A 115,343-nucleotide genomic window follows, 5' to 3' on the forward strand; every position below is an offset into this window, starting at 1 on the left:
TATATACAGCTGCTAGTGATATCGATTTTGTATTAATTGGCTTAATCTCATTTATTTGGATATTGCATCTCGGGAAGTTCATGTACGAAATGCAAAGAAAAATGATTTATTAAGGGGAGAAAAAGGTGGATATTTTAAGAAGGCCAGCTGGCTCAATGACAGTGGCGCTAATTCTGTCCATTTTATACGGAGTAATCCGAACTGGGAAATTAGAAGTAATTTTGAACCTATGGGCAATAGTTGGAATTTTATTGTTAGTGTTAGCCATTCATGAGCTAGGACATGTAGTGTTTGGTTTAATAGGTGGTTTACATTTTAAATTTATGACAGTAGGGCCGATTACTTTTCAAAAAGAGAAGGGGAAAGTACGCATTCGAGAAAATAAATTATGGGCGTACTTTGGGGGCGTGGCGATGTTAGTGCCTCCTTCTATAGAGACACCGAACCTTTCAAAAAAATGGGCGTGGCTCACTTTAGGTGGACCGATTACGAGTTTACTATTTGGTATTACTTTCGGTTACATATATATGGTCAGTTATTATCAATATCTTTTATATTTTTCTGTATTACACTTTGTGATTTTTGCAGCTACAATCGTACCGATAAAAGGAACGTTTTTGAGTGATGGTATGCAATTTCTCATTTTAATTAAAGATGATGAAAAGGCGAAGCAGCATTTATATAACATTCAAGTATCGAGTGAGTTATTTAGTTATAAGAGGCCGAAAGTTTGGGATAAGAGATTAATAGAACTTAGTGAGGAAAAATTAAAGGAAGATAAAAGTATAAGAGATATAATGAGCGGACTTATGCTCGTTTTTTATACCAGAGCCGATCAAGAGGGAATGGAAAGAGCGATACCGTATATAGAACGAATTGTTCAACTACCTGTAACGAAAGAAAATAAGTTTTTCGTTAGTAGTTTTCATAGTTGGTATCTTTTATATAAAGCCCTTTATCAGATGGATAGTCTTTCTTTGCAAGAAGCAAAGGAACATGCAAAGGCTATTACAAAAATGGACTTAAACGGATATTATCGTACACAAGGAATTATCAAATATTTAGAGAATGATCTAGAAGCTTCCCATACTTATATGAAGAAAGCTGATAAAGAATTGGAGAGCGCCGAGAAGAGTGAGATGGGATATTTACAATTAGAAAGAGAATGGTTTGAGCAGTTGAAGGTGAGGGTATCTTACGATGGGTGAGGTATCCTCTTTTTTATATGTCATCTTATGCCGTTCCATAAATAGCCCGGGGCGAGTAAAATGAGATAAGAAGAGCAAAGCTTGGAGGAAGTAAATATGGAAATTTTATCAATTATTTTGATAGTCTTGCTCATTTATGTTGTTTTTAAAGTGGCATATGTAGCATTAAAGATACTCGCGATCCTATTAATTATCTTTTTAATCGTAGAGTTCGGCAGTAAGTTGCTTGGTGGATAGGGTATGTTGTGCGTTTTGAGTGTCGAAGGTTGTCGGTAAATCGATATCTTGTGTCGAACCGTCGATATAATGAAAAAATCGTTGATATAAGTGGAGAAACGATTGATATATTTGAAAAATCGTTGATATATTTTAGTGAATACGAAGTGGGGTATATGGAAAAGAAGTTGCCGTGAGGGCAACTTCTTTTTATCGTGATGCGGGGTATGCAAACCAACATAAAAAAGCTGGAAGAGTATCTTCCAGCTTAAGAGTTACTTTCAATTTGGCGACCGCTATCTTCTTCATTGTCTTGTAATAGGTTGAATACGTCTGCTAAGCAGAATGCAATGAACCAAGTCCATAGACCGTGGAAGAAAGCTGAGCTTAATTGAAGTGGTAATGTATAGTTTGTCATTGAGTAGGAAATACATCCACCAACGATTCCGATCATTGTTAATAACATTGTTTTTTGAGCGTTTTCTTCTGGATTGAAGAGGAAGTAAATGTATCCGCCTAAAATTGAAGCGCTTACAAGTGTTTCGATTCCATTAAAGATGATATTCTCTCCAAGCTGAGTGTTTGTCCAGAAGCAGATTGTTCCGCCGATAATAGCAAACAGGACAGCTATTGTATATCGTATATATTGATTCATATGTTCATCTCCTTATGTAATAAGATGATTTGGAAGTCAAAAAGGTAGGTATAGTATATTGAAGTGAGTTTTAATTGTACGTATCTTTTTATAAAAAGATCATTGAAGAATAACTAAGATGATCGGTTGTTTAAACCGTTACGTGTATGGTGTCTGAAATATACCCGACTGCTCGTTTCTTTTTGCTTGTAAAATAAGAGAAACTTCCAAGTCTATATACTCTTTTTTTGTGAGTCTGCTTTCATTATAACACATTTAAGGACATAATAATAGAATTATCTGATTTTGTAATAAGTGTAAAAAATAAAAAGCGCAAGGAAATACCATTAACGGTGCAGTTTAGTGAAAGAAGGATTTTAATTTATTATGATGAAATATGTAATCAAGGTGAGATCTAAGAATGAGGCTTAAATACTATAAAAAATGTTTTATAGCATGAATGTAAGGGAGGAGAGCTAACTTGGAGTTCACAACAGAAAGATTAATAATTAGACCTTTTAAGAGTACAGATTTACAGGATGTATTTGCTATTTATAATAGTGATGATACATGCAAGTTCCTATTACATAACAAGTGGACTCATGAAGACATGCAGAAAAGATTTAATAAGAAGCTAGCAAATCATGTACTTACTAAAGAAACAATATTAAGTTTGGCAGTTATATACAAAAATAAAGTAGTTGGTGATTTATCCGTATGGTACACAAATATGAAAGACACTGTTGAGATTGGTTATAGTTTTTCAAATGAAGTAGCTGGGAGAGGTTTGGCGACAGAAGCAGTAAGTAGTTTGGTATTGAAATTATTTAATGAATTCAATGTACATCGTATACAGGCTAATCTTGATGCACGTAATACAGCTTCACAAAAATTGTGTGAACGAATAGGCATGAGAAAGGAAGCCCATTTCATACAAGATTTTTGGAATAAAGATGAATGGACAGACAGTATTGTATATGGAATGCTATCCTCCGATTTGTAGTAATAAACTTAGTGATTTTATTATGCTAAAAGGTACGTTAGTTGAATAACAAAGGGCATAACATATTATATATGACTAATATGTTATGCCCTTTAATTTATTAACCTTTTTATATGCGTTTGAAACGGCCGACAATTTCAACTGTTTCAGTAATGTTCATAAATGCTTTGTTATCCACTTGACGGATAATACGTTTCATTTCGCCTAACTCATAGCGAGTCACGACAGTGTAAATCATTTTTTTCTTATGGTTTGTATAGCCGCCGACAGCGTCTACCATTGTCACCCCGCGTATGCCGTGATGTAGTAGTGCGCTTTTTATTTCCTCGCCTTTTTCTGTAATAGTCATTATCGTTAATTTAATATGTTTCGTATGCACAGCGTCGATAACTTTGCTGACTACAAATCGACTAATTAACGTATAAAGTGTAATATCCCATCCGAAAATAAAACCTGCTGCTACAAGTAAGATTAAGTTGAATACAAATATGATTGCTCCAATTGAAACATCTCGATATTTCGCTACAATCAATCCAACAACATCAAAACCACCTGTTGAAGAAGCAAATCGGAATATAATTCCTGAAGCTGCTCCGCAGATAACACCACCGAATACAGAAGAAAGTAAAATATCGTCTGAAACTTGGTGTACCGGGATAATGTTCATCGCTAACGATGACACAGCTACAAAGTAAGCTGTTAAAAAGGTTGTCTTCTTGCCTAAGTAAAAGTGACTTAAAATAAGAAGAGGAATGTTTAGTAAAAAGATAAGTGCACCGATATTGTAGTGCATTAAATAACCGATAATCATCCCTACACCAGCGAATCCACCGCTAATCATATTATGCGGGATAAAAAACATATTCATAGAAATTGCATACAAAATAGAAGCTATAAAAATAACAACCAACTGTATCATAAATTCTAAGTGAAATGTTTTAGCTGCTGGGAAGGATAAAAAGGCGGTGTCGGGAACGTAATCGGCGTCTCCTAGTTGACCCATAGTATGTTTCATCTCCATATTCATTTTTGATTACAAGAAGAGAATAAAGGTTTTTTCAAAAACTGGCAATAGTTTTATTATAATGCAAAAATTTTATAAATTTCTAATAAATTAAGCCTATTCATTGATGTGTGTGAATATGCTAAAGAAAGCGAATACAACGTTTCTTAATTATTGTTTTCTTGAGAAAATATGCAAAATACTTTTTTTGAAAATAAAAGGAAATAGAGAATATTTGCCCGATGTGCTAAAATGACCTTATTAAGGATGTGAAGCGATGGAATTTTTATTGCAGGATGCAATTCTATATATATCGTTTGTAACGACGGCACTTTGTTTATTAGAAGTTTTCTTCCTTGCTAATGTTTCTCGCTTTGTGCGTCAACAAGCATCAAGCGGTAGACAAAGAGCTTTTGCGTTAGTTGATACATGTGAAGATAGTGCGGGAAATGTACCGCTATTTTCTATTTTTTATAAATATGGAATGATTCGTTCTGTACGCAGACAAGAATCAAGTGAAGAGAATGACGAGGTCGGTCCGTATACGCCAATGTTTCGCTAAATAATTACGAAACATTGGAGGAATGAACATGTTAAAATCATACCGAGCTGTGCTCGTTAGTTTATCATTATTATTTGTTTTTGTTTTATCTGGTTGCAGTAATGCGGCCCCAATTGATGCACATAGTACTGGGATTTGGGATCATTATTTTGTATATCCAATCTCGTTTATGATTCAATTTGTTGCTCATCATATACCTGGAGCTAGCTTTGGGATTGCTATCATTATTATGACGCTCGTTATTCGTTCAGCAATGATTCCATTAGCTGTTTCGCAATATCGCAGCCAAGCGAAAATGAAGAAAATGCAACCTGAATTGCAGAAGCTAAAGAAAAAGTACGGTGATGTAAGCAAAGACCTTGAAAAACAAAAGCAGTATCAAAAAGAAATGTCAGAACTAATGAAATCAGGCGGTTGGAATCCACTTGCTGGTTGCTGGCCAATTTTTATACAAATGCCGATTTTCTCTGCTTTGTATTATGCGATTAGCAGAACTGAAGAGATTCGCACATCTTCGTTTTTATGGGTGAACCTAGGACATGCAGATCCATATCATATATTACCGATTATTGCAGCGTTAACGACATTTATTCAGATGAAAGTTTTCCAATCGAATATTACACCTGGAGAACAAGTACAGATGCTGAAAATGCAGCAAATTATGATGCCAGCAATGATTCTATTTATGGGGTTTGCGGCGCCATCAGGACTTGTGTTGTATTGGATAACAGGTAACTTATTTACAATGACACAAACAATTGTATTAAGAAAAATAATGGAACGTGAAGAATTACAATTACAAAAGGCTTAGAGAAACACCGCTCATTACGAGCGGTGTTTTTTTGTTAAGTCGTTAAGGAAATGTTAAGAAACCGACATTATTATAGGCATTGTATACGAAAGTGTACATGCATTAGAAATATGAAGGAGGAAATTTCCTATGAAGAAGAAAACAGTTGGGTATTTAGCGATTGCAGGTGCGTTATCATTCGGAATTATTGGAGGAGTCGGCATTCCGGCATTCGCGGCAACGAATACTCCAGCAGTGGATCAGCCTGCAAAAACGGCGAAAAAGGATTTGGATGACGCTACAAAACAAAAAGTAAAAACAATTATGGATGATACAAAGAAACAGTTAGAGGAACTAGGTGTAAAGCTTCCAGAGAAAGAGAAGCGTAAAGACATGTTTGCAGGATTAGATGAACAGGCGAAAGAAAAAGCGAAGTCAATTTTAGAGCAAGAGAAGTCTGGTAAATTAACACGAGAACAAGCAAAAGAAGAATTAACAAAATTAGGCGTGAAGTTCCCGGAAAAGGATAAGCACAAAGAAATGTTTGCGGGATTAGATGAACAGGCGAAAGAAAAAGCAAAATCAATTTTAGAGCAAGAGAAATCCGGCAAATTAACACGTGAACAAGCAAAAGAGGAATTAGCGAAGTTAGGCGTGAAAATGCCAGAGAAGGGTAAGCATAAAGACATACTTACTAACTTAGATGAACAGGCGAAGGAAAAAGCAAAGTCTATTTTTGAACAGGAAAAGTCCGGGAAATTAACGCATGAGCAAGCAAAAGAAGAATTAACAAAACTAGGTGTGAAACTCCCAGAGAAAGAGAAGCATGAAGACATCTTTGCGGGATTAGATGAGGCAACAAAAACAAAAGCAAAAGCGATTTTAGACAATGAAAAGAAACAATTAGAGGCATTAAATGTGGATCTTCCGCATCATAAGTTTTTTATGAACAAAGAAGATAAATAAGCGAATTACATATCTTTCGTGTGGGCAACCGGAAGGTACGTGCGAGGACCGATTTCTATAAGTAGAAATCGGTCCCTTTTAATGATTCAATAAAAATTTTTTCATTGTTAGTATGTATCCAAAGACGCAGTAGAAGATTGCAAAACCGATAAACACTTCCGTATATTGATATTTACCCAATACGTAGAAGGAAACAGCTGGTATAATAGCTACCGCTAAAATGCTATAACCAGGATACTTGTGCCGATGCATGATAGCGAATAGAATAGAGAGAAACGTAGCAATGATACAAAAGACAGCAATCATTATTGGTGCACCTCCTAAACGGATTATACCATTTTTAGGGAAATAGGGAAGTTTTGTATCTTCTGTTATAATATAAGAAGAGAAATATTTCCTATGTTATATAAAAAATATATTGATTTTTTCTAACAATTCAATATAATGAACAATAACTACAAAATTCGACATCAAGAAGTGATGATGAGGACACGATCAATTTTTTACGATTTTCAGAGAGGGAAGCCTTTGGCTGTGAGCTTCCTAATACGGAAAAATGGATTACCACCTCTGAACTGCAGCAGTGAACGAGCATCTAGTAATTGCTTGCCGGTAAAAACCGTTATTTAGACTTGAGAAATTGGTGAAGTGTGTTACTTTACGAATTGAAACAAGGGTGGAACCACGAATACAACACTCGTCCCTTTTTTAGGGAGGAGTGTTTTTTTATTTCATTTTTGCATCACACTAGAATTGGAAGGAGGTAATAACAGTAAATAAGAATCTATAAAAAACTATAAAAATTTACAATTACAGGTTTTATATTTTACAGAATTCAACCTATAATATTTTCAGGTGATGAAAAGGGGGGAAAAGGATGAAAACAACACGTACTTGTAAAATCAATTCTATTACAAAAGAACAAACGGAAGATTTAATTACTTTGATCCGTACGTTCGAAAGTGCAAAACGATATAGTTTTAATCGTTTGATTGAGGGCGAAAACGAGAAAGAATTGATAAAAAAACTACAACCTAAATATTTGTTAAATAAACGTTTTTGTGAAGATGCAATTTTACAAGCGCAAACGATCCTTTTCTCTCAAAAAGAACTTCTTCCTGTTTACCTAGAAAACAATCAAAAAAAGTTAGAAAAGACGTTACAAAAAATAGATGATTATGAACGCGGCAAAAAAAGACCTAAACAAGTTGCATTAGAAACTTGTCTAATTGGATTAAGAAAACGAAAACAAAAATTAGAACAAAAAATTGAAACGTATGCAAAACATATTAAAAATAAAACATTACCTCCTATTATTTTTGGTGGGCGGAAAAATTTCTATGAAAGAATGAAAGATAAGATATCCAATCAAGAATGGAAAGATTTGCGGACACGACAATTATATTCTCGCGGAGATAAAAGCAAAAAAGGGAATTTGAACATGCGCATTACAGTTGATGATTGTGGGCAAGGATGGTTAGAAATTGCAAATCCATTAGGACGAACAAATGGAAAAACAAAAAGCCCACGAATCAAAGTTCCGATTATCATTCCATATCATTTTTATCATCAAATCACAAATGTCGTTATGGGAAAGCAAATCGGTGTAAATCCAAAAGGAAAACCGATTATAGAGCGTCAAAAATATAGTGTAGAAATCATTCGTAAACAAAATGAATTTTATGTAAATATTACGTTTGATGAAACAGAAATAGGTCGTGTACTAGATTTCAAGGAAACACCACAATCAGATGTAATTGCAGGAATTGATGTAAATCCGGACCGTATTGCAGTTAGTTTATGTACAAAACAAGGTAATTTTAAAGGTTCAAAAATTTTTTATCTACACAATTTGAATGCGTTTTCAACAAACAAACGCGCAACGATAATTGGACAAATCGTACAACAAATTAAAACATGGTTATTGGAAAACAATGTAGGTGGAATTGTTTTAGAAGATTTAAAGTTTCAACAATCTCATGATACTGATAAATACAGTAATCGTAATTTCCATCAATTTACGTATAAAAAGATGTTGAACAGTTTAATTCGTATGTCTCTTCGTAACGGATTTTCTGTTAAAACAGTAAACCCCGCTTATACAAGTGTGATTGGAAAATTAAAATACAGTAAAAATTTCGGTATTAGCGTTCATGAAGCAGCCGCATTCGCGATCGCAAGACGTGGATTAGAATTGCAAGAACAAGTACCACAAGAGATTATATTATTATTAAAAAACCAAATTACAACAAAACTGCGTATTCTTGTTGCTTCCATGGAAGAAAGTAAAAAGAATACGTAAAAAGTATATAAAAAATGGTTACAAACAATTCAAACGTGGAAAGAATATCACAATTGGAAATTGTGGAGCATTCTTCATAAAACTGTTTATATGAGCAATCAACAATTCGTATTTAAAATTTAAATGAGAAGGGGGGTACTGGTTTATTTCTTATAACCTCTTGCATACTACTGACTTGGATGAATGGTAGTATGCAAGGACAGATCGTTCCTAACAGGAACCTGCCGTCATTCTTTCACAATAGGTGGATGAAAAGGTCACAACCCTTACGGACAGGAAAAAGGTGAGATTCCTTTTCGGTAGTTGGCATTTGACTTGGTTCGCCAACAATTTATAGATTTTTATAAGAATTTTAAACCAGGATACGCAGCATGCATCATGATGAGAAGAACAAAATTGGTTTAACGGTAGCACTTTCTATCGTAGTAGGAACGATTATTGGGTCTGGTGTGTTTATGAAACCAGGCAGCGTATTAGATTACTCGGGGAGTTCTAATATGGCGATTCTTGCTTGGATAATTGGTGGTCTGTTAACGTTAGCAAGTGGTTTAACAGTAGCCGAAATTGGAGCGCAAATCCCGAAAAATGGTGGGTTGTATACGTATTTAGAGGAGATTTATGGAAGTTTTTGGGGGTATTTATCAGGCTGGATGCAAACAATTGTGTATGGGCCAGCTATTATTGGAACGTTAGGGTTATACTTTAGTTCTTTAATGATTAATTTTTTCTATTTAGATAAAGTATGGAATTTACCAATCGCAATTGGAACAGTTGTGTTCCTTGGCGTTGTAAATAGTATGGGAACAAAATACGGAGGTATCGTCCAAACGATCACGACAATCGGGAAGATGATTCCAATCGTATTAATTGTTGTGTTAGGTTTTTGGAAAGGGAATAGCGATATCTTTAACGTAGTTGTGCCGATATCAGAAAATCAAAGTATCGGGATGGCGATCTTAGCAACATTATTTGCTTATGACGGCTGGATTCTACTTGCGTCAATTGGTGGAGAAATGAAGAATCCAACAAAGCTATTACCGAAAGCAATGACAGTTGGGATTTTAATTGTAACAGCTGCTTACGTATTAATTAATTTGGCGTTATTGAATGTATTACCAGCAACGCAAATTGTAGAACTTGGAGAAAATGCAACAGCGACAGCTGCAGGAATGCTACTTGGAGAATATGGCGGGAAAATTATTAGTATCGGTATTATCGTTTCTATTTTCGGTTGTTTAAATGGAAAGATTTTAACATTCCCACGTATCCCGATGTCGATGGCAGAACGTGGACAACTTCCATTTGCTAAGTTTATTGCAAAGGAAAGTCCAAGATTTAAAACACCAGCAAATGCGATTACTGTTGAAATCATTTTAGGAATTATTTTAATGATTATTAGTGATCCAAATAAGCTATCTGAGATTTCCGTATTCATTATTTATATTTTCTACGTAATGACGTTTATCGGTGTCTTCATTTTAAGAAAACGTAATAAAAATAAAGAGCGTGCATACAGTGTACCGTTATTCCCAATCGTCCCAATCGTTGCGATTTTGGGCTCACTCTTTGTAATCGGTAGTGCGATTATTAACGATCCACTAAGTTGTTTCTTATCAATTGGAATTGTCTTTACGGGACTGCCGGTATATTGGTATTTAAATAAGAAGAATAAAACTGCTGTTTAATAATTAGAAAACAGGCGTATCATACGCCTGTTTTTTATATGAAAAAATTTGAAAGTATAAAATTAGAATTATGGGGAATTACATTACCCTATTCTATAACCTAGAAACAGGTAATTAAGTATAGTTAATTATCTGTTTTGGGTAGTAACATTTTAAAGTCATAAGCATAAACTTTCTTTCCGCCTTTCACAGTGGCGAGTATAGATTCTATACCTTGTATTTCTTGTTCGGATACTTTTCTTCCGTTTGTTAAGTTGTATCTTTCTATATAGTATTTATTATTGCGCTTTGCATCATAACGTAGAACATATAATGAGTCGTTTTCGAAATAAGTTTGTTCATTATATCTAACACCATCTTTAACATGGTAATCTATGGTGAATTTATGGCTCATCGTATTATTTTTAGGGTTATATGTATATATATCACCAAGACCGTTTAAAAAATATAATTCGTTGTTATATATATATGCGGAATTATCTAATGAAAATGGGCTGGTTGCAGTTGAGTTTTCTTCTTTATACATAAATATTGTATTTTGTTCTAAAGTGGCTTTATTAGTACGTAACAAGAATGTTTCCCCTTTTAGCGGATCATCCTTATCAATTGTACTCATAACCATGTAGTAATTCTCTGAATCTACTAAAATAGGTGAAAGATTAGCATGGTCCTCTTTTCCATTTATATTAAGCGCTGTAATATTCTCTATATTCATTGTTGCATCATTAAACGTTAATTTTTTCAATTCGTATTTATTAGTAACTAATTCTTGAGTGGCTACTAAAATATTTTCCCCATCTAATCCAGAGCTAATAATGAAATGAGGGATATTACTTTTATGAATAACTTTTTCATTTCCGAATAAAACATTTGAATTATAGTTCCCGTTCTCTTTGTCCATTCCTGAATTGTAAATAGTAACAAATATCTTTTGGTTTGCTAAATATCCATTAAAATCACCGGTATGTTGGTATTTTATTTTATGAGTAGTAGGATTTTCTCCTAGAAATGTTATAGTATTTTTACTCTCTAATAGAACTTGTTTTTTATCGTCAGATACACCAATACCGCCGAGCTCTAGACCACCCATTTTATATCCGCTAGCAACGCCTTGTTTATTTATAAATATGGCATAACTAATGCCTTTACCATCTAAATCTTGATCGGCAGTGGATGAGAAGTAAAGCACAGCCTTTTTATCATCTAAAAAATTTTTATTTTGTATTTCTTTATCTGATATTAAGTTTGCATTCTTATCTTTTATACATAAATAGTAAGCTAATACTGCAATCGTTATAATAATTGTAAAAAATAGAATTATTTTCCGGTGATTTTTCATTTTCACTTCTGCTCCTCAAATAAACAAAAAGTGAAACAAATAAATTGTTTCACTTTTTGTTTTAAAATTATATATTACGAATTAACGATGTTTTTTGCGCATCTCTAACATCTCGAGGATATACACCTGCTCCACCATCTTTATCTAAATCTAAACCACCATGTAATTTATAAGCAGACCATATCAATTTAGAACAATTCTTCGCGCCATAATGGCTAGTATTTCTATTGTTTGCGAAATTATAAGAATAGTCATCCTTTCCTACACGATCTTTCGCCCACCAAGCTGCGTCATTTTTATTTTGCCAAGAAGTATTTACAGATTTGACAACTGCATCACCTTTATCAACTAAGCGTTTATTAGTAGCAATTGTGCGCACACCTTTGTCTGGTACAGATTCAACAATCAAGTCTTTACTATAGTACATACCGACATGTCCGTGATTCATATAAGCAGTTGTAGATCCAGTATAATAAAAGTCGCCCATATTAGAATTTCCTACTTTTACATTTCCGCCGCTAGCACCATATTGAACATTAGTAGTATCTTTATTATTTCGTTGAGTAGCTTCTCGTTCTCCTTGTTCATGATTTGCTTTTAATTCTTTATAAATTTGTTCTGCTAAAGCTTCTTTTGTATTGCCCGTATTTTTTGCAACTTCAATAATATCTGAAATTAACTCTTCTGTACTTACGTCTGGCTGCAATTTCTTAATCTCATTTAAATACGGAAGTTCGTTACTTGCTGCGAAAGATGATGTAGGCACAAGCCCAGCTGAAGCTAAAATACTTGCTGTCAAAGTTAGTGCAGTTAATTTTTTCATTTCTTTTCCCCCTAAGTTTTTTGATATTCCAAACTATTGTGTGTTTGTAAAGTATAGTATTTACTCTACAAGAAAATAATAATTTTTCTGTAATTTTAATACAAGTCTAGTAAAGAAAAATCTTATTTGGTACAATTTGTTTGTAAATAATAGGAAATTTAATCAAGTTTATTATAAATTAAATTTATATATATAAATTTAATAATGAATGTTGTTTTTTATTAATATTTCTTAGTTTGATTACAAATTGGATAGAAGTAGTGATAATTTTTCAGATAAGGATCTTTATTTAAATGTTGGAGATATATCATAAGAGGGAAGTTTTTTATTATAAAAAATTGTACTTGCGTCCACTTTCTATTTTGGTTACTATAGTCGTAGTAACCAAAATAGAAAGCGTGGGGAAAGACTTGAATTTTCGTGTTTATATTTTAGCTATCGCGGCTTTCGTAGTCGGAACGGTTGAGTTAATTATAGGAGGAACGCTCGATTTAGTTGCCAATGATTTAGGAGTATCTATTAGCGCAGCTGGTCAGCTTATAACAATATTTTCGGTAGTATTTGCTTTGTCAGGTCCAGTTTTATTAGCTGTGACAGGGAAGTTTGAAAGAAAAACATTGTATGTTGGAGCATTATCGATTTTCTTAATCGGAAATATTATTTCGGCATTTAGTGTGAATTACGGAATGCTAATGTTCTCAAGGGTTATTTGTGCGGCGAGTGGTTCATTAATTATTGCACTATCGGTAACACTTGCTTCTAGTGTTGTAGAACCGCATTTTCGTGCGCGTGCAATTGGAATCATTTTCATGGGAATTAGCGGATCACTCGTACTTGGAGTACCGCTCGGTCTTGTGCTCGGAAATGCATACGGATGGCGTGCACCATTTGTATTAATTTCTGTATTAACAGTTATGGCAATAGCTTGTATTTCATTGTTCTTAACGAAAGTACCACCGACATCGGTATTATCAATAAAAGAACAACTTGCTACTTTAAAAGATAAAAAAATTGTAAGTGCACAGTTAACATCATTTTTGTTTTTAACGGGGCATTTAACATTGTATGCATATTTAACACCGTTTTTAAAAGATGTCATGCATGTGGAAGCAAACTGGATTAGTGTGTTTTACTTTATTTTCGGAATCGCAGCAGTAATTGGTGGCGGATTCGGTGGCTGGCTTGCTGATAAATGGGGATCGAAGAAAAGTATTATTTCTATCATTATCGTATTTGCGTGTGCAATCTTCATACTGCCATTAATGACATTCTCATTCCCGCTCTTCATCATTATGATGGGACTTTGGAGTATGCTGAGCTGGGCGATTTCACCAGCACAGCAAAATTATTTAATTGAAATTGCACCGGAATCAGCTGGTATTCAGCAAGGTTTAAATAACTCTGCGCTTCATTTAGGAATTGCACTCGGTTCAACAGTAGGCGGAGTTGTTATTGAGAAATCATCTGTTATATATAATGCTTGGGTAGGCGGTGGCTTTATTATATTAGCACTGCTTTGCGCGATTTTCTCAATTACGAGAGGACGCTCTACTCAGTTCGTGAAAGAAGAATCTATCGTTTGATAGGTTCTTTTTTAATTTGTAAAAAATTGCAGGTTTTAGTAGAAAGATGGAGAAGGTGTATATAGCGAGGTGAGGTATATGTATACGAATTTTTCAATTATTGGTCTTCTAATTTCAATGCTTCCGTTGTTTCTTATTATTCTTGCACTTAGATGGGTTCGTTTCATCTATCAAAATTCAGAGAAGCAAGTAGAGCAAAATGAAAAAATCATTGAGCTGTTGATAGAGATAAAGGAACAAAACGAAAAGGAGTCTAAGTGAAAAATTAGACTCCTTTTTATTATTTAATTAGTACCTCAATTTCATCAACAAACTCTTAATTTCCTCATCTTCCATAAAGAGATTGTGGTGCTTCTGGGTGATCTTTGCAAGTGCAACGTCGTGATAGAAAAATTCTGTAAAGAACTTTACGAAAGGTTGTGACATTGTTTTCATCGCTTGCCATGACTCTTGTTCTACGCCAGCAAATAAAATTTCACGATCGTCAACGATAAGTAGCAAGTAGCGCTCTAATGCATTAGGTTCTTCAGCTGGGATTAGAAAATGCATGTTTTCTAAGTCTGTTTCTACTTCTCCAACAATAAGGGATTCAATTTGAACACCTTGTTTTGCTTTTTGTTCTAGTAAAGGCAGATATTCTAAAAGAGTATCATTCCAAGCTGAAATACGGATTGATTCTTGTGCACTTTCAATGAGTTCTTTACTTTGAACTCGAATAGAAGATTGCATCTTTAAGCTCCACACACGGTCATCTGTAAATGATTTTTTTGATATATTTGTTTCCAGTTCTTTAATATTTGATTGGAATTCTGTCGTTAATTTTTCAATTGCTAGCTTTAGTGGTAATGCTGTATACAATTTTTTCTTTTCTGAAACAGAATCCATTACCATTCCTTTATCGATTAGGCGTGCTAGCACTTCATATATTTTTGCTTTTGGAACACCTGAATGCTTCACAATTGTTGTAGCATCTAATGGTTCATTGCTTGATACGACAACTTCATAAGCCTGGCTTTCATATTGTGAGAAACCGAATTTTTGTAACATAGTTCCCTCCGAACGAATGAGATTATATTTTAAGGATAATGAACTATTTGTTTTTGCACAAGTGGTAGTCCTTTTTCTAATTGTATTAAGGTGAGAATTAATTTCAATTTTTTAATTTTATCTATTATACTTAATATAGTGATTAATATAATTACATTACAACGAGAAGGGTAATTAACTGTTACGATTTATTTAACCAATTATAACCAAAGTTAATTAAATATATCAGTAAGCCCTGCTAGTCAAGTGATTGGCTAGTAGTGAGGGTTAACTGCGGGCAATCCCTAAAGCTGATTGAACTACAACGTGGCCAGAAATGGTGAGCGTGAATGTTGCGAAAGCAGAAAAAATCAATCAGATGGTGCAAGGTTAAATCCTAAACACTAGAACAATGGGTCTTCCGCCTCGAATCATCTAAGTCAAAATGGATAAGATGAACGTTCAACGACTATCTCGTATAACTGACGAGAGTACATCACAAGCCTATGGTGGTGGAAAAATCCTCTATCTTTAAGTAGATAAACATATAGTCTGCGCTCATGTGAAAACATGAGAAGTTCATAAGAGAACTGGCTAAGGAATTGCGCCCTTAGTTGAACAAGATACATTTAATTGAATCTATCAAACTTTATTGAAAATTCCGAACGTACGTGCTATGTTAGGTTCAATGAGGTGAGAATAATAATGAAATTTTCACGAGTTAGTCAAGTATCAGAATTAACAGGTTTGCATCCGAGTAGTCTTACGAGAATACTGGTGGAACACGCTACGATTCAGAAGAACAAATCTTTCATTAAAGGAGTTACATTCTGATGATATTGGCGAAGAAAGTTAGACTGATTCCAACGCCTGAACAAGAAAAAGTGCTTAGAAACCATGCTGGTGCTGCAAGATTCGCTTATAACTATTGTAAAAGAATGAGTGATAGATATTATAAGCTATTTGGAAAATCTGTTTCACAGTTAGCTTTACAGAAACGATTTACAAAGATCAAGAAGCGAAAAAGATATGAGTGGTTACAAGACATTAATGCACAAGTTCCTAAACAGGCTTCAAAAGATTTTGATACGGCGAGAAAAAATTCGTTCAAAAAGTACAAAAATGGTTCTCACACTTCTTATAAATCCAAAAAAGATTTAATCCAAGGATTTTATGCCAATTATGAAAGACTGGTTATAGGAAAGAAATTGGTTCATATTCAGTCCATTGGAGAAGTGAAAACAAGCCAACAACTACCAAGAAACAAAAAACCATCCAATCCAAGAGTTACCTTTGATGGTCGTCACTGGTGGATTAGTGTAGGATTCCAAGAAGACTTTGAATTACAAGAACTAACGAACGAGTCGATTGGTGTGGATGTTGGATTAAAAGAGCTTTTTGTAGCTTCTAATGGTATGAAAGAACGAAATATAAACAAAGATGCTAAGGTTAAAAAACTTTTGAAAAGGAAAAGGTCAGCACAAAGAGATATGTCTAGGAGATTTAAAAAAGGTGTAAAAATTCAATCTGTCGGATATGAAAAAGCGAAAGCGGAGCACCTGCGGTTATCTAGGAAAATTACGAATATTCGAAATAACCATATCCATCAAGCAACAGCTAAATTGGTGAAAACCAAACCAATGAGGATTGTTGTGGAGGACTTATCTATCTCAAACCTGTTAAAAAACAAAAAACTATCGAAAGCATTTTCCTTTCAAAAATTAAACTTCTTCTTTCAATGTTTATCATACAAGTGCGAGAAACATGGCATTGTGTATGTAAAAGCTGATAAATGGTTCGCTTCAAGCAAGATTTGTTCATGTTGCGGAGTTAAATACGACCATTCAGTTCAACCAGAAGGACAGTGGAGTTTAAAAATACGTGAGTGGTGTTGTGTTTCATGCAATAGCTATCACGATAGGGATGTAAATGCTGCGACAAATTTATCAAGGTGGGTAAAATAAATGCTTGATAATAGGAGGTAACGATACTGCCTCGTGTGGAGTGTTATACCCCTCGTCCCTTCGGGGTTGCGAGAACACGATGAAGCACTAACTCGTGTAAATTTGATTGAATTGTATAGATTTAGTTAAGTTTATCGTATCGGGATGCTGGGGGGAAGATGTTAAGAAGTTTACGTTTAAAAATTGCGGTAGTGTTTTCAGTACTTATTTCTATGATGTTCGTAATATTGGGTACAGCTGTGTATCAATTACAGAAAGAAAAGGAAGTGCGTTCCTTAGACGAGTATTCTCAAAATGCGATGGATCTTGTGACAGAGCAACTTACGACATTTGTTCAAAGAACGGATGAAGATATGGGGTATTACGCGAACAGTGAGATGATTCGTAATATACTTCAAGGTGGGGTTACTCCAGAAGAGGAAGTGTTTTTAACGAAAGAGTTTGCGGAGTATAAAAAGAATCATCCTGGTATTTTAGATTTATATATTGGTACGAAAGATAAAAAAACATTAAGTGCCAATCTTGCTGAAGGTGGGCAAGTGCCAGAAGGATATGACCCAACGACAAGACCATGGTATAAAGATTCAGAGGCTGATGTAAAAAAGGTCCATTGGGGACAACCTTCTTATGAAATTGCAACAGGAAAGTTAAGTGTAGGTGTTTCTAAAGCAATTACAGCTCAAGATGGGTCTGTATTAGGCGTTGTTGCGATGGATGTATCGCTTGGTACGATTCAGAAGTTGCTTCACAATATTCAATACAATAATGACGGAGAAATGTTTATTATAAATGATAAAAATATGGCTCTTGTTTATCCAGAAAAGATAGGGAAAGATGTTTCTAAAGAGCCACTTATACAGAGCTTAAATAAAGAGGTAACAAAATATGCGGTCACTACAATAAAAGGTGAAGATGTAGTTGTTTATAGTCAATCATTTGACACGATGAAATGGACGATAGGAATCTTTTATCCGAAAGAAACGATCGATGGGCTATTAAATAGTACGAGAAATACAGTTATTATAATGGCATGTATTAGTTTATTAGTTGGAATCGTAGCTTCCTACTTGTTCTCAAGAAGATTAGCAAGACCACTGCAACTATTAAAGAATCACGTGCAAAAAGTAGCAGAAGGCGATTTAACGCTACGAATGAAAGTGACAAGTAAAGATGAAGTTGGAGAGTTGACTAAGCACTTTAATGATATGGTTGAACAAATGAATGAAATGGTAAGTAAAATTAAAAACAGCGTATCAACGGTGCAACAATCAACGAATAGTTTACATTATTTAACGAACGAAACAGTAGCGGCTAGTAGAGAAGTTTCAGGAGCGATGGATGATGTGAGCGGAGGAGCTTCTACTCTTGCGAATAGTGTGGATGAAGTTTCAGCTCAGCTCGAGAATATGGCGGAGTCAGTAGAACAAATGAATAGCTCCGTTGGTGAAATAAAAGGAGTGGCTGGCAAAGCGGAAGAGGCATCTAAGCAAGGATTAAATACAATGAGGAATTTAATCCGTACGAGGGGACAATCATCTTCGATTGTTGTTCATACAGAAGAAGCATCGGATAAGTTAGAACAAAGAGTTGGATCGATTCAAAATGTTGTTGAGCTTATAAAAGGTATTTCGGATCAAACAAATTTACTTGCTTTAAATGCATCGATTGAAGCTGCCCGTGCAGGTGAGCAAGGTAAGGGATTTGCGGTTGTTGCTGAAGAGGTTCGGAAATTAGCGGAACAATCAAAAGAGGCAACCGGAGAAATCACAATGATGATTGGTGATGTACAATTAGAAGTAAAAAGGGTTGTAGAAGTTGTAAGTAAATTGAAAGACATTGCAGATGTGCAAAATAAAGTGACGACAGAGGCGGAAATGGAGTTCCGTACAATTATGTCAGTTGTAAATACGATTAGTACTTCAGTTGAAAAAATTGTAGAAGAGGTACATAACATAGGTTATGAGCAAGGGGAAATTACAGCGGTAATGCATACAATTGCTGGTACGAGTCAAGAAAGTGCAGCTGTTTCTGAAGAGGTACATGCTGCAACGGAATCACAGGTGAATCATTTAGAAAAGGTAGCTCACACGATGGAAAGTTTGACAGAACATATGAGAGATTTAGAAAGATTAGTCGAGCAGTTTAAAGTGGAAGAGTAACATATTAGTAAAATGATGAGGATTTCGGTAAAATAGACAATGGATATATAAGAAACGATTATAGGAGGAAGACTACTATGGCAATTGTTGATGTATCGATTATTCCAGTAGGAACAGGTAATCCAAGTGTTAGTGAATATGTAGCAGAAGTACAAAAGGTGCTAGAGAAAAATGCAAATCGCGTGAAGTATCAATTAACACCGATGAATACAATTATTGAAGGAGATCTTCCTGTCATTCTAGAAGTAATTCAACAAATGCATGAAGTTCCATATACGAAAGGTGCACAGCGTGTTGCAACAACTATTCGTATTGATGATCGTCGTGATAAAGTAAGCACAATGGAGAAAAAATTAAACTCTGTTCGATCAAAATTATAAGAAAAAGCAGCGATCTTCGCTGCTTTTTTCATATAGGAGGTAAATAAGATGAGTGAAAAGTTTAATGAACAATTTGACGGGTTGTTAGAGAAATACACGGAATTATTACTTGGAGAGAGCAATGAAGAGAGAAAAGAACAGGTACAGAAGTGGGCACTGTATTCTTACATAGCTAAGACGATGCCAGCTTTAGTAAAGCATTGGAATGAAACTTATCCAGATGCGAAAGAAGAGATGGTACAGTTAATTACAGATATTAAAAGGCTGAATGAAGAGAAGCGAAATGAGCAATAAAAAAACTTGAGGTAAATATAATCGCAAGTTTTCTGTATTAATATCCTTATATAATTTACATGGAATATAAAGGATTTTATAGGCATGTCGAATATTTTCGACATGCCTATTTTATGCCTATTAAACTCCATTTTTCTAAATGTCGAAAAATATTTCAGGTATATTTATAAGCAGAAATATAGGTTTTTAAATGTTTTTATAGTATTTTATAAATTATCTAAATAATTATTTGTATCCAATAATTTTAAACAATGATATAATTTTGAAGAGGGGTAAAAAACAGATAAATTACAGTCATAGGGGTGAATTACATGGAACAATTAATGCGAAATTCGTTTCTTTTCTTATCTAAAAATAAAGCGCTAACAAAACTGGCTAAAAAGTACGGTTTACGCTTTGGTGCAGGTCGCTTCGTCGCAGGGGAGACGATTGAATTAGCGACAGCTGCCATTCAACAATTAAATAAGCAAGGTCTTTGTGTAACAATCGATTATTTAGGTGAATTCGTTGATAATGAAGCGGAAGCAAATGAAATGGCTAACCAATCGATTGAAGCGATCCGTGCAATTGGAAGAGAAGGTCTTGATTCACAGCTTTCTTTAAAGATGACTTCTATGGGATTAGATATCTCTGATGAAATCGTAATGAACAATATGCGCCGTATTTTAGAAGCTGCAAAAGAAAATGGTGTGTTCGTTACAATTGATATGGAAGATTATACACGCTGCGGAAAGACAATTGATATCTTTAAACAGTTAAAATCTGAGTACGATAATATTGGTACTGTTATTCAAGCTTACCTATATCGTACAGAAAAAGATATTGAGGATTTAAATGTTTATAAACCTAATTTACGTCTTGTAAAAGGAGCTTATAAAGAACCTGAAGAAGTGGCGTTCCCGGACAAGAAAGATGTAGATGACAATTATAAAAAGATTATTAAAATGCACTTATTAAATGGAAATTATACTGCAATTGCTTCACATGACGAAGCGATTATTGAATATACAAAAAAACTTGCTGAAGAACACAACATTCCAAGGGATCAATTTGAATTCCAGATGTTATATGGTATTCGTAATGAGCGTCAACTTGAGCTAGTAAAAGAAGGCTACAAAATGCGTGTTTACGTACCTTATGGAAACGACTGGTATGGATATTTCATGCGTCGTCTAGCAGAGCGTCCGGCAAACGTTGCGTTCGTATTAAAAGGTATGGTTAAAAAATAACCAAGGAGAAAATACTCCTTGGTTATTTTAATTGCTGAAATGCATAATGTGCCATTTTCTTCGTATCAGGATATAGTTGCGCGCGAGTAGAAGATAATACGACGTTAATGACGCGTTTACCGTCTTTTTCATCCACTGTTACGACTGTATATTTGCCAAGTGCTGATAGACCGCTTTTACTTCCAATCGCATATGGATCGTCATATAGTTCTTCTCGTCCGTAGTTTGCGATGTTTGGAGAGCGTTCTGAAGTATGTAGAGTTGTACGTGTTGAATTCATATATTCTAAAACAACTGGATACTTTAATGCTTCTTTCGTAATAATAGCAATGTCATATGGCGATACTTTATTTCCAAGTGCATCAGCACCACTTGCGTTCTTGAAAGTCGCATGCTTTGTACCGAGTTCCTTCGCTCTAGCATTCATCATTTTTACAAATTCATTTTTTGATCCTGCAATATGTTCTGCGATGGATTCAGCTATTGGATCTGCACTAATGATAAGCATCAGTTTTAATGCCTCATCACGTTTTAACTTTTCCCCAGCACGAAGTTTAATTTTCTTACTTTGACTTTCTGTTTTAATTGCGTTTTCTGTAACTGTAATTTCTTCATCCTCTTTTACATTCTCTAGTAAAAGAAGGGTTGTCATCATTTTGGCTATACTAGCCGGATAAGAGCGTTCGTCTTCGCGTTTTCCATACAAAACTTCACCTGTGTCTGCATCGATTGTAACTCCATATTGCCCAGTAATATTAGGTTGATCAGCTCTTACAGCTTGTTGCCTTTGTGCATAAGAGAAGAAAATCATCCCTGTAAATAGTGTGGCAATCATTACAATCATAACTATTGTTCGTTTCATTATAATTCCCTCATTTGTTACAAATAAATTGGGCAGAAAAAGCAGCCATTAATCATTATGCCACGTTCTCTGCCCAAAAATATAGCGTTATTTTTCCCCCATATTATGCTTTTTATATTGTTGGTTATTACCTTGTCGTCCTTTTTCCACGCCGTGGTTATGCGGACCTGCGTTTCCAGTTACACTAGCTGCACTAATTCCAGCCTTCGAAGGGTTCTTCTTAAGTTTTGCCATATATATTCCTCCAGTTTCGTCAGATTATAAAAAGGGAAAGTGTATTTTAGTGAAGAAAATACATATATAGCATGGGCAAATAAAAGAAAAATATTTATTTCAGAAAATTTTATCAATAAATATATTGCGAAAATTTAAACAGTATCATATATTTATTAGTAGAGGCTCACTCATTGATTGCGACTTATGTCGAAAAATTGAATGAGCATTCATTCAAGAATAGGGGGAGAATTGGATGTTCCAAATTAAAAAGGCTGCTGTTCTAGGTTCAGGCGTAATGGGTTCGGGAATTGCGGCACACTTAGCTAATATTGGTATTCCGACATTATTGCTTGATATTGTACCACCTGCGCTTACGAAAGAAGAAGAAGCGAAGGGACTTACATTAGAACATAAAAGTGTGAGAAATCGTTTTAGTAATACGGCTGTGCAAAAACTATTAAAGCAAAAACCAGCTCCTCTGACAGTGAAAGGAAATTTAGCACTGATTGAAGCAGGTAACTTAGAAGATGACCTTGAGCGTCTAGCTGATGTAGATTGGATTATTGAAGTAGTAGTTGAAAACTTAGATATTAAAAAGAAACTATTTGAAAAAGTAGATGCGGTTCGTAAACCGGGTTCTATCGTAAGCTCGAATACGTCAGGTATTTCAGTTGAAAAAATGGCAGAAGGTCGTTCAGACGACTTCCAGAAACACTTCTTAGGCACACACTTTTTTAACCCACCACGATATTTAAAACTTCTAGAGGTAATACCGACGAAAGAAACAGATCCACAAGTATTAAGCTTCATGAAACTATTTGGCGAAGACGTTCTTGGAAAAGGCGTTGTTATCGCAAAAGATACACCAAACTTTATTGGAAACCGCATCGGTACGTACGGTTTACTTGTTACTCTTCAAGAGATGATAAAACGCGGCTATAGCATTGGGGAAGTTGATTCTGTAACAGGCCCACTTATTGGTCGTCCGAAGAGCGCAACGTTCCGCACATTAGATGTTGTCGGTTTAGATACATTCGTACACGTTGCAAATAACGTATATGAAAATGTGCAAGAAGAAGAGCGTGATGTATTTAAAGTACCAGCTTTCATGCATGAAATGCTTGAGAAAAAATGGCTTGGAAGTAAAACGGGTCAAGGCTTCTTCTTAAAACAAGGAAAAGAAATTTTAGAATTAAATCCTGAAACGATGGAATACGAAGCGCGTAAAAAATTAAAAGCTGCATCCGTAGAGTTAAGTAAACAAGAAAAAGGATTAGCGAATAAATTGAAAGCGCTTGTATACGCGAAAGACCGTGCAGGAGAGTTATTATGGAACATCATTACACCAACTCTTTTATACTCTGCAAAACTTCATAAAGAAATTGCTGACGATATCGTTGCAATTGATCAAGCGATGAAGTGGGGCTTTGGATGGGAGCAAGGACCATTTGAAGTGTGGGATGCAATCGGCGTTGAAAAATCTGTTCAAAAGATGGAAGAAAACGGCGTAGTTGTTCCTACTTGGGTGAAAGAAATGTTAGAGAAAGGTTTCACTACTTTCTATAAACATGATAACGGTGATAGCTACTATTACGATAATGGCGAATATAAGCTAATTGAGCGTAATAAAAAAGCAATTTCTCTTAAGCAATTAAAAGCGAAAAATGGTGTATTAAAGAAAAATAGCGGAGCGAGCTTAATTGATTTAGGCGACGGCATCCTTTGCTTAGAGTTCCATTCGAAGAGCAATGCAATCGGTATGGATATTACGCAAATGATTAACTACGCTGTTGATGAAGTAGAAAAGAATTATAAAGGTCTTGTTATTGGTAACCAATCGAAGAACTTCTGTGTTGGTGCGAACCTAGCAATGATCTTAATGGAAGCACAAGACGACAATTACTTTGAAATTGAGTTGGTTGTGAAAAACTTCCAAGATGCAATGACGAAAATTAAGTACTCTTCTAAGCCAGTTGTAGCAGCACCATACGGTATGACGCTTGGCGGAGGTACAGAAGTTTGCTTACCAGCAGCTAGCATTCAAGCTTCTAGTGAAACGTATATGGGCTTAGTAGAAGTTGGTGTTGGCTTAATCCCTGGCGGAGGCGGTAATAAAGAGCTATACATTAAACACTTAAATAAAATGCCAAACGGTGTAGAGTTTGATCTGCAAAAAGTTGCGAATAAAGTGTTCGAATCTGTAGCGATGGCGAAAGTTTCTACATCAGCACAAGAAGCTGTATCGAACAACTTCTTAGGCGATAAAGACGGTATTAGTGTGAATGGTGATCACTTACTATATGATGCGAAACAGAAAGCACTTGCTTTATATGAAGCTGGCTATAAAGCACCGATTCGCAAAAAGATACCAGTTGTTGGTGAAACAGGATATGCAACTCTTGTACTTGGTGCAGAAGCAATGCATTTATCAGGTTACATTTCTGAACATGATCTTCACATTGCGAAGAAACTTGCATATGTCATTGCGGGCGGAAAAGTGCCGTACGGAACAGAAGTTGATGAGCAGTATTTATTAGATGTAGAACGTGAAGCATTTATTAGCTTAGTAAGTGAGATGAAATCACAAGCAAGAATGCAGCACATGCTTGTAAAAGGAAAGCCATTACGTAACTAATAACGAGGGGAGATATCGTTCATGAGAGAAGCTGTCATTGTTGCGGGAGCAAGAACACCAATTGGAAAAGCAAAGAGGGGTTCATTAAAAACAGTTCGTCCTGACGATCTAGGGGCGTTAGTAGTAAAGGAAACGTTAAAGCGTGCAAATTATGAAGGACCAATCGATGATTTAATTTTCGGTTGTGCGATGCCAGAAGCAGAACAAGGTTTAAATATGGCTCGTAATATCGGCGGACTAGCAGGACTTTCTTACGATGTTCCAGCTATTACAATTAACCGTTACTGTTCTTCTGGTTTACAAAGTATCGCTTACGGAGCAGAGCGCATTATGCTTGGTCACTCTGAAGCTGTATTATCAGGCGGAGCGGAATCAATGAGTTTAGTTCCAATGATGGGACACGTTGTTCGTCCGAATAGTCGCCTTGTAGAAGCGGCTCCGGAATATTATATGGGTATGGGACATACAGCAGAGCAAGTTGCTGTGAAATATGGAATTTCTCGTGAAGAGCAAGATGCATTTGCAGTAAGAAGTCATCAACGTGCTGCTAAAGCATTAGCGGCAGGAAACTTTGCTGATGAAACAGTATCTGTAGATGTGACGTTACGCTCGGTTGGCTCAAACAATAAACTGCAAGAAGAAACAATCATTTTCGCACAAGATGAAGGTGTAAGAGCAGAGACGACGCTAGACATTTTAGGTAAATTACGTCCAGCATTTAACGTTCGCGGTTCTGTAACAGCTGGTAACTCTTCACAAATGAGTGACGGTGCAGCATCTGTACTATTAATGGATCGCGAAAAAGCAGTGAGCGATGGCATGAAGCCACTTGCGAAATTCCGTTCATTTGCAGTAGCTGGCGTACCACCAGAAGTAATGGGAATCGGCCCAATCGCTGCAATTCCAAAAGCGTTAAAACTAGCTGGCTTAGAGCTATCTGATATTGGCTTATTTGAACTAAATGAAGCATTCGCTTCTCAATCAATTCAAGTTATTCGTGAACTTGGTTTAGATGAAGAAAAAGTAAACGTAAACGGTGGTGCAATCGCACTTGGACATCCACTTGGCTGTACAGGAGCAAAACTAACACTATCTCTTATTCACGAAATGAAACGCCGCAACGAACAATTCGGTATCGTAACAATGTGTATCGGCGGCGGAATGGGAGCAGCGGGAGTATTTGAATTACTTTAAAAAAAGTGGAAGCGGCTCGCTCAGAATGAGAGGGGGATGGAGCTTCAGACGTAGAGGCGTTCTTTGCCTCGCAGGAAGAAGCGAAGCCACCGAACATTCTAGCCGCTGGAACTGGATTAGATAAAAAGTGCAGGTGGCTCGTTTAGAACAGGAGGGCGTTGGAAGCCCTGACGAAGAGGCGCTTTTTGCCTCACAGGAAGGGGTGAAACGACCGACTGTTTTAGCCACTGGAACTGGATTATAAAAAAAGTGGAAGCGGTTCGCTCAGAACGAGACGACGCTAAAGCAAAGAATGGAAGCAACAAAGGTTTATAAAAAAAGGGAGAGCCAGCTTCTTTCAAAAAGAGAGAAGCGGCTCATGAAAATATGAAGGAGGAAATTTTCATGGAAAAAACAGTAGGAAATGCGGTTAAAGGCGGTAGCTTTTTAGTAGATGAGATTACGATTGATCAAGTGTTTACGCCAGAAGATTTTTCATCTGAGCATAAAATGATTGCAAAAACGACAGAGGACTTTATTGTAAATGAAGTTCTTCCAGAGCTTGAATATTTAGAGCAACATGAGTTTGATCGTTCAGTTCGTCTTTTAAAAGAAGCTGGGGAACTTGGTTTATTAGGCGCTGACGTACCAGAAGAGTACGGCGGAATTGGTCTTGATAAAGTAAGCTCAGCGTTAATCGCAGAGAAATTCTCTCGCGCTGGTGGCTTTGCAATTACTCACGGTGCTCACGTAGGTATCGGATCTTTACCAATCGTATTATTCGGTAACGAAGAGCAAAAGAAAAAGTATTTACCATTACTTGCAACTGGTGAAAAATTAGCTGCATACGCATTAACAGAGCCAGGTTCAGGATCTGACGCATTAGGTGCAAAAACAACTGCACGTTTAAATGCAGAAGGTACACATTACGTATTAAACGGTGAAAAACAGTGGATTACAAACTCTGCATTCGCTGACGTATTTATTGTATATGCAAAAATCGATGGAGAGCACTTCTCAGCATTTATCGTAGAGAAAGACTACGCTGGCGTATCTACAAGCCCAGAAGAAAAGAAAATGGGTATTAAATGTTCTTCAACTCGTACGTTAATTTTAGAAGATGCGTTAGTACCGAAAGAAAACTTACTTGGTGAAATCGGTAAAGGTCATATTATCGCATTCAACATTTTAAATATCGGTCGTTATAAATTAGGTGTTGGTACAGTTGGATCTGCGAAACGTGCAGTAGAAATTTCAGCACAATATGCAAACCAACGTCAACAGTTCAAACAACCAATCGCTCGCTTCCCATTAATTCAAGAGAAACTTGCGAATATGGCAGCAAAAACATATGCAGCTGAAAGCTCTGTATATCGTACAGTAGGTTTATTCGAAAGCCGCATGAGCACATTATCTGAAGAAGAAGTAAAAGATGGTAAAGCAGTAGCAGCTTCTATCGCTGAATATGCAATCGAGTGCTCTTTAAACAAAGTATTCGGTTCTGAAGTATTAGACTATACAGTAGATGAAGGTGTTCAAATTCACGGTGGTTACGGATTTATGGCAGAGTACGAGATTGAAAGAATGTACCGTGATTCTCGTATTAACCGTATTTTCGAAGGAACGAACGAAATTAACCGCCTAATCGTACCAGGTACGTTCTTACGTAAAGCGATGAAAGGTGAATTACCACTTCTTCAAAAAGCACAAAAATTACAAGAAGAGTTAATGATGATGATGCCAGAAGAAGTAGGCGATGAGCCATTAGCACTTCAAAAGTATTTAGTAACTAATGCGAAGAAAATCGGCTTAATGGTAGCTGGATTAGCGGCTCAAAAATACGGTAAAGCATTAGATAAAGAGCAAGAAATTCTTGTGAATATCGCTGACATCGTAAGCAATCTATACGCAATGGAATCAGCTGTTCTTCGTACAGAAAAAGCAATCAAAACAACTGGTCTTGAAAAGAATAAACAAAAAGTGTTATACACTGAAGTATTCTGCCAAGAAGCATTTAACGAAATCGAAGCAGATGCGAAAGAAACACTTATCGCAGTTGAAAACGGCGACATGCTGCGCATGATGTTATCATCATTACGTAAATTAACTCGCCACACACCACTTAACGTAATTCCGAAGAAACGTGAAATCGCTGCGAAAATTTTAGAAGATGAGCGTTACACAGTTTAATATCTTTAAAGAACAGTAGTCGTTTATACGGCTACTGTTCTTTTTTTTGAAAAAAAGAAATTTTTAGTGACATAAAACTAATACCATTAGTATAATAAAACTAATGGTATTAGTTTTCGTGAAAAGGGAGATGGGACTATGAGGATGATACATGAAAAAACGTTATATCAATTGTCATTTTTGCCAAGAGCGTTTCCTGTAAATTGTTACTTTGTAGAGGAAGAAGATGGTTTAACTTTAATTGATGCGGCTTTGCCATATAGCGCAAAAGGTATTTTACAGGCGGCTGAGAAAATAGGAAAACCAATTACTAAAATTGTATTAACACATGCGCATGATGATCACATTGGTGCATTAGACGCATTAAAGGAAGTACTTCCTCATGTTCCAGTCTATATTTCTAAGCGGGACGCAAAGCTGTTAGAAGGAGATACGACGTTACAAAAGGATGAACCGAATATACCGATAAAAGGCGGTGTACCTAAAAAATTAAAAACGGTACCTGATGTTTTATTGGAAGATGGCGACCGAGTTGGATCGCTTCTTGCGATTATGACACCGGGACATACGCCGGGCTCCATGTCGTTTCTTGATGTAAGAAATAAAGCTCTTATTGTTGGGGATGCATTCCAAACAAGAGGAGGTATGGCCGTTTCGGGACAAATAAAATTTTGGTTTCCGTTTCCGGCGATGGCAACGTGGAGCAAAGAAATATCATTACAAAGTGCACAGAAGCTAAGCGAATATGAGCCTTCCTTGCTTGCAGCAGGGCACGGAAAAATGATAAAGGATCCAGGGGCTGTCATAGAGCTTGCTATTAAGGAAGCGAAGCGGAATATAGAAAGTAAGAAAGAGGGTTAATTTATGTCACCGAGAATCGGACTTACATTACAGAAAATTGTAGAAACAGCTGCAGAAATTGCAGATACAAATGGAATACAAGAAGTAACGTTAGCTTCATTAGCGCAAAGATTAGGGATACGTTCGCCCTCACTATATAATCATGTAAAAGGGTTACAAGATGTACGGAAACATCTTGGTATTTACGGAATAAAACATCTGCATAACAAACTGGAAGAAGCAGCCGAGGATAAACGTATGGATGAAGCAATTCATGCATTAGGAGAAGCATATGTAGCATTTGTCCGAAAACATCCTGGACTATATGAAGCAACTTTTTTACGAGATGAAGAAGTAAGAAAAGCAGGTGACGGAATTGTAAAGCTTTGTCTTCAGGTTTTACAACAGTATGGCTTAGAAGGAGAGAATGCATTTCATGCGACACGCGGATTCAGAAGTATTTGTCATGGATTTGCTTCGATTGAACAACAGGGCGGATTTGGTTTGCCGTTAGATTTAGATATAAGTTTACATGTATTGTTGGAAACGTTTATTAAAGGGTTACGTGAATAAGAAGCGAGGCAAACAAAAACCTTAGAAGTGATTCTAAGGTTTTTTAGTGCATATAATTCGAAAAGAGCAGTAGGCTTTTTCTCATTACATGATATTATTTTACAGGTTTGAAAAATGTGTATATGGCTAAGAAAAAGCAAACGAAACTGAATACGGTAGGATCTTGATATGGACTAGGCTCAGAGCCCTTCTGGATTTCTGTAAGGAAGTCATGTGTTTTCATGTTCATTGCTCCTTTAACTAATAAAATTTATATGATGCGAGGGTTATGGTGGATAGATAAGAAATTTTTGGAATTTCATCTAATAATTATTATATAGTAATCTAATTCCAAAAACTATATAATACAAAGCTTTCATGATATGTAAAATTGCATATTATTCTTTTTGAAAAATTTGTTATATTATCTATATATTTGTATTAAAGGGTTTTTGTTAAGGTAATGAAAACAAATGGAGGAATGGTATGAGAAAAACAGTATTAGACGCGTATAATGCAGAAAGAGAAGTAGATAACATAACATATAAAAATCTAGTTGTAACGATTGCAAGCATTCTAGGGTTCTCACTCTTAGGGGGATTATTCCTTGCTTTAGCCCTTGGAATTTTTGGAGAAGAGGTATTACGTGCTAATTTAGAGGGATATTATTTACTTCTATTTGATGCAGCTGTTGTTACTATTGTTTTATTTGCGTATAAACCAGTGCTTCATTTTATTAAGAACATATGGGATTTATCTATTTTAAAAAATGGGAAAACCTACTTGTATTTATTAATAGGTTTTATCATCATTGCATTAACTCAGTATGTAATGTTAGAGTTGTTTAGCTTTGAAAGTGCAGAGCAGCAACGAGATCAATTAGGGAGCTTAGGACTTCAAAATAGTCTACAAAGTATTATATATGTGTTAAGTGTTGCTATAATTACACCAATTAAAGAAGAAATTTTATATAGAGGTATTTTGTATCGATTTTTTGAAAAGAAATATAGTTTTCTAGTTGGTATCATTATTTCTTCCTTTATCTTTGGGATTCTTCATGGTGGTTTTCCAGTTACGGCAATGATTATGGGGATTGTATTTGCTATGTTATATAAGAAAACACAATCTATTTTACCTAGCATCATTTTACATATTGTATGGAACCTACTTGTGAGTATAAGTATGATTGTTTCTTTATAAAATTGAATGAATATTTAGCATAAAAGATGAATGGCCTAGCTATTCATCTTTTATTTTGTTTATATGTGGGAAAAGTTGATGAATACAATCCAAAAAGAACCAAATACTAATGATGAATGAACAAAGAAAGGCGGGTATGTTATATGCAAAACTTAACAGAGCTTGAAGTAGAAAATTTACGTCATTTAATTGGTGGACACGCAACAATTATTAACAAGTTGGAGCAGTATGCACAGACGTGTACAGATCCACAACTGAAACAAATGCTACAAAAAGATGCGCAAGATGCACGAAATACGAAACAGCAATTAATGACTTTCCTAGGATAGGAGGAAGCGGAAAATGAATGAAAAAGATATGGTAAATGATTATTTAGCAGGATTAAATGCAAGTTTAACAAGCTATGCAAATTATATTGCTCAGTCTGATAATGAACAGTTACATCAAACGTTAATTCAAATTCGTAATCAAGACGAGGCGCGCCAACGTAATATGTATGAGTATGCAAAGCAAAAGAGTTATTACAAACCGGCAGCACCTGCTAATCCAATGATTGTACAGCAATTAAAAAGTCAATTAAGTGCGGAATAACAGGAAAAAGAAGACGAGCGAATTTATTCGCTCGTTTTCTTTTTGTATATGTCAATAAATACATAATAAATATTTTTCCAGTTGTAACAAATATGACGAAAATGGAATATAACAATTCACAAAAAGGACAAATACTTTGTTCAATATTTCACAAAGTATCCATGGTTTCTATCGTGAGAACCTCTATAATTAGGATTGTAAAGAACAAAAGAAATAGATTATATGATCAATTAGGAGAGATTGCTATGAAAAGACATACAAGAAAAATTGCAATTATCGGTACTGGATTAGTTGGATCAAGTTGTGCGTATTCTATTGTGAATCAAGGTATTTGCGAAGAGCTATTATTAATTGATATAAATCATGAACGTGCAGTTGGGGAAGCAATGGATTTATCACATTGCATTAACTTTACAAATACAAGAACAAAAGTATATGCAGGAAGCTATGAAGACTGCAAAGATATGGACATTGTTATTATTACAGCAGGACCAGCACCAAAACCTGGACAAAGTCGCTTAGATACTTTAGGAGCGAGTGCGAAGATTATGGAAAGTGTTGTTGGTGGTGTAATGGCAAGTGGATTTGATGGTATTTTCTTACTTGCATCGAACCCAGTTGATATTATTACATATGAAGTGTGGAAATTATCTGGATTACCTAGAAATCGCGTAATCGGTACTGGTACATCACTAGATTCTTCTCGCTTAAGAACAATTTTATCTGAAATGCTACATGTAGATCCTCGTAGTATTCATGGGTATTCATTAGGAGAACATGGTGATTCTCAAATGGTTGCTTGGTCTCATGTAACTGTTGGTGGAAAGCCAATTCTGCAAATTTTAGAAGAACAAAAAGAACGATTTGGTGAAATAGATTTAGATGAAATTGTTGAGAAGACTGCAAAAGCTGGCTGGGAAATTTATAAACGTAAAGGAACTACTTATTACGGGATTGGAAATTCTCTAGCATATATTGCGAGTTCAATCTTTAATGATGATCACCGTGTCATTGCTGTTTCAGCCATTTTAGATGGTGAGTACGGTGAATATGATATTTGTACAGGAGTACCAGCTATTATTACTAGAGACGGTATAAGAGAAGTTGTAGAACTCAATTTAACAGAGGATGAAGAATCTCGATTCGCAAAATCAAACGATATTTTACGTGATTATATGAAAACAATTGGTTACTAACTTATAGGAGAAGGTGAAACAAATGAAGGAATATATAATGTCTCGTGTATTTAAAGCATCTGCTGGAATCGCACAAGGTATTTTCGTATCCCTCGGAATTGGTTTACTGATCGAAAATATAGGAAGAATTGTTGATATACCATTACTTATTACAATCGGAGTTGTTGCAAAATCACTAATGGCACCGGCAATTGGTGCCGGCATTGCTTTTATGCTCAGTGCAAACGGTCTTGTAATCTTCTCGGCGATGGTAGCCGGAGCGATTGGTGCCGGATCCATTTCAATTACTGAAGCTGGTCTAATTATTAAAACAGGTGAGCCAATCGGTGCATTATTAACAGCAACTTTAGCTGTATATATTGGTAAACGTTTAAGTGGAAAAACTGCGTTAGATATGATGCTCGTTCCATTTGCGGCCATATTAGGTTCTGGTTTAGTAGGCATTTGGTTATCTCATAATATTACTCCTGTTTTAAATGCAGTTGGAGCGTTTATTAAAGATAGCTCAGCTGGTAGCCCATTCATCGCTTCTATCGTCATTGCAGTAGTTTGGGGACTATTACTTATCTCTCCAGCTTCATCAGCTGCGTTAGCAATTGCACTTAGCTTAGACGGTGTTGCAGGTGGTGCTGCTCTTGCCGGATGCGTTGCTCAGTTTATCGGATTCTCTGTCATCTCAGCGAAAGAAAACAATTTAGGTGGCATATTAGCTCAAGCACTTTGTACTCCGAAAGTACAATTGCCAAATATCACTAAAAATCCAATGATTCTCGTCCCAACTGTCGTCGCCAGTGCTATAGTCGGTCCAGTATCAGCATTAATTTTCCAACTGGAAGCAGGAAAGGAAATTGCAGGTCTTGGATTAAGTTCTCTTATCGCACCAATTAATTTAATTTCCAGCCAAGGATGGGAAGTTATCCCGGCGATGGTAATTACTTATATCGTCATTCCAGTAGCTGTTTCTTATATACTTTACATTGCTCTTAAAAAAGCAGGTCGTATTCATTCTGGTGATATGACTGTACCGCAATCTTAAATTGAAAATCTCCTTAATAATAGATAAAAGCAGACTGAAGCCACAGTCTGCTTTTTTGTCATGCTACATTCTATGATTTTGTTTTACTGGAACTCTTATTGGTTCTTTGGCCAATAAGAGCTGAACGCCGAAGTAAAGTATGCTTGCAAGCGTCATTCCAGAAACGGCATCTACAAAGGCATGCTGCTTCGTAAATAGCGTTGATAAAATAATAAGTGTACCGAAGAAAGTAAGGATGTAATATTCAAAAACATGCTGTTCTCTACGCTTAAAGGCAGCTAACATAATTACAAATGTAGTAAGAACGTGAATGCTAGGGAAACAGTTTACTGGCTGGTCGATACTATAAATATAGCGAACTAGTTCAGAAAATACATCTGTTCCAACGACAGTCGGACGTGGTACCGTTGTTTGCCAAAAATAATAAATAGAAAAACAAGCAAGCTTTCCAAAAATAACACTACTTAAAGTAACATAATATTGCTTTCGGTCAGCAAAACAGTAATAAATAAGTGCGCCGTATAAGTATGGAAACCAAAGTAAATAAGGAATAATAAATGCTTTTACAAATGGAATCCAATCATCCACTACAGTTGTAACGTCTACTGCGTGAACAGTCGATTTATTTAATACGTCGTAAAGGGGACTTACGAGCACGAGTAGAAGTATATAACTTAACGGAAGAAAAGATGAAAGTTTAAATTTCTTCATGTTGATCTCCTATGTTTAGTAATGTAAGTAAATTCAATTGATTATAATATAGAAACGTGAATTGGGCTATCGATTTTACTTACATTTTCTTGAATTAACCTTACGTTTTTGTCACTTGACTAAAAAGAAGGGGAGGGTGCTAAATGAAGCGTTTATCGTATTTCTTATTTTTTATATTGATATGCCTAGTCGGTGCTGGGTGTGCAAAGGATAAAGAAGGAGAGAAATTAGAATATAACGGAAGAGCACTCGTAATTGGAGTTGTTGGAGAAAAACCGAAAGATACGTTTAGGAATATAAAGTTTGAGGAAATGAAGTTAGAGGAACTGGAAAAGAAATCTAAGGAAGTAGATGGTTTTCTAATAATGAAAGATCACTTTCAAGAAGCCTCAACAGAGCAATATAAAAATGTATTTTCATCACTAAAGAAACCAGTGTTTTTTATCGGTTTACAAGATAAATCATATTCGATTTTTATTACAAAAGGGATAGAGTATAACAGTGCCCGAAAAGATGTAAATGCTATGTATACGCAAGGGTTTGCGAATATCGGAAGTGGTGAAGGACAACAATGGGCAGTTGGTTTATCGAATGGTGGAAATACAGAAGAAAGTATTCATAATATGTATATCGTCGTATTTCAAACAATTGCAGATTATTTAAATAGATAATGAAGGAGCCTGCAAAAGAGGCTTCTTGTTTTTTTAAACAAACGTTTGTTTAAGCTGTATGTTCGGTAGGAAGAAACCGATGTAACTCAAGGGTTAACAAAGAAAAATAGAGAATTAATCAAACGTTTGTTTAAGCTGTATGTTCGGTAGAAAGAAACTCCTGTAGTTCAAAGGTTAAGAAAGAAAATGGAGAATTAATCAAACGCTTGTTTAAGATATATGTTTGGTGCAGAATCTAAAAAATTTATATATTTATTTTTTTCTTAACAAATGGCGGAAAAATAAGAAAAATTCGCAGGATTATTAAAAATTATCACGAAATAAGTAAAAGTTTAGCGAATAATGGTTTGAAATAATAAAACGTTTTCTATATGATAAAGGTAAAGGTTAGTAAAAAAGTAGGTGAATTTATGACAGTAACATTTTATTCATATCCAAAGTGTGGCACATGTCAAAAGGCAAAGAAATGGTTTGAGGCAAACGATGTAGCATATGAGATGATTCATATTGTTGAAAATCCACCATCAAAAGAAGATTTACGTAATTTACATGAAAAAAGTGAATTACCATTAAAAAAATTCTTTAATACAAGTGGAATGCGTTACCGTGAACTTGGTCTAAAAGATAAGTTGAAAGATGCAAGCGAAGACGAAATGTATGAGCTTTTAGCATCTGATGGCATGTTGATTAAACGTCCAATTGTAACAGATGGAACGAATGTAACACTTGGTTTTAACGAAGAGCAGTTTGAAAGTGTGTGGAAAAAGTACCAATAAGGTATTTTTACATAATTAATACATTCACTGGAGGTACAGTCATGAGCATTCCAAATAATTTACGTTACTCTGAAGAACACGAATGGGTAAAAACTGAAGGTAATGAAGTTGTTATCGGTATCACTCACTTTGCACAAGGTGAGCTAGGCGATATCGTATTCGTTGAACTTCCTGAAGTAGGTGCAACAATCGAAGCTAACGAGCCATTCGGAAGCGTAGAATCTGTTAAAACAGTTTCTGAGTTATACGCACCTGTAAGCGGTAAAGTTGTAGCAGTAAACGAAGAATTAAGTGACCAACCAGAACTTGTTAACGAATCTCCATACGAGGGTGCATGGATGGTTAAAGTTGAACTTTCTGATGCAAGCCAAGTTGAGAAGTTATTAACTGCAGAAAAATATGCAGAAATGACAAACCAAGACTAATTATAGTCGACTAAAGGACAGCCTTTGTGCTGTCCTTTTTTATTTTTTGTGAAATAATGAAATTCAAGTTATATGTAAATAAATAAGCTATTATGAGAAAAACTGTTTTGTGGTAAGGTTTCATAAGTCTTCACAATCTGAATGAGCCGCTTGCGCTTTTCATTGTCTAGCTCCAGCGGCTAGATTGTTCGGTGGCTTCGCTTCTTCCTGCAAGGCCAAAAGCGCCTTTACGTCAGAAGCTCCATCCCCCTCACAATCTGAATGAGCCGCTTGCGCTTTTCTTTTGCAAAAATAAACAGGAAACAACATGAAAATAACGAATATACTATATACTAAGTTCAAGGTTATATAGTATATGGTGATCGGGTGATGACATATGATTTATGTAGAAAAAGTCATTATTGTAGAAGGTACATCAGATAGAAGAAAGATTGAATCTATTATTCGTGAACCGGTGGAAATTGTTTGTACAAATGGTACAATTGGTTTGTCGAAAATGGATGAGCTCGTTGATCAGTTTTTTGATAAGGAAGTGTATGTGCTAGTGGATGCTGATGATGCTGGAGAAAAGTTAAGGAAACAATTTCGAAAAGAATTCCCGCAAGCCGAGCATATCTATATTGATCGCTCGTACCGAGAAGTGGCAACTGCGCCATCTACACACTTAGCAAATGTATTATGGGGAGCCGACATTGACGTTTATACAGAATATTTACGGTAAGGAATGATAGAAGTGATTGATTGGACAGGAGCCGAAGCTACAGCCCTAATAGAGAACGAAGAAAAAACAGTATTATATGTATATACTCCAATGTGTGGAACATGCCAATTAGCAAAAAAGATGTTAACAGTCGTTGAGATGACAATTGAAGGCCTCAAAATTGGGATGTTAGATTTAAATTATGCTCCGCATTTAGCGAAAGAGTATGGGATTGAAAGTGTACCTTGTTTACTTGTTTTTGAAAATGGGACACTGATGAAGAAGATATACGCATTTCATTCGGTTGAATATTTATATACGGAATTAAAGTAGGCGGCAAAATTTTTGCCGCCTCGACATATTTCTTGGGAAATATGTCGAGATGCAGGGTGGATACAGTATTTGTCGAGCGAAAATAACAGGATTGCTCTTTAGTGAGAGGGAATGGTATGTAATAGAAAGTGATATGAAGGATGTGATTTAGGGTGAGATTATATTCTTTGCTTCAATCATTTGTAAATTACGCTAATGCTCAATATCATTTAGAACCGCTTTTAAGACAAGAAGAAAAAACTGTTAATTTTCGTTTTGGAGATGAAAGTTGTTCGTTACAAATTTCAAGAGATTATATAGAGCTGGTACATGAAGAAAGAGGAACGGAACAAATCATTTGCTTAGATGAAAAGGATATAGAACAATTGGTGAATGGAAATGTACGATTGCAAATGCTAATGAATGATGGACGTGTACAATATTCGGGAACGTACCGAACGATGTTATTAGTGGAATCGATGTTTCATATATGTAAACCGATGTCAGTAGGTGCTTAAAATTCTGAAGTTTCATTTTTTGCGAAAATTTCTGTTGACATGGTGAGTGTATATTGATACAATTCAAGTCATAAAATATAGACAATTTCATAAATTTCAAATCAGACGAAAATTGAATCTGATTTCTCTTATCAAGAGAGGTGGAGGGACTGTGCCCTGTGAAGCCCGGCAACCGTCAACTTATGTTGAAATGGTGCCAATTCCTGCAAAGCAAATGCTTTGAGAGATGAGAGAGAGGGATAATGTTGTTATATACGCATAAAAACCTTTCTGCTTCTCTAAAGCAGAAAGGTTTTTTTATTGTTTGAATGTGGAGGACATTCAAATAATAAAAGTAATGATAACAGTGGACTACACGCATTAAAAATAAAAAATTGCGGAGTCGACCTAAAATCTTTATGAAATCTAGCTCCAGCGGCTAGAACAGTCGGTCGTGTCATCCCTTCCTATGAGGCAAAAAGCGCCTCTACGTCAGGGATTTAAACGCCCTCTTGTTCTAAACGATCCGCTTGCGCTTTTTATTTAAAAAAGGGGTGAACATCATGATTCTATTAGAGAACGTAAAGAAAATATATAAGGCGAAAAGCGGTGATGTCACTGCTGTAGATAACGCCAATTTAAAAATAGAAAAAGGTGAAATATTTGGTGTTATTGGATATAGCGGCGCTGGGAAAAGTTCTTTAATCAGATTGTTTAATCAGTTAGAGAAACCGACTTCTGGCCAAATTACAATTGCAAATCGTGTTATATCAGCAATTACAGGAAGTGAACTTCGTAAGGCAAGGCAAGAAATCGGAATGATTTTTCAGCACTTCAACTTACTTTGGTCACGAACTGTACGTGAAAATATAGAGTTTCCACTTGAAATTGCAGGTGTTGATAAAGAGAAGAGAAGAAAACGTGTTGATGAATTAATTCATCTTGTTGGATTAGAAGGAAGAGGAGACGCGTACCCATCTCAGCTGAGCGGGGGACAAAAGCAACGCGTCGGGATTGCAAGAGCATTAGCTAACAATCCACAAGTGCTTTTATGTGACGAAGCAACGTCAGCTCTTGATCCGGAAACGACAGATCAAATTTTGGATTTACTATTAGACATTAATAAGCGCCTTGGTTTAACAATTGTACTCATTACACATGAGATGCACGTAATTCGAAAGATTTGTAATCGTGTTGCGGTAATGGAGAAAGGAAAGATTGTAGAAACAGGTCCAGTACTTGATGTATTCCGTAATCCGAAGCAAGATATTACGAAACGATTTGTACAGCAGTTAACGGATTCTGAAGATACAAATGAAACGATTGAAAGTTTAATTGAAAAATATCCAGATGGAAAAGTAATTCGTTTGCAGTTTATCGGTGAGGCTGTAGAAAGACCAGTGCTTCAACGATTGATGCAACGCAGTGACATAGAAGTTAGCATTTTGCAAGGAAATATCGCACAAACGAATAACGGTTCTTACGGTAGTTTAGTTGTTCATTTAAATGGTGAGGAAACAGCGATCCAGCAAGCAATAGAAGGAATTCATCAAGATCAAGTAGAGCTGGAGGTGATTGCACATGGATAAGTTACTCACAAATGTTGATTGGAATCAAATGTTAGAAGCAACTGGTGAAACGTTATATATGACGGCAATCGCAGCTCTTGCGACATTTGTTTTAGGACTCATTTTAGGATTGTTACTCTTCATGACAGCAAAAGATAATTTATGGGAAAACAAATCAATTAATACGGTGATTGGAGCATTCGTAAATATATTCCGTTCTATACCATTCATCATTTTAATTATTTTATTAATCCCATTCACAAAGATTCTTCTTGGAACAATTCTTGGAGCAAGTGCAGCTTTGCCGGCTTTAATTATTGGAGCGGCACCATTCTACGCGAGAATGGTTGAAATCGCACTTCGCGAAATTGATAAAGGTGTAATTGAAGCTTCAAAAGCAATGGGAGCAAAAACAAGCACAATTATTTTGAAAGTGTTAATTCCAGAATCGTTACCAGCATTAGTATCTGGTATTACGGTTACGACAATTGCTTTAGTAGGCTATACAGCAATGGCAGGAGTTGTTGGTGCTGGTGGCCTTGGAACACTTGCTTACTTAGAAGGATTCCAAAGAGGGAATAACGATGTAACAATCGTTGCGACAATTTGTGTATTACTAGTTGTATTTTTAATTCAGTGGATTGGTGATAGTTTAACGACTCGAATAGATAAACGATAATGAAAAACGGGAGGATGTTTCAAATGAAAAAATTATTACTTACGGCACTTATTTCAACTTCAATTTTTGGATTAGCTGCTTGTGGCGGGAAAGATAAAGATGAAAAGAAACTTGTTGTTGGTGCTTCTAACGTACCGCACGCTGTTATTTTAGAAAAGGCAAAACCGTTACTTGAGAAAAAAGGAATTGAATTAGAAATTAAAAAATTCCAAGACTACGTATTACCAAATAAATCGTTAGCGGATAAGGAATTAGATGCAAACTACTTCCAGCATATTCCGTATTTAGAAAAAGAAATTAAAGATAAAAAGTATGACTTTGAAGTAGCAGGAAAGATTCATTTAGAACCAATTGGTGTGTACTCTCAAAAGTATAAGAGTTTAAAAGAGCTTCCAGATGGTGCGACAATTATTATGAGTAATTCAGTTGCTGACCACGGACGTGGTTTAGCAATTTTACAAAAAGAAGGTATTTTAAAAATTAAAGACGGAATAGATCCAGTTAAAGCAACTCCAAAAGATATTGCAGATAATCCGAAAAATCTAAAATTCAAAACGGATATCGAGCCTGGTTTATTGCCACAAGTGTATAACAATAAAGAAGGCGACGCTGTTTTAATTAACTCTAACTATGCAATTGATGCAAAGTTAAATCCGGAAAAAGATGCAATTGCAATTGAAGGAAATGATTCACCATACGCAAACATAATAGCTGTTCGTAAAGGCGATAAAGATAAGAAAGAGATTAAAGCTCTTGTAGAAGTATTGCATTCTAAAGAAATTGAAGACTTCATTAATAAAGAATATAAAGGGGCGGTTGTTCCTGTAAAAGAATAATTGCTGAAAAGGGCTGGTGTATGCCGGCTCTTTTTATAACTACATAACTATTGGGGAGAAGGGGAAAGCATATGAAAAAGGTTCTACTGTCAATTGTTACAGCGTTGTCTGTATTTACATTAGCTGCTTGCGGAGGAAAAGAGGAGAATAAGCTTGTTGTGGGAGCTTCTAACGTGCCACACGCTGTTATTTTAGAAAAGGCACAGCCGATTTTAGAGAAAAAGGGTATTAAATTAGAAATTAAAAAATTCCAAGATTATGTGTTGCCGAATAAGGCTTTAGCGGATAAAGAAATTGATGCGAACTACTTCCAGCACATTCCTTACTTAGATAAAGAAATTCAAGAAAAGGGATATAAAATTGTAAACGCAGGAAAAATCCATTTAGAACCTATGGGCATTTATTCTAAGAAATATAAAAGCTTAAAAGACCTACCAGATGGCGGAACAGTGATTATGAGTAATAACGTAGCGGAGCGTGGCCGCATGCTAGCGCTGTTACAAAAAGGTGGCGTTATTAAATTAAAAGACGGAGTAGATGTTGTTAAAGCAACAGTAAAAGATGTTGTAGAAAACCCGAAAAACTTAAAATTTAAAACAGATGTTGAACCGGGACTTTCACCGAAATTGTATGAAAATAATGAGGGAGATGCTTTATTTATTAATTCAAACTATGCAATTGATGCAAAATTAAATCCAACAAAGGATGCAATTGCGATTGAAGGATCAGACTCTCCGTATGCAAACATCATTGCAGTTCGTAAAGGTGATGAGAAGAAAAAAGAAATTAAAGAGCTAGTAGAAGTGCTACATTCAAAAGAAATTCAAGATTTTATTAATAAAGAATATAAAGGTGCTGTACTTCCGGTAAGTGAATAAATATAAGGAAAGGGCTGGAAAATTACCAGTCCTTTTTTCTTTATATAAATAAGAAGAAAGGTGTATCATAGAAAGATGTGAAGGAAATACTTATATACATTTGTGAAAAAACGGTTACTTTTTTTCGTCGTTTGCGATATCATTTTATTTGATATAAAATTAGAATGAGAATAAAATGAGAATATGAACGTTTTAGGAATTTTTAAAATGTATATATAGGATTAATGGAGGTATTGAGATGGCTGGTTCTACATTAACGGTTAAAGACTTACACGTATCAATTGATGGCAAAGAAATTTTAAAGGGTGTAAACCTTGAAGTAAAAGGTGGAGAAATCCACGCAATTATGGGACCTAACGGAACAGGTAAATCAACTTTATCTTCTGCAATTATGGGTCACCCAAAGTATGAAGTAACAGAAGGTAGCATCATCATCGACGGTGAAGATGTATTAGAAATGGAAGTAGACGAGCGCGCACAAGCGGGTCTATTCCTAGCAATGCAATATCCAAGTGAAATTAGCGGAGTAACAAACGCTGACTTCTTACGTTCTGCAATTAATGCACGTCGTGAAGAAGGCGATGAAATTTCTCTTATGAAATTTATCCGTACATTAGATAAAAACATGGAATTCCTAGAAATGGATCCAGAAATGGCACAACGTTACTTAAACGAAGGTTTCTCTGGTGGAGAGAAAAAACGTAACGAAATTCTTCAATTAATGATGATTGAGCCAAAAATCGCAATCTTAGATGAAATTGACTCAGGTCTTGATATCGATGCATTAAAAGTTGTATCTAAAGGTATTAACGAAATGCGCGGCGAAGAGTTCGGTTGCCTAATGATTACGCATTACCAACGTTTATTAAACTACATCACTCCAGACTTCGTTCACGTTATGATGAACGGTCGTATCGTTAAATCTGGTGGCCCTGAGCTTGCACAACGTCTAGAAGCTGAAGGTTACGACTGGATTAAAAAAGAATTAGGTATTGAAGACGAAACAACAGAGCAAGAAGCGTAAGAGAGGAGCATAAACATGACAATCGGTACATTACCTTTCGATCAAGAAACAATCCGTCAACGCGCAAGCGAAGTAAACGAAGCAGCTTGGTTGACTGAGTTCCGCTTACAAGCTCTTGCACAAGCAACTGAACTTCCAATGCCAACGCCTGATAAAACGAAAATTGACAAATGGGACTTTATCGGAAAAGGCGACGCTGCTAAGCAAGAGCCTGTAAGTTCTTTAACTGAACTTCCAGAAGCAGTGAAAAACTTAATCGATGAAAATAACAGCGTATTAGTGCAACGTACTGGTACAACTGCATTCGTTTCTTTAGCAGACGAAGCAAAAGAAAAAGGTGTTATTTTCACAGACATCGTAACAGCTGCAACTGAGCATGCTGAACTAGTACAAAAGTACTTAATGAAAGACGGCGTGAAAGTAGACGAGCATCGTCTAACTGCACTTCATGCTGCATTAATCAACGGCGGTGCATTCGTATATGTTCCGAAAAACGTTGTTCTTGAAACTCCACTTCAAGCTGTATTCTTAGTAGATGGCGAAGAAGCTAACGTATATAATCACGTACTATTCGTAGCTGATGCGAACAGTACTGCAACTTATGTAGAAAACTACGTTGCAAATGAAAATGCTAAAGGTATTGCAAATATCGTGGCAGAAGTAATCGTGGAACAAGGCGCACAAGTGAAATTCGGTGCGGTTGATCTATTAGCAAAAGACGTAACAACTTACGTTAACCGCCGCGGCGTTGTAGGACGCGACGGCCGTATTGATTGGGCTCTAGGCCTTATGAATGATGGAAACACAATTTCAGAGAACGTTACGAACTTAATGGGCGACGGTTCATATGCTGATACGAAAACAGTAACAATTGGCCGTGGTAACCAAACACAAAACTTTACAACTAAAGTTGTTCACTTCGGTAAACACTCTGAAGGTTGGATTTTAAAACACGGTGTACAAAAAGATAGTGCAACATCTATCTTTAACGGAATTGGTAAGATTGAACACGGTGCATCTAAATCAAATGCACAACAATCTTCTCGCGTTCTTATGTTAGATGAAAAAGCACGTGGTGATGCAAACCCAATTCTTTTAATCGACGAAGATGATGTAATGGCAGGTCACGCAGCTTCAGTAGGTCGCGTAGATCCAGTCCAACTATACTACTTGATGAGCCGTGGTATTCCAAAACGCGAAGCAGAACGTTTAGTCATCCATGGATTCTTAGCACCTGTAGTTAATGAGCTTCCAATTGAAGGAGTAAAGGCACAGCTTGTTGAGGTAATTGAAAGGAAAGTTCGCTAATGAATATTCATGAAATACGCAAACAGTTTCCAATTCTTGATCAAAAAGTGAACGGCAAACAACTTGTTTATTTCGATAGTGCAGCAACTTCTCAAAAACCAATTCAAGTCATTGAAACGTTAGAACGTTACTATAAAGAATATAATTCTAACGTGCATCGCGGTGTTCATACGCTCGGTACGAAAGCTACCGACGCGTATGAAGGTGCACGTGAGAAAGTTCGCAAGTTTATTAACGCGAAATCAATGGAAGAGATTATTTTCACGCGCGGAACGACAACTGCATTAAATACAGTAGCAGCTAGCTATGGTCTTGAAAATGTAAAAGAGGGCGATGAAATCGTTATTTCTTACATGGAGCACCATAGTAATATCATTCCGTGGCAACAAGTTGCGAAGAAAACTGGTGCAACTTTAAAATACCTTCCGCTTCAACCAGACGGTACAATTTCTTTAGAAGATGTTCGTCAAACAGTTACACCGAATACAAAAATCGTTTCTATTATGCAAGTATCAAACGTACTTGGAACGATTAACCCTGTAAAAGAAATCGGAGCAATCGCACACGAAAATGGCGCAATTATGGTCGTTGATGGTGCACAAAGTACACCTCACATGAAAGTGGATGTACAAGATTTAAACTGTGATTTCTACGCATTATCTGCTCATAAGATGTGCGGACCTACAGGTATCGGCGTATTATATGGTAAAAAAGAATTGCTGAACAATATGGAGCCAATTGAATTTGGTGGTGAAATGATTGATTTCGTAGATTTACAAGAATCTACGTGGAAAGAGCTTCCGTGGAAGTTTGAAGCAGGTACACCGATTATCGGTAATGCAATCGGACTTGGTGCGGCAATTGATTTCCTAGAAGAAATCGGTCTTGATAATATTGAAAAGCATGAGCATGAATTAGCGCAATACGCTTTAGAAAGACTATCAGAAGTAGATGGCGTTACAATTTATGGTCCAAAGCATCGCGCTGGTCTTGTTACATTTAATATTGAAGACGTACATCCTCACGATGTAGCGACTGTATTAGATGTAGAAGGCATTGCAGTTCGCGCAGGACATCACTGTGCACAACCGCTTATGAAGTGGCTAAAAGCTTCTTCAACAGCACGTGCGAGCTTCTATTTATATAATACAAAAGAAGAAATTGATACATTTGTTGAATCGCTAATCAAGACAAAGGAGTATTTCACAAATGTCATTTAATAATTTAGATACGTTATATCGTCAAGTTATTATGGATCATTACAAAAATCCTCGTAACCATGGCGTGTTAGAAGATAGTGTTACCGTTAACTTGAACAATCCAACTTGCGGCGATCGTATTCAACTTACGATGAAAGTAGAAGAAGGTATTGTGCAAGAGGCGAAGTTTGAAGGTGAAGGATGTTCAATCTCAATGTCTTCAGCTTCAATGATGACACAAGCAGTAAAAGGTAAGAAAATTGAAGAAGCACTTCAGCTTTCGAAAATTTTCTCTGACATGATGCTAGGAAAAGAGTACGATGACAGCATCGATTTAGGAGATATTGAAGCATTACAAGGCGTATGCAAGTTCCCTGCACGTATTAAATGTGCAACATTAGCGTGGAAAGCGTTAGAAAAGGGCTTAAACGAAGATAAGTAATGTTAAAGGTTCCTAAAAACGAGGTTATCTAAGGAGGGACACACCAACATGGCGAAGCAACTGCCAGATATCGGCGATTATAAATATGGTTTCAAAGACAAAGACGTTTCGATTTTCCGTGCTGGACGCGGTTTAACAAAAGAGATCGTTGAAGAAATTTCACGTATGAAAGAAGAACCACAGTGGATGTTAGACTTCCGTTTAAAATCACTGGATAAGTTCTACGAAATGCCAATGCCACAATGGGGCGGCGACTTAAACGACTTAGATTTCGATGAAATTACGTACTACGTAAAACCATCTGAGAAATCTGAGAAGTCTTGGGATGAAGTACCTGATGAAATTAAAGCAACATTTGATAAATTAGGTATTCCAGAAGCTGAGCAAAAATATTTAGCTGGTGTATCTGCACAGTACGAATCTGAAGTTGTATACCACAACATGAAAGAAGACCTAGAAGCTCTAGGAATCGTCTTCAAAGATACAGATAGCGCATTAAAAGAGAACGAAGATATTTTCCGTGAGCATTTCGGAAAAGTAATCCCACCAACAGACAACAAATTCTCTGCATTAAACTCTGCAGTTTGGTCTGGTGGATCATTCATCTACGTTCCAAAAGGTGTTAAAGTTGATACACCACTTCAAGCGTATTTCCGTATTAACTCTGAAAATATGGGACAATTCGAGCGTACGCTTATCATCGTAGACGAAGGCGCACACGTACACTACGTAGAAGGTTGTACAGCACCTGTTTACACGACTAACTCACTTCACAGTGCGGTAGTAGAAATCATCATTAAGAAAGATGCATATTGCCGTTATACAACAATCCAAAACTGGGCGAACAACGTATACAACCTAGTTACAAAACGTGCGGTTTGTGAAGAAAACGCAACGATGGAATGGATTGACGGTAACATCGGATCTAAATTAACGATGAAATACCCAGCAGTTATCTTAAAAGGCGAAGGCGCTCGTGGTTTAACATTATCTATCGCGATTGCTGGTAAAGGCCAACACCAAGATGCTGGTGCGAAAATGATTCACTTAGCACCAAACACGTCTTCAACAATCGTTTCTAAATCGATTGCGAAGCATGGTGGTAAAGTAACTTACCGTGGTATCGTACACTTCGGACCAAAAGCGAAAAACTCTCGCTCTAACATCGAGTGTGACACGTTAATCATGGATAACCAATCTACATCTGATACAATTCCTTACAACGAAATCAAAAACGATTACGTTTCACTTGAGCACGAAGCGAAAGTATCGAAAGTATCAGAAGAACAATTATTCTATCTAATGAGCCGCGGTATTTCTGAGCAAGAAGCTACAGAAATGATCGTAATGGGCTTCATCGAGCCATTCACTCGCGAACTTCCAATGGAATACGCAGTTGAAATGAACCGCCTAATCAAGTTTGAGATGGAAGGTTCTATTGGTTAAATAGAAATGCGGAGCCGACTGTTCAGACCCGTTGGCTAAGGTTCTTTCGCACAGAAGATGCTTTTTATCTTCTCGTGCGGAAGGTTCTTAGACATGAGGGTCTAGGAGGCGAAGCTGGACAATATTTAAAAGTGGCAGCGGCTTATTCTAGCCGCTGGAACTGGATAATATATGTATGAAGAAAGCGTCCTGCTGTGCAGGGCGCTTTTTTGTTTTGCGGATTTGTCTTGGCTTGGCTCGGGAGAGGATACCCGGGTGGGTGTTCAGCTAAATATATCAACGATTTTTCAAATATATCGATCATAAACGGGAATATATCAACGATTATTTCAATATATCAACGTTTCGACAAGGAATATCGATTTGTCGACAAGATAAGACAAAAGAAAATCCTCACATACCCCAAACATTTTATAAGAACAGAGAACGACTAGGTTTAAGACAAAGATACTGACAAATCCACTTGAACAACCACCCACTGAATTCTCTATTAAACTTTTTGACAAATCCACCCCCCCTCCCTCCACTATCTGGAATTCTTTCCTGCATTAGCAAAAGTTTCTCATATAAAAAGGACAATCTTTTGCTTTTTCTCACAATGCGAGTACAATGTAAAATAGCAAGAAAAGACGAAAAGTATTTACAGGATTATTGTGTGCGCATAGCGTAAATGGCAGTAAGGAACTGAGAGGAGGTTTTTTCTCTGAATACAAATAAAGAAACAATCATCCACCTTTATCATACAAACGATATACATAGTCATTTTGAAAATTGGCCGCAAATTTCTCGGTTTGTTCTAGGGGAGAAAAAGCGAAGACAGGAAGCGGGAGAGACTGTTTTGACGATTGATATCGGCGATCATGTGGATCGTTTTCATAGTATTTCGGAAGCGACAAATGGGCTTGGGAATACGAAGCTTTTAAATGAGGCGTTATATGATTATGTAACGATCGGAAATAATGAAGGAATTACGTTAGCGAAAGAGCATTTAAATCGGCTCTATGATGATGCTGGATTTGAAGTACTTGTTGCAAATTTATTTGAAAAAGAAGGTGTACGTCCATCATGGGCAAAGCCTTATAAATTACATACAACGACAGATGGGATTACGATTGCTTTTATCGGGTTAACTGTTGCGTATCCAGAGTTTTATCAAATGCTCGATTGGCATATTGAAGATCCGCTTATCCATTTAGAGTCTATTTTAGAAGAAGTGAGAGATGAGGCTCATATAACAGTTGTCCTTTCTCACCTTGGAAAAAGTATGGATGAGTATATGGCAGAGCATTATGATATAGATGTTATTTTAGGGGCACATACGCATCATTTATTTGAGCGTGGTGTTCTAATGAATAATACTTTACTTTGTTGCTGTGAAAAGTGGGGACGTTACGTTGGGCACGTGCAGCTTACTGTGGATAAAGAGACGAAGAAGCTGTTGAAAAAGGACGGTAGAGCGATTAAGACGGAACGGTTAGGTGCTTATAGCGAGCCGTTATCCACAATTGAAATACTGCAGGAAGAAAGTAAGCATATAATGGCAGAGCCTGTCGTTCATTTAAAAGAGTCATTACAGGTTGATTGGTTTCACGAGACGCCGTTTTCTCATATGTTAGCAAGTGCGCTGAAAACATGGTGCGGTGCAGAAATTGGCATGGTGAATGCTGGTGTACTTCTTGAAGGGTTAGAAGAGGGTGTCGTAACGCGCGGAGATATTCACAGAATTTGTCCACATCCAATTAATCCGTGTGCTTTGAAAGTTCCAGGAAAGATATTAAGAGAAGTTATTTTGAAAGCACGTAAGCCGAATATGGAGAATCTTGAGGTGAAAGGATTCGGATTTCGTGGGAAAGTGATGGGGAAAATGATTTACGCGGGTGTAGAAGTAATTCCAGATACGATTCCTGGGAATAAAATTTTACTCGAAGATGTATTAATTAACGGGGAATCGCTGGAATTAGATCGTATATATACAGTAGGAACAATTGATATGTTTACATTTGGCTACTTATACCCAGAGCTATCCACACTTTCTGACAAACAATATTATATGCCAGAACTACTTAGAGATGTGTTAACAGATATGTTAATAACTTATACATCTTCCGTTAAACTATAGGCTAGTTAACTTGTAACACTCATTTTTCTCTTGTCATACAGATAAGAAAGAGAGGAGTGTGAACTATGGTTAATGTGGAGCCAATTATAATTGATAATTATACGTTTATTGCGGTTAGCGTGAAACTTCCAAAGACAAATTTGCTAGCTGTAATGAGCGATAAAGGATATATTATGTGTGGTGCATTAGATGTAGGTCTTTTAAATGAGAAGTTAGGTGATCGAGGAATTATTGCTGGCCGTGCGGTTGGTGTAAGAACGATTGAACAACTTCTTGAAGCGCCGCTAGAATCGGTAACGACTGGAGCTGAAGCATTAGGCATTCCAGCAGGAACAATTGGAAAAGAAGCATTATTAAAAATGAGATAAGCATATATCGTCCCTCCTTCTTGCATAGAAATGATATAAGAAGGAGGTTTTTTTATGAGTATATTTCGCTCGAAAAACTCGCGGTTTCGAAGGGGGCCTATTGCCTTTCGGTATATACTGCTTATGTCGTTTATTCTTTTTATTATATTACTTACGCAAGGGTTGTGGATTGTGAATAATAATATTCAGCCGACCTTAATTAAATATGGGGAAGTAGAGACGCATAAAATGGCGACGGCAATTATGACGAAGGCAGTAAAGGATCGAATTAATGAAGGATTCGATGTAGATTCATTAATGAAAGTACAGAATGATAAAAACGGAAAAGTATCTACAATTAATTTAAATACAAAGCAAGTAAATGAAATCGTAACGTCAACGACCACGTACATAGAAAAATATTTGCAGCAAGTAGAACAAGGGAAGTTGAAGGAGCTAGGTATTTCTGAAAAAAACGGGGCGACTATGGCAGTTCCTTTTGGGCGTGTAACTGATAATGCACTTCTTGGTAATATAGGACCGGATATTCCGATTCATTTCACGCCAATTGGGCATGTGAATACAGATATTAAACAAAAAATTGAGCCGCATGGGATTAATACTACAGCAATTCAAATTGTTATGGAAATGGAAGTAACATTGCAAGTAATTATTCCATTTCATACGAAAGAGATAACGGTGAAACAAAATGTTCCGATTGCGACGCGTATCGTTCAAGGGGAAGTGCCTACGTATTATGGAAGTGGAAGTGTTGCTGTACCTGATAAAAAGAAAACAGATAGTTAGTTGTAAATAAAGTGAAACCCGGCTCAGCCAGGCTTTTAATGGATAAAAAATAACCGTAGCAATGCAGCTACGGTTATCGTTTTGTATTTGCTCGTTCTTTGCGTTCCCAAAGGCTTAAATGCATGTATGGATCGAAGGCCCATTCTGTATAGCCATTGTCTTTATATATGCCAAAATGTAAGTGGGGCGGAAATTTTCCGGCTGTACCAGGAGGTCCATAACCAGTGCTACCAACAAATCCGATTACTTTCCCTGGCTCAACAATTTGTCCAAGCTGTATTTCTTTTGAGAACCCGCCTAAATGAGCGTAATAATGGTAATTGTTATGAAGGTCGCGAATACCAATGCGCCATCCACCAAGGCGGTTCCAACCTTTCGTTTCAATAATGCCATAGCAAGTCGATCTTACTGGCACGCCATATCCGGCAAAAATATCGGTTCCTTCATGAATCCTTCTACCCCCAAAACTTCTTCCAGCGCCGAAAGTACTACGGTAGCTATGGTCACTACGGATCGGAAGAGGAAAAGCATTTCCTTCTAAATTAATACGGCCATAATGTTTATAAATTTGGGCATATTCGCTAATTAAATCAACTGTTTTTGCACGTCTATAATATTCCCAGAGCATAATTTTAATACGGTCTTCTGACGTTCCTTGTTTCCTTAAAATAGTCGCTGCGGTATGCAGAAGATCACGGTCGCTATTTGCATTTGCAAATCCATCTTTGTCACCATCTAAACCTATTCCGCCAAATAGAGAAATTGTATGGGGGAGAGTATCGTTACTATTAATAGGTCCAGCCCATATTTCTGGTTTGAAATAAAGGGAAATGATGGCATCTGGTTTTTTCGGAATATCTTTTCTTACGCTCCGTATATTTCTTTCATATTGATCCATTGCAGCTAAGTAATACCATGGAATGCCTGAAGACTGCTCGGTTTCTTTATATAGTGCCATGCGCTTTTCGTATATGCTTTGCTGATTATCTTCACCGTAAGCGATGTTTTGGTGGAGAAGAAAACAAATAGAAAGCAAAAGAGAAATTTTTCGAAGCATGAAATAGACTCCTTTCACAACATCACTCTTTTTAGTGTGGGATATACGGAGTATTTCATTATAGGGAACGATTGGAAAAAATCTTAGAATCTTCATTTGAGCAAATCGCTTTCATACGTTAGAATAGATATGTTACATTGAAAGAAGCGAACACGGTAAACTATTTCATATTGTGCGGAGTTGATAACCATGACAAAACAAACAGAATATAAGCGCAAGCCCGAATGGTTGAAAATTAAGTTAAACACGAATGAAAACTATACAGGCTTAAAGAAAATGATGCGTTCTAAGAATCTTCATACCGTTTGTGAAGAGGCAAAATGTCCGAATATTCATGAATGCTGGGCTGTAAGAAAAACAGCAACATTTATGATTTTAGGTGCGGTTTGTACACGTGCTTGTCGTTTTTGTGCGGTTAAAACAGGCTTACCAACTGAGCTTGATTTACAAGAACCAGAACGCGTAGCAGATTCAGTAGTACAAATGGGCTTAAAGCACGTTGTTATAACAGCGGTTGCACGTGATGATTTAAAGGACGGGGGAGCAGCTGTTTTTGCTGAAACAGTACGCGCAGTACGTCGTAAAAACCCATTCACGTCTATCGAAGTATTACCATCTGATATGGGTGGAGTAGAAGAAAACTTAAAAATGTTAATGGATGCAAAACCAGATATTTTAAACCATAACATTGAAACAGTACGTCGATTATCTGACCGAGTTCGCGCTAGAGCAAAATATGAACGTTCATTAGAGTTTTTACGTCGAGCGAAAGAAATGCAGCCTGATATTCCAACTAAATCGAGCATTATGGTGGGCTTAGGTGAAACGAGAGAAGATTTAATTGAAGCAATGGATGACTTACGTGCAAACAATGTGGATATTTTAACTCTTGGGCAATACCTGCAACCATCTAAGAAGCATTTACCAGTTCTTAAATATTACCCACCAGCAGAATTTGCAGAGCTTAAAGAAATTGCACTTAGCAAAGGATTTAGCCACTGTGAAGCTGGCCCACTTGTGCGTTCTTCTTACCATGCGGACGAGCAAGTACGTTCTGCAAAAGAAAAAACAGCAGAAGCTAAATAATGAAAAAAGAGAGCTAATGATTAGCTCTCTTTTTGTTTGTACTCTAAAATGGTATTTGGACATGTTAATAAAATCTTTTTTAATTCTTCTGTGGATAATTCAATTGTAAATTCAGGAACACCAGGTGTAATTAAAATTTTATCGTACTTATAAATAGCGTTATCCACAATAATTGTTACATCGTGTGAATATCCGAAAGGAGCCACACATCCCGGCGTACAACCAGTTTTGTCTCGCAGTTCATCAGGAGAACAGAGAGATAAGCGTTCTCCTGTTAATTCTTTCATCTCTCCCCGGTTGAGCCTTGTGCCCTCTAACGTAAAAAATACGTAATAATCTTCAGACTTTGATTTTAAAAATAAGCTTTTACTTGGAGTGCCTTGTAAGCCAAGTCTCTCGCGTACGATCCGATCCGTCTCATAATCGAGTACTGGTTCGTGTTCGAATTTTTCATAAGAAACATTTGTTTTATGTAGTAAAGCAAGTACGTCTTCGTACATATGAAATGATACCCCTTTCTATTGTTAGAACAGTCTCTTCTCGTGGCGTCAACTGAATGTTTTGGAAAGGGATATTACTTGGACGATGTTTCCCATAAGCGTTTTATGATACATTGTTCGTCGATTGTAATTTCGTAAATATCAGGATTCGTTAAAGTTCTCCATTCATTAAAGCCAATCGTATGATCAAAATGCTTTAAAATGAGTGTAAGTAAATTGCCATGTGTAACAAGTAGTGTTGTCGTATGGTTTAATTGTAAAACGTCTTGAATAAGCGATAGGGCCCGGTCTGTTGCTTGTTTTGTTGACTCTCCGCCTGAAAAGGCAATATCTATATTTGTAAAAGTAGATTCTAGTTTTTGCATCCAATCATCCATTGGAATGTTGCTCAATATGCGTTCAGTTAATCGTTCATCTTCTTGGATAGATAAGTTAGCTTGGAGCGCATAGGGCCGAATGGAATCGATAGCTCGGACAAATGGGCTTGAAATAATATGATCGATTTGTAGATGATTTTCTAAGAGGAATGTAGCAAGGGTGTTTGCTTGGTCTTTTCCATCGGTCGTTAATTCATCATCACGTTTTTGCCCAATTGCTGAACAATGTCGTATTACAATAATTTTCTTCATAATTCATCCCCATCTTTCAAGTTGACGCTATATACTTCGACAAATGTAGAAATAATTCCTTTTTATTGGAAACAGCATATTGATTTAAATATGTGGAAAAGTAATGTGGATAATGAACATTTGAGGTGCAATCATGAATAAAATGATATGTATTGTATTTAGTCTTTGTTTTTTTATACACTTGTCCACAACTTATGCAGAGTCGAATCAAAAACTAAATTATCCAAGCAATCGAAATAAGTCATTTGTGAGTGAGGATGTTTTTTATAAACAGTTAGATAAGAAAATCTATAAAGAATACAATAATGCAGCATATAGTGTTCGGAAAAAAATCTTATTTAAAGAAGTGGCTGATGAGGAATTTTCTTTCCTACAAAAAACAACCATGGGTTGTCGGAGTAGTGTGATGCTTCAAGATTTTTTTGTTCATCCTGATCGCCAAGTTTATTTTTTCGCTTCCTTTTCTCAAAATGAAGTAGAAGAGTTCCATAAGTACATCGTTATAGATGCAGAAACAAAGAGGGAGCTGCAAGAAGGAAAAAGCTATCACCATTGCGACAATCCATAAAAAATAACCCACCAATCGGTGGGTTATTTTTTACTCCGGCACACTCATTAATTTCGCTTTCATCTTGCGAATAAGAACGACAGCCCCAATTGTGAAGAGAAGGGTAATTCCTTCGGCAACAAAGATATTGATTGTTTTTGTTTGGTAAAGTGCCGCGAAAAAGTCTACAAATGCGTGGAATAGTATAGCGTATACTAGGAAGATATATTTCTTCTGTTTGACTGCGTATAAAACAAGCATTGTAAAGGCGATTTGAAGCACGAGTGCCATAATTCTTTCTAAGCTACCAAGGAAGTATAAGTAGGCAGGTTGCTGAATTAACATGTCCTGTAAAATGCTAAGCTCGGGTTTTTGTTCAATCAGTCGAGCGAAGCTACCATCGTTAATAGAATTAGCAAAGATTAATGCTTGTAATGCAGAAAAACCGCCAATTAAAATAGATTCAATTCCGCCGTGACCAATTCCATAAGCGAAGCCATCTTTATATTCTAGATATTTTTTTAGTAAGAAGAAGAAGGCAACGAAGCGTCCTAATTCTTCAAAAATACCAGCAGTCAATCCGCCATAAATTGCGAAGACAAACGGATTTTCTAAAAATGGAGCGATTGTTGGATTACCGCGCATAAATAGGTGGAATGGTGTTTCAAGAATTTGGGTGAATCCGATAAAGATAAGAACACCAACGCCGACCACTTTCCAATTCATATTATATTTTTTACGGAAATAAACGAGTACGATAATTGGGACCAGAATCGAGACAATGAGTTGAAAAATGATGCTGGCAATTACAGTATTTGAAACCATACTTTCACCGCTTTCTAATATATGTACATATCTATTATGCATGAAATAGGGGAGAGATGAAACTTTTAGAAAGAAAATGAATTTACTTATTGACTCTAACGTTGCGTCATACTTTATCGTATGTACTAAGGGGGAGATACAAATGACAATGAGAGTAAAAGAAGTAGCTGATTTAGTTGGAATTAGTGTGCGCACACTGCATCATTACGATGAAATTGGGTTGTTAACCCCAGACGAGACGACAGAGTCTGGATATCGTCTGTATTCCAATGAAAATTTAGAGACATTGCAGCAAATTTTGTTTTTTAAAGAGCTTGGCTTCCCTTTGAAGAAAATTAAAGAGATTATCATGAGTCCATCATTTAATCGCGAAGAGGCACTACAGCTTCATAAGAAGATGCTTCTTGAAAAGCGTGCCAGATTAGATAAGGTGATTGCGACTATTGATAAAACAATTCAGCATACAAAAGGAGAGATTGAAATGACGAATAAAGAGAAATTTGAAGGATTCGATTTCAGCCATAACCCATATGAAGAAGAAGCACGTGAAAAATGGGGAGACGCAGCTGTAGATAAAGCGAACGAATATGCAAAAGGTATGTCAAAAGAGAACCAAGAGGAGTTTAATGCTATTTATAGAAATTTAGCAACGCTTAGACACGATGCACCAGATTCTAAAGAGGCGCAGGCAGCTATTAAAGTATGGTACGATTACTTGCAAAACTTCGGTGAATATTCGTTAGATGCTTTTAAAGGACTCGGTCAAATGTACGTCGCTGATGAGCGCTTTACGAAAAATATCGATAAGTTTGGTGAGGGATTAGCGCAGTTTATGTGTGATGCGATGGAGGTTTATGCGGATTGTAATAAAAAATAAAAAGTAAAACAGGTGGAGATTTTCTCCACCTGTTTTACTTTTTAATCATATCATTCAAAGTCTGATCTCCCGTATTGTTCAAATGAGGATTTTTACTCATTTCTCGTTTTAACATATCGAGGCTTTGTGTATATTCTGTATCATTTAATGCGCCAGATTGAAGCCCTTGAATTTGAGAAATCAACTTTTGGTCTGTTGATACATATGCTTTATAATAGCGAGGGACGATGGACAAAGCAGCTCTATATACTTGATCCGCTACGAGTTTTGGATCCGTTGTGTTTGCACGGTATACAACGAACACTTCATCATCAGTAACGAGTGTAGCAGCGTTTGTAACGTCAGGAAGTTTGACTGTCATGCTTGTAATCATTTCAGCGACCTTCTCGCGATTAATGGCTCCTACTTGTTTGTTAGATACTTCATGCTTTTGTTTAGAAGAATAACCGACTCTTGTGAGTCTTGTATTTGTATTTTCCGTATGATACATGTCGTTTTTATTGGAAACAAGAACACGGCTTCCTTCTTCACGTTCCATTTCAGCTTTGTTCGCTGATTGGCAGCCTGCAAATAAGGAAAGAGTGAGAAGAGAAAGTAAAATTTGTTTTTTCACGATGTATCACCTCCTTCTCCATAGCATGTACTAATTTGCAATTTTTTGTATTTGAAATTGTTGGTTGTTATGCTTTGTGATACGATAAAAAGAAGAATGCTTAGAGAGGAAGTTAATGATGGAGCAAAAGCAAGAGATTCATGCTACGGTGAGCATTAATAATGTTCAGTACGAAGTAATTAAAAACTTTCGTGACGGTTTTAGTGAAGAAGCATTTAAAGAGCGCTATGCAGAAATTTTAAATAAATATGATTACATCGTTGGGGACTGGGGATATGAGCAACTTAGATTGCGCGGATTCTTTGATGATAGTAACCAACGTGCGACATATGATACGAAAATTAGTACGTTAACGGAGTATTTATACGAGTACTGTAACTTCGGTTGCGCACATTTTGTATTACGAAAAGTGAAGAAATAAAAAAATCCTCTTACAATTGTAAGAGGATTTTTTCATAGCAGTTATACCAATTGTGAGGAGGCTGTTTACTTGAAAAATAAACAGCACCTCGACAAATATAATGATTCTTTTCATACAAACGCAATGAAACGGGATTGCCAGTGAAAGCATCTAATCGTATGCCCGTATAGTCTTTTCGTTTTGCTTCATTTTCCCAAAAGGATAAAAGTACTTTGCTATATCCTTTTCCTTGGGCGAAAGGATGGATGACGAAAGAATGGACGATAAGAAAGCGACCGTGTGTTTCTGACCAATCAATTAGCTCATATTCTGGAGATTGCCACTCATTCAACACAACAGCACCAACGAGCGAATCATGCTCAAATAGGCAGTAGAGTTCACCTTGTTCTAAGTGATAGGCAATATGTTCTCGAGTCGGATATGAATCATCCCATTGATAAATTTTCTTTTGTAAGAGCGCTTTTTTACATTCTGTATACATTGCATCTAATTCGTCTAATAAATTCATCGTACCTTTTCTCACATTTAGCATGAGACTCCCCCCTTATAAACAAATTGAAATAGAATCGCCTTCAGAAAGTATTGTATTTGGCTTCATTTGTTGTCCGTTCAATTGAATATCCCCATTTTTAATTTTATCCACAATGCGTGTACGGCTCCAGTCGGAAATATATGTGGATAAGGCTTTATCGATGCGGTGGGAACCGAAAACGATATCTAATACGATCGTGATTTCGGTTATGCCGCTTTCTTGATGTTGCGTAATGGAAATGGTAGTAGTTGTTTCCGTTTGATCTTGCTGAGTCATATCGATCGTTTCAACGTGATCAGTAAATGCTTTATAAATACGAAGTTTTTGATTCCACGTATGGTCTTTCGGACATTTATAAATGGCAAAGCGGTATATGTTTTTTCCGTTGGCGTTATGCCTACGAATATTTGTATCGGTAAATAGGGTAGTACGTCTGCAATTTTTACAATATTTTTCGATTGTGTTTTGCTCGTTTTCATATAAACTCCAAGAAAGTTGTACTTTCTGCATTTTCCTTCACCTCTTATAGTAGTGGCAAAGAAACGTAATACAGCTATTTGGATGTCTTGTAGTATGAAGACATGAGAAAAAGACAAAAATAAAAGGAGGTCCCCAAAGAGGAACCTCCGTAAACATCATACTACAGATGCAATACGTTCCTTTGTAATGGGAATGGGCAGACTACTCCCTTGAAAAAGCACGGTGCTTTTTTGAGAGTAATGCTATCCAATTGCTGGTCCATTACAAAGTAAATGTTGGCATACGTAGATAACGTCCTTTCTATCCAAATAGATTTATTCTTAATTATAACACAAAAGATTGAAAATTCAAAACTCTATTAATGAAAAAACACCAGCTAAAATAGCTGGTGCATACGATAAATTATATAAGTTCAAATAAAAATGAGCGTAATTCTTCTGCAATTTCTTCAGTCATAGAAAATGCATGCTCTAAGTAGCCTGGTTCGTTTAAATCGTCAGCACCGATGATTGCAAATTTATTGCGCTGCATATCAAGGACAATTGTTTTACCGTAATGACGATCGGAGTATAATAGCGCTAAATCGTGACGCTCATTTTCTCCCATAAAGCTAACGAAACGAGTTTTTGTAGCGACAGTATCGTCGTACAGAAAGAAACGTTCTTCCATACACATGGCTCCTTTATTAAATATCTAAGTTTAAGTGTGGTTTATGATCTAAATGGTGATGTGTTTTAATGAATCGTACTGTTCTTGTTTTGTAACGCATTACGATAGAGTATGTTTCAGCTAAGTCTCCGCCAAGGAATTTAACACCGTCTAATAACTCACCAGCAGATACACCAGTTGCTGAGAAGATTGCATCATCCCCAGATACTAAGTCATCTAACATAAGAAGTTGACGAGGATCTTCTAATCCCATTTCACGACAACGAGCTTCTTCTTCTTCGTTCATTGGAACTAAGCGAGCTTGCATTTCACCTTCAAGGCACTTTAATGCTGCTGCAGAAATAACACCTTCTGGAGCTCCGCCAATACCTACGAATAAGTCGATACCCGTTCCAGGTAGTGCTGTTGCGATTGACGCACCAACATCACCGTCACCAAATAATTTTACGCGTGCACCTTTTGCACGAACACGGTCAATAATATCTTGATGACGTTCACGTTCTTGAACGATAACTGTTAGATCGCGAATCTTTTTATTGTTAGCTTCTGCTACAATTTCAATTGTTTTTTCAATTGGATCATCTAAGCTAATTTTACCAGCTGCTTTTGGACCAACCGCGATTTTTTCCATGTACATATCAGGAGCATGAAGAAGGTTCCCTTTGTCTGCGATTGCAATAACTGCCATTGCATTTGCAAGACCTTTTGCAACGATGTTTGTACCTTCTAATGGATCAACGGCGATGTCTACTTCTGGACCGTTACCTGTTCCTAGTTCTTCACCAATATACAACATCGGTGCTTCATCAAGTTCTCCTTCACCAATTACAACTGTACCTGCCATGTTTACTGAATCGAACATATCACGCATTGCTGTAGTTGCTGCATCATCTGCTTCATTTTTCTTTCCGCGGCCCATCCACTGTGCGGATGCTAAGGCTGCTGCTTCTGTTACACGGACAATTTCTAGTGCGAGTTCACGTTCCAAGATTCCATTCCTCCAATTTCAAAAATCATACAAATATAACTATAACAAATAACGGAGAAAAGGTGAATTCGAAAAATTGTCGATTTTTTCAGAAGAAAGCGTTACAATTAAAATGTAAATGCTTTAATTTCCAGGTAGGTGACATTCATGTATTTTGTAGACAGAAAGAAAATAGAACAAATGCTAGTATGTTTAGAACGAGCAACAAGTACATTTCAAGAGAAAAAGATATATGAAACCGAGTTTGAATTTTACGCATTAGAGCGCATAGCCCATCTTATTATTGATACTGTATTAGATGTAGGAAATGCGATGATTGATGGATTTATTATGCGCGATCCAGGAAGCTATGAAGATATTATTGATATTTTAATGGACGAGCGAGTGATAAGTGAAGAAGATGGACAAGGGATGAAAGAAATTATCCTTCTTCGAAAAATGCTTACGCAAGACTATATTCAAATGAATCATGATGAATTATATAAGACGATTCAAAAACATATTGCAGTGGTAGAGAAATACCCAGCAAATATTCGCAGTTATTTAGAAAAGGAATTAGGACCTGTATCTGCATTTGTACCAGAATAATTATGCTTATAAGATCCCCAGAGAATGCCTTTTGGGGATCTTATATTGTATGTGAGAAAGAAAAGGGAGAAGGGTGAAGTATGGGGGAAGCACGTACTACGAAAGACGAGATTGTACAATTGTTGAAAGTAAAGGGAGAGCACACGGTAGCGGAACTAGCTGACGTTTTAGAGATTACAGAAATGGCGATTCGAAGACATTTAAGTAATCTTGAGAAAGACGGACTCATTTATTCTAAGATGGTAAGGCAACATGTCGGAAGACCAACTTATTTGTATGGATTAAGCGAAAAGGGAGAAGATACATTCCCGAAAGAGTATAAGCAATTTGCGATTGATATGCTAGAAGATTTAGCTCGAATGGGCGATGAAAAAATACTTCGTTACGTTTTAAAAGAGAGAACGAAGCGAATGGAAGAACAGTTACAAAAGAGAGTGAGTAATCAAAAGAATTTAGCATATAAAGTGCAAGAGATAGCAGCTATGCAAGAGAAAAATGGTTATATGGTTCAAATAAAGAGAGATGGAGAGAAATCTTTCGTAATTGAAAAACAAAACTGTCCGTTAAAGGAAATTGCCGAGAGATTCCCGCAAGTGTGTGCAGATGAAAAAGAAATGTATAAGCGTTTATTTACGAACGCAGAAGTGAAAACGCTAGCAAATATGTGCGAGGGCGATTGTAGTTGTTCTTACCAAATAAAAGAGAAAAAATGAACGTTATGGGGCGCTTTAAGGTAAAGCGTTTTTTTCTTTTGGAAAAGCGGGTAATATAAGAGTGGTATGATAAGGTGAGAACGTTAGCATAGAAGGAGAGACATAATCGATGTATAAAGGTTACTTAATTGACTTAGACGGTACGATGTATCGCGGAGAAGAACAAATTGAAGAAGCAAGCGACTTCGTAAAAGCATTAGGAGAGCGCGGCATTCCATATTTATTCGTTACGAATAACTCAACTCGCAAACCGGAACAGGTGGCAGAAAAGCTTGTTCGTTTCGATATTCCAGCGAAAGCAGAGCAAGTATTCACAACGAGTATGGCGACTGCGAACTTCATTTATGAACGTAAACAAGACGCAACTGTATATATGATTGGTGAAGAAGGCTTACACGATGCACTTGTGGAAAAAGGATTTGAACTTGTGGATGAAAATCCTGATTTCGTTGTTGTGGGTTTAGATCGTGACATCACATATGAAAAATTAGCAAAAGCGTGTCTTGCTGTGCGTAATGGCGCGACGTTTATTTCTACAAATGGGGATATTGCCATCCCAACTGAGCGAGGATTATTACCAGGTAATGGTTCATTAACATCAGTTGTAGCAGTATCAACAGGTGTGGATCCAATCTTTATCGGAAAACCAGAATCAATCATTATGGAACAAGCTTTGAAAGTGCTTGGCATAGAAAAAAATGAAGCATTAATGGTTGGGGATAACTACGATACAGACATTTTAGCAGGAATAAATGCTGGTATGCATACCCTTCTTGTCCACACTGGAGTCACAACTGTGGAGAAGTTAACAGAATACGAAGTACAACCAACGCAAGTTGTGCATAGCTTGACGGAGTGGATTGAGAAGATGTAATGAAAAAAGCTGTTCCAAACTTTGGAACAGCTTTTTTTCTGATATTTGCTGGCAGCCCGATTGGTGTGGGCTAACATTCAGTTGTGACTAGTGTTGATTTTTATCGGTAAGTCGATATATTTGAAAAATCGCCGATATAATCTGAGTTGCGCCGATATATTTAGAAAATCGCTGATATAATTTTATTAGAATGCACGATTCACAACGTCTTTCACTTCTTCAAGATATTGCTTACGCACACTGTCATCCACAGAAGGAACACTTGTATAGAATGTATGCTCAATTGTTTCAATGCCTGTAAATTCAAAAATACCAACATCCGCTGTTTTCTTCATTGCATCAAACATGCCCCCTGCTGTGTATGCTTCTTTCGTATTGCCCATTGTAGATAATAACAATCCTTTTTTACCGCTTAATAACTTTTCAATGCCGTTTTCACCGTAAGCATAAGCAAATCCATGGCTAAATACACGGTCAACGTATCCTTTTAAAATAGCAGGAAGTCCCGCCCACCACACTGGATAAATGAATGTAATGCTATCAGCCCAAGAGATATGCTCTTGTTCTTCTTTAATATCTTCTGGTGTATTTCCTTGAGAAAATGAGATGAAATCGGAAGCGCCTAATACTGGATTAAAGTTTAATTCGTATAGATCGCGAACGCGTACTTCGTGACCTTTTCCTTCTAATTCACTTTTTACCGTTTCTAAAATCGCATGGTTGAAGCTTTCTGTATTCGGGTGTGCATAAACGATTACATGTTTCATTTTTCTTCCTCCTATTTGTGGATATGTGAATAGCTATTTGTATTTCTGTAACTATTATGGTTACTACCTTTATAGAAGTCAAGTAATACATATGTATGTATAAAAAGACGCTCGAAAATCGCCTTTTTATACACCACTCATACAAAGTACAAAGAAAACAAATAAAATGATAACAATACCAATACCGAAGTTAAATACGAGGGTACTATCCATATATGTAGCCTCCTTATTTGAAAGTAAAAAGCACTCTAGTTAAGAGTGCTTTTTTATTTTGAATCTACTTTATAACTTTTAGAAAGTGATTCATGCGTGTCATGATTTACATTATTTTATGTATTTATACTTTGAAATGAGTAAGTCCTTGTTGGATATAGAAAAAAAGACACTCGTTGGAGTGTCTTTTAAGATGACAAAATGTGCCAATTGCTTGAGGTTGATAAGACGCTAATTTCCGTTTTAACGCCTTTTCTCTAATCAAGAAGTGTAGCAACAGCGATTCAAATAAATTGTACCATCTGTTTAATAGCTGTGCGTATGCAATTGTGCATATGATGATCATGAGGTAGGTAATGAACTGTGAATAATTTGAAGTGATTTATTTACGATTTCTTCTGCGGCATATATGCCGATTGCGTCTGTTTTTAAAATATGGGGTTGTAAGCTATCATGCATTGCCCCTAACTCACCATGAAGTGGTGCGAAGGCATGGTTCGCCTTTTCAAGCATGCATAAATCAAGTAAAGAATCCCCAGCTGTAATAATCGTATCTATTTGCAAAATTTCTTTTATATATTGCACGGCGTCCCATTTATTAATTGGTTTTGGTACAAAGTATAGCTTTCTACCTTGAAGTGAATGATTCCAGCCTTGTTTGTCTAACCAGGAAGTGAAGGATGATAATTCATCATAAGGAATGTTCTCCCGTTTAATAATGCAATAATGGAATAGATCATCAGCTGTTTTTTGCGATATAACCCAATCTTTATGAGCTATTTGTCCAAATTCCTTTAGTATGTCGTTTCTCTCTATACATTCAACCGATAGTCTTTCTTTTACTGTCCTGTTCCAAGTACCATCTTGTTTCCCATTATGAAGGATATTGCCGCCGTTACTTGTAATGGCGTATTCGGGAATGATTTCGTTTTGGAATAAAGCAATACGCTGAAACTGCTTAATAGTTCTTGTTGTAACTGGGATGAAATGTGAGTGCAGTTGTAATTTTTTTAGTAGTGAAATGGTTTTATGTGATATGAAAGAAATTTCTTTCCCATCTAAAGTTTCAATGAGTTGAATTGATTCATCTTCTATAGGGGCACGAAACGATTTCCGGGAATAAATAAGCGTCTGATCAAGATCACTGGCGAAAATCATATTGTTTCCTTCCTAAGAGGCTTAATGAGCCCGCAACATGAATAAGCCATATTCTCATAGATTTCAATTGGGACATTCTTTTCTTTAGCGAGAAGTAAAATATGCTTTAAATCGGGATTGTTTTGCTTACGTATTAAAATTTTCCACGGTATTCTCCGGAGTAATACACGAGTTGTTTCACCGACTCCTGGTTTAATTAAGTTAATATCGTCAATTTCAAAGTGATTTTGGATAGACTGTATATCTTTTAATCCTTGCCAAGAGGGATCAGTGTAAGTTGAAGTAATATAACGTAATTGATTATCTATATGAGAATGAACAGAAGGGAATAACTCTGTTACCTCATCAACGAAGAAATTTGATAAGTCTTCTTGTTCTAGCTCTTTATAATATTTAACACCATGAAAATCATTTGGACCGATATAGGTGTCATTTAGTACAGTGCGGCTAATTAGTCCAGAGACTGTTGCATTTAAGCAAGCGCTAGGAATAAGAAAATCTTCACGTGTACCGTAAATTGAAGTACAGTAACCGGGATCAGCAAGCACAGCCATACAATGAGAAATGTGTGTATTATTTCGTTCGTTAAATGTGTGTACTGCATATTCTAATTCTTTTTTTATTGCACCTTTTCCAGTCCACCCATCAATGAATTGAATTGTTTCTTTAGGGTGATGTTCCAAAATATAATGGAGTGCATTTTCATCAATACCGCGTCCGCGAACAATAGAAATACAATAGTGAGGTACATCAAGGTTGTATTGATAGCGTATGTAGCGTTTGATAAGAATGCCAATAGGTGTACCAGCACGAGCTAATGAAACGAAGACAAGGTTAGTTCCTTTAGTTTGTATAATCTGTTCGGCGACAACTCCAACAGCGATGGCTAGTTTGTGTTTATATTGTTGCAGGGAAGAAAAGAATAAATCCATATACGCTTTAGATGGTTTATATTCCATTGGTAACATTTCGGAATAATGTGTGCCAGCTTGAATTGATTGTTCTCTAGTTTCCGTGGAACTTTCTTTCATTAAATCACTAATATCTTTTAATAGAAAAATAGCATCATTTGGATTGTAACTACTAATATGAGAATTTACTTTTACCATAATTATCAACCTTCCTTTTCTATGCTATTTGAAAATGAGACGATATGAATAAAAGGAATAACTGTTTGTAACTGCTGTAGAAGAGGAAACAGGGCTTCTTCTCCTAAATCACGCTCAATAAAAACAAATACTTCATCGTAATCATGAGGTGAAATATTATAAAAGTAATTTGTAATAGTAGAATTTTCAGGACTTGGATATGAGAAATGATTATGAATGGCGTAGTTCACATCATTTGAAACAGGATGGATAGGACTTCTTGTTGTAGATTGATATAAAATATTTTCACCCATTTCAGCAGCAATTTTCATTGGGATATACATAAATTCACCCGTTCCGAGACAGAGTGTTCGTTTTCCCATTCTTTCTCTTTTTAAAGTTTTTCCTGCTTCTTGAGCGAAAGAATGAATGTGCTTTTGTTCATATGCTGAAATGCCAAATCGCCCAGTATATTTTATATAATTTGATGTATAGGGTGATTTTGGACAGGTAAGGGTATGCTTTTTGAAATCAGGTTTTGTTTCTTTAATTTGAATATCTGTTTTTGCAATATTTAATGGTTGGCCAGTTGTATGAATACTGCCTTCTAATAAAGAAATAACATGAATCTTAATTTGAAGTTCTTCTTCTAATTGTTTAAATTGTTTTCTATTAGTATGAGAACGCCAGTCTAATAAAGAAGCAATTATATATTCTTCTCGTGGGAATTTATTTTGAATAGATCTAATAATATTTAATGCTGTTTTTCCTGTTGTCATCTCATCATCTACGAGAACAATCGGGTTGTTGTTTTGAAAAAAGCTTTCATCTACATAACAACGGTGCGATGTTGCATGAGAATGTTCTTCCTCAAATGTAATGACAGATTCTAGGTGGGGTATCGATTCCCTAGTTGTATGCACATACTTTGCATTTTGAAAGCATTGAAACATAGAATGACCAAGTGCTGTCGCTGTTTCAGCGAATCCGATGAACAAAACTTCTTCTTGCAGAGGATATTGATAACGAAATACTTCCTCTGGGATTTCATCAATTTCTAATGAAATGAGATTTAAAATTTCTTTTTGAAATGGATGAGAAATATTATGTAGTATTTCCAAATATCTTGCAGCGAGAGCAACTCCACTTGATAGAGAGACTGCAGGTTTAATAGGAAGATGCTTTCCAAGGATTGTACTCACAAATAAAAAACTACGTTTCTTATTTATTCTCGCAGCCATTTGAAAAAGATTGTCTAGCGCTAAATTATATGGATTATCACGTACTTCTACATGGACTTGTATATTATTTAAAACGTTATACGTGTTGCTTTGCGTTTGTAATAAGGAGATCGGTGAATTGTTTGTTTTCATGTAGCACCCCGTAAATATTAGATTTTAAAATGGTTTTGCGAGCCCAGCTATAATGAGGTTTTACTTCATTCATTTTGTTAGAAAAACTGCTTTTTAGCACTCCATTATACGTATCTGCATTTTGTAAAATTGATCTCGCATCTAAATAATCTTCCATTGTGACAATGTGCATTGCTTGTACAACTTTAATATGAGATGGGTGAATAACTGTCTTTCCGATTAAGCCATTTGCATGGTCAAGTGATACCTCTTGAATAAGCCCTTCTTCATGATCATTAGAAAAATATTCCCATACACATCCTGAAATAATATATTCATTTGTTGCCCTTGAGAAAACGTTAATAATGTCTGAAATACAATCACGGACAACGGTAATATGATAGATAGGTGTGTATTTATTGCGCCGAATACTAAATATACTTGAAAAATCAGTAGCACCAATACGTACATTTAAGATGTAATCGTGATAAGAATCTAGTAAATCCTTTATTTGTAATAATGATTCTGCCCGTGTTTCCTTATACATAATTTCGGGGGATTCTAAAATCGGCATGCCATATAGCGATAATGAGTATAGCTCGTTTATATATGCAAGCTGATCGATATAAGTCTTTCCGTTAATCGGTGTGAATTTTGGAAAGACAAAACCACATAAACAATGAACAGCACTACCTAATTCAGTAACAATTGTCTTCAGTTGACTTGGCTGTCGAACTCTAATAAAAAGAAGCGGGATGTCTGCTTGATTTAGTATGTTGGCACTGACTAAGTTAGCGATTTGCTGTATTTGAACGACGATGTTTTGCTCTGCAAGTTTTACTTCCTCATCGCTGATAGCGTCCTCTAGACAAAGAATAATTGAGGTAGCATCCACATGTTTCTTTCTAATTATATCTTCCGCAATCGTTTCTTTCGTGCCGGGAGTATATAGTGTGGCACCTAGTGCGTAAGCTAGTTGTTCTTTCCCTATATTTTTTGAAAAACTAAGAGGTTCTTTATAGAAAAAATTTTGCCGTTCTTCCGAGGAGAGATAAGAAAAGTAATTCAAATTGTCACCACCTTATTTGTAATGATTCTGTTTAATCGTAACATAATAAGAAAAATCTTCCATAAAAATAAAGCGAGAAATTAAAAAATATATTGAGAAAGATGAATTATAAGATGAATATCGAATATTGTTAATAGAAATATAATAGGGGGAAAGAGAAAGTGGATATACATAAGTTAACAGAGGAAGAAGCAAATGAGATAAATACTTGGACGTACGAGGAACCTTATAGTTTATATAGTTTTTCAGGCGAGAAAGAAGTAATAGAAGAGCTATTAGATGGAACGTATTATGGCTGTTGTGACGATCAAGGAGACCTCATCGGTTATTTTTGTTTTGGAGCAAATGCACAAGTGCCAGGTGGAAGAGATGCTAATTTATATGGTGGAGAAGATGTGATTGATATCGGACTTGGCATGAAGCCGGCGTTAACTGGGAAAGGAATGGGGAAAGAATTTTTCCAAGCTGGAATAGCGTTTGCCACGAAAGAGCTTAATGCAAAAATGTTTCGATTAAGCGTAGCGACATTTAATACAAGAGCAATTACGTTATATAAAAATATCGGATTTAAAAAAGGGACTATTTTTTTGAGTCGCGGAAGAGAATTTATACTTATGGAATACGAAAGGCCGTCAGCATGAAACTGACGGCCTAGAAAACATTATTATTCTGAGTGCTCAGCTCGGTGAGCTAAACGGCTTGACGCAGCGGCAGCGATTCCGCCAACGATATCATCAAGGAACGTGTGCACCTTTCCAGTTGATTTATCATTTAAGTATTCTAAAATACCAGGTTTTAATTTATCAATATATCCAAAGTTCGTGAAACCGATAGAACCGTACACGTTCACGATAGAAAGTGCGATAACTTCATCAATTCCGTATAAGCCTTCATCACGTTTTACAATATCTTGTAACGGTTCACTTAGCATTCCCTTTTCAGCAAGGACATCAAGCTCGATACCAGTAATCAGTGCGTTTTGTACTTCACGTTTTGATAGTACACGTTCTACATTGTAACGGCATTCTGACATCTCTAAATTTGGATGATATTTTTTTTGAAGAAAATGAACAAGTTCAGCAATATCATCAATTGTTACACCGCGTTCTTGTAATAGTTGTAATGCTCTTTCTTGTAGTTGATTTGATTCTTTCATGTTTATCACCTTTTTTTCTTTTTAGTATTTGTATACGTTTCGTTGCTTTATCCTGTGCATAGGAATGAAAGGCGAGCACAAGCTCATATATATAAAGAAAAACCATAGGTGGCGACTGCGATGATTCAGCATATTTATGAGCATTATCACATGCATGTTAAAGAATTAATCCCCCTTGGCCCCTATAAAAGCTTTTGGATTCGCAACAAAATTTATGTACTTGTTCCAATTGGAGAAATGGAGGAAGAAGTACTTGTAGAGATGAAAAAGCTCAGTGACTATATGAACCAGCAAGGGGATATAACTGTAGCGACTTTCGTTCCAACTATACACGGCTACTATGTAAGTGAGATAGAAGAACAAAATTACTGCTTATTAAAAGGTATGCGAGCGTTAGAACGACATGCCACGTCATTAGGAAGTGAACTTTCTATATTCCATAAACGAGGTGCATTCTTTCCAGAAGAAATCGAGCAATTAAGCCGCATTGGTGAATGGAAAGCGTTATGGGAAAAGAGACTCGATCAGTTAGAAAAGTTTTGGCAATCACAAGTGATGAACCACCCTACAGACGTATTCGATCAATTGTTTATTGAATCCTTCCCGTATTACTTAGGAGTTGCAGAAAATGCCATTCAATATGTTGTTGATACAGAAATGGATGATACGCCGCAACTAACGGATGCAGCGACAATTTGCCAAGAACGATTCACACCTTTATTATGGCATCAAACGAAGCGTCTCAAACTTCCTTTTGATTGGGTGTATGATCACCCAACTCGAGATATAGCAGAATGGATTCGCTATATGATGATTGAAAAAAAGAAAGACTGGGATCAAACAATCGTTCAATTTGTTACAGATTATGAACGAAATTACTCGCTGTCCTCATTTGGTTGGCGCTTATTATTTGCAAGGCTCCTGTTCCCGCTTCACTATTTTGAAACGGTCGAACGATATTACCAAACTGGAAACGAAGAACAAAAAAGCATATATAGAGATCGCTTAGAAGCCATTTTACATGATGTAAACCGCTCAGAGCAATTTATGAAGCACTTTTATGGCTCACTTCGTTTACCAGTAGATAAGCTCGGGATTAGAAAATTAGATTGGTTATCTTAAAAATATAAAAAAGAGACCGAGTGAGGTCTCTTTTTTATATACCACAATTTTATGTAATACATTATGCCCCTACCTGCTGATCTGTACATATATTTAAAACGAATTGATGCCTTTCGAGCTTTTCATTTACTTTACCCAATAATTCTTGCTGGATTTCTTTAAATAAAAATTGATAGCTTGTATTCCATGTTGGTATAACGGATGAAAGGCCTAATAAATACTCTTTTTTCTTTTCTAGTTCTTGGATTGTTACAAAAGTGTTCCCCATTTTTGGCATCTGTCGTCCCCCCCTATGTTTTTTTACTGTATATGTGTGAACGATTCACTATATAGTATTAATTATCGCATTTTTTGAGAAGGATTTCCAATTTTGTTTTATGATGTTAACGGATAAATGTGATTTGAATAAAAAAGGAGACCAAATTTGGTCTCCTTTTAGAAGGCGATTCTGAACGAGCCGCTTCCGCTTTTAGATTAATATCCAGCTCCAGCGGCCAGAACAGTCGGCCATTTCGCGCCTTCCTGTGAGGCAAAAAGCGCCTCTTCGTCAGGAGCTCCAATGACCTCCTGTTCTGAACGAGCCGCTTCCGCTTTTAGATTAAAATACTTGTTCTACTTCGATAACGCCTGGTACTTCTTCAAGTAACGCGCGCTCGATACCAGCTTTTAGTGTGATTGTAGAACTTGGGCAGCTTCCGCAAGCACCCATAAGGCGTAATTTTACGATACCTTCTTCAATGTCTACTAATTCAACGTCTCCGCCATCGCGAAGTAAGAATGGACGTAATTTATCTAATACTTCTAATACTTGTTCTTGCATATGTGGGTTTTCCATTTTTATCGACTCCTTTCATCAGTTTTATTATAATCAAGATAGAGGGGAAAATCTATTTTTTCTCTTCTTGTTTTATTGTCGAAATATTGTATCGTGTTTTTTCAGTATAGGGGTATGGAATAAGTTTGTAAAATGATGTGCTTATGTAATAAGACATCTGAATATACTGTTGGAACAAGAAGTGGGGGAGAAGAAATGGTTAATGTGCAAGTGTATGGGACGAAAGTAATTTGTGCGAGCTGCGTCGGAATGCCATCTTCAACAGAAACGTTTGAATGGTTACAAGCGGCAATTGGTCGTAAATATGAAGGACAAGAAAATAAATTTAATTTCGAGTATATTGATTTCCAAGAAGAACAAGAAGATGCGGATAAAAAAGCATTCGCTGAGCGCGTAGTGGAAGAAGATTTATTTTATCCGGTCGTTCTTGTAAATGGAGAAATTGTTGGAGAAGGAAATCCTCGTTTGAAGGATGTTTACGAAGAAATCGAGAAATATTTATAAAACAAGAAGTCTTTGCGAATTTGCAAAGGCTTTTTTATTGGAGGGATAGATATGAAAAATGGAGTGAAGCATGCGTTACCAACGGAAGTACAACGGTTAATGGAGCGGTATACAGTAGAATTAAAAGAAATTTTTTTGGATGAAAAAATAGTCGGGGTATATATTTACGGATCCATCGCACTAGGTGCATTTCATAAGGAAACGAGCGATGTTGATTTTGTTACAGTGATAAATGATTCCGTGAATGAAGCTGAAAAACAGCAGCTTGTGGAACTACATAATAAACTTAGTGATAATACACTAGGTAAAAGAATGGACGGTATGTATATTCCGCTTGCTGACTTAGGGAAATACAATGATGAAATGAACGAGTACGTGTATTGTGCAGATGGTAAAGCTAATGTTGGTCATTGGGACATTAATGCGGTCACATGGTGGACGTTGAAAAATCAAGGCATTACAGTTACAGGAAAAGAAGCAGAAGATCTTCCGTTGCAAATAAAATGGAATGATGTAGTAAATACAATGAAATATAACGTAGAACAGTACTGGAGTGAAAAGGCGAAGAAGCCATATTTATTTTTTATAGAAGAGTGGGTAGAATCAGCTGTCGTTACGATGGGACGCATTTTATATACACTAGATTATAAAACAATCGTTTCAAAAGATAGAGGATTGCAATATTTGTCAGAACGTTCAGCGGAAGAATGGGAGCTTTTATTAAAAGAAGTAGCGAGAATACGGCAGAACCCAAAAGAAAAGCGAATGCTCTCAAGGTGGAGAAGAGCAGATATGACGAAGAGGTATTTACTGCATTTAATTGAGACGTGTAGAGAGAAATGGTAGGGAAGAAAATGGACAATACAGTGGGGTGTATTGTCTTTTTTATTTTGTAGTAGATAGAAAAGTATTTACAAGCATTGTGTAGAGGAAAGATAATAGAAAAAAATATGCGCATGGGGGAAGATGATGAGTAAATATAAATTACATATAGATAAAGAACAACTATGGAAAGGCTGCGTTTTAAATTCGATTGCCCATGCAATTAATGTAGCGCATTGTCCAGATTTCTCACATGAAAGTTCATGGGATGGATTTAACTATAGTATGCAAGATAGCCAAGGGGGACAAGGGACAATTACGTTTCATCCGAATTACACGATTGTATGTCTTCAAGATGTGAATAGCGAGAGAATTGATGAGTGGATTGATGCGAAAAATTATTTTGAAGGGGCACCTTCGGAAGTAATAGATATTGCGAAAGAAGAAGCACTTCAATACGTATTAGAAGAAGTAGAAGGCGAAACAGTTCCTTTTATTACAACTGCATTTTGGATTGAGGATAGCGGTGCGTATTCAATTGATTCATTTGAGGAGATGGAAGAGCACGGCGGATTCTTATTAGAAATTCCATTACTTGATACAGAATCAGCAATGGAAAGACTAGAAGAAGAGTATGAACTGACAGAGGAACAAATAGAGCTTTTACAACTCGTGTATGAGAAAAAAATCCAAAGGCCAAATGAGGAAATTAAGTTGTCTAAAGAAGAAGTAGCAATGATTGGAACGGAAGATAGCGAAGGATTGGAAGTTAGTAAGGACTCATTTGAAGAAATGAATATTACTTGGGAGTTGTAGGGGGGATAACATGTTTCCGATTGGTGATCAGCCGAAGATTATGAAAGACTTAGCAAGTATAGCTGGTGATTTAGAAGAAGTAGCGATTGAGGGGAAAACAAAAAATATAGAACGACTAGCATCTTTGAAAGTTAAAAAATTATGGGTGTTCACAGTAAATCAAAAGCAGTTTGATCATATTCTTACGTATGTTTGTCCCGATATATTATACGTTTACAAAATGAGGGTTGAGGATTTAAGTAGCCTTCAGAAATTGTCCAATTTACAACAGTTGTATATGTGCTGGAATACAAAAGCGAAGACGTTATGGGATATTGATTATAATAAAAAACTCAAATCCTTACTAATTGATGATTTTTCTAAGTTAGAAGATTTAAGTGCTTTAAGTAAGTGCACACAACTCAATACCTTCTATATGGGTGGTGGAATAAATACAGCGATGAAAGTACAAACTTTAAAACCGCTCGCTGAATTACAGCAGTTGCAAAAGCTTACTTTGATGAATTTAAAGGTTAAAGATGATTCATTAGAACCGTTAATGCAATTGAAAAATTTAAAGGAGTTAAGCTTATCTAATCAATTTAAAGTGGAAGAGTATGCAAAACTCTCTGTAGCATTGCCATATACGGTATGCAAGTCTTTTAAACCTTACGTATATATGAACGATGCAATAGATGGGAAAAATATAATGGTGACTGGGAGAAGAAGGCCAGTCCTTAATTCAAAAATGGATACTGTGAAGATGCAAAAGTATGAAGAACGATTTAAAAAGTTACAAGAGGAATATAAAGCACTAGTAGAAAGTACAATGTGAAATTACATTGTACTTTCTACTAGTTTTTTCATATACATATCAACTTCGTGAAAGAATATGGGCTCTTTTTCCTCGGTATTCAGATGCACGGTGCAATGTAAATATTGCTGTAAGTAGCGATTAGCTTGTTCGTACTGTTTTAATTTGTAGAAAGAAAAACAGGTAAGAAGTAGAAACGCTTTTTCTTCTAATATTGGAACGACAGCTAGTATCGGAGTAATGGAATGTATATTTATTTCCACTAAATTTTCATAAGATGCCCACGTTTGAAACCAGTCGAAAATAGTAGAAAGGTAATTCGGAATGTTGATAGTTTCATGTGAAACATTGTGCAATAGCTGGTTCTGTTTGATATGTATAGGCTCTATTCTTGTTTGTAGAATGCAAGCGAATATTGAAATGTTTTCTTTTATTTGTAATTGGTTCGTAATAAGCTGCGGGAGACCGATAGGGTGAACTCCTATATTTATATAAAAATCATCTCCAAACTGGCTTTTTTGTATGTTAATGAGCTTATAAAATCCGTTTTCAGCTTTGAAAAATGTATGTCTTTTTTTCTTAAAGCCGAGTGGTTTTAAAGTGGCGTGTAAATTTGTAATAAAATCTTGCTCCTTTTTAGAGCCAGGCTTATTCTTCGTCATATTCATAAGTAGTTAAGTTTTGTAAGAACCTTTCAAAGTTAGGTGCTAATTCAATAATTTCCTCAAATTCATTATCGATAAATATAACTGGAGGATTTTCAGCTACATTTCGATAGTCTAATGCAATCCATGTATGTTCATCACCAGATAAAAGTACGATATTCTCAGGCATTTCCCATTCTCGAATTAAATAGCGGCTCTCTAAAATACTAGATTCATTTTCATTAAAAGAAATACCATATAAACCAGATACATTAACGTGATCGTCTGCCCAAGAATTTGGCTTTGAAGTAGGGTGAACATCGAGACGAAGAGTTCCCCCATTTTGTTCTTTTAGAAGGTTTATATATGATTCTGGAAGTTTTACGTTCAGTACTTCTTCTGCTTTTTTGATTAGTTCATCGTTAATGGGTGCTAGTTTTAAATAGTCATCGTCTGCCCAAATTGTACTCTTCATATTCGGTCACCTCAAATAATAGTTTTAAGAATCTTATGTCATATATTATAGTTAGTTTAGATAACACGCAATAGAGGGAGGGACGGAGTATGGATGTGTATGAATACCTCGATCACGTAAATTCTAAAGAAGATTTATTAAAATTTCTTGTATACCTCCAAAAGGATTTTAAAGTGAATAAAGATGAATGGGAGAATGTAGAGGTAGAGACTTATTTAGAGGCATTAAATAGTTGGTTAGGTTCTTGTGAATCGGTTTATATAAATCAAGGAGAGAAGTTTCCAGAAAATATTTCATGGAAGTTTATTGCTCAAATGTTACTTGCGGCAGCTCATTATGAATAAAATTAGATTTTTAAAAGATAGAATGGAGAAGATATCATGATTAACCATAATAAAATTAAACAACTTTTAGCACATGTAGATCGTGCTGAGGATAATGAAATTGAGCTAGAGTATGAATTTGAACCTATGACGATAGAATTGTTTAATAGTGAAGAAATAGAAGAAGGGCAACTTGGTTATAGTTTTGATGAAGAAGGAGACTGGAAAGAAGGATGGATTGTAATCGGCATAGATTCATATCTTGGAGACCCGATTTTTGTAGATAGTAATGATGAGAACTGTCCAGTTTATACAGCTATGCACGGTGAGGGAGAATGGGAGCCGGAATGTATAGCGGAGCGTATAGAAGATATTATTGAGAAAGTGAAGGGGAATGTGCGAGAAATAAAATAGTATTTCAATGTGATTAAGAGGGAGGAAATAATGAAAAAGTTTCAAATCGAACTAAATAAACTGCCGACAGAAAATGCCGGAGAAATAGTACTTAGTATAGATGAGAGTATTGTGTTTCAAGAAAAAACAGACATAATAGACCCGATTTGTCAGTTGTTTGACGCTTGTATCGAGGTCTTTAGATATGATGACGCTACAATTTTCTTAAATGAATATGAAAAAAAGATGGAATTTAAGAAGAAAGATGGGGAGTTTCTCATTATTAATCAGAGAGGCAAGAAGTTAGCTAGTGTTGATAGCGAGCAATTTTTACGAGTACTCTTTTCGTTTCTTAAAAAGGAGATAGGGCAGATTTACATGAGTGGAGTTGATTCTTTTCGAATCAAAGATGCTTACCATAGAATGTTAGAAATTGATCCATTTGTTCCTAAACTTGTAAATGGAAATGACGAAATTATGTATCGAACTTATCATTCTACAAGTGACAAGTATGAATTAAAATGGAAGTATTTAAAAGGGAGAGAGGTTGAACCGATATTTACTCCGGTACTATCTCATGATAAGAAGAGTATCTTTTATGTAGAGGAAAATAACCACAGAATTCGTAAACTCGATAGTGAAACGAAAGAAGAGATTTGGCAGTGCCGTATTCCAATAGTAGAAGAGTGTAATTGCATTACTGTGAATGATGTCGTAATTATTTGGCATGCAAATAGATTTGGAGAAAGTATTGCGAAATTGTATGCTATTTCATCAAGTTGTGGAGAGCTTCTATGGGATTTAGAAATAGAAGGGCATATTATACAAGATGTAAAAACTACGGGAGAAGAGTTACCACGTTTACTAGTTATTACACAAGAAGGCTACAATGTTTTATTAGAGCTTGAAAGTGGAGTAAAAGTATGGGAAAAGAATGTTCGAGTCGGAGGAGAAAAATTGCAGTGCCATCTTGGCCCAGATTACTATGTATTAGCAGGGAATCCTTTTGATGAAGATGGGGAAGTTGATGCATATAGTAATGTTGCAATTGCCATTCAATTATTAGATGCTTCTACACGATGGAAACAAATGATGGAAGATTGTAATCCAAATGAACCAGTTACTTTAACTAATGAACATTTTATATGTGTAGCAATGGAGGTATTACAAAAGTGGGAATATGGAAAAGAAGGCTGTAACTTAATTTTTGAAAAAGCTTTTGATGAGGTATGGTACTCTTGCATTGAATCAAAGGAAGCAAAAATACTATTAACAAGAACTGAGTATGGATATGAAGGGGTAAGTAGACAAATACAATGTTATGATCATAAGAGCGGTCAAAAGTTATATGAAGTAAATATGTCTTTTGAAATTGAATTGCCTCCATTTCTTATCGGAGAGATGATGGTATTGTCCTTAGGAGAAGGCAGAATTTGTGGTATTAATATTCAAACAGGTAAAGTGCTTTGGAACAATACTACTCTACATGATATTACAGAGGTTCTGTTATATAAAGATGGAGAAATTTACATTGCAACTTCAAATTTAGAATTGATAATACTTGATGCTGAATGTGGTGAAGTAAAAGATATAATTAAACTCCCTAAAAATGTTGTTGTAATAGATTTTATTGTATCAATTGAGGCAGGTAATAATGGACTATTCATTAGTTGTGTAAGTGGAAATATGTTTGAAATAGTAGAAGGCTAATTTGTGAGCGCTCTTAAGTCGAGATGTTTGTTTTAAAATAGTAGTATATATTCACTAAAAAGGATGTATAAAAATGATTTTTATACATCCTTTTTAGTGAATATATAAAATAATTAACTTAGTGTATTAAAGGTATGATACACGATTATTTTAATATATTTAAAAGTAAAATGAAATAAGAAACGAATAATTGTCGGAATATATTCGATTTCCGTTCACTTTTATGAAATATGTGTACTTTTTGTTAGATTCCTTCATTTTGTCCATATACAATAAATGTATATAGAAATAAGAAAAGGATGATGTACGTGAAGGACACGGTTTTACAAGAAACGATTTCTCCACAAGAATTACATAAAGTTGTTCAAAAGAATACAGCTTATTATGACTTTAAGTGGGGTAAAGTAGAAAATCCAGCGCAAGGGAATACATGGAATTGGGTAGCCTTTTTCTTCCCAACTTTTTGGTTAGCTTATCGTAAAATGTATAAGTTATTTATTATATTTGCGTTATTGGCTATACCTAGTATAGTTATACCCCCTTTTATAGATATTCCAGATGGGATTTATGTAACATTTAGTTTAGCTCTTCAATTAGGAATGATGATATTTACTGGATGGCAAGGAAACCGTTTATATTATAAGCAGGCTGTTCGTGTTTTTCGTAAGGGAGAAGATGCGTCTGATCATGAGAAGGCGTATTTCTTACAATCAAAGGGCGGCGTGAGTATTGCTGGTATGATTGGTTTACAGATTATAGTCGGGATTGTGTATGGATTAGCTGCGTTCGGGCTGTCCTTTTTACCAACTGAGCCGAATATTAAAAACGTTGTTCGTTCAAGTGGCGAAGGGGTTACTTTAGAGATTATGACTGATAATCCAACTTGGAAGTTTGTGAAGAAAGAAAAAGATTATGACGTAGTAGAGTTTACTGGTTATGATTATACAGAGAAGAAAAACGTGAAAATTAAATTTGCTGTTTATTTCGATGAAGATTATTTCGAGTGGCAAGAGGTATATGAAAATAATAAGAAGTTAAGTGAAGAAGAAGTAGAAGAATATCAAATTTACATTGAAGAAAATAATTGGGGTTTCTAGAGGGAACTCGTTCATTTTGAAAAGAAGAATCTTGTGAAGGTTCTTCTTTTGTTTATTAGGGGGAGAGAAATAATTTCAGCAGTAATAGAAGCTCTAATAGGATCGATTAGTTTAAGTACGGGTTTACACACGAAAAAGATTGATGCTAACATACGTTACTTGCAGCAGTATGAATGGTTTCGAATGATATATGAAGACGAAAAGTATCGAAAGTTATTTATTACGAACTACAAAGTTCGCTCATATTTACAAAGTAAGCTAAGAGTTCGATTGCTTGTAAAAAATAAAAATGCACAACGAAGATTTTTAAAATTAGTAGAAGAGCAAATAGAAAAACGGCATACAAATTGAAATTTTGTAAAATACAATAAAAAATGAGAATTTGAGGTAGGCTTGTCAATAACGTGAGACTATGGCACTATAAAGAAATGCTATACAAATTTTATTTATCGAGATGTAAACATCAATTTTGATTTTTACGTATAAATAATGAACGGAGGAAATGAATTTATGGCTACTTTACCAAATTGTCCAAAATGTAATTCAGAATATACGTATGAGGATGGAGTTCTTTTCGTATGTCCAGAATGTGCTCATGAGTGGTGCCAAGAAGCAGAAGCTGAAAATAATGATGGTGCAAAAGTTGTAAAAGATGCGAACGGAAACGTTCTTCAAGACGGCGATGCAGTTACTGTTATTAAAGATTTAAAAGTAAAAGGAACTTCTTCAGTTGTGAAGATCGGTACGAAAGTAAAGAGTATCCGTCTAGTTGATGGCGATCACGATATCGATTGCAAAATTGACGGCTTCGGAGCTATGAAGTTAAAATCACAGTTCGTTAAGAAGGCGTAAGTAAATAGAAGAGGAGGCGAATAGCCTCCTCTTTTTATTATGTCACTTTTTGTCGGTAAATCGATATTTCGTACAAAATCGTTGATATATTCTGAGTTATGATAGATATATTTGAAAAATCGTTGATATATTGCAAGTTATGATAGATATATTGAAAAAATCGTTAATATAATTTCATTCATCGTGAACTACGTACGATTCACCGTGCACCATAGTCAATTTCTTTCAATTGACATCGCTTATTAAAGAACGTTTTATATCCAAGCTGTAAAAAGATAATGACAGCAAAGGCAGTACTTCCAGAAATACCGAGTATGATGGCGATTTGATATTGAATGGCTGTGAATGGTGATACACCGGATAATATTTGACCAGTCATCATGCCTGGTAAGCTTATAATTCCCATTCCGACCATAGAATTAATTGTTGGTAAAATAGCAGAGTCAAAAGCGTCTCGAATGAGCGGAGCAGCTGCTTCTTTCGGTGTTGCGCCGAGCATAAGTGCACCTTCAATTTGACCTCTTTGCGATTTCATATTGTTTAAGAACGTATTTGCGCCGAGAGAAACACCAGTCATGGCATTCCCAACTAACATTCCTGTAATAGGGACGATATATTGCGGAGCATACCACGGATCATGTCCGATAATAACAAAGATAAATAGTAGAAGTGGCCCAATTGATCCGGCGACCATGGAAAGGGCGGCTACTCGTTTTAATTCTTTAGACATTGGGATGTTAACTCGTTTATAAATATTAAAAATTGCAAAGGTAGTAATAGAAGTAATGAGAGCAATTGTATAAAATGGATTACTGTTTTCAAATACGTATGTAAGGACATATGCAACAAGTACGAGCTGAATCGTCATACGGAATGTTGCGAGCGCGATTTGTTTTTCGCGAGGTATTCCTTTTAATTTTACAAGTCCAATTAAAATAAGAATGAAAATATAGGCAGCTGCAAGTTGCCAAATTTGGAGTTCAATAACGCCCTTCAACAGAGAGCACTTCCTTTCTAGTTGCACCGTTTGCTTTACTAATCTCAATAATGTCGTCTGCAATTTCTTCTGGAAGTTGTTGTGAGTGTGTGATGAAGATAATTGTTTTTTTCTTTTTTCGTGCTAGTTCAGTAAATTGTTTCATAACGCGGCGTTCTGTATCACTGTCTAATGCTGAAGTAGGTTCATCTAATAAATAGACAGGCGGATCCATAAGTACGATACGTGCAAAGGCAAGTCTTTGTTTTTCACCGCCAGATAGTGAGGAGGCGCTATTTTCTAATTGCTTGTCTAAGCTAACGGTTTGTAATGCACTCCGCAGGGCATCATCATTTGGAAATGGTTTTTCAGAAAGACGAAGTCCCATTAATAGGTTGTCTTTAACGGTTCCATCAAAAATAGGTGGAGTTTGCCCAAGCATAACTACGTCACGACGTAATTGAATAGGGTGATAATCAGAAATTAATTTTCCGTTATATTCAATTGTGCCGGATGTTGGAGATTGTAAATCGTTTAACATGCGAAGCAACGTGCTTTTTCCGCTTCCGCTTTCACCGATAATGCAAGTAATCTTTTCTTTTTGAATCTGTAAATAAGGAATGTGTAGTATATCTTTATATATAACGTTTTTTAATATGAACATAAATCGCTCCTTTCTGATTCTAGTTATATCGTATCAAAAAAGAGAAGATAACGGTTATAAAGAGCAACGTTTTTTCTTCGTCTTGAGTTTTATTAATAAGTTAAGTAAACGATCTAATTCTTGGCTGAAAGAAATCACTTTATCATGAGTCAATCCGTATCGTTCAACGAGATAGATTAACTCTTTCTTTTTCGCTTCTATTCGATTGTTTAGTTTCGATAAGTTCATAAGTGGAATGTAATGCCTCCTACAAAAGTATTTATCACATAAAAAATAAGACCGAATGAATTCGGTCTTCAAGGAAATAATAAAACAACTTACAAATAGCATACAATGTTTATCAATATTTTTTAATATAAAAATGAAAAATAAATCATTATAAATATTGAGAAAGATGTGTCTGATAATTTTTAAAAACTGATGCAAAGAGGCTGCCTACATAGTAGACAGCCTGTAAAGTATTAACCTTTATGATATTTGTACATCCAAAGAAGACCAGATTTTAATAATCTCGGTACACGTCCCATTAATGGTTGGTTTGCGAGTAAACCGAATCCATGCTTCTTACCAAGAGATCCTAGAACACCTTTTAATTTAATAACAGGTAGTTCATCCGGGAGTGGTTCATTATTCCAACGTTTTAATAATATTTGGACAATTTGTTCTCCTTGACCTTCAGCAAGTTGGGCAGATGGTGCATGTGGAAGTGCTGCGCAATCTCCTACAACGTAAACGTGCTCATTGTTCGGAATATTGTGATATTTCGTTAAGACAACCCGTCCGCTACCATCTTGTTCAACTGGAAGGTTTCGAACAACTTCATTTGCTTGAATACCAGCTGTCCAGACGATTGCATCACATTCAAGTGGTTCATCGTGGTTGTACACAATATTTGGTTCTACTTTTGTAATGTTAGAGTTTCGTATAATGTTAACTTTATGCTTTACAAACCATTCTTCTACATATCTACTTAATTTCTCTGGATATGGGAATAAAATTCTATCTTTTCGATCAAATAAATAGATTTTTAAATCAGAACGGCTTTCACGAAGTTCACTTGCTACTTCAACGCCACTTAAGCCAGCACCAACAACAGCTACTGTTGCATTTGGTTCTAGACTATTTAATTGTTCATAGGTTTTACGTGTTTGTTCAATTGATTGTAGACTATGTGTATATTCCCTAGCCCCAGGAACGTTATGATATTTATCTTCACAGCCAAGTCCGATAATTAAGTCATCATATTGGATTGCTTCGCCGCCATCGAGATGAACAGCTTTTTCTTCGAGGTCAATATTTGTTACTGTGCCGTATTGAATATTGAGGCGTGGGTGTTCAGGAAACGGTATACGAATATGCGTTTCTGAAATAGTACCCGCAACTAATGCATAATATTCAGTTTTGAAGCAATGATATGGTACTTTGTCGATTAATGTCACTTGTACATCATCTGGAAGTTGGTTGCTTGGAAGTAGCCTTTGCAGAATTCTCATTCCACCGTAGCCGCCACCTAGTATTACGAGGTGTTTCATGATGGATTACCCCTTTTCTGTTGAAATATCCCCTAATCATAAAATTTTATATTAATAAAATATTTTGACTTTACTCAATCAAATTATATCGAATTTGTGAACAAATAACAATGCATGAATGAATACTCTGTTGTACAATAAGAAGAAAAGTAAAATAAACTGTTTTTCCTTTGTAGTTACTATTTCATTGGAAGTAGCATGTTATATAGAAGAAGTCATCTACTTTGAAGTGAAATAATGAAGTAACTAAATAGTTTAGACTGTGTAACGAAAACAACAAGAAACAGCTTAGTTTTCTTCTTATAGATAAAGTGAAAAGGTAATTTGTTTTGTAGTACAGGGGGGAGAATTTTGATTAAACCATTAATTGAATTTTGTGTAGGTAACCTTGCAAGTGGTTCACAAGCAGCTCTAGAAAAATTAGAAAAAGATCCGAATTTAGATGTAATGGAGTATGGTTGTCTAGGATATTGTGGTATTTGTTTTGAAGGACCGTTTGCACTTGTAAATGGTGAAGTTGTACAAGGTGCAACAGTAGAAGAGCTTGTTAATAATGTATATGAGTATTTGGATGAAAATCCAATGTTTTAAGGTGTTGCGAATTAGCAGCACCTTTTTTATTAGATAAAATGTGATTTCGATTGGGAAGGGCTAATACTAATTATTAGCTCTCCCCAATCGAAAATAGTGGAATAAATAAAAAAAGGCCCTTTTTAGAAGGGCTTTTTTCTTACACAAATTGTGTAAGAGTGGCTCATCGCCAAACGTTGTCAAATATGAGAAACGGGGGACATTCATATTGTGTTCTAAAAGCATGCATTTTATACTTAACATAACAAATTATTTTTGGAGTGAATATAAATGAGCCAATTTTCTTTTACAAAAATGCATGGTCTTGGCAATAGTTATATATATGTAAATATGTTTGAAGAGCAAATTCCTGAAGAAGATTTAGCCCTTGTGGCGGAAAAGGTTTCAAATATTAATACTGGTATTGGAGCAGACGGGATGATTTTAATTTGCCCTTCAGACGTAGCTCCGGTGAAAATGCGCATGTTTAATAATGATGGTTCTGAAGGAAAGAGCTGTGGTAACGGTTTACGCTGCGTAGCGAAATATGCGTATGAACATAAACTAGTAGAAGAAACAGTTTTTACAATTGAAACGTTGGCTGGTATTGTAACGGCTGAAGTAACAGTAGAAGATGGTGTCGTGACATTAGCGAAAATCGATATGGGAGCACCGCGTCTAACACGTGCAGAAATACCGATGCTTGGTGAAGGTGAAACACCATTTATTCGTGAAAACTTCTTATACAATAATCATCGTTATGCATTTACAGCTGTTTCAATGGGAAATCCACATGCGGTTATTTTTGTTGATGATGTAGAAAAAGCACCTCTTACAACACTTGGACCAGTCCTCGAGACACATGAAATGTTTCCAGAGCGAGTAAATGTTGAGTTTATCGAAATTTTGAATGATGACGAGATGAACTTCCGCGTTTGGGAACGTGGGTCTGGTGTAACGCAAGCTTGCGGAACAGGGGCGTGCGCTGCAGTTGTAGCTGCTATTTTAAATGGAAAGATGGAACGTGGTAAGGAAATTACAGTCCATTTAGCTGGTGGCGATTTAATGATTGCGTGGACTGAAGAAGGAAACGTGTTGATGAAAGGACCTGCGGAAGTAATTTGCCGCGGAGTGTATGAGTACAAGATAGAAGCGTAAAGATGTATAATGGACTAAGAACAGAAAGGAAGGTGTATTTCATGATTGAAGTAACAGAACAAGCAGCTTTTCAAATTAAAGATATGTTAAAAGATGCTGAAGATGGAGAGAAGTATGTGCGCCTTGCTGTACACGGCGGCGGATGTAGCGGTCTTTCTTACGGCTTAGGGTTTGAAGTAGAACCAAAAGAAGACGACACAGTTCTTGAGTTTTTCGGTGTTGAATTTGTTATCGATAAAGAAAGTGCTCCAATTGTTAAAGGAGTAAAAATTGACTATAAACAATCTATGCTTGGCGGTGGATTCACAATCGACAATCCAAACGCAATCGCATCATGCGGATGTGGATCATCTTTCCGTACAGCGACGAATGCTGGTAAACCAGAAGAGTGCTAAGTTTTTAGCCGAAATAGAAAAGGCCTTTTTAGCGATGGAATAAAATCGTTAGAAAGGTCTTTTCTTTTGGCGTTAAAACAGAAAATGCATGTAAAGTTACTTTGGAATTTAATTTAAATGTTATCATATATGGGATACGTGATTTGTATTGTGAATTCCAGTTTCATATTGCTAGTTTTAAGATAAGATTTCGGAACGGAAATGTAAATAAATAGCAGAAATATACTATTTATTAGTTGTATTTAATGTTAATATTTGTAACGAAGATGATTGGCGATCGTGTACCATGGTATAAAGATGTAAATAACAATTCGGCAGCAGTAAGTTACAATCACTATTTGAAAATCAAAAAAGGTATGCCCGCGAATCAGGTAAAAGCTGCAATTGGACAGCCACATGTGATTGAGAAATATAAATCTTATTCAGTATATGACTATACTGGTTATGGTGGAGAAGGATCATTACGTGTAATCTTTGAACCGAATGGAACTGTTACGGATGTAGTGGAAGACGGTTTACCACGATAATAAATTAGTTACGGGAAGAGTTGTAGTAAAGTTGTCTTTGAATTTATAAAGTTTTTGGGAGCATCCCCAAATATAGATGAAAAAATAATTCTTTTAGCCATATTATAGTATTAGTATTTACCGAAGTTTCTTCCAAATTCAATAGCGTTATTGTGGATGGTGTTGTCGTATTATTTTTGTTGATATATACCGCAGTAGGGCAGCAATTGTAATTGGACGTAAAAGGACGCGAAGGAGTAGCAGCTTCCTTTTGAAAAAAAGGAGGGGAATATGATCGAGGATATTCTTGAATTCATAAGGAAATACGTAATTAAACCTATTATTAATTTCATAAGATACCTTGTAATAAAGATTATAATTGAGGGTATAATAGAAGGCGTAATAAACGGTATAAGGAAATTACGTGATAAGTGGAAAAATTGGCGTGAAAGACGTTATTGGCGGTAGTGTAGCTGATAAGCGTGCGAAACAAAAACGTTATACAGAAGTTTAATGAAATGATAGAAATCGAACCGCATTTACAATCTGTACTCGTTCCAATTGATGATGGAATGACGATTTCTAAAGTGAAGAAATAATTATTATCTTACAAAAGTGTAATGTTCATGTCATGTTTTTGAATTTCTTCTTTAAGCGTTGGGCTTTAAGATAAGAATATAAGAAAAAACATATGAGGTGAAGGAAATGAAAAGATACATTGCACTATTTAGTATTTTAGTTGTATTTGCAAGTTTGTTAGTTGGTTGTGATATTAACCGTATGGGGAAAGATGAGTATTACGTTCAAATTACAGCTGATGGTATTGAAAAAAATGAAAAGTCTGATAACGGTGAGCCATACAAATATTTTGAGTATAAATTAAAAGGTTTTGATAAAGACGGAAAAGAAAAAGAATTAGAATTCACAGCTCAAAAAAATCTTCGTAAAGATGCATTCCTACGCGTATATCACTCAGATAAAAAAGGTGTAACAGCTTGGGAAGAAGTAAAGAAAGATGAGCTTCCAGCGAAAGTGAAAGAAAAACTAAGTATGAAATAAGAAAGATAAAAAGGAATTGACGAACAGGGTCAATTCCTTTTTTTGTTTTCAAATTCTTCTTCTGAAATGACTTTAAAACCGTTTCTTTTAAATAAAGCAGTTGTCACTCCGTAACCAGTTTGCTTATTACCGTTAAATTCTCCAGTGTAAATCATAGAACTACCACAAGATGGGCTGCGTTCTTTTAAAATAATATATTCTGGGTTTAAATTTTTAATTTGTTCTAATGCTTTATAAGCACCATTTACGAAAGCTGCTGTGACATCTTCGCCATCTTTTGTCATCACTTTCGCTTTTCCGTCTAAAACGTCATCGCCATTCCCGCCAATAATTTCAGCGGAAGGACGAGGCGTTGGTAATCCCCCTAATACTTCAGGACAAATGAGGACTGTATCTTCTTTTTGTAGTAGCTCCTCTATTTTTGAAACGAGATTGTCATTTCCATCATACCGACAAGCGATACCACCTAAACAAGCGCTAATTACGATCATATTTTCATCTCCATTAAAAAAATATTAACTATTACGCCAATTTCACTTCCTGCCTCTTACTTATAAATGAGGTGATATAAATGGGAAGTTTATATAATTTAATGAAACCATATAGTGAATTTCGAAGTAAAGAAGAATTTAATACATACCAAAAACAAATTTTGAATTGCTACCGATTTCAATTGAATAAAACGGATGCTATCATCATTCATTTTTTAGGGAAATATGCGGTGAATGAGAAACAGAAAACAGTGGGAGTTGCTTGTCCGTTAATGGAGACGATTGCGACGAATGTTGGAAAGAGTATTCGTACAGTACGCCGCTCAATTGCAAAGTTAGAGGAACTAGGAATTATAAAGCGTGTTGCAACAAAAGAGAGACATAAGCGCGGCGGGTATAGTGCGAACTTATATGTATTTCTTACATCTGCGATTGACCGCATGGATGACCGTATGCAAATGTCCGCTTGTAAAATTGAGGATAATGCAACTGGCTGTAGTAAAAATGAGCAAAAAAGCGCTGGGGAAACAATTCTTTCTAAAAACATTCCACAAATAAAAGAGAAAAGAAAAGGAACGTACGAGCTTGATGAGACGTATTGCCGTCATGATATACCGAAGCCTTTTATATACGCACTGGTGCCGATGACGAGTAATCCGAAGAAAATTAATATATTTTGGAGTAAGGTCGAGCTTGCATATAAAAAGAGCGGGTTACTAGAACAAGGTGTTTTACTAGAGCAAATATTAGCTGACGAAGAAGTGTATGGAAATTTAATTTGGCGTGTGAAAAGTGTTGTAAGAGCATATAAATATGGGGAAATTCGTAAAGATATTGGGGCACTTTTATACAGTACAGTGCGAGATTTATTTTTAGAGATTGGATTAGAATGGGGAGCAGCATTAAGGAGAAGTAAGGGAATATCACTATTTGATCCATTCAAAAAAGAGCCATGTGTATAATACATGACTCTAATTAGTTAATCGAACTTCCTTACAACTGGAACACGAATCGCTACAAATAGTACGAAGACGATAACAGCTATTGCACCACTTTTCATAACGGTTACGATTGGAATTCCTATTGCAAGTGCAATGGATGTGAATGCATAAGAGAGCGGGATAAAGCCCATTGATGATAGCATAAGTAAACTCATTACGCGTCCCATCATTTCTTCTTTGACTGTCGATTGAATCATTGCCATAAGCGGTACAATCGCCATTGCGATTGTAATACCGTAAAACATGCCAGCTAATAGTGCTTGCCAAAGTACGGTACTAAAGTTGATGGCTAAGAAGAATATACCAGACAATAGCATCATGATAATACAAAATAGACCGCGTCTACGATTAATATTTTTTAAACCGACAATGATAGCACCGATTGCCATTCCACCGCCTACAGATGCCTCTAAGTAACTAAACTGGAGCGAATCACCATGCAGAACGTTTTTAACAAAAAGCGGGAAACCAACTTGCATCGGACCGATTAAAAATAAGTTTAAAAAAGCGCTACAAATAAGGAAAGTTGAAAGGAATGGCGATTCCTTTACATATAAGATTCCTTCTTTAATGGAAGTGAACATACCTTTATCTGTATCTTTTTGTTCTGGCATCGTAAATTGTATTTTTTGAACGAGTATGGCAGCGACAATCAGTAATAAAATCGTAATGGAAAAGATTGTCTCATAGTTCGTAAATTTAATGAGAATTCCGCCAAGTACAGGGCCTAAGATGACCGATGCTTGGTTCGTCATTTGTGTAAGTGAATTCGCTTGTGTTAACCGGCTTTTTTCTACCAATTCCGGTAAGATAGATCCATCTGCTGACCAGAAGAAAGCATCAGCAAGTCCAAAGAATAAAGCGAATAAAGCAAATGTATATAGCGTTACATCACCAACGATAAACCATGTGAGAATGGTTGCGACAAGAATCGCTCGAATGATATTGGAGTAAAACATAATATTTTTTTTCGGGAATTTATCAGCTACAGCGCCGCCGACAATCATAAAAATAAGCCTTGGAACACTAAGGGCTACGAAAACAACACCGAGTGAAGCTTCAAGGTTTAACGTTTTTGCTATGTACCACGTTTGTGAAAAAGTAAAAAAGGCTAAAGCAAAGCTTGAAAAAAGAGTAGCTGCCCAAAGAAAAAGGAAATTCGTATTTTTTAATAACGGTTTTCCGCTTCCTTCTAAAGCAGCTTTATTTTGTTGTAGTTCCTCCATATTGCTTCCTTTCTATGTGACGAATTTAAACTAAAAAACTTATTAACAATCGTTTTATACAGTTTCTAATATTTCTATACTGCACTTTCTCATTGTAGACAATAATAATGAATTTGCCCAGTAGCTATTTAACGACAAAAAAAGATGCCGAATGGGCATCTTTTTTTAGGCTAACGCAATATAAATATCCAATTGTGCATGATTTGGGTCTAATGCTCTTTCATCGTAAAGCTCAAAGTCTGTTGTGAAGGCACGTTTATTTTCTTTCGACCATTGCCAAATATATTCCCAAGCTTCGCAAACGACTTCAGCAACTGGTCCCTTTCTCGTTGTAAATACCGCATATGTAGCAGCAGGTATTGTTAAAGTTGTCATATTTTCAGGAACGTCTTCTAATGAAGAAACGGGCGTACCGATTGTGAATGTATATGTACCAGTTTCATCTGATTCGTAGTTTGAGTAGAAAGCAAATGTTGCTTTCGTTTTTTGGTTTGGGATGTGATGCATCATTTGTTCTTGGAAGTAGCGGTTCCAAAGCTCGGGGATTTTTCCTTTAGTAGATGCCTCTCTTTCGTTAGTCGTCGTAACTGAAACGCCGATTGCTTGGAAAGCTTCTTTTTTCATTATAATGGGCTCGTTAATCATGAAAATTCCTCCTTTAAAATAAGAACATTCGTTCCTGGTTTTAATATAACATATTTTTATATGTGAAGTTTTTTTTGAAAATTTTAATTATAAATAAAAAATAAGTAAAAAATGGTAAAATTTCTATTTCGTGTACAAATAGATTTGGGAGTATGTTAAGATTTTTATGTATCCTTTAACTGTTATATAAACCTATACAATAGGGCATTTTTTACTATGTTAAAAAATGGTGAAGGTTTGTATAAGTGTCCGATATGTATATATGCTATTTTTGATAAATTAAAATAGTAATATTCTATGAGATTTATATTGTTGACATTGGGATTTCAACGATACATTTTCGTAGGTCGGATTGTTGCGAGTGGATATATATTGCTATGTATACGGCTACGAAATTAAGTAGACGGATAGCAAGCATATAGAAAGGAGAAAGGTAGAAAATATGAAACAAGTATTGAAGTGTTTTAATGTCGTAACAATGATAACACTTCTCCTATCCATCATATTGCCTTCACCCAGTGCTTTTGCAGAGATAAATAAAAAAAGCTGGGATGAGTTACAAGGAAATGATGTGAAAATTAAGGCAGAGCAAGTAAATGCCGAAATATATAGGGGGGAAGTAGCTAAGAGGGAGCACGTATTTCAATATACGATTGAAAATACGGGAGATACACCAATTCAAGAATTGGTGCTTAAACAAAGTAATGAAAATAAAATTACGTTCCTCTCGCAATCTGTCAAAGTAAACGGAGAGAAGTTACCTGAAAATAAAGTAGCGGATTTCTATGTAGAAGAAAAAGATAAGGGAGGAAAACTTCTTTCTTCTAATCTTAAAATTCGAGATTTAAAATCACACGAAAAAATGACGGTGCTAATAAAGGCTAGCCGCACGCAGCATTTTAATAAAGAATACAAACAAAAGATTAGTGTGCAAAAAGATCAAGTACAAATAGGAAACATGTCTGTAGATGTTGAGGGAATCCCTTCTGAAGAAAAGGTAGCAGCTAATGCCGATGAGGAGGCTGACAGTAGTAAGAAAGAAGTTGGCCCATCAGCTAATAATACAATTAAAAAAGTTGATGAAAAGCTAAAAGTATCTGTAGAAGGTAAAAATAACCCTACATCAAAAACAGAACTACCAGAACAACCAGTAACCGAAGCTGAGAAACAGCCAGAAAAAGAGGCAGTAAAGCAGAGTGTTGCAGAAGTACAAGCTGCGTCAGAAAATGCTTCGAAGGTTCAAATTCAAACAGGAGATAAACAAGGATTTGGAGACCCGTTGTATTCTATAATTGCTCCTGGTAATTTAGTACAGACTGGTAATGTGACGCTTGGTTTGACAGATAATCATTATATTAGGCAAAGTGTTGGTGGCAAAACCAATAAAAAAGCTGTAGATGTTGATAATGATGATACTACATTTAATTCATCAACAGGTGCATTTCCTAACATTCCTGCTGGAAGTAAAGTGAAAAAGGCATATTTATTTTGGACAGCAGCTATGGGGACTCCAAGTGATGCAAGGACAGATTATAGAGTTAGCGATGAAGATGTAAGAGAACCCGTTAAAATGAAGATGGGAAATAAGCAATACGCTGAAATAAGTGCTGATAGTATACGAAAAGCGGATTATTTACCGTATATTGCAAATCACTATAGCAGTGGCGCAGGATATGTTGCATATGCTGACGTAACAAATGTAATTGCAAAACAAGGTCTTTCTCAAACGGTGACAGTTGCGAATGTACCACAAATTAAATTTGAAAAGGGCAGTGGTTACTACTGGGGCAACTGGAATCTTATATTAGTGTATGAAAACTATAAAGAAACAGTAAAAAATATGAAAATTTGGGAAGGTTTAGTTTCTCAAAAAAGTACAGCTTGGACAGATATTAGTGTTAATAAAATAAACACACCAAAAGAAGGTGCTTTTAAGGCGAAATTTAGTTATTTTTCATCGCAAGGTGATCCAGCTGATCATGATGGGTATGCCTATGATTATGGAGAGTATGATTTTGGGTTAGGGTATCAAAAGTTTAAAAATATTACAGGTAAAGATAATGATGTTAATGACTCATCTATGACAGAAGTACAAGTAGACGGTACTAACGAGTTTGTTACAAAAAAATATCCAGGATATAACCCGGATTGGACAAATTCATTCAGTACTGACATTCATACGTATCATCTTGAAGGACCGACTCAAGTAAAGAATGATTTGAAAGAAGGAAAAATGCGTTTTAGAGCATATGCTAGTACTGGTGATATTTACGTATTAAATAACGCCACATTCGTTACAGAGCATAATGCTCCAAACTTACAAGTTGATAAAAAGGCATTAGATAGTACCGGTAAAGAAGTTAAGGAAATTAAATCTGGTGAAGAGTTTACGTATCAAATTGAAGTGAAAAATGATACGAAAAATAATCAAGCACCGGTATCGAATGTAAAAGGTTTTGATAAATTAGATAATCGTTTAGAGTATGTTCCGGGATCTATTCAATATGTGTCTGGAAGTAATAAAGGAAATAAAACAGATAATGCAAGCGATGATGAAGCAGAGTTTGTAAATAATCAAATTGATTTCCGTATTGGTGAAGGTGCAAATGCTAAAGACGGCGGTGTTTTAAAGCCTGGTGAAAGTGCCATTATTACATTCAAAGTAAAAGTGAAAGCTTCTGTACAATCAGATACAACAGTAAAAAATATCGTTGTTGTAAAGGGACAAGATAGTACCGAGGTAAATTATGAAACTGCAGATGATGCAGATATTACGGTTACGACTCCAAAAGAGATCCCTGGAGAAATAGAAGCTAAAAAAATAGCATCTAATAAAACACCGAAACTAGGTGACGAAGTAGAGTATCGTATTACATTTAAAAATAAGACAAAAGATGGACGTCTAGATGTATTGACGATTGAAGATGAATTACCAAGCAATCTTGAATACGTGAAAGATAGTTTGAAAGCAGAAGGTGCAAAACCAGAGCCAGTAGAGCTGAAGTTTGAAAATGGAAAAGTAATTGCAAAGTATCCAGAAATTATGGATATGGAAGAAAGAAGTATCGTCTTTAAAACAAAAGTAAAAGAAACTGCAAAAATTGGTGAAGAAATTGTTAATAAAGCAACCGTTAGTGATAAAACAAATCCACCAAAAAATCTAGAAGAGAAGATTACACCACAGCATAAGGCCGGTAAAATTGCTGCAAAGAAAAAAGCAACAAATAAGAAGCCGAAGCTAGGAGAAGAATTTGAATATCAAATTAGCTTCCAAAATACGGTGGAAAACGGAAAGCTAGATGCAGTTACAATAGAAGATGAAATTCCAGCTAACTTAGAATTTGTTCAAGGCAGTGAGAGAGCTGAAGGTGCTGAACCAAATCCAGTAGAGTTAAAAGTAGAAAATGGTAAGGTAATCGCAAAATATCCAGAGATTACGGATACAAAAGAGCGAAGCATTGCCTTTAAAGTGAAAGTAAAAGAAGAGGCAAAAGCCGGAGAAACGATTGTTAATAAAGCGGTTGTGAGTGAGCCGAATGGACAAACTGAGCATCCAGAAGAAAAGATTACGCCGGATTATAAATACGGTAAAGTGGATGTTGAAAAAAGCGTAACGAATCAAACACCAAAACTAGGAGAAGAAGTGGAATACCGAATTACATTTTATAATACGGTAGAAAACGGAAAACTAGAAAAGGTGCTAGTAGAAGATACACTACCTAAAGGTGTTGAATACGTGAAAGATAGTTTGAAAGCTGAAGGTATAAAACCAGAGCCAGTAGAACTAAAAGTGGAAGACGGCAAAGTAATGGCAAAGTATCCAGAAATTACGGATACAGAAAAAAGAAGTATTGTTTTTAAAGTGAAAGTAAAAGATTCGGCAAAAGTAGGGGAGGCAATCGTAAATAAAGCAATTGCAAAAGATCCGAAAAATGAGCCTGTTGAATCAAAGGTTGTTATTACACCGCAAAGTAAAAAAGGTGAAATTGCTGCTACAAAGGTAGTTAATAATAAGAAGCCAAAGTTAGGCGAAGAAATCGAGTACCGCATTAGTTTTCATAATACGGTTGAGAACGGAAAACTTGAAGAGGTGCGAGTGGAAGATACAATTCCAAAAGGTCTTGAATATGTAGAAAATAGCATCAAGGCCGAAGGAGAAGCACCTGGACCAGTAGAATTAGCTGTTGAAAATGGGATAGTCAAAGCTAAGTATATCGATATTATGGATATGAAAGAAAGAAGTATCGTCTTTAAAGTAAAGGTGAAGGAAGAAGCAAAAGTAGATAAAGAGATTGTCAATAAAGCAATTGTTGATGATACGAAAAATCCACCGATTGAGCCGGAGGAAAGAATTACTCCGCAACATAAGGATGGAATAATTGATTCGAAGAAGACAGTAGATAATCCATCACCAAAACTAGGAGAAGAAGTAGAATACCGAATTAGCTTTAAGAACACGGTAGAAAACGGAAAACTAGAAAAGGTAATAATAGAGGATACAATTCCTAACGGTTTAGAGTATGTAAAAGGCAGTGAAAAGGCTGAAGGTGATAAACCAGCTCCATTAAAGTTAAGTGTGAAAGATGGAAAAGTCACTGCTGAATATGAAAATATTACGGATATGAAAGAAAGAAGTATTGTCTTTAAGGTAAAGGTGAAGGAAGAAGCGGAAGTAGGTAAGGAAATCATCAATAAGGCAATTGTGGATGATATGAAAGATCCGAAAGAACCAGAAGCGAAAATTACACCATTACACAAAGATGGAAAAATTAAAGCGAAGAAAAGCGTAAATAATGAAACACCGAAGTTAGGAGAAGAAGTAGAATACCGAATTAGTATGAAAAATACGGTAAAGAACGGAAAGCTAACAGACGTGATAATAGAGGATACTTTACCAGAAGGTTTAGAGTATGTAGAAAATAGTTTGAAAGCAGAAGGTGCCAGAATAGATTCAGTAGAGCTGAAATTTGAAAACGGTAAGGTAATGGCAAAATATCCAGAAATTACGGATACAGAAGAAAGAAGTATCGTTTTTAAAGTGAAAGTAAAAGAAGAAGTAAAAGTCGGTAAAAAAATCATTAATAAAGCAACTATTGATGATTCGCAAAATAAGCCAGTTAATCCGACTGCGGAAATTATTCCTCAGTATAAAGATGGAAAACTTGAAGCGAAAAAGATGGTAAATAATGAAACGCCGAAGTTAGGAGAAGAAGTGGAATACCGAATTAGCTTTAAAAATACGGTAGAACATGGAAAGCTAACAGAGGTAAAGATAGAAGATGATTTACCAAATGGATTAGAGTATGTGAAAGATAGTGTAAAAGTAGAAGGTTCTAAGCCAGATCCAGTGGAATTGAAATTTGAAAACGGTAAGGTAATGGCAAAGTATCCTGAGATTACAGATACAAAAGAGAGAAGTATTACCTTTAAAGTGAAAGTAAAAGGTAAAGTGAGCGATTCAATTGTTAATGAAGCGATTGTGAGCGATACGAAACATCCGCCAGAAACACCGACAGCAGAAATTATTCCGCAACATAAAGACGGAAAAGTGAAAGCGAAGAAGACGGTAAATAATGAAACGCCGAAGTTAGGAGAAGAAGTAGAATACCGAATTAGTTTTAAAAACACGGTAGAAGATGGAAAACTAGCAGAGGTGAAAATAGAAGATACTTTACCCGAAGGTTTAGAGTACGTAGAAAACAGTGTGAAAGCAGAAGGTACTAAGCCGGATCCAGTAGAATTGAAATTTGAAAATGGTAAGGTAATGGCGAAGTATCCAGAGATTACGGATACAGAAGAAAGAAGTATCACTTTTAAAGTGAAAGTAAAAGATGAAGTGAAAGTCGGTAAAAAAATCGTCAATAAAGCAATTATTGATGATACGAAAAATGAGCCAGAAACACCGACGGCAGAAATTACTCCACAGCATAAAGACGGAAAAGTGGAAGCGAAGAAAACGGTAAATAATGAAACGCCGAAGTTAGGAGAAGAAGTGGAATACCGAATTAGCTTTAAAAATACGGTAGAAAACGGAAAGCTAGCAGAGGTAACAATAAAAGATGATTTACCAAATGGATTAGAGTATGTGAAAGATAGTTTACGAGCAGAAGGTACTAAGCCGGATCCAGTAGAACTGAAAGTGAAAGATGGAAAAGTAATCGCCAAATATCCAGAAATTACGGATACAGAAGAAAGAAGTATCGTCTTTAAAGCGAAAGTAAAAGAAGAATTTAAGGTTGGTGAAGGCATTGTCAATAAAGTAGTTGTTGATGATACAAAAGATCCAACAACTTCAGAAGTAACAATTACGCCAGAATATAAAGACGGTAAGCTTAAAGCAGAGAAATTTGTAAACAATAAAAAACCGAAATTAGGAGAAGAAGTAGAATACCGAATTAGTTTTAAAAACACGGTAGAAAACGGAAAACTAGTAGAGGTTACAGTAGAAGATGAAATCCCAGCTGGATTAGAGTACGTGGAGAACAGTTTACAAGCAGAAGGTTCTAAACCAAGTCCGGTAGAATTGAAATTTGAAAACGGCAAGGTAATGGCAAAGTATCTAGAAATTGCGGATACAAAAGAAAGAAGTATTACTTTTAAAGTGAAAGTAAAAGAAGAGGCAGAAATAGGCAAGGAGATTGTTAATAAAGCAATCGTAGTAGATACAAAAAATGAGCCAGAAGAGCCTCGTGTGGAAATTACTCCGCAATATAAAGATGGTAAAATTGCTGCGCAGAAAGTAGCAAATAATCATAAACCGAAACTAGGAGAAGAAGTAGAATACCGAATTAGTTTTAAAAACACGGTAGAAAACGGAAAACTAGTAGAGGTAAATATAAAGGATACATTACCAAATGGTTTAGAGTATGTAGAAGGCAGCATCACAGCAGAAGGTTCTAAACCGAAACCAGTAGAGCTACAGGTGAAAAATAATAAGGTAATGGCAAAGTATCCAGAAATTACAGATACAGAGGAAAGAAGTATTGTCTTTAAAGTGAAGGTAAAAGAAAGCGTAAAAGTGGGAGAAGAAATCGTAAATGAGGCAATTGTAGATGATACAAAGAATCTGCCAGAAGAGCCTTATGTACCGATTACACCACAATATAAAGATGGGAAAATTGAGGCAAGAAAAGAAGTAAGTAATCATGAACCGAAGTTAGGTGAGGAAATCGAATATCGAATTATTTTTAATAATACGGTGAAAGATGGAAAACTAGCAGAGGTAAAAATAGAAGATGAAATTCCAGCTGGATTAGAGTTTGTAGAAGGAAGCGAAAAGGCTGAAGGTGAAGAGCCAAAACCAGTGGAGTTGAAAGTAGAAAATGGTAAGGTAATGGCAAAGTATTCAGAGATTATGGATACGAAAGAAAGAAGTATCGTCTTTAAAGTGAAGGTGAAAGATTCAGTTGCAATAGGTAAAGACATTACAAATAAAGCGATTATCCATGTTGATGATCCGAACCATCCAGTAATTGATCCGACAGCAAAAATTACACCGCAATATAAAGACGGTAAAATTGCTGCTCATAAAAAGGTGAATAATCATAAACCGAAGCTAGGGGAAGAAATCGAATACCGAATTTCATTTAATAATACGGTGAAAGATGGAAAACTGGCAGAGGTGAAAATTGAGGATGAAATTCCGTCTGGTTTAGAGTATGTGAAAGATAGTCTAAAAGCAGAAGGTGATAAGCCAGCACCAGTAGAGTTGAAAGAAGAAGCTGGTAAGGTTAGTGCGAAGTATGAAAATATCACTGATATGAAAGAAAGAAGCATTATCTTTAAAGTGAAGGTGAAAGATTCTGTTGAAGTGGACAAAGCAATTGTAAATAAAGCAATTGTTGATGATACAAAAAATCCACCAGAGCGACCAGAAGTAGAAATTAACCCGCAGCATAAAGCTGGTAAATTTAAAGCTAATAAAAAGGTAAATAAAAAAGATCCAAAGCTAGGAGAAGAAGTAGAGTACCGAATTAGTTTTAAAAATACGGTAGAAAACGGAAAACTAGCAGAAGTGAAAATTGAGGATCAATTACCAACTGGTTTAGAGTATGTGAAGGATAGTTTAAAATCAGAAGGTAATGAGCCAGCGCCAGTAGAGTTAAAAGAAGAAGCTGGGAAAATTACAGCGAAGTATGAAAATATTACTGATACAGCTGAGCGTAGTATTAGCTTTAAAGTGAAAGTAACGGAAGTAGCAAAAGTCGGTAAGAAAATCGTGAATACGGCAATTGTGGATGATGACAATCCGAAGAATCCGCCGCAAAAACCAGAAGCGATTATTACGCCGGAGTATAAGGACGGAAAACTAAAAGCTGAGAAAACAGTAAATAATCCAGCTCCAAAATTAGGAGAAGAAGTAGAGTATCGAATTACTTTCCGTAACGTAGTAGAGCATGGGAAAGTAGCGAAGGTAAAGATTAAGGATGAATTACCAACTGGCTTAGAGTTTGTAGAAGGTAGTGAAAGAGCCGAGGGAGAGAATCCGAAACCGTTGTATGTGAAAGTGAAAAACGGAATCGTCCTTGCGGAATATCCAGAAATTACGGATATGAAAGAAAGAAGTATCGTCTTTAAAGTGAAAGTGAAAGAAAAAGCTAAAGTAGGCGAAGAGATTGTGAACAAGGCGATTGTGGAAGATACAATAAATCCACCAGAGCAACCGAATATCTCTATTCAGCCTCAATATAGAGATGGTGCATTACAAGCAGAAAAAACAGTAAGTAATCATGAACCAAAGTTAGGAGAAGAAGTAGAATATCGAATTAGCTTTGAAAATACGGTAGAGAACGGAAAACTAACTGAGGTAAAGGTAGAAGATGAAATTCCAGCTGGTTTAGAATACGTACAAGATAGTATAAAGTCTGATGGGCCGGAACCACATCCGGTGGAACTTAAAGTAGAGAATGGAAAAGTAACAGCAAAGTATCCAGAAATTACGGATACGAAAAAAAGAAGTATCATCTTTAAAGTGAGAGTACAAGAGACGGTACAAGTAGGAAAAGAGATTGTAAACAAGGCGATTGTTGATGATAATAATCCGACGACTCCGCCAGTTGAGTCACTTATACCAATCACACCGCAATATAAAGATGGGAAACTAGAGGCAAGGAAAGAAGTAAGTAATCATGAACCAAAGCTAGGGGAAGAAATTGAATATCGAATTACTTTTAACGGCACAGTAGATGGCGGGAAGTTAGTTGATGTAAAGATTGAAGATGAAATTCCGTCTGGTTTAGAGTATGTGAAAGATAGTCTGGAGGCCGTAGGTGATAAGCCTGTACCAACAGAACTTAAAGTTGAGAATGGAAAAGTAACAGTGAAGTATCCAGAAATTACGGATACGAAAGAAAGAAGTATCATCTTTAAAGTAAAGGTAAAAGAATCAGTAAAAGTTGGAGGAGAAATAACAAATAAAGCGATTATTGAAGTGGATGATCCGAAACATCCAGTTATAGAACCGACAGCGAAAATAAAGCCAGAATATAAAGATGGTAAGTTAACAGCAGCGAAGACAGTAAGTAATAAAGAGCCAAAGCTAGGAGAAGAAGTAGAATACCGAATTAGTTTCAAAAATACGGTGGAAAACGGAAAACTAGATGTAGTTACAATAGAAGATGAAATTCCAGCCGGTTTAGAATACGTGCAAGGTAGTATTAGATTTGAAGGGGCTGAGCCCAATCCAATAGAGTTAAAAATGGAGTTTGGAAAAGTAATCGCCAAGTATCTAGAAATTACAGATACGAAAGAACGTAGTATTATTTTTAAAGCGAAGGTAAAAGAAGCGCCGAGTAAAGGGATAACAAATAAAGCAGTAGTGGACGATAAAATAAATCCGCCACTTGAGCCTACAGTTACAATTTTACCGAAAACAAAAGAAGATTTTAAGATACCGGAGGATCCGAAAGAACCGAAGGAGCCAGAAGTGAAACCAGAAGATCCGAAAGAACCGAAGGAGCCAGAAGTGAAACCGGAAGATCCGAAAGAGCCGAAGGAGCCAGAAGTGAAACCAGAAGATCCGAAAGAACCGAAGGAACCAGAAGTGAAACCGGAGGATCCGAAAGAACCGAAGGAACCAGAAGTGAAACCGGAGGATCCGAAAGAGCCGAAAGAGCCAGAAGTGAAACCGGAAGATCCGAAAGAACCGAAGGAGCCAGAAGTGAAACCGGAAGATCCGAAAGAGCCGAAGGAACCAGAAGTGAAACCAGAAGATCCGAAAGAGCCGAAGGAGCCAGAAGTGAAACCGGAAGATCCGAAAGAACCGAAAGAGCCAGAAGTGAAACCGGAAGATCCGAAAGAACCGAAGGAGCCAGAAGTGAAACCGGAAGATCCGAAAGAGCCGAAGGAACCAGAAGTGAAACCAGAAGATCCGAAAGATCCGAAGGAGCCAGAAGTGAAACCGGAAGACCCGAAAGAACCGAAGGAACCAGAAGTGAAACCGGAAGATCCGAAAGAGCCAGAAGTGAAACCGGAGGATCCGAAAGAGCCGAAGGAGCCAGAAGTGAAACCGGAAGTAAGATTGGAAAAATTAATTAAAGAGCCGCAAGTAAAAACAGAAAGAGAATTACCGAAAACAGGGGCAGCGTCTCCATGGATGATGTCAGTTGGTGCTGGAATTTCATTCTTAGTTGGCGGAGTATTATTCGTATTAGGTAGAAGAAGGAAACAATAATTTTTTTAGACGAAAAGCACACTGAGTTCGATAGTTTATCGAATTCAGTGTGCTTTCGTGGTATATAAAATAAAAGCTCCTTCCACGTATGGAAGGAGCTTTTATTTTTACATATTAAAACATGCTTGAGCTATGCATTGGTTGAAGTTTTGCATTTGGATCGAAGTAAGCTTTTGCATTGTTTACTGCTGTTGGTGCTTCACCGAAGCCGCAAGCAATGAGTTTTACTTTTCCTTCATATGTACAAATGTCACCAGCAGCATAAATGCCAGGAATATTTGTTTCCATTTTTGAATTTACAAGGATGCTGTTTTTTTGTATATCTAAGCCCCAGTTTTTAATTGGGCCAAGAGAAGAAACGAAGCCATAGTTTACAATTACGTCATCAACATCGATGATAACTTTTTCTTCAGTTTTTACGTGCTGAAGAACGACTTGTTCAATTTTGTCATCACCAATGAGTTCAACTGGAACATACGGTGTACTTACTTCTGCACGAGAATTCATTAAGTTTTCGACGCTATGTTCATGCGCACGGAATTTATCGCGGCGATGAACGATTGTAACTTTTTCAGCGATCGGTTCTAACATCATTGTCCAATCAACAGCTGAATCACCGCCGCCAAATACTACGACGCGCTTACCGGCAAATTTATTCATATCATCAACGAAATAATGTAAGTTTTTCTTTTCATACTTTGCTGTACCTTCTAATTCTAAGCGGCGTGGTTGGAAAGCACCATTGCCAGCAGTAATAATAACTGATTTAGAATAGTGAGTTTGCTTATTCGTAACAAGTTTAAATATACCGTCAGCTTGTTTCTCAAGCGTATCGACAGCTTCTTCTAAACAAACGGTTGGGTCAAATTTCTTCATTTGCTCTTTTAAGTTATCAACTAATTCTTGTGCGCGCACTTTTGGGAATCCAGCTACATCATAAATGTATTTTTCAGGGTAGAGTGCGGATAATTGTCCTCCAAGTTGAGGTAAGCTTTCAATGATTTTTACACTTGCTTGTCTCATACCGCCATAAAATGCTGTGAATAGCCCTGTTGGACCACCACCAATAATTGTTATGTCGTAAACTTTTTGATTTTCTGCCACTTTCATTCCCCCTATAGATGGAATTTTGATATTGATTTCATATATTGTTCATATGTACACGAAAATCCTGCAAATGATGACACTTTCAAATAAATGATAGCATATTTGAGTTCATAATACTTCTGAAAACGACTGAATTGTGTGTAAGTTTTCGCATAGGTTCTTTTTTATTGTATAAAATATACAGAAAGGAAAATACATGAAAAAAAGGCTAAAAAACCCTTGAAAACGCTATGTTATTTTAAAATATTGATAATTCTCCAGACGCTTGAATTCTGGAATAAAACCGACTAATATAGGGAAGTATTATGTTAAATTTCTATGACAAAATTCGTACGATTTTTTGACTGCGTTTTGTTATGATATAGAATGTGATAAATTCCACATTCTTGACAAATAGAGTTTTTAGTACTTGGTATTATTTCTCATTACTATTATATAAAGAAAAGGGTTGTGATTTGGTGAAGACTCCAAAAATCGTAGTTTTAGGTGCAGGTTATGGCGGGATGATTACGACTGTTCGTCTGCAAAAAGCATTATCTGTAAATGAAGCTGAAATTACGCTAGTAAACAACAACAGCTATCACTACCAAGCGACTTGGTTACACGAGAGCGCAGCTGGTACATTACAAGATGAAAAAATCTGTCTAGATATTCAAGACGTTATTGATACAAATAAAGTGAACTTTGTACAAGACACAGTAGTAGAAATTAAAGCTGCTGAAAAACGCATTATCTTAAAAGACGGCGAGTTAGAGTATGACTACTTAGTAATTGGTCTTGGTTTCGAATCAGAAACATTCGGAATTACAGGATTAAAAGAGCATGCATTCTCAATCGCTAACATTAATGCAACTCGTGAAATTCGTGAGCATATGGAAGCTAGTTTCTCTAAATATGCAACTGAACAACGCGATGAGTTAGTAACAATCGTTGTTGGTGGTGCTGGATTTACTGGTATCGAGTACGTAGGTGAGCTTGCAAACCGTGTTCCTGAACTTTGCAAAGAGTACAATGTACCACGTGAAAAAGCACGTATCATCTGTGTAGAAGCTGCTCCAACAGCACTTCCAGGTTTCGATCCAGCGTTAGTAGAATACGCTGTAAAACAACTTGAGAAAAAAGGTGTAGAATTCCGCATCGGTACAGCAATTAAAGAAGCAACTGAAGAAGGTATTATCGTTGCGAATGGCGATGACACTGAATTAATTAAGTCTGAAACAGTAGTTTGGGCTGCAGGTGTTCGTGGTAACGGTATTGTGGAAGAGTCTGGATTTGAAGCAATGCGCGGACGTGTAAAAGTTGATGAGTACATGCATGCTCCAGGATACGAAGATGTATTCATGGTTGGTGACGCAGCGTTAATCATTAATGAAGAAATTAACCGTCCATACCCACCAACAGCACAAATCGCAATTCAACAAGGTTACAATATTGCACACAACTTAACTGTATTAGTTCGTGGTAAAGGCGAAATGAAGAAATTCGCATTTGATAATAAAGGATCTGTATGTTCTTTAGGTCATGACGATGCAATGGGCGTTGTTATGGGTAAAAAGTTAACAGGTTGGAAAGCTTCCTTCATGAAGAAAGTAATCGATAACCGTTACCTATTCTTATTAGGTGGACCTTTATTAGTTCTTAAAAAAGGTAAATTAAAGTTCTTTTAATATATATTAGAAAAAGCAGAAACGGCTAAGAGCTGTTTCTGCTTTTTTCATATTAAAAATATAGTATAATATAAAAAAGAAAGAATATTCTGTCCGTTCTGAAAGAGGAGGTTATTACATCATGGAGAAACGAGGGAAGGTATGGCTAGCTGTTAGTGGTTTAGTAGCTACAAAAGATGGTAGGTGGCTATTTGTTAAGAAGAAATACAGTGGATTAAAAGGGAAATGGTCTTTACCGGCTGGTTTTGTAAATGAAGGTGAGACGGTTGATGAAGCTGTGAAACGCGAAGTGTTAGAAGAGACAGGTATTGTCGCTCATGTGAAGGGGATCATTGGTGTTCGATCGGGTGTTATTCGTAATGAGATTAGTGATAATATGATTATTTTTCTTTTGGAGCCTGAAGGAGAAAATATTATTATACAGGAGAAAGAATTGTCTGAAGTGGCGTTCTTACATCCGGATAAGATTGTAGACGATCCGAATACGTCTGTGCTTATTAAATATTTGTTAGAAGGAAGATCAGAACTACATCTTGAAGTGGACAAAACATTAAATCCAGGCGAACCATTTGGTTATACAGCTTATCACGTATTTACGGCACGTGCGAAGGAGAGGGGAAAAGAGTGAGTATACCGGTACTACTTATTTCAATGATGTTATTCTTTATTTTGTTCTTTGGAATTGGATTTTTACTCAACATGATTTTGCGAGCTACTTGGGTAATGGTTATTGTGTATCCGATTGTTTGTATGCTTATTATTAATAAAGCGAGTATGTGGGATTATTTTTCAAAACCGAAAGAAACATTTTCTTCATTTGGGACAAGTGTATCGCACTTAGGACAAGCAGACGTATTTATTCTATCTACTGGATTAGTAGGGGCTGCTTTAGCAGGAGTCGTAATCAAGAAACTTCGGAAAAGCGGATATCAAATGTTTTAATCTCCAATTAAGTTGGAGATTATTTTTTTGCATATTCCTTCATGGTATAGGGAATGATTAACGATGAAGGAGTGTGGAATATAAAAATGTTAAAACGATATTGTATTCGCATTATGATGACTTGTTTACTTGCAATTGCATTATGCGTAACATGGAATGCTTTCACAGGAGTTTCTTTATTAGAGATTGTAAAGAAGTATGAGGGAACGAGTGCAAAAGAAGTACATGCAGCAGAAGTTAAGAGAAATGTTGCTCCGAGTAAAGAAGTGATAAATGCTTTAGAGCAGGCAAACGACTGGTCTAAATATCGTTCAATTGAAATGACTGCAACAGGTTATACGTCGGGAATCGAGTCAACTGGTAAGAGGCCGGGACATCCGGAGTATGGTATTACATATTCAGGTGTTAAGGCGAAAAGGGATTTATATTCCACAATCGCAGCGGACTTACGCGTATTCCCAATTGGAACAATTTTATTCGTACCAGGTTATGGGTATGGTGTAGTAGCTGATAAGGGCGGTGCAATAAAAGGAAACCGTCTTGATCTATATTATGATACGGTGAAAGATGTTTATAGCCAATGGGGTAAGAAAAAAGTAAATGTGTACGTAGTAAAAGTAGGAAATGGTAAGTTTACAGAAGAAGAGTTAACGATGTTAAATCAAGACGAAACGATGCAAGTGTTTCGTGGTCAATATTTGAAATAGAATATATAGTTGATAGGGCTTCCTTCTGTATTTTTTAGAAACATTAATATAGAGGAGAGCCCTTTATTATTGGTATTTAATAACTGATTTTCAATGTTTAATTTATGTGTTATAATTTTTCCTGTATTAGAAGGAAATTACAATTGAATAGGGAGGGAAAGAAGAGAGTGACAAAATAGAAGCACTCTTATTATTATGAGGGAAGGAACTTTATCTCAACAAAATATAGTTGTATTGTTTTTTAAACAGTTACGCCCGAAACAATGGACTAAAAACTTGCTTGTATTTGCAGCGTTAGTCTTTTCAATAAAACAAGTATCTTTAACTATGGTGGCACAAGCTGCAATTTGTTTTGCGCTATTTTGTGCAATATCTGGCTGTGTCTATATTTTAAATGATTTTATGGATATCGAGGCAGATCGACAGCACCCTGTTAAGCGATATCGACCGATGGCATCGGGGGCATTAAATCCGTACTTTGCTATTACGGCAGGTTGTGTTATTTTAGTAGCGTCTTTAGTAGTTTCATATATATTAAATCCGTTATTGTGCTTAGTATTAGCAGCCTATTTTATTTTAAATGTAGCGTATTCAATTCGTTTAAAGCACGTTGTACTCATTGATATTTTAATTATTGCATCTGGATTTGTTTTACGAGCATTGGCCGGTGGATTAGTTATTCAAGTGCCATTTACACCGTGGTTTTTATTATGTACATTATTACTGTCACTATTCTTGGCTATTAATAAAAGAAGACATGAATTAGTATTGTTACAGAATAATAAAGGTTCTCATAGAAAAGTATTAGAAAGTTATTCTCCTGCTTTGTTAGACCAATTAAGTACAATTGTTACGTCGGCAACTATTGTAACTTATGCTATCTTTACTTTTAATGCAGGGAAAAGTATCTATTTAATGTGGACAATCCCATTTGTAATTTACGGGATTTTTCGTTATTTATATTTAGTTCACATGGAAGATAAAGGTGGAGAACCAGATAAAGTTTTATTAGAGGATCAGCATATTTTAATAACAGTGTTGTTATATGCGATAACAGTTATTATTATACTATTGAACTTTTAATTACTCTATTCGGGTTTGTTAAAACGTTTAAGAGGAGAGTCTTAAACGTTTTTTATTTGGAATAAAACAGTTAAGGAGTATAGAGATGCAACAATTTTTGATGATTATTTTATCAGTTGGTATGGGAGTTGTAGGGCAAATTTTATTAAAGTTTGGCGCAATGAAATCACAAAGTTCAGCGGCTGTAGGTATTATGAATTTCATTAACGTACCGAACTTTTTCGGACTAGCTTTTTACGGTTTAAGTGCATTATTATGGATGATTGTGCTGAGAAAGGTTGATTTAAGTTATGCATACCCAATGGTGAGTTTCGGATATGTATTTGTTATTATTGCGTCAGCATTATTATTTGGTGAAACAATCAATTTCATGAAAATTGCTGGAATGGTATGTATAGTAGCTGGCATTTTATTTATTGCAAAATCATAGGAGGTAAAGCAATGGGAACATATTTATATTGTATACTTCCATTTATAGCTTGGGTAGCTTCGGGAGTATTGAAATTTTTAGTGAATTATCTTCGTTCTGGAAAAGATGCTTTTCGTTTAGTTGGAAACGGTGGATTTCCTAGTACGCATACAACGATTTTATCAAGTATGGTCATGACAATAGGGTTTCATGAAGGTTTTAATACGCCGATGTTTGGAATCGGGATGGCAATTTTAACAATTGTTATCATTGATGCCACAGGACTTCGCCGTACAGTTGGTAAACATGCAAAAATGTTGAATAAACATATTAGTTCGAAAGAAGAGAAATTAAGAGAGCGTCAAGGACATCATTGGCATGAGATTTTTGGTGGACTTGTGTTAGGAACAGTTATTGGGTACGTGGCACATCTAATTATGGTATTTCTACCTTAGAGAGGAGAAGAAGCATTGAGTATTTGGAATAATTATAAAGGAAAGGGGATATTAGCCCTTGTCCTTTTCATTTTTTATTGTTCGTTTTATTTTTTCATTGGTTGGAAAATGGATACTCACTCCAAAATTTTGAGTGGGGAGTGGAGTGATACCTATTTTTCTTTTGATCAAGGATATTACATTTTTGGTTTTTTCCTTGAGAGAGGAGAGATAGTAGGGATGAGCTGGTTCCGACATCCATTCCTTTATTATTTTGTTCAAGGATTCATGTGGATACTTGAAACAGTAAAAGTAGGGAATATAGTACACGGTATTATATTCATTCAAGCATTCTTAAGCGCAATTAGTGTAGTGATGATCTATGCATTATGCTGTAAAATTTGTAAGAACGTAATTGTTTCTTTCCTACTAGCGATCACGTACGGATTCTCAGCTACTATGTTAGTTATTACGTGGACACCGGAATCTTTTATTTATGCCAATTTCACATTGGTACTGATGTGTTTTGTGTGTTATCCATTTATTACTGGGGAAAAAGAAGCAAAAATGGGATTCAATATTACCAATATATTATTGGCATTAGGAATAACTGGGGTCACTTTAACAAATTCGTTTCTGTGGTTTTTAGGTAGTATAATGAGTTATAAAAAATTGCAGAAAAAAATTATTTGGACTAGTATCTCTATTGTTATTGTCGTGATTACGTTTGTTTTAGTAATGAACGCAAATAATGTAGTTCTTATCGAGGCAGTGAAGTCTAGTATGGGCTTTACGCAAGAACAGAGTTTTTCACCAGAATACGTTAAACCAGTAGGTATATTGATGTTTCATCTATTATTAGGATCTTCCTTTATCTTTGGTAAATTTTCAGAAGTACCATTGCGAGTAGGAAGTGAAGTTGCACATTTGAACCTTCTTCCTTCACATACTATAATCGGTTGGATTGTAGTTGTATCCGTGTATGCTTTTATATTGGTAGTTGTATGGAAAAACTTTTTAAAAGAACCTTTTGTAAGGTTTTTAAGTTTATGTTTACTATTTAATATTGTTTTACATGGAATTGTTGGTTTTGGAGCATCTGAAGCATTTATTTATGGGGCACATATGGTATTTACAATACCTTTATTATTGGCATATGGCTTTAAAGTGATGAGACGTATAAAAGTAGTTGGTTTATGTATAATATTACTATTAATATTAATAAATAATTTTGAGAGTATGTTATATTTCTATCATTTTGCAGTCTCGAACTACTCTTTATAATAAGGTTTATTTTTAATAAAAGGGTACTTTAGATAGGATATCTAAAGTACCCTTTTATTATTCCTTAAAAATAGATACAAAATAGAAGTCCGAATTATCGCATTTTAGAAAAAATATAGTTATAATAAAAATAGAGAAATTTAGGGGGTCTGAACATGTTTCAAGTACAGAAGGAATTAGCAGGTCATGAAGCAGTAATTATCGCTTTATTTGAAGAAGAGAAAATGAGTAGTTTTGTACAAGAACTGGACAAAGCGTTTGAAGGACAATTACAAGTTTTACTAGAAGAGAAAGAATTATCTACGAAGAAAAAGGCCATTTCGAAAGTACATAGCTTAGGGAAAACAAATGTGAAACGTTATTATTTTGTTGGTTTAGGCAAGAAAGAATCTTACACGACAGAAACGTTACGTGCGGCTCTTGGTAAGGCGTTTAAAACACTGCAAGCAGCAAAAGTACAAGATGCAGCAATGTTACTGGATTCTTTCGTAACAGAGAAATTAGACGCGATTGATGTCGCTCATATTGCGGCAGAGGTACAAGGCCTTGGTACATATGAGTTACAAACGTATAAATCAGATAAAAAGGATTGTGTAGAGTTAGAGAAGTTCACGGCTATTACAGCGGAAGATGCACAAGAAATTGAAGCAGCATTAACAGTTGGCTACGTACATGGACGTGCAACAAATTCAGCTCGTACACTTGTAAATATGCCGCCAAACGTATTAACAGCGACAAAGCTTGCTGAGTATGCTGTTGAATTAGCGGAGAAGTATGATATGGACTATAAAGTTCTTGAGAAAGAAGAGATGGAAGATCTTGGTATGGGTGCGTTACTTGCAGTAAACCAAGGTAGTGTAGAGCCACCAAAAATGATTGCTCTTATTTATAAAGGAAAAGAAGAGTGGACAGATGTCATTGGATTCGTTGGAAAAGGTATTACATACGATACAGGTGGTTATTCTTTAAAACCACGTGAAGGCATGGTTGGTATGAAAGGTGATATGGGAGGTGCAGCTGCTGTATTAGGTGCGATGGAAATTATCGGTGAACTTCGCCCAGAACAAAATGTGATCGCTGTTATTCCTTCAACTGATAACGTTGTAAGTGGTACGGCATTTAAGCCAGACGATGTAATCACATCTATGAGCGGAAAAACAATTGAAGTATTAAATACGGATGCAGAAGGTCGTCTAGCTTTAGCTGACGGTATTACGTATGCGAAAAAACTTGGTGCAAACTACCTTGTTGATGTTGCAACATTAACAGGCGGTGTAATTGTTGCACTTGGAAACTATACGACAGGCGCAATGACAAATAATGAAGAGTTATTTGAGCAAGTGCTAGAGGCTTCTATGGAAACAGATGAGCCAATTTGGCAACTACCGATTTTTGATCGTGATAAAGAACGTGTGAGAAACAGTAAGTTTGCTGATTTAAATAACTCACCAGGCCGTGAAGGACATGCGGTTATGGCAGGTACATTCTTAGGCGAATTCGCTGAAGATACACCGTGGGTACACTTAGATATCGCTGGAACATCAGAAACAAAAGGCGCGCACGACTTAGGTCCAGCTGGAGCAACTGGTGCAATGGTACGTACACTTGCAACACTTGTGGAGCGTTTCGGAGAAGAATAATTTTTTAAAGAAAAGGCTGTCTCAAATTTTTGAGACAGCCTTTTTTTATTGGTATTTAATAGTTGATTTTCAATGTTATACTTATGTGATATAATCTTTCCTGTATTAGAAGTAAATAACAATTGAATAGGGAGGGAAAGAAGAGAGTGACAAAATAGAAGCACTCTTATTATTATGAGGGAAGGAACTTTATCTCAACAAAATATAGTTGTATTGTTTTTTAAACAGTTACGCCCGAAACAATGGACTAAAAACTTGCTTGTATTTGCAGCGTTAGTCTTTTCAATAAAACAAGTATCTTTGACTATGGTGGCACAAGCTGCAATTTGTTTTGCGCTATTTTGTGCAATATCTGGCTGTGTCTATATTTTAAATGATTTTATGGATATCGAGGCAGATCGACAGCACCCTGTTAAGCGATATCGACCGATGGCATCGGGGGCATTAAATCCGTACTTTGCTATTACGGCAGGTTGTGTTATTTTAGTAGCGTCTTTAGTAGTTTCATATATATTAAATCCGTTATTGTGCTTAGTATTAGCAGCCTATTTTATTTTAAATGTAGCGTATTCAATTCGTTTAAAGCACGTTGTACTCATTGATATTTTAATTATTGCATCTGGATTTGTTTTACGAGCATTGGCCGGTGGATTAGTTATTCAAGTGCCATTTACACCGTGGTTTTTATTATGTACATTATTACTGTCACTATTCTTGGCTATTAATAAAAGAAGACATGAATTAGTATTGTTACAGAATAATAAAGGTTCTCATAGAAAAGTATTAGAAAGTTATTCTCCTGCTTTGTTAGACCAATTAAGTACAATTGTTACGTCGGCAACTATTGTAACTTATGCTATCTTTACTTTTAATGCAGGGAAAAGTATCTATTTAATGTGGACAATCCCATTTGTAATTTACGGGATTTTTCGTTATTTATATTTAGTTCACATGGAAGATAAAGGTGGAGAACCAGATAAAGTTTTATTAGAGGATCAGCATATTTTAATAACAGTGTTGTTATATGCGATAACAGTTATTATTATACTATTGAACTTTTAATTACTCTATTCGGGTTTGTTAAAACGTTTAAGAGGAGTGTCTTAAACGTTTTTTATTTGGAATAAAACATTTTTTGAATATAAACAGTTAAGGAGTATAGAGATGCAACAATTTTTGATGATTATTTTATCAGTTGGTATGGGAGTTGTAGGGCAAATTTTATTAAAGTTTGGCGCAATGAAATCACAAAGTTCAGCGGCTGTAGGTATTATGAATTTCATTAACGTACCGAACTTTTTCGGACTAGCTTTTTACGGTTTAAGTGCATTATTATGGATGATTGTGCTGAGAAAGGTTGATTTAAGTTATGCATACCCAATGGTGAGTTTCGGATATGTATTTGTTATTATTGCGTCAGCATTATTATTTGGTGAAACAATCAATTTCATGAAAATTGCTGGAATGGTATGTATAGTGGCTGGTATTTTATTTATTGCAAAATCATAGGAGGTAAAGCAATGGGAACATATTTATATTGTGTACTTCCATTTATAGCTTGGGTAGCTTCGGGAGTATTGAAATTTTTAGTGAATTATCTTCGTTCTGGAAAAGATGCTTTTCGTTTAGTTGGAAACGGTGGATTTCCTAGTACGCATACAACGATTTTATCAAGTATGGTCATGACAATAGGGTTTCATGAAGGTTTTAATACGCCGATGTTTGGAATCGGGATGGCAATTTTAACAATTGTTATCATTGATGCCACAGGACTTCGCCGTACAGTTGGTAAACATGCAAGAATGTTGAATAAACATATAAGTTCGGAAGAAGAAAAATTAAGGGAGCGCCAAGGACATCATTGGCATGAGATTTTTGGTGGACTTGTGTTAGGAACAGTTATTGGGTACGTAGCACATCTAATTATGGTATTTCTACCTTAGAGAGGAGAAGAAGTATTGAGTATTTGGAATGGTTATAAAGGAAAGGGGATATTAGCCCTTGTCCTTTTCATTTTTTATTGGTCATTTTACTTTTTTATCGGTTGGAAAATGGAAAACGACTCTAAGATTTTAACAGCTTCCTGGTATGACATGTATTTTTCTTTTGATCAGGGTTATTACATTTTAAGTTTTTTCTTGGCTAAAATACCAATTGCAGATGAAGTGTTGTTTCGACATCCATTTTTAAATTTTTTAACTGAGGAAATAGCAACAGTGGTATCATCACTAGGTGTAAAAAATGTAGTGCAAGGTATTATATTTTTCCAAGCGTTCTTAAGTACGATAAGTGTAGTCATGATTTACATGTTATGTTGTAAAATTTGTAAGAATGTAATTGTTTCTTTCCTATTAGCGGTTATGTACGGATTTTCAGCTACTCTGTTAGTTATTACGTGGACACCGGAATCTTTTGTTTATGCCAATTTCACATTGGTACTGATGTGTTTTGTATGTTATCCGTTTATTACAGGAGAAAAAGAAGCGAAAGCAGGATTCAGCGTTGCTAATATGTTATTGGCAATAGGAATAACGGGAGTTACATTAACAAATTCGTTTATGTGGTTTTTAGGTAGTGTAATGAGTTATAAAACATTAAAGAAAAGAATTATTTGGACTGGTATTTCTATCATTGTGGTCGTTCTTCTTTTCGTATTAGTGATTATAGAAAATAACATATCACTTATTGATGTAATCAATACTAATATTAAATTTACAGAGAAACAAGGTTTTTCAGAGGAATATGTAGGGTCTAAGTATATACTAGCATTTCATTTGGTATTGGGATCTTCATTCATCTTTGGACCATTCTCGGAAGTTACTTTAAGACAAGGTGAGCAATTCGCACAATTAAATATACTTCCATCGCATACTATGATCGGGTGGATTGTGATTGTATCTGTGTATGCTTTTATAATAGTAGCTGTATGGAAAAACTTTAGAAAAGAGCCTTTCGTAAGGTTTTTAAGTTTCTGTTTACTATTTAATATTGTTTTACATGGAATTATTGGTTTTGGGGCATCTGAAGCATTTATTTATGGCGCACATATGGTATTTACAATACCGTTATTATTAGCATATGGTTTTAAAGTGATGAGACGTGTAAAAGTAGTTGCTTTATGTTTAATATTAATATTAATAATTATAAATAATTTTGAAAGTATGCTATATTTTTATCATTTTGCAGTCTCCAATTATTCTTTATAATAAAATAGATTTTTAATAAAAGGGTACTTTAGATAGGATTTCTAAAGTACCCTTTTTTACTATTTCTTAAAAATAGATAAAAAATAATAGCTAGAAGTGAAGCATTTTAGAAAACATATAGTTGTTATGAAAGAGGTCTAAACATGTTTTGAGTACAAAAAGAGTAGTAAGTGTACTTAGACATCCCTGTGAGCAAATAATTTATGGTCAGCTCGAGCAATGGTATAGGTAATTCGTATACTTTTCGAGCATTTTGTAGAAGAATAATTTTTTTGAATAAAAAGCTGTCTCAAATTTTGTAGACAGCCTTTTTATTCATATTGTAGGTGTATTTGTTGGTAATTCGATATAACTTCATTTACTACCGCGCTGTTCAAAAAAGTGCTAAAAAGTGTTTATAAAGAAATCGTATACAAAATCCCGTTTAAAGCAAAAGAAGTACGGCCCGTTTCTTCAGAGACAACTAATATAAGTGCATCACTCTTTTCTGATAAGCCAATTGCAGCTCTGTGACGTGTTCCTAGCTCAGGATCAACTTCTGTACTTTTCGTTAAAGGAAGAATATTAGCAGCTGAGACAATATGATTATTTTTTACGAGAACGGCACCGTCATGAAGAGGGTTACCTGGATAAAATATTGATTCGAGTAATGGTGCAGTTAAGTGAGCGTTTAATGTCGTTCCAGTTTGAATGAGAGCTTCAAGCGTCTCGTTTCGTTCCACAACGATAAGAGCACCATGTTTTCTGGCGCTTAAATGTTGGATAGCTGTCGTAATAAAAGATGAACTTTCCGTATAAGGTGATAAATATGCCTGAATATAGTATGTAGCTGCCAATGTTTGTACATTTGCTAACATATGATGAATATCTTCCATTTTGCATAAAATACATTCGTCTTCTTTATCGATTGCGTTCCTCATAATCGATAGTTCTTTTTCAGCAATTTCAATCATTTGCTTTGTTTGTATTTTGAGCTCTTCTGACAAGCCCCATTCGTGCATAATCCTCATTCCCTTTAGTGGAGTATTTAACAATAGTGTATACAAATATTCCTAGTAAAATCCTGCTAGATTTTATAAAATATTGAGATACAGCATGTTTTTTTCATATAATAAAGGTATGACGAGCGAGAGGAGAGAGAAGAATGAATTGGAAACAAGAATTTAGTCGCTGGCTTTCTTACGCACAATTAGATGCAGAATTAAAAGAACAGCTAGAAAATATGAAGCAAGATGAGAAGAAAATCGAGGATAGCTTTTATAAAAATCTAGAGTTTGGCACAGGTGGTATGCGTGGTGAACTTGGTGCTGGTACGAACCGTTTAAACGTATATACAGTTCGTAAAGCAACAAAAGGATTAGCAAGCTTTATTGAAAAATTAGGTGAGGAAGCGAAAAAACGCGGTGTTGTTGTAGCCTATGATTCTCGTCATAAATCACCTGAGTTCGCAATGGAAGTTGCTGCTACACTTGGGGCACGCGGTATCACAACATATGTGTTTGAAAGCTTACGTCCAACGCCAGTACTTTCTTTCGCAGTTCGTCATTTACATACAGTAAGTGGAATCGTTCTTACGGCAAGCCATAATCCACCTGAATATAACGGATACAAAGTATACGGTGAAGATGGTGGACAGTTACCTCCAAAAGAAGCAGATGAGTTAATTAGCTACGTAAATGCAGTAGAAGATGAATTAACAGTTGAAGTCGCTGATGTAGAGCAATTAAAAGCTGACGGTTTATTACATATTATTGGACAAGAAGTAGATGATGCATATGCTGCAGAATTGAACAATGTCATCATTAATAAAGAAATGGTGCAAAAGGTTGGTAAAGACTTAAAAATCGTCTTTACACCATTACACGGAACATCAAATATTTCTGTACGCCGTGGTTTAAAAGAAGTTGGATTTACAGATGTAACAGTTGTAAAAGAGCAAGAGTTACCAGATCCAAACTTCTCTACAGTAAAATCACCGAACCCAGAAGAGCACGCAGCGTTTGAGTATGCCATTCGTGACGGTGAAAAGGTAGGCGCAGATGTATTAATCGCAACTGATCCTGACGCAGATCGTCTAGGTGTAGCGGTGCGCAATCATAATGGTGAGTTCCAAGTATTAACAGGAAACCAAACAGGTGCATTAATGCTTGATTACTTACTATCTCAAAAGAAAGAAAACGGAACGCTTCCGGAGAACGGTGTCGTCTTAAAAACAATCGTAACGTCTGAGATTGGTCGTACAATTGCGAAAGCATACGGTTTAGATACAGTTGATACGTTAACTGGATTTAAATTTATCGGTGAGAAAATTAGGCAGTATGAAGAAAGCGGACAATATGAATTCCAATTCGGTTATGAGGAAAGCTATGGTTATTTAATCCGCCCATTCTGCCGTGATAAAGATGCAGTACAATCTGTCCTATTTGCATGTGAAGTAGCTGCATACTACAAATCACAAGGGAAAACGTTATATGACGGTCTATTAGAAGTATTTGAGAAGTACGGTTTCTTCCGTGAAGACCTTGTATCGTTAACGTTAAAAGGAAAAGATGGAGCTGAAAAAATCCAAGAGATGATGGCAACGTTCCGTGAGAATCCGCCGAAAGAAGTAGCAGGCTTAACAGTCGTAGCAGTGGAAGACTATAAAGCAAGCATCGTTACATCTTTACAAGATGGACATAAAGAAGAGATTCACTTACCGAAATCAAATGTGTTAAAATATCAATTAGAGGATGGTTCATGGTTTTGCCTACGTCCATCTGGAACTGAGCCGAAGATTAAGTTTTACTTTGGTGTAAAAGATAGTTCTTTACAAAATAGTGAACAAAAGTTACTTACTATTAAAGAAGACATTATGAATCGTTTATAATACAAAGTAATTTTAAGTAGTAAGGAACAAAAGGGAGCGAAATCTCCCTTTTGTTTTATGTAGGAAATAATTGCTATTGATTCCGACAGGAGAGAGGGTATTTTGTGATG

121 protein-coding genes, 3 pseudogenes, 1 riboswitch and 1 other annotated feature (2 of these 126 running past the window's edge) are annotated in these 115,343 nt (G+C 35.9%); of the genes and pseudogenes, 87 read left to right on the forward strand and 37 right to left on the reverse strand.

Going from position 1 to position 115,343, the window contains the following annotated elements; genetic code table 11:
* The 3 genes from M1D66_RS02200 to M1D66_RS02210 all read left to right on the forward strand — a co-directional run.
* Window positions 1-113: the end of a DUF3169 family protein gene (locus M1D66_RS02200; protein ID WP_153595741.1), read on the forward strand. Its footprint begins 601 nt before the window's first position; the window shows 113 of its 714 coding nt (coding positions 602-714); its start codon lies off the left edge, out of view; its stop codon occupies window positions 111-113.
* Between the two features lie 42 nt (window positions 114-155).
* A complete protein-coding gene (locus M1D66_RS02205; protein ID WP_242555038.1) occupies window positions 156-1,208 on the forward strand; it encodes a M50 family metallopeptidase in 1,053 nt (350 codons plus the stop codon).
* 96 nt (window positions 1,209-1,304) lie between these two features.
* Entirely contained in the window at window positions 1,305-1,445 is a 141-nt protein-coding gene (locus tag M1D66_RS02210) for a DUF3985 family protein (protein WP_000404758.1), read from the forward strand.
* Window positions 1,446-1,692: 247 nt separating this feature from the next.
* On the opposite strand, the gene M1D66_RS02215 is transcribed toward M1D66_RS02210, so the two are convergent.
* A complete protein-coding gene (locus tag M1D66_RS02215) occupies window positions 1,693-2,079 on the reverse strand; it encodes a DUF3938 domain-containing protein (protein WP_001077773.1) in 387 nt (128 codons plus the stop codon).
* 460 nt (window positions 2,080-2,539) lie between these two features.
* Here M1D66_RS02215 and M1D66_RS02220 point away from each other — a divergent pair, with 460 nt between their 5' ends.
* Entirely contained in the window at window positions 2,540-3,061 is a 522-nt protein-coding gene (locus M1D66_RS02220) for a GNAT family N-acetyltransferase (protein WP_000397302.1), read from the forward strand.
* 109 nt (window positions 3,062-3,170) lie between these two features.
* Here M1D66_RS02220 and M1D66_RS02225 read toward each other — a convergent pair whose 3' ends face one another.
* Complete coding sequence (locus M1D66_RS02225) at window positions 3,171-4,064, reverse strand: YitT family protein (protein ID WP_000530044.1); 894 nt, start codon at window positions 4,062-4,064, stop codon at window positions 3,171-3,173.
* Between the two features lie 277 nt (window positions 4,065-4,341).
* Between M1D66_RS02225 and M1D66_RS02230 the strand changes: the two genes are divergently transcribed.
* The 3 genes from M1D66_RS02230 to M1D66_RS02240 all read left to right on the forward strand — a co-directional run bounded on the left by M1D66_RS02230 (window position 4,342) and on the right by M1D66_RS02240 (window position 6,382).
* On the forward strand, window positions 4,342-4,626 hold the full coding sequence (locus tag M1D66_RS02230) for a hypothetical protein (RefSeq protein ID WP_000394930.1): 285 nt from the start codon (window positions 4,342-4,344) through the stop codon (window positions 4,624-4,626).
* Window positions 4,627-4,654: 28 nt separating this feature from the next.
* Window positions 4,655-5,437, forward strand: coding sequence for a membrane protein insertase YidC (gene yidC / locus M1D66_RS02235; RefSeq protein WP_000920522.1), 783 nt, complete (start codon window positions 4,655-4,657; stop codon window positions 5,435-5,437).
* A 129-nt stretch (window positions 5,438-5,566) separates the two neighbouring features.
* Window positions 5,567-6,382: a hypothetical protein gene (locus M1D66_RS02240; protein ID WP_242554962.1), complete on the forward strand. Its 816-nt coding sequence runs from the start codon at window positions 5,567-5,569 to the stop codon at window positions 6,380-6,382.
* 78 nt (window positions 6,383-6,460) lie between these two features.
* On the opposite strand, the gene M1D66_RS02245 is transcribed toward M1D66_RS02240, so the two are convergent.
* Entirely contained in the window at window positions 6,461-6,688 is a 228-nt protein-coding gene (locus M1D66_RS02245) for a hypothetical protein (RefSeq protein ID WP_242554963.1), read from the reverse strand.
* Between the two features lie 165 nt (window positions 6,689-6,853).
* Window positions 6,854-7,090, forward strand: a binding site (T-box leader).
* 169 nt (window positions 7,091-7,259) lie between these two features.
* On the opposite strand from M1D66_RS02245, the pseudogene M1D66_RS02250 reads away from it, so the two are divergent.
* Window positions 7,260-8,807 (forward strand): annotated as a pseudogene (locus tag M1D66_RS02250) (IS200/IS605 family accessory protein TnpB-related protein).
* Between the two features lie 248 nt (window positions 8,808-9,055).
* Window positions 9,056-10,369 (forward strand): APC family permease, encoded by a 1,314-nt coding sequence (locus M1D66_RS02255; RefSeq protein WP_000546301.1) that lies wholly within the window; start codon window positions 9,056-9,058, stop codon window positions 10,367-10,369.
* 124 nt (window positions 10,370-10,493) lie between these two features.
* Here the strand turns inward: M1D66_RS02255 and M1D66_RS02260 are convergent, their stop codons facing one another.
* Complete coding sequence (locus tag M1D66_RS02260) at window positions 10,494-11,708, reverse strand: hypothetical protein (protein WP_000788577.1); 1,215 nt, start codon at window positions 11,706-11,708, stop codon at window positions 10,494-10,496.
* Window positions 11,709-11,775: 67 nt separating this feature from the next.
* Complete coding sequence (locus M1D66_RS02265; RefSeq protein ID WP_000736809.1) at window positions 11,776-12,531, reverse strand: YiiX/YebB-like N1pC/P60 family cysteine hydrolase; 756 nt, start codon at window positions 12,529-12,531, stop codon at window positions 11,776-11,778.
* A 398-nt stretch (window positions 12,532-12,929) separates the two neighbouring features.
* On the opposite strand from M1D66_RS02265, the gene M1D66_RS02270 reads away from it, so the two are divergent.
* Together M1D66_RS02270 and M1D66_RS02275 are read left to right on the forward strand one after the other, a co-directional pair.
* Window positions 12,930-14,114 (forward strand): MFS transporter, encoded by a 1,185-nt coding sequence (locus tag M1D66_RS02270; RefSeq protein WP_002026529.1) that lies wholly within the window; start codon window positions 12,930-12,932, stop codon window positions 14,112-14,114.
* Between the two features lie 78 nt (window positions 14,115-14,192).
* The gene (locus M1D66_RS02275) at window positions 14,193-14,375 is read left to right on the forward strand and encodes a hypothetical protein (RefSeq protein ID WP_006918814.1); all 183 of its coding nucleotides are present in this window, start codon (window positions 14,193-14,195) and stop codon (window positions 14,373-14,375) included.
* A gap of 27 nt (window positions 14,376-14,402) precedes the next feature.
* Here the strand turns inward: M1D66_RS02275 and M1D66_RS02280 are convergent, their stop codons facing one another.
* Complete coding sequence (locus M1D66_RS02280) at window positions 14,403-15,161, reverse strand: TrmB family transcriptional regulator (protein ID WP_242554964.1); 759 nt, start codon at window positions 15,159-15,161, stop codon at window positions 14,403-14,405.
* Window positions 15,162-15,845: 684 nt separating this feature from the next.
* Between M1D66_RS02280 and M1D66_RS02285 the strand changes: the two genes are divergently transcribed.
* From M1D66_RS02285 to M1D66_RS02310, 6 genes are all read left to right on the forward strand, one after another.
* Window positions 15,846-15,974 (forward strand): hypothetical protein, encoded by a 129-nt coding sequence (locus M1D66_RS02285; RefSeq protein ID WP_281976284.1) that lies wholly within the window; start codon window positions 15,846-15,848, stop codon window positions 15,972-15,974.
* Entirely contained in the window at window positions 15,974-17,104 is a 1,131-nt protein-coding gene (locus M1D66_RS02290) for an RNA-guided endonuclease InsQ/TnpB family protein (protein WP_242554965.1), read from the forward strand. Before M1D66_RS02285 ends, M1D66_RS02290 begins: the two co-directional genes overlap by 1 nt.
* A 158-nt stretch (window positions 17,105-17,262) precedes the next feature.
* Entirely contained in the window at window positions 17,263-19,263 is a 2,001-nt protein-coding gene (locus M1D66_RS02295) for a methyl-accepting chemotaxis protein (RefSeq protein WP_242554966.1), read from the forward strand.
* 77 nt (window positions 19,264-19,340) lie between these two features.
* The gene (locus M1D66_RS02300; protein WP_023523354.1) at window positions 19,341-19,643 is read left to right on the forward strand and encodes an MTH1187 family thiamine-binding protein; all 303 of its coding nucleotides are present in this window, start codon (window positions 19,341-19,343) and stop codon (window positions 19,641-19,643) included.
* Between the two features lie 48 nt (window positions 19,644-19,691).
* The gene (locus M1D66_RS02305; protein ID WP_001290594.1) at window positions 19,692-19,937 is read left to right on the forward strand and encodes a YusU family protein; all 246 of its coding nucleotides are present in this window, start codon (window positions 19,692-19,694) and stop codon (window positions 19,935-19,937) included.
* Window positions 19,938-20,248: 311 nt separating this feature from the next.
* Window positions 20,249-21,166: a proline dehydrogenase family protein gene (locus M1D66_RS02310; protein ID WP_242554967.1), complete on the forward strand. Its 918-nt coding sequence runs from the start codon at window positions 20,249-20,251 to the stop codon at window positions 21,164-21,166.
* A 22-nt stretch (window positions 21,167-21,188) separates the two neighbouring features.
* Here the strand turns inward: M1D66_RS02310 and M1D66_RS02315 are convergent, their stop codons facing one another.
* Complete coding sequence (locus tag M1D66_RS02315; RefSeq protein WP_000831462.1) at window positions 21,189-22,028, reverse strand: D-alanyl-D-alanine carboxypeptidase family protein; 840 nt, start codon at window positions 22,026-22,028, stop codon at window positions 21,189-21,191.
* Window positions 22,029-22,115: 87 nt separating this feature from the next.
* Window positions 22,116-22,262, reverse strand: coding sequence for a YuzL family protein (locus M1D66_RS02320; RefSeq protein ID WP_001096344.1), 147 nt, complete (start codon window positions 22,260-22,262; stop codon window positions 22,116-22,118).
* Between the two features lie 235 nt (window positions 22,263-22,497).
* On the opposite strand from M1D66_RS02320, the gene M1D66_RS02325 reads away from it, so the two are divergent.
* The 10 genes from M1D66_RS02325 to M1D66_RS02370 all read left to right on the forward strand — a co-directional run bounded on the left by M1D66_RS02325 (window position 22,498) and on the right by M1D66_RS02370 (window position 33,657).
* Window positions 22,498-24,879, forward strand: coding sequence for a 3-hydroxyacyl-CoA dehydrogenase/enoyl-CoA hydratase family protein (locus M1D66_RS02325; RefSeq protein WP_242554968.1), 2,382 nt, complete (start codon window positions 22,498-22,500; stop codon window positions 24,877-24,879).
* Window positions 24,880-24,900: 21 nt separating this feature from the next.
* A complete protein-coding gene (locus M1D66_RS02330; protein ID WP_001206331.1) occupies window positions 24,901-26,073 on the forward strand; it encodes an acetyl-CoA C-acetyltransferase in 1,173 nt (390 codons plus the stop codon).
* Window positions 26,074-26,457: 384 nt separating this feature from the next.
* Entirely contained in the window at window positions 26,458-28,242 is a 1,785-nt protein-coding gene (locus tag M1D66_RS02335; protein ID WP_000416282.1) for an acyl-CoA dehydrogenase family protein, read from the forward strand.
* 138 nt (window positions 28,243-28,380) lie between these two features.
* Entirely contained in the window at window positions 28,381-29,103 is a 723-nt protein-coding gene (locus M1D66_RS02340; protein WP_001242322.1) for an MBL fold metallo-hydrolase, read from the forward strand.
* A 3-nt stretch (window positions 29,104-29,106) separates the two neighbouring features.
* Window positions 29,107-29,655, forward strand: coding sequence for a TetR/AcrR family transcriptional regulator (locus M1D66_RS02345; protein ID WP_242554969.1), 549 nt, complete (start codon window positions 29,107-29,109; stop codon window positions 29,653-29,655).
* Between the two features lie 465 nt (window positions 29,656-30,120).
* Window positions 30,121-30,834 carry a CPBP family intramembrane glutamic endopeptidase gene (locus M1D66_RS02350; protein ID WP_212125911.1) on the forward strand — a complete coding sequence of 238 codons (714 nt, stop codon included), beginning with the start codon at window positions 30,121-30,123 and terminating at the stop codon, window positions 30,832-30,834.
* A 143-nt stretch (window positions 30,835-30,977) separates the two neighbouring features.
* A complete protein-coding gene (locus M1D66_RS02355) occupies window positions 30,978-31,163 on the forward strand; it encodes a hypothetical protein (RefSeq protein WP_001180555.1) in 186 nt (61 codons plus the stop codon).
* Between the two features lie 13 nt (window positions 31,164-31,176).
* Entirely contained in the window at window positions 31,177-31,425 is a 249-nt protein-coding gene (locus M1D66_RS02360; protein ID WP_001002981.1) for a spore coat protein, read from the forward strand.
* A gap of 245 nt (window positions 31,426-31,670) precedes the next feature.
* Window positions 31,671-32,621, forward strand: coding sequence for an L-lactate dehydrogenase (locus M1D66_RS02365; protein WP_000820648.1), 951 nt, complete (start codon window positions 31,671-31,673; stop codon window positions 32,619-32,621).
* Between the two features lie 22 nt (window positions 32,622-32,643).
* The gene (locus tag M1D66_RS02370) at window positions 32,644-33,657 is read left to right on the forward strand and encodes a PTS sugar transporter subunit IIC (protein WP_149215223.1); all 1,014 of its coding nucleotides are present in this window, start codon (window positions 32,644-32,646) and stop codon (window positions 33,655-33,657) included.
* A 63-nt stretch (window positions 33,658-33,720) separates the two neighbouring features.
* On the opposite strand, the gene M1D66_RS02375 is transcribed toward M1D66_RS02370, so the two are convergent.
* On the reverse strand, window positions 33,721-34,368 hold the full coding sequence (locus tag M1D66_RS02375; RefSeq protein ID WP_000713775.1) for a phosphatase PAP2 family protein: 648 nt from the start codon (window positions 34,366-34,368) through the stop codon (window positions 33,721-33,723).
* A 143-nt stretch (window positions 34,369-34,511) separates the two neighbouring features.
* Between M1D66_RS02375 and M1D66_RS02380 the strand changes: the two genes are divergently transcribed.
* The 18 genes from M1D66_RS02380 (at window position 34,512) to yunB (ending at window position 50,402) form a co-directional block, all read left to right on the forward strand.
* Window positions 34,512-35,039 carry a hypothetical protein gene (locus tag M1D66_RS02380; protein WP_000826874.1) on the forward strand — a complete coding sequence of 176 codons (528 nt, stop codon included), beginning with the start codon at window positions 34,512-34,514 and terminating at the stop codon, window positions 35,037-35,039.
* 410 nt (window positions 35,040-35,449) lie between these two features.
* Window positions 35,450-35,815: an arsenate reductase family protein gene (locus M1D66_RS02385; RefSeq protein WP_000218968.1), complete on the forward strand. Its 366-nt coding sequence runs from the start codon at window positions 35,450-35,452 to the stop codon at window positions 35,813-35,815.
* A 41-nt stretch (window positions 35,816-35,856) separates the two neighbouring features.
* Window positions 35,857-36,240 (forward strand): glycine cleavage system protein GcvH, encoded by a 384-nt coding sequence (gcvH, locus tag M1D66_RS02390; RefSeq protein ID WP_000026897.1) that lies wholly within the window; start codon window positions 35,857-35,859, stop codon window positions 36,238-36,240.
* 376 nt (window positions 36,241-36,616) lie between these two features.
* The gene (locus M1D66_RS02395; RefSeq protein ID WP_000640870.1) at window positions 36,617-36,961 is read left to right on the forward strand and encodes a toprim domain-containing protein; all 345 of its coding nucleotides are present in this window, start codon (window positions 36,617-36,619) and stop codon (window positions 36,959-36,961) included.
* A gap of 3 nt (window positions 36,962-36,964) precedes the next feature.
* Window positions 36,965-37,273, forward strand: a complete 309-nt coding sequence (locus M1D66_RS02400) for a thioredoxin family protein (protein ID WP_002025020.1) — start codon at window positions 36,965-36,967, stop codon at window positions 37,271-37,273.
* A gap of 152 nt (window positions 37,274-37,425) precedes the next feature.
* A complete protein-coding gene (locus tag M1D66_RS02405) occupies window positions 37,426-37,770 on the forward strand; it encodes a hypothetical protein (protein ID WP_001242136.1) in 345 nt (114 codons plus the stop codon).
* Window positions 37,771-37,895: 125 nt separating this feature from the next.
* Window positions 37,896-38,003: riboswitch (SAM riboswitch) on the forward strand.
* A 309-nt stretch (window positions 38,004-38,312) separates the two neighbouring features.
* Window positions 38,313-39,338: a methionine ABC transporter ATP-binding protein gene (locus tag M1D66_RS02410; protein WP_242554971.1), complete on the forward strand. Its 1,026-nt coding sequence runs from the start codon at window positions 38,313-38,315 to the stop codon at window positions 39,336-39,338.
* Window positions 39,331-39,996 (forward strand): methionine ABC transporter permease, encoded by a 666-nt coding sequence (locus M1D66_RS02415; RefSeq protein ID WP_000359557.1) that lies wholly within the window; start codon window positions 39,331-39,333, stop codon window positions 39,994-39,996. Before M1D66_RS02410 ends, M1D66_RS02415 begins: the two co-directional genes overlap by 8 nt.
* A 23-nt stretch (window positions 39,997-40,019) precedes the next feature.
* Window positions 40,020-40,832, forward strand: coding sequence for a methionine ABC transporter substrate-binding lipoprotein MetQ (gene metQ / locus M1D66_RS02420; protein ID WP_242554972.1), 813 nt, complete (start codon window positions 40,020-40,022; stop codon window positions 40,830-40,832).
* A 71-nt stretch (window positions 40,833-40,903) separates the two neighbouring features.
* On the forward strand, window positions 40,904-41,710 hold the full coding sequence (metQ, locus tag M1D66_RS02425) for a methionine ABC transporter substrate-binding lipoprotein MetQ (RefSeq protein WP_000757005.1): 807 nt from the start codon (window positions 40,904-40,906) through the stop codon (window positions 41,708-41,710).
* A gap of 238 nt (window positions 41,711-41,948) precedes the next feature.
* Entirely contained in the window at window positions 41,949-42,734 is a 786-nt protein-coding gene (gene sufC, locus M1D66_RS02430; RefSeq protein WP_000929160.1) for a Fe-S cluster assembly ATPase SufC, read from the forward strand.
* Between the two features lie 15 nt (window positions 42,735-42,749).
* Window positions 42,750-44,042 carry a Fe-S cluster assembly protein SufD gene (gene sufD, locus M1D66_RS02435; protein WP_000152167.1) on the forward strand — a complete coding sequence of 431 codons (1,293 nt, stop codon included), beginning with the start codon at window positions 42,750-42,752 and terminating at the stop codon, window positions 44,040-44,042.
* Window positions 44,042-45,262 carry a cysteine desulfurase SufS gene (gene sufS, locus M1D66_RS02440; RefSeq protein WP_001020767.1) on the forward strand — a complete coding sequence of 407 codons (1,221 nt, stop codon included), beginning with the start codon at window positions 44,042-44,044 and terminating at the stop codon, window positions 45,260-45,262. The genes sufD and sufS overlap by 1 nt, the downstream gene beginning before the upstream one ends.
* Complete coding sequence (sufU, locus tag M1D66_RS02445; protein WP_000009523.1) at window positions 45,252-45,683, forward strand: Fe-S cluster assembly sulfur transfer protein SufU; 432 nt, start codon at window positions 45,252-45,254, stop codon at window positions 45,681-45,683. Before sufS ends, sufU begins: the two co-directional genes overlap by 11 nt.
* A 48-nt stretch (window positions 45,684-45,731) precedes the next feature.
* Window positions 45,732-47,129: a Fe-S cluster assembly protein SufB gene (gene sufB / locus M1D66_RS02450; protein ID WP_001118827.1), complete on the forward strand. Its 1,398-nt coding sequence runs from the start codon at window positions 45,732-45,734 to the stop codon at window positions 47,127-47,129.
* A gap of 781 nt (window positions 47,130-47,910) precedes the next feature.
* Window positions 47,911-49,248, forward strand: a complete 1,338-nt coding sequence (locus M1D66_RS02455) for a bifunctional metallophosphatase/5'-nucleotidase (protein ID WP_229699486.1) — start codon at window positions 47,911-47,913, stop codon at window positions 49,246-49,248.
* 65 nt (window positions 49,249-49,313) lie between these two features.
* Complete coding sequence (locus M1D66_RS02460; protein WP_000248466.1) at window positions 49,314-49,616, forward strand: YunC family protein; 303 nt, start codon at window positions 49,314-49,316, stop codon at window positions 49,614-49,616.
* Window positions 49,617-49,670: 54 nt separating this feature from the next.
* Window positions 49,671-50,402, forward strand: coding sequence for a sporulation protein YunB (gene yunB, locus M1D66_RS02465; protein WP_000021800.1), 732 nt, complete (start codon window positions 49,671-49,673; stop codon window positions 50,400-50,402).
* A gap of 73 nt (window positions 50,403-50,475) precedes the next feature.
* Here yunB and M1D66_RS02470 read toward each other — a convergent pair whose 3' ends face one another.
* Window positions 50,476-51,459, reverse strand: a complete 984-nt coding sequence (locus M1D66_RS02470; protein ID WP_000944663.1) for a M23 family metallopeptidase — start codon at window positions 51,457-51,459, stop codon at window positions 50,476-50,478.
* Window positions 51,460-51,648: 189 nt separating this feature from the next.
* Between M1D66_RS02470 and lipA the strand changes: the two genes are divergently transcribed.
* Window positions 51,649-52,545: a lipoyl synthase gene (gene lipA / locus M1D66_RS02475; protein WP_000166372.1), complete on the forward strand. Its 897-nt coding sequence runs from the start codon at window positions 51,649-51,651 to the stop codon at window positions 52,543-52,545.
* A 20-nt stretch (window positions 52,546-52,565) separates the two neighbouring features.
* Here lipA and M1D66_RS02480 read toward each other — a convergent pair whose 3' ends face one another.
* Together M1D66_RS02480 and M1D66_RS02485 are read right to left on the reverse strand one after the other, a co-directional pair.
* Window positions 52,566-53,045 (reverse strand): YbaK/EbsC family protein, encoded by a 480-nt coding sequence (locus tag M1D66_RS02480; protein ID WP_086385644.1) that lies wholly within the window; start codon window positions 53,043-53,045, stop codon window positions 52,566-52,568.
* Between the two features lie 74 nt (window positions 53,046-53,119).
* On the reverse strand, window positions 53,120-53,674 hold the full coding sequence (locus M1D66_RS02485; RefSeq protein ID WP_086385643.1) for a histidine phosphatase family protein: 555 nt from the start codon (window positions 53,672-53,674) through the stop codon (window positions 53,120-53,122).
* 133 nt (window positions 53,675-53,807) lie between these two features.
* Between M1D66_RS02485 and M1D66_RS02490 the strand changes: the two genes are divergently transcribed.
* A complete protein-coding gene (locus M1D66_RS02490; protein WP_001038433.1) occupies window positions 53,808-54,242 on the forward strand; it encodes a hypothetical protein in 435 nt (144 codons plus the stop codon).
* 30 nt (window positions 54,243-54,272) lie between these two features.
* On the opposite strand, the gene M1D66_RS02495 is transcribed toward M1D66_RS02490, so the two are convergent.
* The gene (locus M1D66_RS02495) at window positions 54,273-55,088 is read right to left on the reverse strand and encodes a YhfC family intramembrane metalloprotease (RefSeq protein ID WP_002164635.1); all 816 of its coding nucleotides are present in this window, start codon (window positions 55,086-55,088) and stop codon (window positions 54,273-54,275) included.
* Between the two features lie 100 nt (window positions 55,089-55,188).
* On the opposite strand from M1D66_RS02495, the gene M1D66_RS02500 reads away from it, so the two are divergent.
* Window positions 55,189-55,923, forward strand: a complete 735-nt coding sequence (locus tag M1D66_RS02500) for a MerR family transcriptional regulator (RefSeq protein WP_144597245.1) — start codon at window positions 55,189-55,191, stop codon at window positions 55,921-55,923.
* Between the two features lie 34 nt (window positions 55,924-55,957).
* Here M1D66_RS02500 and M1D66_RS02505 read toward each other — a convergent pair whose 3' ends face one another.
* A complete protein-coding gene (locus M1D66_RS02505; RefSeq protein WP_000744132.1) occupies window positions 55,958-56,536 on the reverse strand; it encodes a YhcN/YlaJ family sporulation lipoprotein in 579 nt (192 codons plus the stop codon).
* Between the two features lie 118 nt (window positions 56,537-56,654).
* Here M1D66_RS02505 and M1D66_RS02510 point away from each other — a divergent pair, with 118 nt between their 5' ends.
* Entirely contained in the window at window positions 56,655-56,957 is a 303-nt protein-coding gene (locus tag M1D66_RS02510; protein WP_000435943.1) for a YutD family protein, read from the forward strand.
* Between the two features lie 10 nt (window positions 56,958-56,967).
* On the opposite strand, the gene M1D66_RS02515 is transcribed toward M1D66_RS02510, so the two are convergent.
* The 4 genes from M1D66_RS02515 to glpX all read right to left on the reverse strand — a co-directional run bounded on the left by M1D66_RS02515 (window position 56,968) and on the right by glpX (window position 59,626).
* Window positions 56,968-57,489, reverse strand: coding sequence for a GNAT family N-acetyltransferase (locus tag M1D66_RS02515; protein WP_144597243.1), 522 nt, complete (start codon window positions 57,487-57,489; stop codon window positions 56,968-56,970).
* Between the two features lie 12 nt (window positions 57,490-57,501).
* Window positions 57,502-57,999, reverse strand: a complete 498-nt coding sequence (locus M1D66_RS02520) for a cytoplasmic protein (protein WP_047792133.1) — start codon at window positions 57,997-57,999, stop codon at window positions 57,502-57,504.
* A gap of 372 nt (window positions 58,000-58,371) precedes the next feature.
* Window positions 58,372-58,638: a DUF3055 domain-containing protein gene (locus M1D66_RS02525; RefSeq protein ID WP_000392606.1), complete on the reverse strand. Its 267-nt coding sequence runs from the start codon at window positions 58,636-58,638 to the stop codon at window positions 58,372-58,374.
* Between the two features lie 16 nt (window positions 58,639-58,654).
* The gene (gene glpX, locus M1D66_RS02530) at window positions 58,655-59,626 is read right to left on the reverse strand and encodes a class II fructose-bisphosphatase (RefSeq protein ID WP_000439090.1); all 972 of its coding nucleotides are present in this window, start codon (window positions 59,624-59,626) and stop codon (window positions 58,655-58,657) included.
* 147 nt (window positions 59,627-59,773) lie between these two features.
* On the opposite strand from glpX, the gene M1D66_RS02535 reads away from it, so the two are divergent.
* The 3 genes from M1D66_RS02535 (at window position 59,774) to M1D66_RS02545 (ending at window position 61,801) form a co-directional block, all read left to right on the forward strand.
* A complete protein-coding gene (locus tag M1D66_RS02535; RefSeq protein ID WP_000274010.1) occupies window positions 59,774-60,214 on the forward strand; it encodes a DUF86 domain-containing protein in 441 nt (146 codons plus the stop codon).
* 80 nt (window positions 60,215-60,294) lie between these two features.
* Window positions 60,295-60,927, forward strand: coding sequence for a helix-turn-helix transcriptional regulator (locus tag M1D66_RS02540; protein ID WP_144597239.1), 633 nt, complete (start codon window positions 60,295-60,297; stop codon window positions 60,925-60,927).
* 109 nt (window positions 60,928-61,036) lie between these two features.
* Window positions 61,037-61,801, forward strand: a complete 765-nt coding sequence (locus M1D66_RS02545) for a TIGR01457 family HAD-type hydrolase (RefSeq protein WP_086385638.1) — start codon at window positions 61,037-61,039, stop codon at window positions 61,799-61,801.
* 185 nt (window positions 61,802-61,986) lie between these two features.
* Here the strand turns inward: M1D66_RS02545 and M1D66_RS02550 are convergent, their stop codons facing one another.
* The 5 genes from M1D66_RS02550 to M1D66_RS02570 all read right to left on the reverse strand — a co-directional run bounded on the left by M1D66_RS02550 (window position 61,987) and on the right by M1D66_RS02570 (window position 67,448).
* Window positions 61,987-62,568, reverse strand: coding sequence for an NAD(P)H-dependent oxidoreductase (locus M1D66_RS02550; RefSeq protein WP_000683439.1), 582 nt, complete (start codon window positions 62,566-62,568; stop codon window positions 61,987-61,989).
* A gap of 555 nt (window positions 62,569-63,123) precedes the next feature.
* Entirely contained in the window at window positions 63,124-63,939 is an 816-nt protein-coding gene (locus M1D66_RS02555; RefSeq protein ID WP_049107544.1) for an HAD family hydrolase, read from the reverse strand.
* Window positions 63,936-65,048, reverse strand: a complete 1,113-nt coding sequence (locus tag M1D66_RS02560) for a cysteine protease StiP family protein (protein WP_152122581.1) — start codon at window positions 65,046-65,048, stop codon at window positions 63,936-63,938. The genes M1D66_RS02555 and M1D66_RS02560 overlap by 4 nt, the downstream gene beginning before the upstream one ends.
* Before the next feature lie 5 nt (window positions 65,049-65,053).
* Window positions 65,054-66,400, reverse strand: a complete 1,347-nt coding sequence (locus M1D66_RS02565; RefSeq protein WP_086385636.1) for a phosphoribosyltransferase family protein — start codon at window positions 66,398-66,400, stop codon at window positions 65,054-65,056.
* Window positions 66,345-67,448 carry an HpcH/HpaI aldolase/citrate lyase family protein gene (locus M1D66_RS02570; protein WP_242554973.1) on the reverse strand — a complete coding sequence of 368 codons (1,104 nt, stop codon included), beginning with the start codon at window positions 67,446-67,448 and terminating at the stop codon, window positions 66,345-66,347. Before M1D66_RS02570 ends, M1D66_RS02565 begins: the two co-directional genes overlap by 56 nt.
* Before the next feature lie 161 nt (window positions 67,449-67,609).
* Here M1D66_RS02570 and M1D66_RS02575 point away from each other — a divergent pair, with 161 nt between their 5' ends.
* Window positions 67,610-68,089, forward strand: a complete 480-nt coding sequence (locus tag M1D66_RS02575) for a GNAT family N-acetyltransferase (protein ID WP_242554974.1) — start codon at window positions 67,610-67,612, stop codon at window positions 68,087-68,089.
* A gap of 23 nt (window positions 68,090-68,112) precedes the next feature.
* Here M1D66_RS02575 and M1D66_RS02580 read toward each other — a convergent pair whose 3' ends face one another.
* Window positions 68,113-68,604: a phosphatidylglycerophosphatase A family protein gene (locus M1D66_RS02580; RefSeq protein ID WP_000665103.1), complete on the reverse strand. Its 492-nt coding sequence runs from the start codon at window positions 68,602-68,604 to the stop codon at window positions 68,113-68,115.
* A gap of 120 nt (window positions 68,605-68,724) precedes the next feature.
* Between M1D66_RS02580 and yutH the strand changes: the two genes are divergently transcribed.
* Window positions 68,725-69,726, forward strand: a complete 1,002-nt coding sequence (yutH, locus tag M1D66_RS02585) for a spore coat putative kinase YutH (protein WP_000614215.1) — start codon at window positions 68,725-68,727, stop codon at window positions 69,724-69,726.
* A 61-nt stretch (window positions 69,727-69,787) separates the two neighbouring features.
* Here the strand turns inward: yutH and M1D66_RS02590 are convergent, their stop codons facing one another.
* Window positions 69,788-70,003 carry a hypothetical protein gene (locus tag M1D66_RS02590; protein ID WP_001125507.1) on the reverse strand — a complete coding sequence of 72 codons (216 nt, stop codon included), beginning with the start codon at window positions 70,001-70,003 and terminating at the stop codon, window positions 69,788-69,790.
* Between the two features lie 321 nt (window positions 70,004-70,324).
* Window positions 70,325-70,561: a NifU family protein gene (locus M1D66_RS02595; RefSeq protein WP_000431159.1), complete on the reverse strand. Its 237-nt coding sequence runs from the start codon at window positions 70,559-70,561 to the stop codon at window positions 70,325-70,327.
* 195 nt (window positions 70,562-70,756) lie between these two features.
* On the opposite strand from M1D66_RS02595, the gene M1D66_RS02600 reads away from it, so the two are divergent.
* From M1D66_RS02600 to M1D66_RS02615, 4 genes are all read left to right on the forward strand, one after another.
* Entirely contained in the window at window positions 70,757-71,065 is a 309-nt protein-coding gene (locus M1D66_RS02600) for a YuzD family protein (RefSeq protein WP_000248588.1), read from the forward strand.
* Window positions 71,066-71,116: 51 nt separating this feature from the next.
* Window positions 71,117-71,911, forward strand: a complete 795-nt coding sequence (locus M1D66_RS02605) for a nucleotidyltransferase domain-containing protein (RefSeq protein WP_212125905.1) — start codon at window positions 71,117-71,119, stop codon at window positions 71,909-71,911.
* A gap of 123 nt (window positions 71,912-72,034) precedes the next feature.
* Complete coding sequence (locus tag M1D66_RS02610) at window positions 72,035-72,703, forward strand: hypothetical protein (RefSeq protein ID WP_000049690.1); 669 nt, start codon at window positions 72,035-72,037, stop codon at window positions 72,701-72,703.
* 10 nt (window positions 72,704-72,713) lie between these two features.
* Window positions 72,714-73,517: a leucine-rich repeat domain-containing protein gene (locus tag M1D66_RS02615; RefSeq protein ID WP_242554975.1), complete on the forward strand. Its 804-nt coding sequence runs from the start codon at window positions 72,714-72,716 to the stop codon at window positions 73,515-73,517.
* A gap of 2 nt (window positions 73,518-73,519) precedes the next feature.
* On the opposite strand, the gene M1D66_RS02620 is transcribed toward M1D66_RS02615, so the two are convergent.
* Together M1D66_RS02620 and M1D66_RS02625 are read right to left on the reverse strand one after the other, a co-directional pair.
* Complete coding sequence (locus M1D66_RS02620) at window positions 73,520-74,158, reverse strand: DUF4304 domain-containing protein (protein ID WP_063220579.1); 639 nt, start codon at window positions 74,156-74,158, stop codon at window positions 73,520-73,522.
* Window positions 74,145-74,615, reverse strand: a complete 471-nt coding sequence (locus M1D66_RS02625; protein ID WP_242554976.1) for an SMI1/KNR4 family protein — start codon at window positions 74,613-74,615, stop codon at window positions 74,145-74,147. Before M1D66_RS02625 ends, M1D66_RS02620 begins: the two co-directional genes overlap by 14 nt.
* Window positions 74,616-74,704: 89 nt before the next feature.
* Here M1D66_RS02625 and M1D66_RS02630 point away from each other — a divergent pair, with 89 nt between their 5' ends.
* The 6 genes from M1D66_RS02630 to phnA all read left to right on the forward strand — a co-directional run bounded on the left by M1D66_RS02630 (window position 74,705) and on the right by phnA (window position 78,990).
* Window positions 74,705-74,959: a DUF7660 family protein gene (locus tag M1D66_RS02630; protein ID WP_000383680.1), complete on the forward strand. Its 255-nt coding sequence runs from the start codon at window positions 74,705-74,707 to the stop codon at window positions 74,957-74,959.
* Between the two features lie 36 nt (window positions 74,960-74,995).
* Complete coding sequence (locus M1D66_RS02635; RefSeq protein WP_048534656.1) at window positions 74,996-75,352, forward strand: hypothetical protein; 357 nt, start codon at window positions 74,996-74,998, stop codon at window positions 75,350-75,352.
* 30 nt (window positions 75,353-75,382) lie between these two features.
* Window positions 75,383-77,041 carry an outer membrane protein assembly factor BamB family protein gene (locus M1D66_RS02640; protein ID WP_242554977.1) on the forward strand — a complete coding sequence of 553 codons (1,659 nt, stop codon included), beginning with the start codon at window positions 75,383-75,385 and terminating at the stop codon, window positions 77,039-77,041.
* A 299-nt stretch (window positions 77,042-77,340) separates the two neighbouring features.
* On the forward strand, window positions 77,341-78,138 hold the full coding sequence (locus tag M1D66_RS02645) for a DUF2628 domain-containing protein (RefSeq protein ID WP_002026505.1): 798 nt from the start codon (window positions 77,341-77,343) through the stop codon (window positions 78,136-78,138).
* A gap of 69 nt (window positions 78,139-78,207) precedes the next feature.
* Window positions 78,208-78,489 (forward strand): hypothetical protein, encoded by a 282-nt coding sequence (locus M1D66_RS02650; RefSeq protein WP_048534699.1) that lies wholly within the window; start codon window positions 78,208-78,210, stop codon window positions 78,487-78,489.
* A 159-nt stretch (window positions 78,490-78,648) separates the two neighbouring features.
* Window positions 78,649-78,990: an alkylphosphonate utilization operon protein PhnA gene (phnA, locus tag M1D66_RS02655; RefSeq protein WP_242554978.1), complete on the forward strand. Its 342-nt coding sequence runs from the start codon at window positions 78,649-78,651 to the stop codon at window positions 78,988-78,990.
* Window positions 78,991-79,189: 199 nt separating this feature from the next.
* Here phnA and M1D66_RS02660 read toward each other — a convergent pair whose 3' ends face one another.
* From M1D66_RS02660 to M1D66_RS02675, 4 genes are all read right to left on the reverse strand, one after another.
* A complete protein-coding gene (locus M1D66_RS02660; protein WP_000679254.1) occupies window positions 79,190-79,987 on the reverse strand; it encodes an ABC transporter permease in 798 nt (265 codons plus the stop codon).
* Entirely contained in the window at window positions 79,971-80,630 is a 660-nt protein-coding gene (locus M1D66_RS02665) for an ABC transporter ATP-binding protein (protein WP_048534661.1), read from the reverse strand. The genes M1D66_RS02660 and M1D66_RS02665 overlap by 17 nt, the downstream gene beginning before the upstream one ends.
* A gap of 54 nt (window positions 80,631-80,684) precedes the next feature.
* Window positions 80,685-80,858 (reverse strand): aspartyl-phosphate phosphatase Spo0E family protein, encoded by a 174-nt coding sequence (locus M1D66_RS02670; RefSeq protein ID WP_001054091.1) that lies wholly within the window; start codon window positions 80,856-80,858, stop codon window positions 80,685-80,687.
* A 233-nt stretch (window positions 80,859-81,091) separates the two neighbouring features.
* On the reverse strand, window positions 81,092-82,162 hold the full coding sequence (locus M1D66_RS02675; protein WP_000682079.1) for an NAD(P)/FAD-dependent oxidoreductase: 1,071 nt from the start codon (window positions 82,160-82,162) through the stop codon (window positions 81,092-81,094).
* Between the two features lie 351 nt (window positions 82,163-82,513).
* Here M1D66_RS02675 and M1D66_RS02680 point away from each other — a divergent pair, with 351 nt between their 5' ends.
* The 6 genes and pseudogenes from M1D66_RS02680 (at window position 82,514) to M1D66_RS02705 (ending at window position 85,850) form a co-directional block, all read left to right on the forward strand.
* The gene (locus M1D66_RS02680) at window positions 82,514-82,753 is read left to right on the forward strand and encodes a YuzB family protein (protein WP_000595026.1); all 240 of its coding nucleotides are present in this window, start codon (window positions 82,514-82,516) and stop codon (window positions 82,751-82,753) included.
* 270 nt (window positions 82,754-83,023) lie between these two features.
* Window positions 83,024-83,890, forward strand: a complete 867-nt coding sequence (dapF, locus tag M1D66_RS02685; protein ID WP_000077396.1) for a diaminopimelate epimerase — start codon at window positions 83,024-83,026, stop codon at window positions 83,888-83,890.
* Between the two features lie 41 nt (window positions 83,891-83,931).
* Window positions 83,932-84,285: a HesB/IscA family protein gene (locus tag M1D66_RS02690; protein WP_000573822.1), complete on the forward strand. Its 354-nt coding sequence runs from the start codon at window positions 83,932-83,934 to the stop codon at window positions 84,283-84,285.
* A gap of 275 nt (window positions 84,286-84,560) precedes the next feature.
* A pseudogene (locus tag M1D66_RS02695) lies at window positions 84,561-84,812 on the forward strand (hypothetical protein); the annotation flags it as partial.
* 403 nt (window positions 84,813-85,215) lie between these two features.
* Window positions 85,216-85,390: pseudogene (locus tag M1D66_RS02700) on the forward strand (methyltransferase).
* 106 nt (window positions 85,391-85,496) lie between these two features.
* On the forward strand, window positions 85,497-85,850 hold the full coding sequence (locus M1D66_RS02705; protein ID WP_242554979.1) for a YxeA family protein: 354 nt from the start codon (window positions 85,497-85,499) through the stop codon (window positions 85,848-85,850).
* 29 nt (window positions 85,851-85,879) lie between these two features.
* Here M1D66_RS02705 and M1D66_RS02710 read toward each other — a convergent pair whose 3' ends face one another.
* Entirely contained in the window at window positions 85,880-86,341 is a 462-nt protein-coding gene (locus M1D66_RS02710; RefSeq protein WP_000635486.1) for a 2-thiouracil desulfurase family protein, read from the reverse strand.
* 80 nt (window positions 86,342-86,421) lie between these two features.
* On the opposite strand from M1D66_RS02710, the gene M1D66_RS02715 reads away from it, so the two are divergent.
* Window positions 86,422-87,303, forward strand: coding sequence for a helix-turn-helix domain-containing protein (locus M1D66_RS02715; RefSeq protein ID WP_086388947.1), 882 nt, complete (start codon window positions 86,422-86,424; stop codon window positions 87,301-87,303).
* A 17-nt stretch (window positions 87,304-87,320) separates the two neighbouring features.
* Here M1D66_RS02715 and M1D66_RS02720 read toward each other — a convergent pair whose 3' ends face one another.
* Window positions 87,321-88,568 (reverse strand): MFS transporter, encoded by a 1,248-nt coding sequence (locus M1D66_RS02720; RefSeq protein WP_242554980.1) that lies wholly within the window; start codon window positions 88,566-88,568, stop codon window positions 87,321-87,323.
* A 165-nt stretch (window positions 88,569-88,733) separates the two neighbouring features.
* The gene (locus M1D66_RS02725; RefSeq protein WP_000606648.1) at window positions 88,734-89,213 is read right to left on the reverse strand and encodes a GyrI-like domain-containing protein; all 480 of its coding nucleotides are present in this window, start codon (window positions 89,211-89,213) and stop codon (window positions 88,734-88,736) included.
* 442 nt (window positions 89,214-89,655) lie between these two features.
* Between M1D66_RS02725 and M1D66_RS02730 the strand changes: the two genes are divergently transcribed.
* Window positions 89,656-99,885, forward strand: a complete 10,230-nt coding sequence (locus M1D66_RS02730) for an isopeptide-forming domain-containing fimbrial protein (RefSeq protein ID WP_242554981.1) — start codon at window positions 89,656-89,658, stop codon at window positions 99,883-99,885.
* A gap of 114 nt (window positions 99,886-99,999) precedes the next feature.
* On the opposite strand, the gene M1D66_RS02735 is transcribed toward M1D66_RS02730, so the two are convergent.
* Entirely contained in the window at window positions 100,000-100,989 is a 990-nt protein-coding gene (locus M1D66_RS02735) for an NAD(P)/FAD-dependent oxidoreductase (RefSeq protein ID WP_000829785.1), read from the reverse strand.
* Window positions 100,990-101,450: 461 nt separating this feature from the next.
* Here M1D66_RS02735 and M1D66_RS02740 point away from each other — a divergent pair, with 461 nt between their 5' ends.
* The 13 genes from M1D66_RS02740 to M1D66_RS02800 all read left to right on the forward strand — a co-directional run bounded on the left by M1D66_RS02740 (window position 101,451) and on the right by M1D66_RS02800 (window position 112,364).
* Window positions 101,451-102,659 (forward strand): NAD(P)/FAD-dependent oxidoreductase, encoded by a 1,209-nt coding sequence (locus M1D66_RS02740; RefSeq protein WP_000856612.1) that lies wholly within the window; start codon window positions 101,451-101,453, stop codon window positions 102,657-102,659.
* A 121-nt stretch (window positions 102,660-102,780) separates the two neighbouring features.
* Window positions 102,781-103,287, forward strand: a complete 507-nt coding sequence (locus M1D66_RS02745) for an NUDIX hydrolase (RefSeq protein ID WP_000415315.1) — start codon at window positions 102,781-102,783, stop codon at window positions 103,285-103,287.
* Entirely contained in the window at window positions 103,284-103,601 is a 318-nt protein-coding gene (locus tag M1D66_RS02750; RefSeq protein WP_000027016.1) for a YuiB family protein, read from the forward strand. The genes M1D66_RS02745 and M1D66_RS02750 overlap by 4 nt, the downstream gene beginning before the upstream one ends.
* Before the next feature lie 86 nt (window positions 103,602-103,687).
* Window positions 103,688-104,308, forward strand: a complete 621-nt coding sequence (locus M1D66_RS02755) for a 3D domain-containing protein (RefSeq protein WP_000920102.1) — start codon at window positions 103,688-103,690, stop codon at window positions 104,306-104,308.
* Window positions 104,309-104,503: 195 nt separating this feature from the next.
* The gene (locus M1D66_RS02760; protein ID WP_001206692.1) at window positions 104,504-105,391 is read left to right on the forward strand and encodes a decaprenyl-phosphate phosphoribosyltransferase; all 888 of its coding nucleotides are present in this window, start codon (window positions 104,504-104,506) and stop codon (window positions 105,389-105,391) included.
* A gap of 85 nt (window positions 105,392-105,476) precedes the next feature.
* A complete protein-coding gene (locus M1D66_RS02765) occupies window positions 105,477-105,821 on the forward strand; it encodes an EamA family transporter (RefSeq protein WP_001183889.1) in 345 nt (114 codons plus the stop codon).
* Between the two features lie 11 nt (window positions 105,822-105,832).
* A complete protein-coding gene (locus M1D66_RS02770; RefSeq protein WP_086385262.1) occupies window positions 105,833-106,255 on the forward strand; it encodes a divergent PAP2 family protein in 423 nt (140 codons plus the stop codon).
* 15 nt (window positions 106,256-106,270) lie between these two features.
* Window positions 106,271-107,518 carry a DUF6080 domain-containing protein gene (locus M1D66_RS02775; RefSeq protein WP_086385261.1) on the forward strand — a complete coding sequence of 416 codons (1,248 nt, stop codon included), beginning with the start codon at window positions 106,271-106,273 and terminating at the stop codon, window positions 107,516-107,518.
* Window positions 107,519-107,673: 155 nt separating this feature from the next.
* Window positions 107,674-109,158: a cytosol aminopeptidase gene (pepA, locus tag M1D66_RS02780; RefSeq protein ID WP_000487941.1), complete on the forward strand. Its 1,485-nt coding sequence runs from the start codon at window positions 107,674-107,676 to the stop codon at window positions 109,156-109,158.
* Between the two features lie 174 nt (window positions 109,159-109,332).
* Complete coding sequence (locus M1D66_RS02785) at window positions 109,333-110,220, forward strand: decaprenyl-phosphate phosphoribosyltransferase (RefSeq protein ID WP_001206692.1); 888 nt, start codon at window positions 109,333-109,335, stop codon at window positions 110,218-110,220.
* Between the two features lie 102 nt (window positions 110,221-110,322).
* On the forward strand, window positions 110,323-110,667 hold the full coding sequence (locus tag M1D66_RS02790; protein WP_001183889.1) for an EamA family transporter: 345 nt from the start codon (window positions 110,323-110,325) through the stop codon (window positions 110,665-110,667).
* Between the two features lie 11 nt (window positions 110,668-110,678).
* Window positions 110,679-111,101 carry a divergent PAP2 family protein gene (locus M1D66_RS02795; RefSeq protein ID WP_000537666.1) on the forward strand — a complete coding sequence of 141 codons (423 nt, stop codon included), beginning with the start codon at window positions 110,679-110,681 and terminating at the stop codon, window positions 111,099-111,101.
* A gap of 15 nt (window positions 111,102-111,116) precedes the next feature.
* Window positions 111,117-112,364, forward strand: coding sequence for a DUF6080 domain-containing protein (locus tag M1D66_RS02800; protein WP_242554982.1), 1,248 nt, complete (start codon window positions 111,117-111,119; stop codon window positions 112,362-112,364).
* A gap of 395 nt (window positions 112,365-112,759) precedes the next feature.
* Here the strand turns inward: M1D66_RS02800 and cdaS are convergent, their stop codons facing one another.
* A complete protein-coding gene (gene cdaS / locus M1D66_RS02805) occupies window positions 112,760-113,365 on the reverse strand; it encodes a sporulation-specific diadenylate cyclase CdaS (protein WP_000545252.1) in 606 nt (201 codons plus the stop codon).
* Between the two features lie 143 nt (window positions 113,366-113,508).
* Here cdaS and M1D66_RS02810 point away from each other — a divergent pair, with 143 nt between their 5' ends.
* Both M1D66_RS02810 and galU read left to right on the forward strand, forming a co-directional pair.
* Complete coding sequence (locus M1D66_RS02810) at window positions 113,509-115,233, forward strand: phospho-sugar mutase (RefSeq protein ID WP_001104221.1); 1,725 nt, start codon at window positions 113,509-113,511, stop codon at window positions 115,231-115,233.
* A 107-nt stretch (window positions 115,234-115,340) separates the two neighbouring features.
* Window positions 115,341-115,343: the 5' portion of a UTP--glucose-1-phosphate uridylyltransferase GalU gene (gene galU / locus M1D66_RS02815; protein WP_002097988.1), read on the forward strand. Its footprint extends 885 nt past the window's final position; the window shows 3 of its 888 coding nt (coding positions 1-3); it begins with the start codon at window positions 115,341-115,343; its stop codon lies off the right edge, out of view.

The organism is Bacillus sp. PK6-16, assembly GCF_056530295.1.

What these genes read in the sequence shown, in the direction of transcription:
- M1D66_RS02205 (WP_242555038.1), top strand. Translation starts at nt 156, where the DNA reads ATGACAGTGGCGCTAATTCTGTCCATTTTATACGGAGTAATCCGAACT.
- M1D66_RS02210 (WP_000404758.1), top strand. Translation starts at nt 1,305, where the DNA reads ATGGAAATTTTATCAATTATTTTGATAGTCTTGCTCATTTATGTTGTT.
- M1D66_RS02215 (WP_001077773.1), bottom strand. Translation starts at nt 2,079, where the DNA reads ATGAATCAATATATACGATATACAATAGCTGTCCTGTTTGCTATTATC.
- M1D66_RS02225 (WP_000530044.1), bottom strand. Translation starts at nt 4,064, where the DNA reads ATGGGTCAACTAGGAGACGCCGATTACGTTCCCGACACCGCCTTTTTA.
- M1D66_RS02230 (WP_000394930.1), top strand. Translation starts at nt 4,342, where the DNA reads ATGGAATTTTTATTGCAGGATGCAATTCTATATATATCGTTTGTAACG.
- yidC (WP_000920522.1), top strand. Translation starts at nt 4,655, where the DNA reads ATGTTAAAATCATACCGAGCTGTGCTCGTTAGTTTATCATTATTATTT.
- M1D66_RS02240 (WP_242554962.1), top strand. Translation starts at nt 5,567, where the DNA reads ATGAAGAAGAAAACAGTTGGGTATTTAGCGATTGCAGGTGCGTTATCA.
- M1D66_RS02245 (WP_242554963.1), bottom strand. Translation starts at nt 6,688, where the DNA reads ATGATTGCTGTCTTTTGTATCATTGCTACGTTTCTCTCTATTCTATTC.
- M1D66_RS02255 (WP_000546301.1), top strand. Translation starts at nt 9,056, where the DNA reads ATGCATCATGATGAGAAGAACAAAATTGGTTTAACGGTAGCACTTTCT.
- M1D66_RS02260 (WP_000788577.1), bottom strand. Translation starts at nt 11,708, where the DNA reads ATGAAAAATCACCGGAAAATAATTCTATTTTTTACAATTATTATAACG.
- M1D66_RS02265 (WP_000736809.1), bottom strand. Translation starts at nt 12,531, where the DNA reads ATGAAAAAATTAACTGCACTAACTTTGACAGCAAGTATTTTAGCTTCA.
- M1D66_RS02275 (WP_006918814.1), top strand. Translation starts at nt 14,193, where the DNA reads ATGTATACGAATTTTTCAATTATTGGTCTTCTAATTTCAATGCTTCCG.
- M1D66_RS02280 (WP_242554964.1), bottom strand. Translation starts at nt 15,161, where the DNA reads ATGTTACAAAAATTCGGTTTCTCACAATATGAAAGCCAGGCTTATGAA.
- M1D66_RS02285 (WP_281976284.1), top strand. Translation starts at nt 15,846, where the DNA reads ATGAAATTTTCACGAGTTAGTCAAGTATCAGAATTAACAGGTTTGCAT.
- M1D66_RS02290 (WP_242554965.1), top strand. Translation starts at nt 15,974, where the DNA reads ATGATATTGGCGAAGAAAGTTAGACTGATTCCAACGCCTGAACAAGAA.
- M1D66_RS02295 (WP_242554966.1), top strand. Translation starts at nt 17,263, where the DNA reads ATGTTAAGAAGTTTACGTTTAAAAATTGCGGTAGTGTTTTCAGTACTT.
- M1D66_RS02300 (WP_023523354.1), top strand. Translation starts at nt 19,341, where the DNA reads ATGGCAATTGTTGATGTATCGATTATTCCAGTAGGAACAGGTAATCCA.
- M1D66_RS02305 (WP_001290594.1), top strand. Translation starts at nt 19,692, where the DNA reads ATGAGTGAAAAGTTTAATGAACAATTTGACGGGTTGTTAGAGAAATAC.
- M1D66_RS02310 (WP_242554967.1), top strand. Translation starts at nt 20,249, where the DNA reads ATGGAACAATTAATGCGAAATTCGTTTCTTTTCTTATCTAAAAATAAA.
- M1D66_RS02315 (WP_000831462.1), bottom strand. Translation starts at nt 22,028, where the DNA reads ATGAAACGAACAATAGTTATGATTGTAATGATTGCCACACTATTTACA.
- M1D66_RS02320 (WP_001096344.1), bottom strand. Translation starts at nt 22,262, where the DNA reads ATGGCAAAACTTAAGAAGAACCCTTCGAAGGCTGGAATTAGTGCAGCT.
- M1D66_RS02325 (WP_242554968.1), top strand. Translation starts at nt 22,498, where the DNA reads ATGTTCCAAATTAAAAAGGCTGCTGTTCTAGGTTCAGGCGTAATGGGT.
- M1D66_RS02330 (WP_001206331.1), top strand. Translation starts at nt 24,901, where the DNA reads ATGAGAGAAGCTGTCATTGTTGCGGGAGCAAGAACACCAATTGGAAAA.
- M1D66_RS02335 (WP_000416282.1), top strand. Translation starts at nt 26,458, where the DNA reads ATGGAAAAAACAGTAGGAAATGCGGTTAAAGGCGGTAGCTTTTTAGTA.
- M1D66_RS02340 (WP_001242322.1), top strand. Translation starts at nt 28,381, where the DNA reads ATGAGGATGATACATGAAAAAACGTTATATCAATTGTCATTTTTGCCA.
- M1D66_RS02345 (WP_242554969.1), top strand. Translation starts at nt 29,107, where the DNA reads ATGTCACCGAGAATCGGACTTACATTACAGAAAATTGTAGAAACAGCT.
- M1D66_RS02350 (WP_212125911.1), top strand. Translation starts at nt 30,121, where the DNA reads ATGAGAAAAACAGTATTAGACGCGTATAATGCAGAAAGAGAAGTAGAT.
- M1D66_RS02355 (WP_001180555.1), top strand. Translation starts at nt 30,978, where the DNA reads ATGCAAAACTTAACAGAGCTTGAAGTAGAAAATTTACGTCATTTAATT.
- M1D66_RS02360 (WP_001002981.1), top strand. Translation starts at nt 31,177, where the DNA reads ATGAATGAAAAAGATATGGTAAATGATTATTTAGCAGGATTAAATGCA.
- M1D66_RS02365 (WP_000820648.1), top strand. Translation starts at nt 31,671, where the DNA reads ATGAAAAGACATACAAGAAAAATTGCAATTATCGGTACTGGATTAGTT.
- M1D66_RS02370 (WP_149215223.1), top strand. Translation starts at nt 32,644, where the DNA reads ATGAAGGAATATATAATGTCTCGTGTATTTAAAGCATCTGCTGGAATC.
- M1D66_RS02375 (WP_000713775.1), bottom strand. Translation starts at nt 34,368, where the DNA reads ATGAAGAAATTTAAACTTTCATCTTTTCTTCCGTTAAGTTATATACTT.
- M1D66_RS02380 (WP_000826874.1), top strand. Translation starts at nt 34,512, where the DNA reads ATGAAGCGTTTATCGTATTTCTTATTTTTTATATTGATATGCCTAGTC.
- M1D66_RS02385 (WP_000218968.1), top strand. Translation starts at nt 35,450, where the DNA reads ATGACAGTAACATTTTATTCATATCCAAAGTGTGGCACATGTCAAAAG.
- gcvH (WP_000026897.1), top strand. Translation starts at nt 35,857, where the DNA reads ATGAGCATTCCAAATAATTTACGTTACTCTGAAGAACACGAATGGGTA.
- M1D66_RS02395 (WP_000640870.1), top strand. Translation starts at nt 36,617, where the DNA reads ATGATTTATGTAGAAAAAGTCATTATTGTAGAAGGTACATCAGATAGA.
- M1D66_RS02400 (WP_002025020.1), top strand. Translation starts at nt 36,965, where the DNA reads ATGATAGAAGTGATTGATTGGACAGGAGCCGAAGCTACAGCCCTAATA.
- M1D66_RS02410 (WP_242554971.1), top strand. Translation starts at nt 38,313, where the DNA reads ATGATTCTATTAGAGAACGTAAAGAAAATATATAAGGCGAAAAGCGGT.
- M1D66_RS02415 (WP_000359557.1), top strand. Translation starts at nt 39,331, where the DNA reads ATGGATAAGTTACTCACAAATGTTGATTGGAATCAAATGTTAGAAGCA.
- metQ (WP_242554972.1), top strand. Translation starts at nt 40,020, where the DNA reads ATGAAAAAATTATTACTTACGGCACTTATTTCAACTTCAATTTTTGGA.
- metQ (WP_000757005.1), top strand. Translation starts at nt 40,904, where the DNA reads ATGAAAAAGGTTCTACTGTCAATTGTTACAGCGTTGTCTGTATTTACA.
- sufC (WP_000929160.1), top strand. Translation starts at nt 41,949, where the DNA reads ATGGCTGGTTCTACATTAACGGTTAAAGACTTACACGTATCAATTGAT.
- sufD (WP_000152167.1), top strand. Translation starts at nt 42,750, where the DNA reads ATGACAATCGGTACATTACCTTTCGATCAAGAAACAATCCGTCAACGC.
- sufS (WP_001020767.1), top strand. Translation starts at nt 44,042, where the DNA reads ATGAATATTCATGAAATACGCAAACAGTTTCCAATTCTTGATCAAAAA.
- sufU (WP_000009523.1), top strand. Translation starts at nt 45,252, where the DNA reads ATGTCATTTAATAATTTAGATACGTTATATCGTCAAGTTATTATGGAT.
- sufB (WP_001118827.1), top strand. Translation starts at nt 45,732, where the DNA reads ATGGCGAAGCAACTGCCAGATATCGGCGATTATAAATATGGTTTCAAA.
- M1D66_RS02460 (WP_000248466.1), top strand. Translation starts at nt 49,314, where the DNA reads ATGGTTAATGTGGAGCCAATTATAATTGATAATTATACGTTTATTGCG.
- yunB (WP_000021800.1), top strand. Translation starts at nt 49,671, where the DNA reads ATGAGTATATTTCGCTCGAAAAACTCGCGGTTTCGAAGGGGGCCTATT.
- M1D66_RS02470 (WP_000944663.1), bottom strand. Translation starts at nt 51,459, where the DNA reads ATGCTTCGAAAAATTTCTCTTTTGCTTTCTATTTGTTTTCTTCTCCAC.
- lipA (WP_000166372.1), top strand. Translation starts at nt 51,649, where the DNA reads ATGACAAAACAAACAGAATATAAGCGCAAGCCCGAATGGTTGAAAATT.
- M1D66_RS02480 (WP_086385644.1), bottom strand. Translation starts at nt 53,045, where the DNA reads ATGTACGAAGACGTACTTGCTTTACTACATAAAACAAATGTTTCTTAT.
- M1D66_RS02485 (WP_086385643.1), bottom strand. Translation starts at nt 53,674, where the DNA reads ATGAAGAAAATTATTGTAATACGACATTGTTCAGCAATTGGGCAAAAA.
- M1D66_RS02490 (WP_001038433.1), top strand. Translation starts at nt 53,808, where the DNA reads ATGAATAAAATGATATGTATTGTATTTAGTCTTTGTTTTTTTATACAC.
- M1D66_RS02495 (WP_002164635.1), bottom strand. Translation starts at nt 55,088, where the DNA reads ATGCATAATAGATATGTACATATATTAGAAAGCGGTGAAAGTATGGTT.
- M1D66_RS02500 (WP_144597245.1), top strand. Translation starts at nt 55,189, where the DNA reads ATGACAATGAGAGTAAAAGAAGTAGCTGATTTAGTTGGAATTAGTGTG.
- M1D66_RS02510 (WP_000435943.1), top strand. Translation starts at nt 56,655, where the DNA reads ATGGAGCAAAAGCAAGAGATTCATGCTACGGTGAGCATTAATAATGTT.
- M1D66_RS02515 (WP_144597243.1), bottom strand. Translation starts at nt 57,489, where the DNA reads ATGCTAAATGTGAGAAAAGGTACGATGAATTTATTAGACGAATTAGAT.
- M1D66_RS02520 (WP_047792133.1), bottom strand. Translation starts at nt 57,999, where the DNA reads ATGCAGAAAGTACAACTTTCTTGGAGTTTATATGAAAACGAGCAAAAC.
- M1D66_RS02525 (WP_000392606.1), bottom strand. Translation starts at nt 58,638, where the DNA reads ATGGAAGAACGTTTCTTTCTGTACGACGATACTGTCGCTACAAAAACT.
- M1D66_RS02535 (WP_000274010.1), top strand. Translation starts at nt 59,774, where the DNA reads ATGTATTTTGTAGACAGAAAGAAAATAGAACAAATGCTAGTATGTTTA.
- M1D66_RS02540 (WP_144597239.1), top strand. Translation starts at nt 60,295, where the DNA reads ATGGGGGAAGCACGTACTACGAAAGACGAGATTGTACAATTGTTGAAA.
- M1D66_RS02545 (WP_086385638.1), top strand. Translation starts at nt 61,037, where the DNA reads ATGTATAAAGGTTACTTAATTGACTTAGACGGTACGATGTATCGCGGA.
- M1D66_RS02550 (WP_000683439.1), bottom strand. Translation starts at nt 62,568, where the DNA reads ATGAAACATGTAATCGTTTATGCACACCCGAATACAGAAAGCTTCAAC.
- M1D66_RS02555 (WP_049107544.1), bottom strand. Translation starts at nt 63,939, where the DNA reads ATGATTTTCGCCAGTGATCTTGATCAGACGCTTATTTATTCCCGGAAA.
- M1D66_RS02560 (WP_152122581.1), bottom strand. Translation starts at nt 65,048, where the DNA reads ATGGTAAAAGTAAATTCTCATATTAGTAGTTACAATCCAAATGATGCT.
- M1D66_RS02565 (WP_086385636.1), bottom strand. Translation starts at nt 66,400, where the DNA reads ATGAAAACAAACAATTCACCGATCTCCTTATTACAAACGCAAAGCAAC.
- M1D66_RS02580 (WP_000665103.1), bottom strand. Translation starts at nt 68,604, where the DNA reads ATGAAAGAATCAAATCAACTACAAGAAAGAGCATTACAACTATTACAA.
- yutH (WP_000614215.1), top strand. Translation starts at nt 68,725, where the DNA reads ATGATTCAGCATATTTATGAGCATTATCACATGCATGTTAAAGAATTA.
- M1D66_RS02590 (WP_001125507.1), bottom strand. Translation starts at nt 70,003, where the DNA reads ATGCCAAAAATGGGGAACACTTTTGTAACAATCCAAGAACTAGAAAAG.
- M1D66_RS02595 (WP_000431159.1), bottom strand. Translation starts at nt 70,561, where the DNA reads ATGGAAAACCCACATATGCAAGAACAAGTATTAGAAGTATTAGATAAA.
- M1D66_RS02600 (WP_000248588.1), top strand. Translation starts at nt 70,757, where the DNA reads ATGGTTAATGTGCAAGTGTATGGGACGAAAGTAATTTGTGCGAGCTGC.
- M1D66_RS02605 (WP_212125905.1), top strand. Translation starts at nt 71,117, where the DNA reads ATGAAAAATGGAGTGAAGCATGCGTTACCAACGGAAGTACAACGGTTA.
- M1D66_RS02610 (WP_000049690.1), top strand. Translation starts at nt 72,035, where the DNA reads ATGAGTAAATATAAATTACATATAGATAAAGAACAACTATGGAAAGGC.
- M1D66_RS02615 (WP_242554975.1), top strand. Translation starts at nt 72,714, where the DNA reads ATGTTTCCGATTGGTGATCAGCCGAAGATTATGAAAGACTTAGCAAGT.
- M1D66_RS02620 (WP_063220579.1), bottom strand. Translation starts at nt 74,158, where the DNA reads ATGACGAAGAATAAGCCTGGCTCTAAAAAGGAGCAAGATTTTATTACA.
- M1D66_RS02625 (WP_242554976.1), bottom strand. Translation starts at nt 74,615, where the DNA reads ATGAAGAGTACAATTTGGGCAGACGATGACTATTTAAAACTAGCACCC.
- M1D66_RS02630 (WP_000383680.1), top strand. Translation starts at nt 74,705, where the DNA reads ATGGATGTGTATGAATACCTCGATCACGTAAATTCTAAAGAAGATTTA.
- M1D66_RS02635 (WP_048534656.1), top strand. Translation starts at nt 74,996, where the DNA reads ATGATTAACCATAATAAAATTAAACAACTTTTAGCACATGTAGATCGT.
- M1D66_RS02640 (WP_242554977.1), top strand. Translation starts at nt 75,383, where the DNA reads ATGAAAAAGTTTCAAATCGAACTAAATAAACTGCCGACAGAAAATGCC.
- M1D66_RS02645 (WP_002026505.1), top strand. Translation starts at nt 77,341, where the DNA reads ATGATGTACGTGAAGGACACGGTTTTACAAGAAACGATTTCTCCACAA.
- phnA (WP_242554978.1), top strand. Translation starts at nt 78,649, where the DNA reads ATGGCTACTTTACCAAATTGTCCAAAATGTAATTCAGAATATACGTAT.
- M1D66_RS02665 (WP_048534661.1), bottom strand. Translation starts at nt 80,630, where the DNA reads ATGTTCATATTAAAAAACGTTATATATAAAGATATACTACACATTCCT.
- M1D66_RS02670 (WP_001054091.1), bottom strand. Translation starts at nt 80,858, where the DNA reads ATGAACTTATCGAAACTAAACAATCGAATAGAAGCGAAAAAGAAAGAG.
- M1D66_RS02675 (WP_000682079.1), bottom strand. Translation starts at nt 82,162, where the DNA reads ATGAAACACCTCGTAATACTAGGTGGCGGCTACGGTGGAATGAGAATT.
- dapF (WP_000077396.1), top strand. Translation starts at nt 83,024, where the DNA reads ATGAGCCAATTTTCTTTTACAAAAATGCATGGTCTTGGCAATAGTTAT.
- M1D66_RS02690 (WP_000573822.1), top strand. Translation starts at nt 83,932, where the DNA reads ATGATTGAAGTAACAGAACAAGCAGCTTTTCAAATTAAAGATATGTTA.
- M1D66_RS02705 (WP_242554979.1), top strand. Translation starts at nt 85,497, where the DNA reads ATGAAAAGATACATTGCACTATTTAGTATTTTAGTTGTATTTGCAAGT.
- M1D66_RS02710 (WP_000635486.1), bottom strand. Translation starts at nt 86,341, where the DNA reads ATGATCGTAATTAGCGCTTGTTTAGGTGGTATCGCTTGTCGGTATGAT.
- M1D66_RS02715 (WP_086388947.1), top strand. Translation starts at nt 86,422, where the DNA reads ATGGGAAGTTTATATAATTTAATGAAACCATATAGTGAATTTCGAAGT.
- M1D66_RS02720 (WP_242554980.1), bottom strand. Translation starts at nt 88,568, where the DNA reads ATGGAGGAACTACAACAAAATAAAGCTGCTTTAGAAGGAAGCGGAAAA.
- M1D66_RS02725 (WP_000606648.1), bottom strand. Translation starts at nt 89,213, where the DNA reads ATGATTAACGAGCCCATTATAATGAAAAAAGAAGCTTTCCAAGCAATC.
- M1D66_RS02730 (WP_242554981.1), top strand. Translation starts at nt 89,656, where the DNA reads ATGAAACAAGTATTGAAGTGTTTTAATGTCGTAACAATGATAACACTT.
- M1D66_RS02745 (WP_000415315.1), top strand. Translation starts at nt 102,781, where the DNA reads ATGGAGAAACGAGGGAAGGTATGGCTAGCTGTTAGTGGTTTAGTAGCT.
- M1D66_RS02755 (WP_000920102.1), top strand. Translation starts at nt 103,688, where the DNA reads ATGTTAAAACGATATTGTATTCGCATTATGATGACTTGTTTACTTGCA.
- M1D66_RS02760 (WP_001206692.1), top strand. Translation starts at nt 104,504, where the DNA reads ATGAGGGAAGGAACTTTATCTCAACAAAATATAGTTGTATTGTTTTTT.
- M1D66_RS02765 (WP_001183889.1), top strand. Translation starts at nt 105,477, where the DNA reads ATGCAACAATTTTTGATGATTATTTTATCAGTTGGTATGGGAGTTGTA.
- M1D66_RS02770 (WP_086385262.1), top strand. Translation starts at nt 105,833, where the DNA reads ATGGGAACATATTTATATTGTATACTTCCATTTATAGCTTGGGTAGCT.
- pepA (WP_000487941.1), top strand. Translation starts at nt 107,674, where the DNA reads ATGTTTCAAGTACAGAAGGAATTAGCAGGTCATGAAGCAGTAATTATC.
- M1D66_RS02785 (WP_001206692.1), top strand. Translation starts at nt 109,333, where the DNA reads ATGAGGGAAGGAACTTTATCTCAACAAAATATAGTTGTATTGTTTTTT.
- M1D66_RS02790 (WP_001183889.1), top strand. Translation starts at nt 110,323, where the DNA reads ATGCAACAATTTTTGATGATTATTTTATCAGTTGGTATGGGAGTTGTA.
- M1D66_RS02795 (WP_000537666.1), top strand. Translation starts at nt 110,679, where the DNA reads ATGGGAACATATTTATATTGTGTACTTCCATTTATAGCTTGGGTAGCT.
- cdaS (WP_000545252.1), bottom strand. Translation starts at nt 113,365, where the DNA reads ATGCACGAATGGGGCTTGTCAGAAGAGCTCAAAATACAAACAAAGCAA.
- M1D66_RS02810 (WP_001104221.1), top strand. Translation starts at nt 113,509, where the DNA reads ATGAATTGGAAACAAGAATTTAGTCGCTGGCTTTCTTACGCACAATTA.